This is a genomic window from Mycobacterium sp. OTB74 (assembly GCF_029892685.1).
Taxonomy (GTDB): Bacteria; Actinomycetota; Actinomycetes; order Mycobacteriales; family Mycobacteriaceae; genus Mycobacterium.
In genome coordinates this window covers 1-115,343 of sequence record NZ_JARXVD010000016.1, presented here as the reverse complement: position 1 = coordinate 115,343, position 115,343 = coordinate 1, and the positions used below count along the sequence as shown (strand labels likewise).

At 62.6% G+C, this 115,343-nt stretch carries 103 protein-coding genes, 1 pseudogene and 1 other annotated feature (1 of these 105 running past the window's edge); of the genes and pseudogenes, 44 read left to right on the top strand and 60 right to left on the bottom strand.

Translation table 11 applies throughout. The features are described 5' to 3' along the window. On the bottom strand, window positions 1–2,380 hold the 5' portion of the coding sequence (locus M2432_RS20420) for a cellulase family glycosylhydrolase (protein WP_280828654.1). The gene continues 266 nt to the left of window position 1, outside the view; only the first 2,380 of its 2,646 coding nucleotides appear in the window; its start codon is at window positions 2,378–2,380; its stop codon lies off the left edge, out of view. An 864-nt stretch (window positions 2,381–3,244) separates the two neighbouring features. Between M2432_RS20420 and M2432_RS20415 the strand changes: the two are divergent. Next, window positions 3,245–3,328, top strand: a pseudogene (locus tag M2432_RS20415) (SDR family oxidoreductase); the annotation flags it as partial. Window positions 3,329–3,688: 360 nt separating this feature from the next. After that, window positions 3,689–3,949: a D-aminoacyl-tRNA deacylase gene (locus M2432_RS20410; RefSeq protein ID WP_280828653.1), complete on the top strand. Its 261-nt coding sequence runs from the start codon at window positions 3,689–3,691 to the stop codon at window positions 3,947–3,949. A 313-nt stretch (window positions 3,950–4,262) separates the two neighbouring features. Here M2432_RS20410 and M2432_RS20405 read toward each other — a convergent pair whose 3' ends face one another. Both M2432_RS20405 and M2432_RS20400 read right to left on the bottom strand, forming a co-directional pair. Continuing rightward, a complete protein-coding gene (locus M2432_RS20405; RefSeq protein ID WP_280828652.1) occupies window positions 4,263–4,478 on the bottom strand; it encodes a hypothetical protein in 216 nt (71 codons plus the stop codon). A gap of 15 nt (window positions 4,479–4,493) precedes the next feature. Beyond that, window positions 4,494–4,652, bottom strand: a complete 159-nt coding sequence (locus tag M2432_RS20400; protein ID WP_280828651.1) for a hypothetical protein — start codon at window positions 4,650–4,652, stop codon at window positions 4,494–4,496. 384 nt (window positions 4,653–5,036) lie between these two features. Between M2432_RS20400 and M2432_RS20395 the strand changes: the two genes are divergently transcribed. From M2432_RS20395 to M2432_RS20385, 3 genes are all read left to right on the top strand, one after another. Further along, on the top strand, window positions 5,037–5,573 hold the full coding sequence (locus M2432_RS20395; RefSeq protein ID WP_280828650.1) for a hypothetical protein: 537 nt from the start codon (window positions 5,037–5,039) through the stop codon (window positions 5,571–5,573). 95 nt (window positions 5,574–5,668) lie between these two features. Next, window positions 5,669–6,277, top strand: coding sequence for a carboxymuconolactone decarboxylase family protein (locus tag M2432_RS20390; protein WP_280828649.1), 609 nt, complete (start codon window positions 5,669–5,671; stop codon window positions 6,275–6,277). Then, window positions 6,277–7,206 carry a TIGR03564 family F420-dependent LLM class oxidoreductase gene (locus M2432_RS20385; protein WP_280828648.1) on the top strand — a complete coding sequence of 310 codons (930 nt, stop codon included), beginning with the start codon at window positions 6,277–6,279 and terminating at the stop codon, window positions 7,204–7,206. Before M2432_RS20390 ends, M2432_RS20385 begins: the two co-directional genes overlap by 1 nt. Before the next feature lie 290 nt (window positions 7,207–7,496). Here M2432_RS20385 and M2432_RS20380 read toward each other — a convergent pair whose 3' ends face one another. Continuing rightward, on the bottom strand, window positions 7,497–7,850 hold the full coding sequence (locus tag M2432_RS20380; RefSeq protein ID WP_280828647.1) for a hypothetical protein: 354 nt from the start codon (window positions 7,848–7,850) through the stop codon (window positions 7,497–7,499). A gap of 167 nt (window positions 7,851–8,017) precedes the next feature. Between M2432_RS20380 and M2432_RS20375 the strand changes: the two genes are divergently transcribed. Further along, window positions 8,018–9,517 (top strand): PE-PPE domain-containing protein, encoded by a 1,500-nt coding sequence (locus M2432_RS20375; RefSeq protein ID WP_280828646.1) that lies wholly within the window; start codon window positions 8,018–8,020, stop codon window positions 9,515–9,517. Window positions 9,518–9,543: 26 nt separating this feature from the next. Here the strand turns inward: M2432_RS20375 and M2432_RS20370 are convergent, their stop codons facing one another. The 16 genes from M2432_RS20370 to M2432_RS20295 all read right to left on the bottom strand — a co-directional run bounded on the left by M2432_RS20370 (window position 9,544) and on the right by M2432_RS20295 (window position 25,713). Then, entirely contained in the window at window positions 9,544–9,942 is a 399-nt protein-coding gene (locus M2432_RS20370) for a hypothetical protein (RefSeq protein ID WP_280828645.1), read from the bottom strand. A 64-nt stretch (window positions 9,943–10,006) separates the two neighbouring features. After that, entirely contained in the window at window positions 10,007–10,564 is a 558-nt protein-coding gene (locus tag M2432_RS20365; protein ID WP_280828644.1) for a hypothetical protein, read from the bottom strand. Window positions 10,565–10,568: 4 nt separating this feature from the next. Then, on the bottom strand, window positions 10,569–11,837 hold the full coding sequence (locus M2432_RS20360) for a cytochrome P450 (RefSeq protein ID WP_280828643.1): 1,269 nt from the start codon (window positions 11,835–11,837) through the stop codon (window positions 10,569–10,571). 110 nt (window positions 11,838–11,947) lie between these two features. Further along, on the bottom strand, window positions 11,948–12,556 hold the full coding sequence (locus tag M2432_RS20355; RefSeq protein ID WP_280828691.1) for a helix-turn-helix domain-containing protein: 609 nt from the start codon (window positions 12,554–12,556) through the stop codon (window positions 11,948–11,950). 77 nt (window positions 12,557–12,633) lie between these two features. After that, window positions 12,634–13,068: a nitroreductase family deazaflavin-dependent oxidoreductase gene (locus M2432_RS20350; RefSeq protein WP_280828642.1), complete on the bottom strand. Its 435-nt coding sequence runs from the start codon at window positions 13,066–13,068 to the stop codon at window positions 12,634–12,636. A gap of 10 nt (window positions 13,069–13,078) precedes the next feature. Continuing rightward, window positions 13,079–14,332 carry a cytochrome P450 gene (locus M2432_RS20345; protein ID WP_280828641.1) on the bottom strand — a complete coding sequence of 418 codons (1,254 nt, stop codon included), beginning with the start codon at window positions 14,330–14,332 and terminating at the stop codon, window positions 13,079–13,081. Next, the gene (locus M2432_RS20340) at window positions 14,329–15,114 is read right to left on the bottom strand and encodes a glucose 1-dehydrogenase (protein ID WP_280828640.1); all 786 of its coding nucleotides are present in this window, start codon (window positions 15,112–15,114) and stop codon (window positions 14,329–14,331) included. The genes M2432_RS20345 and M2432_RS20340 overlap by 4 nt, the downstream gene beginning before the upstream one ends. Further along, window positions 15,111–16,361, bottom strand: a complete 1,251-nt coding sequence (locus tag M2432_RS20335; protein ID WP_280828639.1) for an amidohydrolase family protein — start codon at window positions 16,359–16,361, stop codon at window positions 15,111–15,113. Before M2432_RS20335 ends, M2432_RS20340 begins: the two co-directional genes overlap by 4 nt. Then, window positions 16,358–17,821, bottom strand: a complete 1,464-nt coding sequence (locus M2432_RS20330; RefSeq protein WP_280828690.1) for an aldehyde dehydrogenase family protein — start codon at window positions 17,819–17,821, stop codon at window positions 16,358–16,360. Before M2432_RS20330 ends, M2432_RS20335 begins: the two co-directional genes overlap by 4 nt. Before the next feature lie 68 nt (window positions 17,822–17,889). Beyond that, complete coding sequence (locus M2432_RS20325; RefSeq protein WP_280828638.1) at window positions 17,890–19,080, bottom strand: thiolase family protein; 1,191 nt, start codon at window positions 19,078–19,080, stop codon at window positions 17,890–17,892. Next, the gene (locus M2432_RS20320; RefSeq protein ID WP_280828637.1) at window positions 19,077–19,496 is read right to left on the bottom strand and encodes an OB-fold domain-containing protein; all 420 of its coding nucleotides are present in this window, start codon (window positions 19,494–19,496) and stop codon (window positions 19,077–19,079) included. Before M2432_RS20320 ends, M2432_RS20325 begins: the two co-directional genes overlap by 4 nt. Next, window positions 19,493–20,713 (bottom strand): CoA transferase, encoded by a 1,221-nt coding sequence (locus M2432_RS20315; protein ID WP_280828636.1) that lies wholly within the window; start codon window positions 20,711–20,713, stop codon window positions 19,493–19,495. The genes M2432_RS20320 and M2432_RS20315 overlap by 4 nt, the downstream gene beginning before the upstream one ends. Before the next feature lie 103 nt (window positions 20,714–20,816). Next, window positions 20,817–21,881: a phosphotransferase gene (locus tag M2432_RS20310; protein WP_280828635.1), complete on the bottom strand. Its 1,065-nt coding sequence runs from the start codon at window positions 21,879–21,881 to the stop codon at window positions 20,817–20,819. Beyond that, the gene (locus tag M2432_RS20305; protein ID WP_280828634.1) at window positions 21,878–23,251 is read right to left on the bottom strand and encodes an alpha/beta hydrolase domain-containing protein; all 1,374 of its coding nucleotides are present in this window, start codon (window positions 23,249–23,251) and stop codon (window positions 21,878–21,880) included. Before M2432_RS20305 ends, M2432_RS20310 begins: the two co-directional genes overlap by 4 nt. Before the next feature lie 8 nt (window positions 23,252–23,259). Further along, window positions 23,260–24,096 carry a mycofactocin-coupled SDR family oxidoreductase gene (locus M2432_RS20300; RefSeq protein WP_280828633.1) on the bottom strand — a complete coding sequence of 279 codons (837 nt, stop codon included), beginning with the start codon at window positions 24,094–24,096 and terminating at the stop codon, window positions 23,260–23,262. A 30-nt stretch (window positions 24,097–24,126) separates the two neighbouring features. After that, window positions 24,127–25,713, bottom strand: a complete 1,587-nt coding sequence (locus tag M2432_RS20295; RefSeq protein WP_280828689.1) for an AMP-binding protein — start codon at window positions 25,711–25,713, stop codon at window positions 24,127–24,129. A gap of 410 nt (window positions 25,714–26,123) precedes the next feature. On the opposite strand from M2432_RS20295, the gene M2432_RS20290 reads away from it, so the two are divergent. The 7 genes from M2432_RS20290 (at window position 26,124) to M2432_RS20260 (ending at window position 35,296) form a co-directional block, all read left to right on the top strand. Next, a complete protein-coding gene (locus tag M2432_RS20290) occupies window positions 26,124–27,344 on the top strand; it encodes an MCE family protein (protein WP_348536323.1) in 1,221 nt (406 codons plus the stop codon). Then, complete coding sequence (locus tag M2432_RS20285) at window positions 27,341–28,369, top strand: MlaD family protein (protein ID WP_280828631.1); 1,029 nt, start codon at window positions 27,341–27,343, stop codon at window positions 28,367–28,369. Before M2432_RS20290 ends, M2432_RS20285 begins: the two co-directional genes overlap by 4 nt. Then, window positions 28,354–29,430, top strand: coding sequence for an MCE family protein (locus tag M2432_RS20280; RefSeq protein WP_280828630.1), 1,077 nt, complete (start codon window positions 28,354–28,356; stop codon window positions 29,428–29,430). The genes M2432_RS20285 and M2432_RS20280 overlap by 16 nt, the downstream gene beginning before the upstream one ends. A 2-nt stretch (window positions 29,431–29,432) precedes the next feature. Then, a complete protein-coding gene (locus M2432_RS20275; protein ID WP_280828688.1) occupies window positions 29,433–30,773 on the top strand; it encodes an MCE family protein in 1,341 nt (446 codons plus the stop codon). Beyond that, the gene (locus M2432_RS20270; protein ID WP_280828629.1) at window positions 30,770–31,957 is read left to right on the top strand and encodes an MCE family protein; all 1,188 of its coding nucleotides are present in this window, start codon (window positions 30,770–30,772) and stop codon (window positions 31,955–31,957) included. Before M2432_RS20275 ends, M2432_RS20270 begins: the two co-directional genes overlap by 4 nt. Beyond that, window positions 31,957–33,552 (top strand): MlaD family protein, encoded by a 1,596-nt coding sequence (locus M2432_RS20265; RefSeq protein ID WP_280828628.1) that lies wholly within the window; start codon window positions 31,957–31,959, stop codon window positions 33,550–33,552. The genes M2432_RS20270 and M2432_RS20265 overlap by 1 nt, the downstream gene beginning before the upstream one ends. 512 nt (window positions 33,553–34,064) lie before the next feature. Further along, window positions 34,065–35,296, top strand: a protein-coding gene (locus tag M2432_RS20260; protein ID WP_280828627.1) for an IS3 family transposase whose coding sequence is annotated in 2 segments (ribosomal slippage) — window positions 34,065–34,368 and window positions 34,368–35,296 — 1,233 coding nt in all. Because the reading frame shifts where the segments join, the coding sequence is not laid out codon by codon here. Further along, window positions 34,364–34,495: a sequence feature (AL1L pseudoknot), on the top strand. It overlaps the preceding gene by 132 nt. Window positions 35,297–35,341: 45 nt before the next feature. Here M2432_RS20260 and M2432_RS20255 read toward each other — a convergent pair. From M2432_RS20255 to M2432_RS20225, 7 genes are all read right to left on the bottom strand, one after another. Beyond that, window positions 35,342–35,557: an IS3 family transposase gene (locus tag M2432_RS20255; protein WP_280828626.1), complete on the bottom strand. Its 216-nt coding sequence runs from the start codon at window positions 35,555–35,557 to the stop codon at window positions 35,342–35,344. Window positions 35,558–35,576: 19 nt separating this feature from the next. Continuing rightward, window positions 35,577–36,164: a DDE-type integrase/transposase/recombinase gene (locus M2432_RS20250; RefSeq protein WP_280828625.1), complete on the bottom strand. Its 588-nt coding sequence runs from the start codon at window positions 36,162–36,164 to the stop codon at window positions 35,577–35,579. Between the two features lie 4 nt (window positions 36,165–36,168). Next, window positions 36,169–36,465, bottom strand: coding sequence for a transposase (locus tag M2432_RS20245; RefSeq protein ID WP_280828624.1), 297 nt, complete (start codon window positions 36,463–36,465; stop codon window positions 36,169–36,171). Between the two features lie 141 nt (window positions 36,466–36,606). Then, window positions 36,607–37,809: a CoA transferase gene (locus M2432_RS20240; RefSeq protein WP_280828623.1), complete on the bottom strand. Its 1,203-nt coding sequence runs from the start codon at window positions 37,807–37,809 to the stop codon at window positions 36,607–36,609. A gap of 231 nt (window positions 37,810–38,040) precedes the next feature. Then, on the bottom strand, window positions 38,041–38,952 hold the full coding sequence (locus M2432_RS20235; RefSeq protein ID WP_280828622.1) for an amidohydrolase family protein: 912 nt from the start codon (window positions 38,950–38,952) through the stop codon (window positions 38,041–38,043). A 215-nt stretch (window positions 38,953–39,167) separates the two neighbouring features. Next, window positions 39,168–40,451: a lipase family protein gene (locus M2432_RS20230; RefSeq protein WP_280828621.1), complete on the bottom strand. Its 1,284-nt coding sequence runs from the start codon at window positions 40,449–40,451 to the stop codon at window positions 39,168–39,170. Window positions 40,452–40,999: 548 nt separating this feature from the next. Next, a complete protein-coding gene (locus M2432_RS20225; protein ID WP_280828620.1) occupies window positions 41,000–41,149 on the bottom strand; it encodes a hypothetical protein in 150 nt (49 codons plus the stop codon). A 548-nt stretch (window positions 41,150–41,697) separates the two neighbouring features. On the opposite strand from M2432_RS20225, the gene M2432_RS20220 reads away from it, so the two are divergent. From M2432_RS20220 to M2432_RS20195, 6 genes are all read left to right on the top strand, one after another. After that, window positions 41,698–43,116 (top strand): wax ester/triacylglycerol synthase family O-acyltransferase, encoded by a 1,419-nt coding sequence (locus M2432_RS20220; RefSeq protein ID WP_280828619.1) that lies wholly within the window; start codon window positions 41,698–41,700, stop codon window positions 43,114–43,116. A 199-nt stretch (window positions 43,117–43,315) separates the two neighbouring features. Then, complete coding sequence (locus M2432_RS20215; RefSeq protein WP_280828618.1) at window positions 43,316–44,833, top strand: CoA-acylating methylmalonate-semialdehyde dehydrogenase; 1,518 nt, start codon at window positions 43,316–43,318, stop codon at window positions 44,831–44,833. A 9-nt stretch (window positions 44,834–44,842) separates the two neighbouring features. After that, window positions 44,843–46,003, top strand: coding sequence for an acyl-CoA dehydrogenase family protein (locus M2432_RS20210; RefSeq protein ID WP_280828617.1), 1,161 nt, complete (start codon window positions 44,843–44,845; stop codon window positions 46,001–46,003). Window positions 46,004–46,013: 10 nt separating this feature from the next. Continuing rightward, a complete protein-coding gene (mmsB, locus tag M2432_RS20205) occupies window positions 46,014–46,889 on the top strand; it encodes a 3-hydroxyisobutyrate dehydrogenase (RefSeq protein ID WP_280828616.1) in 876 nt (291 codons plus the stop codon). Window positions 46,890–46,943: 54 nt separating this feature from the next. Next, on the top strand, window positions 46,944–48,062 hold the full coding sequence (locus tag M2432_RS20200; protein WP_280828615.1) for an adenylate/guanylate cyclase domain-containing protein: 1,119 nt from the start codon (window positions 46,944–46,946) through the stop codon (window positions 48,060–48,062). Window positions 48,063–48,197: 135 nt separating this feature from the next. After that, complete coding sequence (locus tag M2432_RS20195; protein ID WP_280828614.1) at window positions 48,198–49,496, top strand: ATP-dependent 6-phosphofructokinase; 1,299 nt, start codon at window positions 48,198–48,200, stop codon at window positions 49,494–49,496. An 11-nt stretch (window positions 49,497–49,507) separates the two neighbouring features. Here the strand turns inward: M2432_RS20195 and M2432_RS20190 are convergent, their stop codons facing one another. From M2432_RS20190 to M2432_RS20155, 8 genes are all read right to left on the bottom strand, one after another. Beyond that, entirely contained in the window at window positions 49,508–50,602 is a 1,095-nt protein-coding gene (locus M2432_RS20190; protein WP_280828613.1) for a Rieske 2Fe-2S domain-containing protein, read from the bottom strand. Beyond that, window positions 50,599–51,597: a PDR/VanB family oxidoreductase gene (locus tag M2432_RS20185; protein WP_280828612.1), complete on the bottom strand. Its 999-nt coding sequence runs from the start codon at window positions 51,595–51,597 to the stop codon at window positions 50,599–50,601. The genes M2432_RS20190 and M2432_RS20185 overlap by 4 nt, the downstream gene beginning before the upstream one ends. 34 nt (window positions 51,598–51,631) lie before the next feature. Continuing rightward, on the bottom strand, window positions 51,632–53,092 hold the full coding sequence (locus M2432_RS20180; RefSeq protein ID WP_280828611.1) for an aldehyde dehydrogenase: 1,461 nt from the start codon (window positions 53,090–53,092) through the stop codon (window positions 51,632–51,634). Between the two features lie 15 nt (window positions 53,093–53,107). Next, entirely contained in the window at window positions 53,108–54,436 is a 1,329-nt protein-coding gene (locus tag M2432_RS20175; protein ID WP_280828610.1) for a cytochrome P450, read from the bottom strand. A 735-nt stretch (window positions 54,437–55,171) separates the two neighbouring features. Next, complete coding sequence (locus tag M2432_RS20170) at window positions 55,172–55,495, bottom strand: hypothetical protein (RefSeq protein WP_280828609.1); 324 nt, start codon at window positions 55,493–55,495, stop codon at window positions 55,172–55,174. Between the two features lie 56 nt (window positions 55,496–55,551). Further along, window positions 55,552–56,988, bottom strand: coding sequence for a wax ester/triacylglycerol synthase domain-containing protein (locus M2432_RS20165; protein WP_280828608.1), 1,437 nt, complete (start codon window positions 56,986–56,988; stop codon window positions 55,552–55,554). Then, on the bottom strand, window positions 56,957–57,901 hold the full coding sequence (locus tag M2432_RS20160; protein ID WP_280828607.1) for an alpha/beta fold hydrolase: 945 nt from the start codon (window positions 57,899–57,901) through the stop codon (window positions 56,957–56,959). Before M2432_RS20160 ends, M2432_RS20165 begins: the two co-directional genes overlap by 32 nt. Window positions 57,902–57,919: 18 nt before the next feature. Next, window positions 57,920–59,020, bottom strand: a complete 1,101-nt coding sequence (locus M2432_RS20155) for an NAD(P)-dependent alcohol dehydrogenase (protein WP_280828606.1) — start codon at window positions 59,018–59,020, stop codon at window positions 57,920–57,922. A gap of 464 nt (window positions 59,021–59,484) precedes the next feature. Between M2432_RS20155 and M2432_RS20150 the strand changes: the two genes are divergently transcribed. From M2432_RS20150 to M2432_RS20130, 5 genes are all read left to right on the top strand, one after another. Next, window positions 59,485–61,002 carry an HAD-IB family hydrolase gene (locus tag M2432_RS20150; RefSeq protein WP_280828605.1) on the top strand — a complete coding sequence of 506 codons (1,518 nt, stop codon included), beginning with the start codon at window positions 59,485–59,487 and terminating at the stop codon, window positions 61,000–61,002. Window positions 61,003–61,127: 125 nt separating this feature from the next. Beyond that, window positions 61,128–62,831, top strand: coding sequence for a 1-acyl-sn-glycerol-3-phosphate acyltransferase (locus M2432_RS20145; RefSeq protein WP_280828604.1), 1,704 nt, complete (start codon window positions 61,128–61,130; stop codon window positions 62,829–62,831). Between the two features lie 110 nt (window positions 62,832–62,941). Further along, window positions 62,942–63,736 carry an enoyl-CoA hydratase-related protein gene (locus M2432_RS20140; RefSeq protein ID WP_280828603.1) on the top strand — a complete coding sequence of 265 codons (795 nt, stop codon included), beginning with the start codon at window positions 62,942–62,944 and terminating at the stop codon, window positions 63,734–63,736. Window positions 63,737–63,984: 248 nt separating this feature from the next. Further along, window positions 63,985–64,443 (top strand): MaoC family dehydratase, encoded by a 459-nt coding sequence (locus M2432_RS20135; RefSeq protein WP_280828602.1) that lies wholly within the window; start codon window positions 63,985–63,987, stop codon window positions 64,441–64,443. Between the two features lie 95 nt (window positions 64,444–64,538). Then, window positions 64,539–65,297: an FCD domain-containing protein gene (locus M2432_RS20130; protein WP_280828601.1), complete on the top strand. Its 759-nt coding sequence runs from the start codon at window positions 64,539–64,541 to the stop codon at window positions 65,295–65,297. A gap of 21 nt (window positions 65,298–65,318) precedes the next feature. Here the strand turns inward: M2432_RS20130 and M2432_RS20125 are convergent, their stop codons facing one another. From M2432_RS20125 to M2432_RS20100, 6 genes are all read right to left on the bottom strand, one after another. Then, window positions 65,319–65,975 (bottom strand): 3-oxoacid CoA-transferase subunit B, encoded by a 657-nt coding sequence (locus M2432_RS20125; protein ID WP_280828600.1) that lies wholly within the window; start codon window positions 65,973–65,975, stop codon window positions 65,319–65,321. 37 nt (window positions 65,976–66,012) lie between these two features. Continuing rightward, on the bottom strand, window positions 66,013–66,759 hold the full coding sequence (locus M2432_RS20120; protein WP_280828599.1) for a CoA transferase subunit A: 747 nt from the start codon (window positions 66,757–66,759) through the stop codon (window positions 66,013–66,015). Window positions 66,760–66,781: 22 nt separating this feature from the next. Then, window positions 66,782–67,963 (bottom strand): acyl-CoA dehydrogenase family protein, encoded by a 1,182-nt coding sequence (locus M2432_RS20115; protein WP_280828598.1) that lies wholly within the window; start codon window positions 67,961–67,963, stop codon window positions 66,782–66,784. After that, on the bottom strand, window positions 67,963–69,666 hold the full coding sequence (locus M2432_RS20110; RefSeq protein ID WP_280828597.1) for an AMP-binding protein: 1,704 nt from the start codon (window positions 69,664–69,666) through the stop codon (window positions 67,963–67,965). The genes M2432_RS20115 and M2432_RS20110 overlap by 1 nt, the downstream gene beginning before the upstream one ends. 115 nt (window positions 69,667–69,781) lie before the next feature. Next, on the bottom strand, window positions 69,782–70,591 hold the full coding sequence (locus M2432_RS20105) for an enoyl-CoA hydratase/isomerase family protein (protein ID WP_280828596.1): 810 nt from the start codon (window positions 70,589–70,591) through the stop codon (window positions 69,782–69,784). Between the two features lie 10 nt (window positions 70,592–70,601). Next, window positions 70,602–71,582: a zinc-binding dehydrogenase gene (locus M2432_RS20100; protein WP_280828595.1), complete on the bottom strand. Its 981-nt coding sequence runs from the start codon at window positions 71,580–71,582 to the stop codon at window positions 70,602–70,604. A 223-nt stretch (window positions 71,583–71,805) separates the two neighbouring features. On the opposite strand from M2432_RS20100, the gene M2432_RS20095 reads away from it, so the two are divergent. The 3 genes from M2432_RS20095 to M2432_RS20085 are packed head-to-tail and all read left to right on the top strand — an operon-like array spanning window position 71,806 to window position 74,921. Then, window positions 71,806–72,945 (top strand): LuxR C-terminal-related transcriptional regulator, encoded by a 1,140-nt coding sequence (locus M2432_RS20095; protein ID WP_280828594.1) that lies wholly within the window; start codon window positions 71,806–71,808, stop codon window positions 72,943–72,945. Then, entirely contained in the window at window positions 72,942–74,021 is a 1,080-nt protein-coding gene (locus M2432_RS20090; RefSeq protein WP_280828593.1) for a LuxR C-terminal-related transcriptional regulator, read from the top strand. Before M2432_RS20095 ends, M2432_RS20090 begins: the two co-directional genes overlap by 4 nt. Further along, complete coding sequence (locus M2432_RS20085) at window positions 74,022–74,921, top strand: 1,4-dihydroxy-2-naphthoyl-CoA synthase (protein ID WP_280828592.1); 900 nt, start codon at window positions 74,022–74,024, stop codon at window positions 74,919–74,921. A 908-nt stretch (window positions 74,922–75,829) separates the two neighbouring features. On the opposite strand, the gene M2432_RS20080 is transcribed toward M2432_RS20085, so the two are convergent. Continuing rightward, entirely contained in the window at window positions 75,830–76,630 is an 801-nt protein-coding gene (locus tag M2432_RS20080; protein ID WP_280828591.1) for an SDR family oxidoreductase, read from the bottom strand. Further along, window positions 76,623–77,522 (bottom strand): alpha/beta fold hydrolase, encoded by a 900-nt coding sequence (locus tag M2432_RS20075; RefSeq protein ID WP_280828590.1) that lies wholly within the window; start codon window positions 77,520–77,522, stop codon window positions 76,623–76,625. The genes M2432_RS20080 and M2432_RS20075 overlap by 8 nt, the downstream gene beginning before the upstream one ends. A gap of 109 nt (window positions 77,523–77,631) precedes the next feature. On the opposite strand from M2432_RS20075, the gene M2432_RS20070 reads away from it, so the two are divergent. Genes M2432_RS20070 through M2432_RS20060 form a run of 3 tightly spaced genes read left to right on the top strand, consistent with a single transcriptional unit; the run spans window position 77,632 to window position 80,382 of the window. After that, on the top strand, window positions 77,632–78,573 hold the full coding sequence (locus tag M2432_RS20070) for a nitronate monooxygenase (RefSeq protein ID WP_280828589.1): 942 nt from the start codon (window positions 77,632–77,634) through the stop codon (window positions 78,571–78,573). A gap of 10 nt (window positions 78,574–78,583) precedes the next feature. After that, a complete protein-coding gene (locus tag M2432_RS20065) occupies window positions 78,584–79,738 on the top strand; it encodes an acyl-CoA dehydrogenase family protein (RefSeq protein WP_280828588.1) in 1,155 nt (384 codons plus the stop codon). Between the two features lie 14 nt (window positions 79,739–79,752). After that, window positions 79,753–80,382, top strand: coding sequence for a TetR/AcrR family transcriptional regulator (locus M2432_RS20060; RefSeq protein WP_280828587.1), 630 nt, complete (start codon window positions 79,753–79,755; stop codon window positions 80,380–80,382). On the opposite strand, the gene M2432_RS20055 is transcribed toward M2432_RS20060, so the two are convergent. The 12 genes from M2432_RS20055 to M2432_RS20000 all read right to left on the bottom strand — a co-directional run bounded on the left by M2432_RS20055 (window position 80,379) and on the right by M2432_RS20000 (window position 91,691). After that, on the bottom strand, window positions 80,379–80,837 hold the full coding sequence (locus M2432_RS20055; RefSeq protein ID WP_280828586.1) for a DUF3237 domain-containing protein: 459 nt from the start codon (window positions 80,835–80,837) through the stop codon (window positions 80,379–80,381). The genes M2432_RS20060 and M2432_RS20055 overlap by 4 nt on opposite strands. A 107-nt stretch (window positions 80,838–80,944) precedes the next feature. Then, complete coding sequence (gene dmpG, locus M2432_RS20050; protein ID WP_280828585.1) at window positions 80,945–81,949, bottom strand: 4-hydroxy-2-oxovalerate aldolase; 1,005 nt, start codon at window positions 81,947–81,949, stop codon at window positions 80,945–80,947. Continuing rightward, window positions 81,946–82,887 (bottom strand): acetaldehyde dehydrogenase (acetylating), encoded by a 942-nt coding sequence (locus M2432_RS20045; protein ID WP_280828584.1) that lies wholly within the window; start codon window positions 82,885–82,887, stop codon window positions 81,946–81,948. The genes dmpG and M2432_RS20045 overlap by 4 nt, the downstream gene beginning before the upstream one ends. After that, the gene (locus M2432_RS20040) at window positions 82,884–83,681 is read right to left on the bottom strand and encodes a fumarylacetoacetate hydrolase family protein (protein WP_280828583.1); all 798 of its coding nucleotides are present in this window, start codon (window positions 83,679–83,681) and stop codon (window positions 82,884–82,886) included. The genes M2432_RS20045 and M2432_RS20040 overlap by 4 nt, the downstream gene beginning before the upstream one ends. Before the next feature lie 29 nt (window positions 83,682–83,710). Beyond that, window positions 83,711–84,475 (bottom strand): SDR family NAD(P)-dependent oxidoreductase, encoded by a 765-nt coding sequence (locus M2432_RS20035; protein WP_280828582.1) that lies wholly within the window; start codon window positions 84,473–84,475, stop codon window positions 83,711–83,713. Beyond that, window positions 84,472–84,966, bottom strand: coding sequence for an aromatic-ring-hydroxylating dioxygenase subunit beta (locus M2432_RS20030; protein WP_280828581.1), 495 nt, complete (start codon window positions 84,964–84,966; stop codon window positions 84,472–84,474). The genes M2432_RS20035 and M2432_RS20030 overlap by 4 nt, the downstream gene beginning before the upstream one ends. Then, window positions 84,963–86,270: an aromatic ring-hydroxylating dioxygenase subunit alpha gene (locus tag M2432_RS20025; protein WP_280828580.1), complete on the bottom strand. Its 1,308-nt coding sequence runs from the start codon at window positions 86,268–86,270 to the stop codon at window positions 84,963–84,965. Before M2432_RS20025 ends, M2432_RS20030 begins: the two co-directional genes overlap by 4 nt. Beyond that, entirely contained in the window at window positions 86,267–87,091 is an 825-nt protein-coding gene (locus M2432_RS20020; protein WP_280828579.1) for an alpha/beta fold hydrolase, read from the bottom strand. The genes M2432_RS20025 and M2432_RS20020 overlap by 4 nt, the downstream gene beginning before the upstream one ends. Next, complete coding sequence (locus M2432_RS20015) at window positions 87,088–88,164, bottom strand: extradiol ring-cleavage dioxygenase (protein WP_280828578.1); 1,077 nt, start codon at window positions 88,162–88,164, stop codon at window positions 87,088–87,090. The genes M2432_RS20020 and M2432_RS20015 overlap by 4 nt, the downstream gene beginning before the upstream one ends. Continuing rightward, window positions 88,137–89,090, bottom strand: a complete 954-nt coding sequence (locus M2432_RS20010) for an amidohydrolase family protein (RefSeq protein ID WP_280828687.1) — start codon at window positions 89,088–89,090, stop codon at window positions 88,137–88,139. The genes M2432_RS20015 and M2432_RS20010 overlap by 28 nt, the downstream gene beginning before the upstream one ends. A 489-nt stretch (window positions 89,091–89,579) precedes the next feature. Further along, entirely contained in the window at window positions 89,580–90,311 is a 732-nt protein-coding gene (locus M2432_RS20005) for an FCD domain-containing protein (RefSeq protein WP_280828577.1), read from the bottom strand. Between the two features lie 237 nt (window positions 90,312–90,548). Further along, entirely contained in the window at window positions 90,549–91,691 is a 1,143-nt protein-coding gene (locus M2432_RS20000; protein ID WP_280828686.1) for an alpha/beta fold hydrolase, read from the bottom strand. 352 nt (window positions 91,692–92,043) lie between these two features. On the opposite strand from M2432_RS20000, the gene M2432_RS19995 reads away from it, so the two are divergent. Beyond that, a complete protein-coding gene (locus M2432_RS19995) occupies window positions 92,044–93,147 on the top strand; it encodes an IS701 family transposase (protein WP_280828576.1) in 1,104 nt (367 codons plus the stop codon). Between the two features lie 72 nt (window positions 93,148–93,219). Here M2432_RS19995 and M2432_RS19990 read toward each other — a convergent pair whose 3' ends face one another. From M2432_RS19990 to M2432_RS19975, 4 genes are read right to left on the bottom strand one after another with little or no spacing between them, the layout of a single operon-like run. Then, window positions 93,220–94,380: an acyl-CoA dehydrogenase family protein gene (locus M2432_RS19990; protein WP_280828575.1), complete on the bottom strand. Its 1,161-nt coding sequence runs from the start codon at window positions 94,378–94,380 to the stop codon at window positions 93,220–93,222. A 19-nt stretch (window positions 94,381–94,399) separates the two neighbouring features. Beyond that, a complete protein-coding gene (locus tag M2432_RS19985) occupies window positions 94,400–95,212 on the bottom strand; it encodes an enoyl-CoA hydratase/isomerase family protein (RefSeq protein ID WP_280828574.1) in 813 nt (270 codons plus the stop codon). Window positions 95,213–95,224: 12 nt separating this feature from the next. Continuing rightward, window positions 95,225–96,106, bottom strand: coding sequence for an SDR family oxidoreductase (locus M2432_RS19980; RefSeq protein ID WP_280828573.1), 882 nt, complete (start codon window positions 96,104–96,106; stop codon window positions 95,225–95,227). Window positions 96,107–96,118: 12 nt separating this feature from the next. Next, on the bottom strand, window positions 96,119–97,651 hold the full coding sequence (locus M2432_RS19975) for a long-chain-fatty-acid--CoA ligase (protein ID WP_280828572.1): 1,533 nt from the start codon (window positions 97,649–97,651) through the stop codon (window positions 96,119–96,121). Window positions 97,652–98,398: 747 nt separating this feature from the next. On the opposite strand from M2432_RS19975, the gene M2432_RS19970 reads away from it, so the two are divergent. The 13 genes from M2432_RS19970 to M2432_RS19910 all read left to right on the top strand — a co-directional run bounded on the left by M2432_RS19970 (window position 98,399) and on the right by M2432_RS19910 (window position 113,691). Next, window positions 98,399–99,166: an ABC transporter permease gene (locus M2432_RS19970; protein ID WP_280828571.1), complete on the top strand. Its 768-nt coding sequence runs from the start codon at window positions 98,399–98,401 to the stop codon at window positions 99,164–99,166. A gap of 9 nt (window positions 99,167–99,175) precedes the next feature. Beyond that, a complete protein-coding gene (locus tag M2432_RS19965; protein WP_280828570.1) occupies window positions 99,176–100,030 on the top strand; it encodes an ABC transporter permease in 855 nt (284 codons plus the stop codon). Between the two features lie 4 nt (window positions 100,031–100,034). Continuing rightward, complete coding sequence (locus M2432_RS19960; RefSeq protein ID WP_280828569.1) at window positions 100,035–101,453, top strand: MCE family protein; 1,419 nt, start codon at window positions 100,035–100,037, stop codon at window positions 101,451–101,453. 33 nt (window positions 101,454–101,486) lie between these two features. Beyond that, entirely contained in the window at window positions 101,487–102,512 is a 1,026-nt protein-coding gene (locus M2432_RS19955) for a virulence factor Mce family protein (RefSeq protein WP_280828568.1), read from the top strand. After that, window positions 102,509–103,849 carry an MCE family protein gene (locus tag M2432_RS19950; protein ID WP_280828567.1) on the top strand — a complete coding sequence of 447 codons (1,341 nt, stop codon included), beginning with the start codon at window positions 102,509–102,511 and terminating at the stop codon, window positions 103,847–103,849. Before M2432_RS19955 ends, M2432_RS19950 begins: the two co-directional genes overlap by 4 nt. Continuing rightward, window positions 103,846–105,201 (top strand): virulence factor Mce family protein, encoded by a 1,356-nt coding sequence (locus M2432_RS19945; protein ID WP_280828685.1) that lies wholly within the window; start codon window positions 103,846–103,848, stop codon window positions 105,199–105,201. Before M2432_RS19950 ends, M2432_RS19945 begins: the two co-directional genes overlap by 4 nt. A gap of 59 nt (window positions 105,202–105,260) precedes the next feature. Next, the gene (locus M2432_RS19940) at window positions 105,261–106,358 is read left to right on the top strand and encodes a virulence factor Mce family protein (RefSeq protein ID WP_280828684.1); all 1,098 of its coding nucleotides are present in this window, start codon (window positions 105,261–105,263) and stop codon (window positions 106,356–106,358) included. Then, window positions 106,359–107,810: an MlaD family protein gene (locus M2432_RS19935; protein WP_280828566.1), complete on the top strand. Its 1,452-nt coding sequence runs from the start codon at window positions 106,359–106,361 to the stop codon at window positions 107,808–107,810. Between the two features lie 30 nt (window positions 107,811–107,840). Next, window positions 107,841–108,455, top strand: a complete 615-nt coding sequence (locus tag M2432_RS19930) for a mammalian cell entry protein (protein WP_280828565.1) — start codon at window positions 107,841–107,843, stop codon at window positions 108,453–108,455. After that, the gene (locus M2432_RS19925; protein WP_280828564.1) at window positions 108,452–109,069 is read left to right on the top strand and encodes a hypothetical protein; all 618 of its coding nucleotides are present in this window, start codon (window positions 108,452–108,454) and stop codon (window positions 109,067–109,069) included. Before M2432_RS19930 ends, M2432_RS19925 begins: the two co-directional genes overlap by 4 nt. Window positions 109,070–109,079: 10 nt before the next feature. Beyond that, the gene (locus M2432_RS19920) at window positions 109,080–109,445 is read left to right on the top strand and encodes a DUF732 domain-containing protein (RefSeq protein WP_280828683.1); all 366 of its coding nucleotides are present in this window, start codon (window positions 109,080–109,082) and stop codon (window positions 109,443–109,445) included. Window positions 109,446–109,461: 16 nt separating this feature from the next. Beyond that, entirely contained in the window at window positions 109,462–110,127 is a 666-nt protein-coding gene (locus M2432_RS19915; protein ID WP_280828563.1) for a CAP domain-containing protein, read from the top strand. 72 nt (window positions 110,128–110,199) lie between these two features. Next, window positions 110,200–113,691 carry a serine/threonine-protein kinase gene (locus M2432_RS19910; protein WP_280828562.1) on the top strand — a complete coding sequence of 1,164 codons (3,492 nt, stop codon included), beginning with the start codon at window positions 110,200–110,202 and terminating at the stop codon, window positions 113,689–113,691. Here the strand turns inward: M2432_RS19910 and M2432_RS19905 are convergent. After that, window positions 113,688–114,389 carry a hypothetical protein gene (locus M2432_RS19905; protein ID WP_280828561.1) on the bottom strand — a complete coding sequence of 234 codons (702 nt, stop codon included), beginning with the start codon at window positions 114,387–114,389 and terminating at the stop codon, window positions 113,688–113,690. The genes M2432_RS19910 and M2432_RS19905 overlap by 4 nt on opposite strands. Window positions 114,390–115,343: the final 954 nt, after the last annotated feature.

Here is a 115,343-nt window from a genome sequence, read left to right as displayed (position 1 = left end):
GCGTGCCTGAGATCAGCTGCGGGTAGGGCTCGGCGAGCAAGTTGAGGTTGGTCGTGTTGACGTTGGCACCGGTCGGCGGCAGCGAGGGGTCGTACACCAGCGACTCCGACTCCGTGGGACCGGTGGTCGTGATGTCACCAACGCCCGAGTAGGTCCAGTCGGTCCAACCAGCCAGGTTGTTGTCGGAGGCCTGCACCGCGGGGGTGATCACCGATGCCTGATTAGTGGCACCCAGCTCGCTAACGAACGTCGGGATACCGGCCGCGTTCGCATACGCCTGGGCATTGCTGGCTACCAGGCTGTTGAACAGGTAGTTGTGGTACGAGAAGACGGTGTTGGAGGTATCAACCGTGCCGAGGTGAGATGGCACTCCGAACTCAAACAAGATGTTCGGTTCGTACAGTATCGCGGAGGTCGGGTCGACTGCCCTGATCGCCGAGGCCGCCTGGTCATAGAACGGATTGAGCTCTTGAGCGTCGAAGAAGCTGCCGCCTAGGACCGTCGCCAGCGCTTGCGAGCCCGGGTACGGTTCGTTCATGATCTCGTAGCCGAGCACTCCAGAGTTACCACTGAGACTGCTCGCGACGGTTTCCAACATCTGCGAGTAATCGTCCTCCAGCCCAGCCCCATTCGGCGCGGTGGTGTTGCCCCAGAACGCATCCCATGCATGATTTCCGGCCGGGGAGACGATTTCGTTGAGCGGGAAGGGCAGGCTGGTGTTGGGCAATCCTCCCGATAGCGATGCCCAGGCCGGGGCGCCTTCGCCCCCGTAGACGCTGCTGTACTCGTCTTGATGGAAGTCGATGATGGTGTAGATTCCGTGAGCGGCAAGCATTTGTACGGTCTGATCGATTGAGGCGATATAGGCGGGGTCGTAGACGCCGGGCTCGGGCTCCACGCCGGCCCAGACCACCCCTAGCCGCACAACGTTGAAACCGTTGGCGGCCAAAAATGCGGCGTCGTCACTGCTGAAGCCCGTGGCGGCGGGTTCATAAGGCGCCACCTTGTACACCTCGTTCACCCCGTGCAGGATCACGACCTGCCCATCACTGTTGGTGACCCAGGTGCTCGTGGCCGAGATGGGCAGCAGCGATCCGCCCGAGTCGCTAGCCCGCGCCAAAGACGTTGTACTGGTGCCGAATTTGCCGACGGTGCCATGGCTGCCCAGCAGGCCGGCGTTACCGCCTGCGCCGCCAAGTGCAGGCAGTCCTATTGGGTCGCCGCCGATCCCGCTGTCACCGGCGTCCCCGCCGTTGCCGCCGCTGCCCAACAGGCCTGCACCGCCCCCGCCGTCCCCGCCGTTGCCGCCGTTGGAGCCGTCGCCGCCGCGGCCGCCGTGGCCGCCGATGCCGAACACCAGACCAATCGCGGCGCCACCAGCGCCGCCGTCGCCGCCCGAACCGTCAGCGGCGCCGGCACCGCCGCCGCCCCCATCGCCGCCTATGCCCATGACCGACCCGCCGGCACCACCTGTGCCGCCGCCAGCGCCCGCACCGCCGGCTCCGCCGCGTCCGCCGGTGCCCAACATTCCGGCGGCGCCGCCGTCACCGCCGGCCACACCGGACTCGGTGCTGTCCCAGCCGGCACCGCCGTCGCCGGCCAACCACCCGCCGGCTCCGCCGTTGGGATCCGCCTGCGTACCGGCGGCACCATCGCCGATCACATATGACCCGGTCACCTCGTTGATGACACTGTCGACCCGCTGACCAACACTGCTGGTAATCCAGGATTCGACTGCCGTATGAATCGGGGTGTAGATCAACTGCTCGAACCATCCGGTCGCAGTGGTCGGCGTCGTTTGCTCAATCGCCGCAACCGTCGCGCTGCCGGTGATCGTACTGGCCGCGCTGGCTTGGGTGGTCGGCCCGTTGACCACCTGGGCAGCGGCGCTGTCCTGCATCAGCTGAGCGCTTGAGGTCTCACGGCGTGCGGCAGCGAGCATGATCCAGGACAGCGGTGAGTTGGCGGGTGTCGTCGGAGTGTTGCCTGGAAGTGAGCTTGTCAGCGCCGCTAGCACATTCGTCAGTGCTGTCGTGACAACGGCGGCTGGATCCCGAGGTTTCACAGCGGTCGAAGTGGTCGGCTGTGAGGTTTGCGCGGTGGGGGGTGCGGCCGGTGCTACGGCGACGCTCGCGGAGACCGACGACGCCGGCGCAGCGGCGGCGGCACGGTGTGCGATGGTTGAGCCAGCTCCGGTTAGCGCCGCTGCGCCCAGTTGCATACCGGTACCGAAGCCGTTCGGGTGCGAATCGGCCAGCCGGCCAGAGAAATTCAGACCATTCTGGCTTCCCGACGCAATACCGGTCAGTCCGGAGCCGGGATGCATTACCTGCGATCTGCTGCGATGCGCCGGCGTTGTGGTGGACTCGGCCTGGGACACGGCGGACTCGGATCGGCTCGGTGCAGAATGACCGGACGTTGCAGAGCCCAGTCGATGACCGGACGACGCGGAGCCTAGCCGTGGCTGAGCTCCAGAACTCCCGGGATCAGCCGCTGCCGGCGCGGCCCCGGCAAAGATCATGGCCGACGCCCCGACAAGTGTGCCCGCCGCAACGATGGCCTGACGACTCAAACACACCCGTATAGGCGGGCGTGGGATAGGTGCAGCGCCAAGTGCGTCTCCGACGCCCAAGGTCGCCGCCAACGCCCCGACCCTTCCGATCCACCGCGCTGAACCCATCGTTTCTCCTTTGCCCAAGGACGTCGTTCAGAAACCTTCGAGTTTGCTGAACATTAGAAAATCGGTGATGTTCTAAGAACATACAACAGGGTCCGGAAGTTGTGGCAAGGTTTTGAACAGATTCTTTGCCCTAGCGAGCACGGCCGTTAGCGGACCGAACATATCTCTGCCGCTCCGGATTTGGGCTGAACGGATCCCTGGCCGGCGGGTGCGAAGCGCGTCGACAACATGGCCACCCGGCCGAGAAGCGGCCAAAAACAAGGAGAGCGGTCACTCACTACTTGGTCGCGGTGCTTGGCCGCCGTCTGATGGCGCGGACGTGACCATGCTCGGTAGCGGCCAAGCGGGGCTGGTCGAGGTGCTCGACGTACCCGAACATCTGCGTGACGTCGCGCCAGAAGGCCTTGCCGCACTGTCGTTCCTGACCGACAACTACCACGATGTGCAGAACCGAGCGCGCACCATGGCGAGCGACGTCACCGTTCTGTTCGGTGATGTACCGGGTGTCAACCTGTTCTTCTGCACCATGGGCGGCGTGCCCATCGAGTTCATGGGCGGCTACGCGCAGCAGTCGCCTTCCTCTGCTCAGAAGGGGCTTCCTACATCACCGGCCAAGTTATCGGCGTCAACGGCGGCATGTATATCTGACGCTGGACAGCAATCTTGGTACCTCGGTCGACAAACAAAAGCCTGGTCGCTGCGTGGTGTGACCGCCCCAACTTGATGATGGGCGCCGCTGATCACCAGCCGATCACTCCTAGTGCAGTCGCGGCACGTATAGATCCGTTGCCGCCCGAGGAATTCTCGGCTGAGTTCGGTACAGCGATGGCCGCTTTGCACCCGCCCAATCCCTGGCATCAGCCACTGACGGCCTGACAGAATTGAGCGTTTTCGATACTGCGTCGGCCGATCGCGTGCGAGTGCCGATCGAACCTCGAACGTCTGGCTGCATCGGATGGTGTTCTTGACGAGCCATGTCGCAGCTTCGCTGTGGCAACATCGGCGAACATGCGGGTGGTGGTGCAGCGAGTGACGTCAGCGCGGGTATCGGTCGACGGACAGACCGTGGGTCAGATCAGCCCGGAAGGCCAGGGGTTGGTGGCGCTCGTTGGCCTCACCCATTCCGACGATGTCGAGGTCGCGCGGAAGATGGCGGCGAAGATACATAGTCTGCGGATACTCGACGGTGAACTCAGTGCCGCCGACGACGGCGAGATGCAGCGAAGATTAACAAACGTGCACTGCTTGTTAAACAAGGACACGAACTAACAAAAGGTAGCTGTCAGTCGGTAGATCTCGGGGAATTAGCAGTGTGATGTGCAGTAATTGCCCGTGGTCGGGCTGTCGATAGTTTGCCTTCCCGTCTGTGTGGATCAGCTGCAGGTCAGTTAGGCCGCCCTGTGCTCGCTTGACTTTATTGGTCGTGCGTGGATTAGGAGCGTTTGGCTCGGCAGCGGCTCTCTGGGATGGAGGTAGAGCGGTACGTCGAGTTCGGCGATTTTCGCCCACAACGGCGCAAACGTCGGGTTGTCGAGATACCGACCTGTCTGGTCGTCGCCAATGTTGGTGTAGCCGTTGATCATCAGGCCGACTGCACCCAGATCGCGAACGGCGCGCTCCAGTTCGAGGGCGGCACGATCCGGGTCCTGGTGGCAACGCAGGCGAACATCGAGAACCTATCGGGCCGTTTGTCGATGAACTGCTGGCGCAGGGCATCGTTGGTGTCGCGGGCCAGCCGGACTGCGGCCTCGACATCGGTGACCGACTGAATCCCCGGCGAAGTCAGTGACAGGATCACCCGCTCGATACCCGTCTAGTCCATCAGGTCGAGACGGTCGTCTACGTCGAGCAGACGCGCCTCGACGTACTCGGTTAGCACCTTGCCATTGCGCGCTGATTCGCCGGCTGAGTTCCAGAACTTGTTGTTCTCTGCGGTCGAGAAGTGCTCCTCGAGCGCCCATTTGTCATGCATATGCCGCTCCTTTACAGACACTGCACTGCGACGACTACCGCATCAGCGTCGCAAACTCAGCGTTCACCATCAGTCCAACCGAGAAAGCCGTGGTAACCGATGAGGCCATGCTGCGGTGCGCACACATACGCGAGGACACACGTGCAGGTTGCCAACTTCGCGCCATGCCGTGATGCCCTGAATTGAGGTTTCGGCGGGATTGCTGACGACGCTCGTGTGCTCCGCGGGAGGGCGATCAAGACCGCCGATGTGAACCGCTCAGAATCCCGCAGGTCGGCCGATGGGTCAGCAATATTGTTAGGTCGGGCACCAGTTTCCGGCCAAGACCGCTCTGATGCTGACCACTCTTCCACCGTGATGACCGGACTAGGAAAGGAAATCAAGATGAGTTCCGATGAGCAAGTCGTTCAACACGCCATCAGCTGGCCACCGAAGTATCTTCCAGGCACCCGCGACAATTTCGTCTCGAACGAAGTTATCGTCGCGGGTCTCAGTGCAGTCAAAATCTGGCGATATATCGTCGATACCTCAACCTGGATCTCCTACTACGACAACGTCTCTGATATCGCCTTTCCTAATGACGATGGGCCCACCTTGGCCAACGACGTGCACTTCAGCTTCTCGACCTTCGGTTTCCCGCCGCTGGTAGCTCACGTCATCGAATTCCAGTCACCAGACTCCGGAGCACCGGGCCGGCTGTCCTGGACAGCCGAACAAGGCGATTCACCCGAAGAACTGCTCGACGTCTTACATGCCTGGCTGATCGAAGATCTGCCACAAGACCGCGTACGGATCTTGACGCAGGAATCGCAGATCGGCGTCCCCGCCCGGGAGCTTGCGGCACAGCGCCCGAACCCGATGCTCAACGGGCACCAAGCGTGGCTGGACGGACTTGTCTCCGCCGCCCGCCACTCAAGCTGACCGACTTGCGTGGCGCAGCGTTCTCGTGGGTTTCCCAGCCCCTGTGCGACAACGAAACTGGACCAACAGTGCTAGACCGAGGGTTCTGTAAAGCCATGGCACGTATAGATCCACTGCCGCCCAAGGAATTCTCGGCCGAATTCCGCACGGCGATGACCGCTTTACGCCCGCCTAATCCCCGGCATCAGCCACTGCCCACCAAAGACCGGCCGAAAGCACTCAACACTCTGGGAACGCTGGCCCACCACCCCGACCTAGCGCGCGCCTACTTCACCTTCAACGGCCATCTGCTGCTCGGAACCACTCTGACCGAGCGGCAGCGCGAGCTGGTCGTGCTGCGGGTCGCCGCGGTACGCCAGTCCAGTTATGAGTGGTACCAACACCTTTTCGTGGCCCGCGACGCAGGCATCACCGATGAAGAGGTAGGCCGGGTCGCCTACGGGCCGGAATCGCCGATGTGGAGTGAGTTCGAATCGGCACTGCTGCGCTCGGTCGACGAAATGATCCTCGACGGGGGCATCAGCGCCGCGACCTGGCAGGTGCTGGCCGCCGAATTCGATACCCGCCAACTACTCGACCTGGTGTTCACCGCGGGCGGCTATGACATCCTGGCGCGGTTGTTCAAATCGTTCGAACTCACCATGGACGACGACATCCCGGCCCTGATGGCCCGATACCAGCAGCTGTTCCCGACGGAGCCCTGATGCGCATCGGTCTCACCGGTGGAGGGTCGACGCTGGAATCGATCGTCAACCAAGCCCGCAGCGCCGAGGAGCAGGGTTTCACCTCGCTGTGGTACGCCAGCAATGTTGCCGCAGATCCGTTGACCGCCATGGCAATTGCCGGGCGGGAAACCTCGACCATCGAACTGGGCACCGCAGTGCTGCAGACCTACCCTTGTCACCCGCTGCTGCAGGCCAACCGGGTCACCGCGGCCGCCGAGGCCATGGGCCGGCCCGGATTCACCCTCGGCCTGGGGCCTTCGCATGCCGCAGTGGTCCACGACGTTTACGGACTGTCCTACGATCACCCGGGCCGCAATACCGAGGAATACCTCACCATCATCACTGCGGTACTGCGCGGCGAACAGGTCGATTTCACCGGCAGCGATTGGAGCGCGCACACCGCAGGCCGAGCCGCTGTCCCCACCAATCCGGTGCAGGTTCTGCTGTCGGCGCTCTCGCCCCGGATGCTGCGAATCGCCGGAGCCATCGCTGACGGCACCGTGCTGTGGATGGCATCGGCGAAGGCCATCGATACCCACATCGCGCCGGCGATCCACGCGGCAGCGACCGCCGCGGGCCGGCCTGCACCGCGGATCGTCGCCGGGCTGCCCGTCGCTGTCCACGATGACGAAGCAGAAGCCCGCTCGGCAACCCACGCCACCGCGGGGATGTACGCGGGAATGCCCAACTACCAACGCATTATCGAAACCGGCGGCGGCACCTCACCGGCCGACGTCGCCATCGTCGGCACCGAAGCATCAGTGCGAAGACAGCTGTGCGAATTGCTCGATGCGGGAGCCACCGATATCGGGGCCCAACCCATCGCCGTCGGACACGACAAAACGCAGCGCACCCAATCCAGACAACGCACCACAGACCTACTACGCGAACTGCTAGCGGAGAACTGAGGACACATCATCGGCCATGCAGTGTTCGGCATCCGACGGTCACCTCTGACGATCGACCGTATTCGTGCGCCACAGTTGTATCGGTGCACAGAGTTTAAGGCGAAACCCATTCGACACCAGAAGTTTAGAACGTAAGATCGGCTGCATACCCGTGCGGTGAACTATTGCGGAGGCTCCAGTCGTTCGAAAGACTGCGCCGTGTAAGTAGTTTTCGTATTGCCGCCCGCGGTGGATTCAGTTCTCATGACGGCCTGGACTCGGATCCGTTCTCCGGTGGCAAGTCCGCGGGTCTAACTTGGGTCGATGTGGCCAAGCTTGACCGTGACAGCATCACCGTCGTCTTGTTGAATCACCGAGGCGCTGACCGCGGACACGGTGAGATATTCGCCTGTGATGACAACGGGCTGTTCATTCAGGTTGGCGTGTTCGACGACATCGGCCATGTGCCGGGCGGCACTTGCGGTGACACTGACCGGCCGTGTTGGCCGCGATGGCTGCTTCCAGTCGATATCGACATCAAAAGCGGCACTTTCCAACGTTTTTGCGAAATCCCGCACCGCAGAGGTGGTGCGCGGACCCATGCCACCAAGCCGGCGCACGAACGTGGACTTGTCCGGGTCCGGGCCGATGCAAGGCAACCTCACGAACAATTATCGCAATACTGCTGCCGCCCGATGTAGAACTATGATCTAGTTTGACCAGCTACAATAGCACGACTACACGGCCGCTGGGGACCGATCAACGGGGGGCATCGATGTTTGTAGGACGATTGAGCGGATCAGTCACGCGGGCCTGTGTCGCGACTGTGGCGATGAGTTGCACCTCGGCGCTGGTGGCCACGTCGACAACATCGACGACACCCAAGCTGTTGACCAATGTCCTCGTGATGGATGGCACCACGTTTTCCACGCCGGCACCGGGATTCGTGACGGCGGCGATCGATGATTTCGTCTCGCCTGCTCTGGGCGGGGGCACGTTTACCGGCGTGCCGGTCACGACTCCCGAACAGGTTATCGACATCAATGAGTCGATAACCGAGGGCCTGGTCGCGCTGCAAAAGGCCATGGCTCAGCAAGCTGCAAGCGCGCCAGGTCAGCCGTATGTCATTTTCGGGTACTCCCAGAGCACGGTCATCATCGATCTGGAGAAGATTGCGCTGGCCAAACAGCAGGCCGCAGGGCAACCGATTCCGCAGGTCACCTTTGTGGAGATCGGTGACGGCGAACGGCCCAACGGCAGTGTCGCTGAGCGCCTGTCCGGGCTGACAATTCCGTTCTTTGATTTCACCATGAACGGCGCAGAACCGACTGATACCGGCATCGCGACCGTGGATATTGCTCGCCGGTACGACGGACTATCTGATGCTCCTGAGTATCCCATCGACGTGGTGTCAGATGTTAATGCCCTGCTGGGCATCATCTTTGAACATGCGCTGTACGGCGAGGAGGTCAGCCTGGACCCGTCCAGCCCGAACTATGTCGCAGGTACCACCGCGCAGCAGCACGGGGACACCACGTACTACTTCATTCCGACAACGACCCTGCCGCTGCTCGAGCCGCTGCAGCGGCTGGGCATCCCGCAGTCGGTACTCAATATCGTCCAGCCTGTTCTCAGTGTGCTGGTGGAGGCCGGCTACGACCGCGCCACCCCGTTCTGGGTTCCTGAACCGGCGCAACTGATTCCGATCACCGACCCGATCACCTTTGCCATCGAATTGGCCAACGCGGTCGTGCAAGGCGCGCAGAACGCCGCGTCGCTTCTTGGGCTGAAACTGCCCGGTTACACCCAACTGACCGGCGCGCTGGCCACGGCGCAAAGCCAGGTGGCCGCAGCGATTGGCGCCCCGTACCGCACGCTCGTCTCGACGCTGAACACCGTCTTCAACCCCATTTGGGCGTTTGACCATGTCGAAGGCGTCGTGGCCAATGTCGTCGACAGCGTTATCAACGCCACGGGTATCCCGCGGCTACTGAATGCCGTGTTGGACGCCACGCTGTTTCCGCTGACCGCCTGGGCCGAGCGAACATTCGCCTTCCCGCAGAAGGCCGCGGCGGCGCCGACGTCCGCGACGTCCCTGGCGAGCACCACCGCGCAGGCCGCGCGAGCGACGCACCCGTCACCGTCGGCGCCATCACCTGATCCTGCCGTGGCCCGTCATGCCGACAATGGCCGATCGTCGGCCTCACATACTGCCACGGCCAGCACGACTGCAGCGCAGGTCAGCGACTCTCACTCCCAGTCAGCGAACGCCAAAAAGGCTGGCAAAAAGGGCAGTTCATCACAGTCACGGCGCTCGACAAAGTCACACTGAGTGCCAGCGCGCCGGTGGGAGTGCGCCTATACGCTCGGCGAGCGCAGGTCGGCGACGCGCTGCATCGCGTCCATGCATTGCTTCAACGCGAATGCTGGATTGAATTCGAGGTGTTTGGTGGGTCCCGGGTAGATCAGGACATGCCCGGCCGGGAAAAAATACACCTCTCCGGGCCCGACGATGTCGTCGGGCCAGTCGGTGCCGGGGTAGGTAGCGCGAATTGAGCCTTCGAAAATGTAGCCGTAGTGTGGACACGGGCACAGTCCACCCGGCAGACCGCCAATCTTGTTGATATCTGTGCAATCCAATGCGTGATCGGTCGTGGTGTAACCGACTTCGAGATCTCCCCAATGTGCCGACCGGAAGCGGTCAGCGGCCGCGGGCCACCGCCCGTTGGGCAGATCCTCGGGTTTGGCATGAGGCATGGTCTTCACTTTCTCGGTGTGGTCATGAGCGGTGTGCTCTGGTGAATAGGACTGTGCTGCAGGGCTAATCGTGTGTTGAGTTAATTTTTTCTAGACGCAGCGGCAGTTCGATCTGCAGGTCTTTGTTGATGGCGCAGCTTCCGCTGTTGCCGGTGGTGACATCAACGCCGGCCAGGACGGGCGATCCGATGCGGACCATTCCTACGTCGTCCACGGGATAGAACCGGAAGACCTGGTGCCCGATGCCCGCGGTCCCGTCGGGGCAGGGCTCCCAATTGGGAACTTCGTGCTTGACGACGTATTCTCCGCTGCCCGAGGTGATGTCGGCCACCCAGCCCTGATCGCTGTGCACCGTCCCTGAACAGGTCGTGGCGTTGCTGCAGTGGCTGGCGATGGTCCAGGTGCTGCGCACGATGGCTTCGTCGTGGTAGACCTCGTTGGTGCGTGCCCACTGGCCGTTGGATTGCACCGCATACACGCCGTTGAGTGCCCAGGCCTGGTCTCCGGGATCGGCATGGCCGAGCGGACTGGCGACCAACGCGATCACCACCGTCAGACCTGCCGCACCCACCCGCGCCGGGGCGGTTCCCGGCGCGGGTGGTGAGGGGGCACGGTGGTTCACGGGGTCACTGCACGGGCGTGAATGTCAGGTGCAGGTCGCTCAAGCCGCGCAGGATGTACGTCGGTTCGTAGGTGTAGCGGCGGTCGGCGGCTGGCCCGTGGTGCGCTTCGTCGACCGAGATTTCCGCCATCCGGTCCAAGATCCGCTCCAACGCCACGCGCCCTTCCACGCGGGCCAACGGTGCCCCGGGGCAGGAGTGGATGCCACGCGAGAAGGCCACGTGTTCACGAACGTTCTTGCGGTCCAACCGGAATTCGTGCGGGCATTCGAAGCGGTCGGGGTCGCGGTTGGCCGCACCCGGTGACAACATGACGGTGGTGCCCACAGGGATGGGCACCCCGCCCAGTGTGGTGTTCTTGCGGGCAAGGCGAAACGCTGATTTCACTGGCGCCTCCATCCGCAGTGTTTCTTCGACGAACGTCGGAATGAGGCTGCGATCGGCCCGCAACTGGGCTTGCAGGTCGGGCTCGTCGCACAGGAATCGCAATGCGGCGCTGAGCAATTTGGCGGTGGTTTCCTGCCCGGCGCCGAACAGGAAGGTCGCGGTGCGCACCACCTCAACGACATCCGGCAGCGTGCCATCGCTGTAGGTGGCGGTGGCCAGGTCGGTGAGCACGTCATCGCGGGGCTCGCGTCGCCGGTCTTCGATGTACGCGCTGAACTTCTCGTCGAGGAATTCCAGCGGGTTGGTCGGCGCCGGTTCGTGGTCGATGGTTCCCGCAAGATGACTGTGGGCGAGCGCCTTTCGGAATTCTCGGTGATCGGATTCGGGAACTCCGAGCAGGTCGGCAATGACCAGCATCGAGTACGGTTTGGCGAAGGCGTCCAGGAACTCGCAGTGGCCGTCGTTGAGGAATTCGTCGAGCTGGCTGTCGGCCAGCCGCCACATGAAGTCCTCGTTTTCTTTGAGGCGGCGGGGGGTCAGTAGCCGGCTCAGAATCGACCGGGCTCGGGTGTGGTCGGGCGGGTCCATCGTGACCATATGCTCGAAGAGCGGAAACTGGGCGCGGTGCGCGGCGATCTGGTCGTCGATGCAGTCGCCTTCCGGCTCAAAAGGCAACGGAGGGAACGGGCCTCCGACGGCGATACAGCTGGAGAAGGATTCGGTGTCACGGTACAGGGCGAGCACTTCGTCGTATCCGGTGACCGCAATCACGCCGTGATGCGGTACCGCCGTCACCGATCCTTGCGCACGCAGATAGTCCAGATATGGGTGTGGGTCGGGCACCAGCGACGGGTCGGTGAAGTAGTCGATGTCCTCGAAACTGGTCATTTGTAAAACCTTTCAACACAGAACGGGCTTGGTTCGGCGACGGCCGGTGGGGCCACGACGTCGCGCAGTGCGGGTGCGGTTATTAAAAAAGGGGGGGTGAAGGGTGGCGCTCAGGCGCGAGCGCCACCGAGGGCAGTCAGGCAGAAATGCCACAAGCGGTCTTTAACCACATCCATGTCACCTTCGGTGCGTGGCGCGAAAGCGTAGTAGTGGTAAACCGATCGAACGAGCTCGGAGAGGAACCACGGATCCCATTCGCTGTCCACGGGGTTGAGCCGTCCGCCGTCGATCGCGTCTTGCACGCCTTCGCGCAGCAGATCGACAAACGGCTTCTCCGCGTCGAACAGTTCTTTGGGGTACTGCCGATGCAACCGCCAGTGCGCGCCGACGACGAAACGGGTACCTCCGCCGTCGCCGTTGTTGGCATCGAGAAGCTCCAGCGCCGTCACGATGTACAGCCTCAACCGATCCAGCGGATCGTCGAGCTTGCTGGCGGCTTCGCGCCATTGGCGGCACGCGGTAGTCATCGAGTCGCCCAGCACGGCCAGCAGCAGTTCGTCCTTGCTCGCGAAGTACCGGTAGAACGTCTGCAACGCCACGCCGGCTTCAGCGGCCAGTTCCTGAGTAGTGAAGGCGTCGCCTTTGACCAGCACCAAGCGGTGCGCAGCATCGAGCATCAGGCGAGCCTGAGCGGCGACGCGTTCACGCGAACGCTGCACCGCCGGCGAGCGTTCGAAGGCTCGCTCCTCCCAGGACATTGCAGACATGATAGTCGGTGCGATTTCGCTGGTGCCGGTCATATCGGCCGCAAAACCACAACGGGGATGTCGCGGTCGGTTCGTGACTGGTACACGTCGTAGTTGGGCCATGCGTCTCGCACGATCTGCCACAGCCGTGGCTTGTCGGCCGCCGACGCCGTGTGCGCAGTGACATCGAGGTGCTGGTCTTTGACCTGGATGCGGGCCCGCGGGTTGGCTTGCAGGTTCAGATACCAGGCAGGGTGGCGCGGGGCGCCCCCCATCGACGCCACGACCAGGTAGTCTTGACCGTCGCGGGCGAAGATCAGTGCGCTGGTGCGCTCGTCACCGGTGCGCCGCCCGGTGACCGTCAGCAACAATGTAGGGACGCCGTTCCACAGGTATCCGGTGTGTCCGTCACTGTCGCGGTAGGCCTCGACGTGGTTGCGCCCGACCAGCGCGAGGTCAGGTGCGGTGTAAACCGGTTTGCTCATCGGCTCTCCTTCATGCGGGATCGAATAGGACGGGTATGGCGGTGGCGCCACGTTCATACAGGCCGATGAACCGCGGTGCCTCGGCGTCCGGGTCCAACCGCAGGTTGGGCAGCCGATCGAGCAGGGCGCTGATCGCGGTGACCATTTCAGCGCGGGCCACATGCATCCCCAGACAGATGTGCGCGCCCTGACCGAACCCGAGGTTGGGCCGCAGCGGACGGGTGATGTCGTACTCGTCGGGGCGATCCCAGCGGGCGGGATCACGATTGGCCGCGCCGATGTTCATGTGCACGATCGACCCGGCCGGTATCCGCACACCGCCAAGTTCGGTGTCGCAGGCCACCCACCGCGAGAACATCGGATCGGTCGGCATCCAGCGCACCGACTCCTCGATCGCCGCCCGCAGCAGCGAACGGTCGTGACGGACCGCGTCGAGCATGTCGGGCCGCTGCAGCAGCGCGGTCACGGTGGTGCCCATCTGCTTCCAGGTGGTGCCCGAGCCCGCGCCCAGCAACAGCAGCACAAACGAGTCGATCTCCCGGTCGGTCAGATGCGTGACGTTGCCGTCGTCGTCGGTGATCTCGGCCGCCAGCAGCACACTGATGAGGTCGTCCTGCGGTTCGTGGCGCCGGGCCTCAATCACGGGGCGGATCAACTCGATCACCCGGGCCGGGTTGCTGGACAATGCTGAACGCACTTCGAGGGCCTGCTCAACAGGCAGACCGAAACTGCCGGTAATGGTCAGGATCGGGATCGCCGCGCAGAAATCGACATTGAGTTCGGCCCGGCCGTCTCGGGCGAACCCGTCGAGTAGCAGCTGCACGGTGTCGGCGATCCAGTTGTGCGCCCACCATTTTCCGTTCGACGACACGAACGAGGGCTGAACCAGGGCGCGGTAGCGCTTATGTTGAGCACCGTCCATCGACAACATGCTGTTGGTGATGCTCAGCGGCCCACTGTCCAGATCAACCGGTTCGGCTGCGGAGGCGAAAACCTCCGGATCGCGGTGGGCGGCAAAACATGTGTCGTAGTCGAACAGCGTGAAGTGCGGCCGATCGGGAAACGGCAGCCCATGGAAATACATCGTGCCGGTGCAGCCGGTCAGCTCATGCAGGGTGCCGACCAGAACCGGTCCCTGCTCACGCAACCGGTGCCACTGCGGGTAGGGGTCATCGTGATACGTTCCGCCGCTGAAGGCGTTGTAGGAGCTACGCAGGTCGAATAATTCGCGCAGCTGGTCACGGTCCAGTGTGGGTGCGGTCATTTCGCCACATATCCGCCGTCGACGGGCAGCGCGACACCGGTGATGTTGCGCGCGGCGTCGGACACCAAGTACAACGCCGCCTCGGCGCAGTCTTCGGCGGTGATCGCCCGACCTAGCGGATGTTGGGCGCCCACCTTCTCGGCCATGCCGGCCCGCTGACACTCATCGACCTGCAGACCCCCCGCAGCCATGAACCCGGTCAGCGGCATCGCCGCCGGGCAGATGGCGTTGACCCGAATACCGAACGGAGCGGCCTCCACCGCGACGGCGCGAGTCAGCTGCAGCACACCGCCTTTGGTGGCGCCGTACACCGAACCGCCCCAGGCCACCAGCCCCGCGACAGAGGCGGTGTTCAGGATCACCCCACCGTCACCTTGTGCTTTGAACTGCAGCACACCGTATTTGCAACCCAGGAACACCCCACCCAGATTCACCGCGACCAGCCGGTTGAAGTCCTCCAAAGTGTGCTCTTCGAAGGCCATGCCCAGCCGAGGTGTCGGTATTCCCACGTTGTTGAACACGATGTCCAGTCGACCAAACTGCTCGACGGCAGCGGCGATCATGGCTTGCACTTGTGGCTCGTCGGCGACATCGACACCCACCGGTACCGCAGTCCCACCGGCGGCCTCGATGAGCCGCACGGTCTGTTTGGCGTGTTCCAGGTCGATGTCGGCGACCACGACGCGGGCGCCCTGCTCGGCGAATCGGACCGCCGAGGCGCGCCCGACGCCTGATCCTGCGCCGGTGACGATGGCACTTTTGCCGGCGAGCACCGCACTCATGCGCGCGCCGACACAGGTGGTGCTGCAGGGGTGAAGCGGTACAACCGCTCGGCGTTGCCGCGCAGCAGCTTGTACTGCACAGCCTCTGGCAGTTCACGCATCGTGTTGCGGGCCACGTCGATGCAGTCGGGCCACGTCGAATCCGAATGGGGATAGTCGGTTTCACACATGATGTTGTCCTCGCCGAGTTCTTCGAGGCTCTTGAGCGCGTGCCGGTCTTCGATGATGCAGCCGTAGATGTGATTGCGGAAGGTCTCACGGATGTCCAGGGTGTCCAGATCTATCGCCTTGCCGGCCCCGGCGTGCGTGTCGAATTTGGCTCCGCGCATCACCCAGTAACGCTGCTTGTCGAGCACCTGCTCGGCGCGCTCCAGGAAGTAGGGCATCCAGCCGACCTCACCCTCGGACAGCGCGATCTTCAGCTTCGGATAGCGCTGGAACATCCCGCTGAACAGCCAGGACAACATGGTCCCGGAGGTCCGCGACGCACCCCAGGTGAGGTTGGCCATGAACGGTGCGTCGGTGCAGATCTTGGGCAACTGCGAGGACGATCCCACATGCATGCTGACCACCATCTCCAAGTCGTTGGCCGCGGCCATCACAGGCTCCCAATAGCCGTCGGCGTCATGGATTGTGGGCAGCCCCAAAGGTTCTGGGTTTTCCGAAAATGCAAAGGTCGTCACGCCGCGCGCGGCCATCCGCTCCATCTCTTTGGCGGCGAGCTGCGGGTCCCACATGGGGATGAGCATCAGCGGGATGTAGCGTCCCGGGGCGGCGCCGCACCATTCCTCAACGAGCCAGTCGTTGTAGTGCTGCAGGCATTGGAAACCGAATTCACGGTCACTGGCCTCCATGAACAGCTGTCCGCAGAATCGGGTGATGGTCGGAAAACACAGCGAGGCAAGCACACCCGAGCGGTCCATGTCTTCCACGCGTGCTTTGGCGTCGTAACACCCGGGCCGCATCTCGGCATACGACAGCGGCTCAGGGCTGAACTCTTCTTTTGATTTGCCGACCACCGCCGATAGTCCCGAGTTGGGGTAGCGCTTGCCGTCGTAGACCCACATGTCCACACCGTTGTCCCCGGCCTCCATGTGAGGGGCCCTGTCGCGGTCTTTGGCCGCAACACGATCGACCCACAAGGTGGGCGGCTCAAGGATGTGGTCGTCAACCGAGATCAGCCAGTTCAAATCGTATGCGGCGCCAGTGTCGGCGGCCGCATCGGTGCGCGGAGCAGTGATAGTCATCGCGAAAGTTCTCCTATCGACATGTGTTTGACTTCCTGAAATTCCCTGATGCCGTCGGGGCCCCGTTCGCGCCCCAGACCGCTCTGCTTGTACCCACCGCTGGGCGCGTAAGCACTGAACACCGCGGTGTTCACGTTGACCGCGCCGCTGCGCAGCCGCCGCGCCACGGCAACCGCCGCCGACACATCTGCGCCGTACACCTGTCCCGACAGCCCGTAGGGGCTGTCGTTGGCGATAGCGATGGCATGATCGAGGTCGCGATACCCCATCACCGCGATGATCGGCCCAAAAATCTCTTCCTGTGCAGCAGGATTGGCATTATCGGGCAAGTCCAGTACGGTCGGCTCGAAGTAGTAGCCACGGTCCAGACCTGCCGGGCGCCCACCCCCACAGGCAAGCACGCCGCCGTGCTCCTGAGCGGCGTTCACGATCTTTTCGCACCGATCGCGGGCAGCAGATCCGATCAGCGGACCCAACGACGCAGCCGGATCATTCGGTGCCCCAACGACCATCGCGCGGTAGGTGGCGCTGACCGCGGCGACCACCTCGTCCTTGGCGTCCATCGGCACCAGCATCCGGGTGGCCGCCACACAGGCCTGACCCGCGGTGTTCGCCACCACCGCGGCCGCGCCGAACGGTGCCCGATGCACCGCATCGGGCAGATAGATCTGCGCCGATTTTCCGCCCAGCTCCAACGACACTCGCTTCACCGTGGGTGCGGCTTGGGCCAGAATTTTACGGCCGGCCGCCGTAGAGCCGGTAAACGAGACCATGTCCACTGCAGGGTGACTGGTGAGCAGTTCGGCTCCCGCCGTGCCTGATTCGACGACGACGCTCAACACGCCGGCGGGAATCCCGGCAGCTTCGGCGGCCTGGCCGAAGATCAGCGACGACAGGGGGGTCAGCGGGCTGGGTCGCACAATGACCGAGTTGCCCGCGATGAGAGCCGGAATGATCTTCTGCAGCCCCATGATCAGGGCCGCGTTGTACGGGGTGATCGCCGCAACGACACCGACCGGTTCGTGTCGGCGGATGCTCAGGGCCACGCGGCCGCGCACCAGGTCGTCGACGGGCACCGGGCTGTGCTGCTCGTGGTGCATCGACAGATACAGGTCGATCGTGCCGCGGGCTATCGCCAGTCCGGCGTGCAGCTGGGTCATTTCGGCGAAACGGGTCGGCTGACCGGATTCGCCCACCAGTACTTCGATGAGCTTCGGCCCGGCGGCCTGCACGTAATCGATGAAGAAACGCAAGGTTTCGGCACGCTCGGCGGCCGGCTTGTTCGCCCATACCCCCTCGTCGAAGGCGCCCCGGGCGCACAGAATCGCGCGCTCAAAGTCCGACAGCGGAGTGGCCCCGATGTGGGCGAACACCGATTCGTCGGCCGGGTTTTCCACCGTCACGACCTCGTCGCCGGCGACCCAACCCCCCGCGACATACGAGCGATCTTCGAACGTCACAGTCAACTTCGACTCCCTAACACTGGTAACAGTAGAACTGTATTCTTGTTCAAACACCATTGCAACTATTATTTGGGATGGATTGTGTACGCGACCGCACCGCCGTAGTGCGGCGAGGAATGACACGCAAGCGCTGTGTCAACAGCGGGTCGCTGGCGCACTCCGGCGCGGCCGGACAGTTGCAGATAGCACTCCAGCATTTGTGGAATCCCATGCATCCGACCGTTTCCCAGCGCGCCTCCGCCGCTGAGGGCCGGGATCGCCGCGGCGTCGTCAGCGTTGATTCCGCCGGTGGCGGCGAAGTGATGTGCTTGACCGACGGGGCAGATCCCCAGCGCCTCCAGCCAGAACCACACCAGCGGGGAGAATCCGTCGTAGAGCTGGGGCAGGTCGATCTGATCAATGCTCAAACCGGTGTTTTCCCAGAGCCTTTTCACGGTCTGGGCGCCGCCGGCCATGATGTCGTCCAGTGGCCAGTGCTGGGGCATACGGCCGCGCGGTGGCGCTGAATTGGCGTATCCGGCAACGTAGACGGGCCGGTGCGGGCCATCGGCGGCGCGCTGCGGGGAGGTCAATACGAAGGTGGCCACCCCATCGACGGGGATGTCGCAGTCGTATCGGCAGACCGGGTCGAACAACGGATCAGCGCTCAGGTAGTCCTGAGCCGACAGTGGCTTGCCATACCAGTAGGACCAGGGAATCGTGGCGCCGTTCTTGCGGGCCTCAACCACCACCGCGGCCATCGATTCCCGTTGGGCGCCATAGCGTTGTAGGTATTCGGTGTACGGCAAGGCGATCATCGCCAGCGGTCCGAAAAACCCTTGGGGCGCGGTCCACTGCTGATGGCCCCGGGCTTGGTGCATCGGGTTGCCGTGATAGGTGCCCGCCGGGTTGTGTAAAGCACGGTGTACTACCACATAGTTGGCGGCGCCGGCGCCGATGGCGTTGACCGCCATGGCCACTGATCCCACGAGTTGGCCGATACCGTCGAATCCGGCGACATAGCGCGGGTCGGCGCCCAGGTGTTGGGCCAGCCACGCTGAGGACACGGTGCTCAGGCCGTCGACGATCGCGTGGGCGCCGGCGGTGGGCAGCAGCGCCGAACCGACGAATCCGTCGATCTGGTCGACGCGCAGGCCCGCGTCGGCGATGGCGGTGCGGGCCGTCTGCACGGCCAGTGATCCCAGCGCGACGCCGCCGCGGCGCACGGCGCTGTGGGCGTATCCGATGACTGCGGCGCGCGGGCCGTCCACGCTCATGGGGCCAGCTCGAATGCTGGTATCGACACACCGGCCGTGACGTCTTCGAACGCGCACACCAACGCGGCGCCCAGCCTCAGCTCGGCATCCGGCCCATCAAGCAGGCGTCCAATGATCCGCAGCCCGGGTGCCTCGATGAGTTCGGCGTCCACCAACACGAACGGCAGATCCTCGGCGAACCCTGGGAGCAATGCCTTGCGCACCACGGTCCAGGATCTGATGATGGCGCGGCCGTCGATCGGCGTGTAGCGCATGGCCGGTTCGGTACTGCCGCAGCTCGTGCACACCACATCGGGGGGCAGGGTCCGTACCCCGCATCGCGAGCACTGCGCCACCACCAGCTGATGTGCGGCGGCCGCGGCCCAGAACGGCGCTGAGGTCTCGTCGGGCACCGGCACGGGCCGCGGCGCGCTCACGGAATCACCCCGGCACAGGCCAGTGCGCTGATGCGCTCCCAGTCATAGCCCAGTTCCAGCAGCAGCGTCTCAGTGTGCTCGCCATGTTCGGGGGCGCGACGCAGCGCCGGTGGCTGCTCATCGATCTGCACTGGCACGGTCGGCAGTCGGTAGGCACGTCCGTCGTCCAACTGCACATCGCCGACATAGGAGTTGGCGAGCACCTGCGGATCTGTGATGACCTCGTGAATCGACTGCAGCGGCGCCCACGGCGCATCCAAATGCGACAGAAGATCTTTCCATTGGGCCAGGGTGCGCTCGGCGAACACCTCATCGAGCGCAGCAACAAATTCGGCGCAGTGGGCCCGCCGGGCGGCCATATCGGCAAAACGCGGGTCCGCCAACAGATCTGGCCGCTCGATGAGGGCGCAGAACGACGGCCAGTACCGATCCGGTTGCAGGAACATCAATTGGATGTGACGGCCATCGCGAGTGCGGTAGGTGCCGGTGAGGGGGTTGATGTGAGCACCGCGGCCACCCACCGGCGTGACCTCACCACCGTTGAGCGCGGCCAGAACATCGGAGGACAACATCCACATGGCGGTGGCCAGCAAGGACACATCCACGACCGAGCCGACGCCCGTGCGGGCCCGTTTGAGCAGCGCCGCGGAGATGCCGAACGCCAGCGACATCGCGCCGTTGCGATCACCCATCGCGCCGCGCTGGCTGATCGGATAGTCCCGGTCGGTGGGGGTCAGAATGTGGCCCACACCGCCGCGAGCCCAAAACGCTGAACTGTCGTAACCGGGGTGGTCGGCATCGGGTCCACGGACCCCGTAGCCGTGGCCGCGGGCGTAGATCAACTGTGGGTAGCGCTCCCTGACGGTCTCAGCATCCAGACCCAGGCGCTGCAACGCTCCGGGACGCAAGCTGGTCAGCAGCACATCGGCGGAGGCCAGCAGGTCATGCAACACCGCCAGACCCTCGTCGGTGTGTAAATCGACAGCCAAGGAACGTTTCCCACGATTGGCCAGGGCCATCGATAAGTTGATGCCCCCGCGGTCCGAACCGATCCCTTGCGTCGCCAGGCCCCGGTAGGGATCACCATCGATCCGCTCGACGCGGATGACATCGGCACCCCAGTCGGCCAGCAGCGCTCCGGCCACCGGAACAAACACCCACTGGGCTAATTCGACGACGCGGATGCCCTCGAACGCGTCGGCGCCCGGGGCCATCATGCGCCGGTTCTCTTGGCGTGCAACGGCAATGCTCGTTGTATCAGTGGCAAATTCATGATCTGTCCAGTCGGTCGTGGGGCTACCCGGGGTTGCCGTGCCGCGGTCACGGCGCACTGACCTGATGGTGGTCATCGGCGGCAGTTCCCAGCCGATGCAACATGACGGCGATGATCGTCGGGTCGACGTAGGTGGTGATCGCCCACAGGTACAGGCCGTGCAAGATTCCTTTGGACAACTGTGCCCAGGCCTGGCTGAAGGTGGGGACCTCTCGGACGCCATTGCGACGCAGGCAATCCAGATAGTGGGTGAGCAGGTCGCGTTCGTGTGCGCGCCGCGCGTCGACATCGAGTGTGGAACCGATGTGGTAGCCAACGTCCAGGTACCACATTCCGCGTTGCACAAGTTGCCAATCCGTGAAGGCGGGTTGGCCCTCACTGTCGAGGAACACATTTCCGGCGTGGGCGTCCCCGTGGATGACGCAAGACCCGGCCGCCGCGCTGTGGTTCCGGAGATTCTCAACGAGGGCGGTGTAGGAGTTGATCACGCGGTCGGCAACGCGCCACCGCGGCGGGATGCCCTGTCCATTGTCGCCAGTCAAGTTGATGGCGATGCGCTCGGCGCTGATCGCTTGACGGTCACCCTGCAAGGTGCGTCCGAGGCGTGGGGCCAGCCAGTCGACGTTGGTCCACGCAGGCAGATTCCAGGAGGTGGCGTGCAGTTGCGCCAATTGTTCGAGGCTGGCGGCGACCTGGCTGGGACTGTATTGGCTGTGTGCATCGAGGAATTGGCCGCCCGTAGCCGTGATGTCGGCGCTGAGAATCACGCCGTGACGGGTCTGCGGGTCGACGTCGGCCCACAGCACCGGCAGGCTGCGAATGCCGGTGGCCGCGACCGCATCGCGGTAGAAGCTTGCTTCGGGTTCGCCCACGAAGCAGATAGGCCGGCCGGTGTCGTTGAAATAGCCTTTGACGCACATCTGGGTCGGTAGCTGCGCGGGAGCGGGCTGCGCGGTCTCGATGGTGAATAGGGCGTTGGTCGTGATGCGGTCCACTGTCAGTCCGCGGGTGACGGCCACAATGCGTATGCCCGGAAAGCGGGTCTGTAGCGCAGCGGTGATCCACTCAGCAGAGAGGGCCTCGTGCAGAGTACTGGGTACGGGAACGTTCATGGCGAATCCAACTCCAAACGGCGATCGGCGTCGAAGGCGATGCGAGCTGCCGCTTCAGCTGCGACCATCAGCGCGAAGACATCTTCGACGAGAAGAAATCCCGCCTCAACGGTGCCGGCGAGCGCGGCGCCGAACTGTTGGAGGTATCCGGTGCTGTCGCCGTAGCGGGCGCGAAGCACGTTCAGGGGCAACGGGATTGTTGCTCCGGCCAGGGCACACAAAGGCCCGGGTGTTGAGTGGGCGGTATAGCGGGCCAGTGGAACTTGCAGCTGGGGCGCCCGGATGCCGCCGAGAGGGTTGCCGAGGTCATCGACGGCGGCCACCGACACCGGTCCCAGCTGGCTGAGAGTGATCCGCGGGGCGTGAGGTGGAGCGATGTTGCTCTCGGACCATCGGCACAGGCTCTGTAGCGCGGCACGCACGAACGCCGCTGTGGGGAAGTCTGATTCGTCGCCGACGCATCCGTCGACACAGCGGGCGTGTGGGGCGCCGGGCAGTTCGTATAGCCGATATCGGTCGGCTGGTGTGTCGCTGTCATCGCGACGCACCGACGCCGATCCGGCGATCGTGAGCTGATGCTGACCAAATTCGGCGGTGAACCCTTCGACGTCGCTTTGAGGTTGAACGTCGATCACCGGCACCCCCACGGGTGCCATGACAGCATTTTCGCGGGACGGCAAACCGTCTGCGCTGGACACCGCCGTGAAACTGGCGGCGTGAGCGACCGGGAGGTAGCCGTCGAACAGCGGTGGGCATCCAGGTTCGGTGGCGCCGAACAGGGTGGCGAAAGTGGCTGTGTCTAGGGCACTTTGGGAATAGCCGCCCAGGTAGATGTAGCGGACTTCGGGTAGCAGCTCGTGCCGACGGATCAGGACTGCCAGATGAGAAAGTATGGACCAGACAAGGTCGTTACCCTCGATTGAGAGGTCAGCGTATCGCGCGGTGTCCGCGCGGCGCAGCGCCTCGACCGATAGCTGGCGAACGCTGACTCCGATCCAGCCGTCCCCGTTGTCTTGCAACAGGTCCCCGGCCTGCGCCCACAGGGCGTCGCGGTCTTCGGCAAAGGTGGTGTTGAACGGCTCGACCAGTATCCGGCCGGAGAAGCGGTGCGGGTCGGCCGGACGTCGCACCACAATTCGTGTGCAGTACTCGACGTCGACGCGGTCGACGGTAATGGGCCCGGTGACCGGACCGCGGTAGGTGTCCGCTAACCCGGCGAGCAGGTATTCGGTTTCGGTGTAGTAGTTCTCGTCGACCACGGGCACCTTCTGCCCGTCGAACACGCGCGGGGCGGTGGCGCTCTGCGCAGGGCGACCGGGCAGCATCGTGACGGTCGAATCGATTCGGTGTCCTCGAGCGGGGTAGGTCATCGAGGTCTCTATTTCAGGCAACTGCCCGCGTCGATGGCTAGCGGAACACCAGTGATGTAGCGCGATTCGTCCGAAGCCAAGAACAGCACGGCGTTGCTGATGTCTTCGGGCTGCACCCACGGGATGGGCAGCAGGTGAAAGTTTTGGCAGATCGGAATCAGGTCGTCCTGGCCGGGATTTGCCAGGTCGGGACGAAAGGAGGTGTACGTCGACTCGTTCATCAGCATGGGGGTGTTGACGTGGGTGGGGTGCACCGAGTTGACCCGAATCGAGTGCGGTCCGAGTTCAACGGCGAAGGTGCGCATGAGGCCAACAACACCGTGTTTGGCCGACACGTAGTGCCCTACGTGCGGGTAAGCCTTGAGGCCACCGACCGAACTGGTCAAAATGATCGAACCGCCTCGCCCACCCGCTTTGATGTGTGCGACACCGGCTTTGACTGTCTTCCAGCAGCCGGTCAGGTTGACGTCAATGGTGTCCTGCCAGCGGGCCTCATCCATTTCGTCGAGCATCGCGCCGCCGGTCCCGATTCCGGCGTTGGCCACGATGATGTCCAGGCGCCCCAGCTGGGCCACGCCGTCATCGACCGCCGCCGAGAGTGCGGCGTAGTCGCGGACGTCCACCTGTGCGGTGACGATGCGCCGCCCGAGGTTGTTGACCATGTCGGCGGTGTGCGCTAGGTCCTCGACGGTGGAGGTGGGTTCGGGCATCCCGTCGATGTGGGAGCAGAAGTCGACGGTGATGATATCGGCGCCTTCCTGGGCCAGTCGCAGCGCGTGGCTGCGGCCTTGCCCGCGGGCGCCGCCGGATATGAATGCGACTTTTCCTGCTACACGTCCAGACATGCGAACTCGATTCTTCGTCGATCTTGTCGGTTACTTAGTTGTGGTGCTGTGGTTTTGGGCCGTCATCTGCTGGCGCACGCGATACTTTTGGATTTTTCCGCTGGCGGTGCGGGGGAAGTCGTCCACCGCGATGAGTTCCTCGGGCCATTTCTGGCGGGCCAGGCCCGCAGCGCGGAAATGGGTGCGGACATCATCGAGTGTCGGCATCACCGCGCCGGGGCGCAGACGCACTACGGCCGCGGGGTGCTCGCCTAGGCGCCTGTCCGGTGCGGCCACGACGACGGCTTCGGCGACAGCGGCCAGGGTCAACAAGATCTCTTCGACTTCCAGGGCGCTGATGTTCTCACCGCCGCGGATGATGATGTCGGACTTGCGGTCGGTGATGGTGAGGAACCCGTCCTCGTCAAGACGGCCGATATCGCCCGTGTGGTACCAGCCGTCCTCGTCGAAGGCCGCAGCGGTCAGGGCCGGATCGGTGTAACCCAGACACAAATCGGGTCCGCGACTGATGATTTCGCCGTCGCCGGCCAGCCGGATCTCCACTCCGCGTCGTGCACATCCGTCGGTGTACAGACGTTTGTCCTGCGGCGCGTTGCCTGGCGACCCGGTGATGGAGGGATGTTCGGTGCTGCCGTAGGAGCGGGTGACCGTCACACCGAGATCGGTCAGCCTCTGGGCGATGACGGTCGGCACCGTCGAGCCGCCGAGCCCGATGTGGCTGATGTAGGGCAGATGTTCGGGGCGGAAACGTTCATGGTCGATCACGCTGGTCACGAAGTACGGCGGTCCACCGCCGACGGCCAGACCGTGACTTTCCATCAGATCCAGGACGTGACCGGCGTCCCAGACATCGAGCAGATCGACCGAGCCGCCGCCCAGCACCGGCAGCAGGAAGGCGCCCAGCATCCCGATGAAATGTCCCACCGGCAACGCGGTCAGTTGCGCCCCCGTATTGGGTGGCTGATTGTCCAGCAGTTGGCGCGTCTCAAAGCCCAGTGACTGATGACTGTGGATGACGCCCTTGGGGTTTCGTGTGGTCCCTGAGGTGAACGCGATCAACGCAGGGGCGGCGGCGTCGGTGTCGGCAACCTGCCGCAGTGGTTGATCAGCGATCAGCTCGTCGAAGTTGACGCCGACCACGCCGACGATGGGGACCTGCGCACTTAGGGCCGGTTCGTAGCTCATCCGACCGAAGTCCGCAGCGGTGATGAAGACTTTCGGTGTGGTGCTGGCCAGGATGTAGCCCAGTTCTTTGGACGCGTAGAAATGGACAATCGGTACCACCACGGCTCCGAGAAATGTTGACGCCCAGAACACGGCCGCCGCTTCCATCCAGTTGGGCAATTGGAACGCCACCACATCGCCGGCGACCACACCGCGCTGCTGCAGACCCGCGGCAAGACAGCGGGCAATATTTTCGACGTCGCGCATCGTTGCGGTGTACGGCCGCACTGCGGAGTGCACGCGAAATGGCTGACCGCCCGCTTCGGCCAACCCGTCCGCGATCAGCCTTCCCAGAGGTTTGCTGGACCACCATCCCTGCGCGATGTAGAACGCGCGCAGATGGTTCGGGATGTCCCGGATGCCGGGAAATCCCGGTGGTGGCGGGCCCAGCATCGTGCCGGGTGGCGGGTTGCTGGACGGCAAAGTCGGCATGGACTGCATGGACCTCTCTGACAAATCGGCGCACGCGCCGGCACGAGAATGGGGCTCTACCGGAACGTGCAACGGAAGCCCACACTAGACCACGTCTGGACGCAATGATCCCAGTTCGACAGAGAACATAACTCTCGTTTGGATGAAATCTCAGATTCCGTACAAGGCATATTGGTGTTGTTGTAAATCGTGTGTATTGTTCCCGTGTCACCGGGAATGAGATGTCAATCACATAGAGGGGTTGCGGCGTGATGCAGACGTGGGTGAGCACCGTGAGCGGCGGGTGCTCCTTGGCCTTGATACGTAGCTAGACGATGCCTCGCCACGTGCTGCCCGGTCCGGTCCACCGGAGTGAAACCGCGAGTTCAACAGTGCCCGTTGGTGCGCGGCCGGGTCGGCATTTCGGCGTTGAGCACTACACGCGACAACTGGCCGGGCTGGGCATGATGGTGACCGTCGGGGTCGCCCTGGCGCTGGCGGTCAGCGCGTTTCACGGCACCTTCTCCTCGACCACGGCGGTGACGGTGATCTCGACGCGGGCCGGACTGGTGATGAATCCCGGCGCGAAAGTGAAGTTCCACGGTGCAGAGATCGGTGCGGTCACCGAAGTGACCCAGACCGCTGACGGGCAGGCGCGCCTGCAGCTGGCCATCGATTCCACGCGCATGTCGCTGATTCCTTACAACGCACAGGTCGATATCGCGCCCAACACCGTGTTCGGTGCCAAATCTGTGGAACTGTCCTTACCTGAGGTCCCCTCCGCCCGACGCCTTCAGGCCGGGCAGGTCCTTGATGCCCAAAGCGTGACTGTCGAAGCAAACTCCCTTTTTGATCGGCTCAATTCTGTTCTGACGCATGTTGATCCGGCACATCTCAACGCCGCCTTGACCGGGTTGTCTGAGGGCTTTGGCGGCCGCGGTGAGCAACTCGGGCAGACCATCGCTCATTTCGACCGATTCCTGACCACCGTCGAGCCGGCGCTTGGATCCTTCAGCGCCGATCTGCAGTCGACACCGACCGCCGCGGGCGCCTACGCCGATGCGGCGCCCGATCTGGTCGACATCATCAAACACACCACCTCACTGAGCCATTCGATTGTTGACGAGCAGCAGCAACTGGACGCGTTCTTGGTGAGCATGATCGGCCTGGGGCAGATCGGAAACGACGTGCTGGGCGGTAACCGTCAGGCGCTGTCCACAGTATTGCGGTTGCTGTTACCCACCACAGGCCTGACCAACGAATACAGCCCGGCCCTCAAATGCACACTGACCGGCATGATCCCTATGGCCACGACACCACCTGAACCCTGGCCAGGTCTGATCGTGACCGCGGCTTTGGGTATCGGCGTCGAGCGATACCGCTATCCGCAGAACCTGCCGAAGGTGGCCGCCACCGGCGGCCCCCAATGCAAGGGGCAAATTCCAGCGCAGTACAACACCTTTCCGCCGTTCGTGGTCAGCGACGTCGGCGCCAATCCGTCGCAATACGGCAATCAGGGCCCCGTGCTGAACTCCGATGGACTCAAGCAACTGCTCTTTGGCCCGATCGACGGACCGCCGCGCAATAGTGCCCAGATCGGACAGCCCGGATGACACGGCGATCTCACGCAACGCTCATCAAATTCGGTGTGTTCGTCGCCGTCATGACGGCGCTGACAGTGTTTCTGTTCCTAATTTTCGGTGACTATCGTGGCGGCGCGACCGCCGGGTACCGTGCCCTGTTCACCGATGCGTCCAGTCTCAAAGCCGGCGATTCGGTGCGCATTGCCGGCGTTCGAGTGGGCACGGTGAATGCAGTGTCCTTGCGTCCGGACAACACGGCACTGGTCGTTTTCGACACCGACCAGTCCGCGGTGCTCACGACCGGCACGACCGCTGCGGTGCGCTACCTGAACCTGGTGGGCGACCGTTACCTGGAGCTGACCGAGGGGCCAGGTTCACCCCGGCTACTGCCCCGTGGTGCGACCATCGGCACCGATCACACCAAACCAGCGCTCGATCTGGACATGCTGCTCGGCGGGCTCAAACCTGTTCTGCGTGGCCTAGACCCCCGCGATGTGAACGCGTTGACTTCTGCGCTACTCAATATCTTCCAAGGCGAGGGCGACACGATGCAGTCGCTGCTGTCGCAGACCTCGTCGTTCACGACCACACTGGCCGACAATGATCAGGCCATCGAAGAAATGATCACCAATCTCAACTCGGTACTGGCCACCTTGGGCAAAGACGGTGAGAAGTTCGCTGACGCCGTCGAACGTTTTGAGAAGCTGCTGCACGGCCTGGCCACCGATCGCGACCCCATCGGATCAGCCATCGATGCCCTCAACCATGGCACGTCCTCACTGACCGACCTGCTCACCGCCGCGCGCCCGCCGCTGGCGGCGACCGTCGAGCAGCTCGATCGGCTTGCACCGCTGGTTGATTCGCAAAAATCGTTGATCGACGCGGCGCTGCAGAAGGCGCCCAACAACTTCCGCAAATTGGCCCGAGTCGGGTCCTACGGCAGTTTCGTGAACTACTACCTGTGCGGTCTGTCACTTCGCGTCACCGATCTGCAAGGACGCACCGCGGTGTTCCCCTGGATCAAACAAGACCAGGGAAGGTGCGGGGAACCCTGATGCTCAAATATCGCGGAGCGCAACTGGCGCGGGCCGGGTTCATCGGCGTGACACTAATGGCACTGATCATCGCCATCGGCCTACGCCCGGAACAAATCTCATCGTGGGCAACCACGTTGCATTACCGAGCACAATTCGCCGAAGCCGGTGGACTGAGCGTGGGAAACAACGTCACCGTGGCGGGCATCAAAGTGGGCACAGTGACCGATGTCGTGCTCGACGACGGCACCGCGCTGGTGACTTTGGCCGTCGAGGGCACCGTGCATCTGGGCTCGCTGACCACCGCGCGCATCCGGACCGGCTCACTGCTGGGCGCTCGGGTGGTGACCCTGGAATCAGCCGGGCCGCGACGCCTCGATCCGCACGCCGTCATCCCCCTCTCGCGCACCTCATCGCCCTATTCGCTCAACGACGCGGTCGATGATCTGACCACCAACATCGCCGGCATGAACACCGATACCCTCAATCAGTCCCTGGATGCTCTGTCGAGCACCCTCGATCAGATCGCCCCAGAACTGGGTCCGACGTTCGACGGCCTGACCCGAATCTCTCGGGCCCTCAACGACCGCAGAGACGACTTGGACGAGCTGCTGAAGAACGCTGCCGATGTCACCGGGGTACTGTCCCAACGCAGCGACGACGTCCATTCGTTGATCCTCAACGGAAACGTCCTCCTGCACACGCTCGTCGAGCGCCGCGACGAGATCGCCGAGCTGTTCGCCAACACCACCGCCGTCGCTAACCAACTCTCTGGTCTCGTCGCCGACAACGAGGCCAAACTCGCGCCAACGCTCAAGCAGCTCAACGATATCGCGGCGATGCTCGAAAAGAACCGCGACAACCTGGACAAGGCACTGCCGGGTCTGCGCAAATTCGAGTACTCCTCGGGCGAAACGGTGTCCAACGGACCGTTCTACAACGCCTACATACCCAATCTTGCGATCCCCGAAATGATTCAACCGTTCCTGGACTACGCCTTCGGCTTCCGCGCCGGTGACCCGAACATGCCGCGCGCGATATTCCCGTGGCCGCACAATGGAATACCGGGAGGCTCACGGTGACCGTGACTGGACGTCGGCGCGCGGCGTTGGCACTGCTATTGATCATCGTGTTGGCCGGAGCTGCCGGCGTCATCGTGCACAACACGCTGTACGCACCGCGCACACTGGTCGCCTACTTCGTACGCGCCGCCGGGATCTACCCCGGCGACGAGGTGCGCGTAGCCGGAGTCAAGGTGGGCACCATCACCTCTATTGAACCCCAAACCGCGCAGGCCAAAATCACCATGGCCGTGGACCGTGATCTGCCGATCCGGGCCGATGCGAAAGCGATCATCGTCGCGCAAAACCTGGTGGCGGCGCGCTACGTGCAACTCGCACCGGCCTATCAGTCGGCCCAGCGGGCCGCCACACTACCCATCGGCGCACAAATCCCCTTGGAACGCACCGCAGTTCCCATCGAATGGGATCAAGTCAAAGCGCAGCTTTCGCGCCTGGCCACCAGCCTCGCGCCCCCGGCTGCCGAGTCGAACAATCAGGTAAGCCGGTTCATCAATACTGCGGCCAACGCCATGGACGGCAACGGCGACAAACTGCGCCAGACCCTCACCCAGCTCTCTGCAGTGGGCCGCGTGTTGGCATCGGGTAGCGGCGATATCGTCTCCACAATCCAGAACCTGCAAGTGTTCCTCAGCGCCATGCGCGACAGCACAACACAAATCGTGCAATTCCAGGATCGTCTAGCCACACTGTCCGGTGTATTGGACGACAGCCGCTCGGACCTCGATTCCATGCTCAAGGCGCTCCCCGACGCCATCGGCAAGGTACAGCGCTTCGTCGCAGGCAGTCGCGATCAGACCACGGAACAGATCCAGCGCCTGGTCACCCTCACCCAGATCCTGGTCAATCACCGAAGCGATGTCGAAAACATCCTGCATGCCGCACCGACATCGTTCGCCAACGGCTACAACATCTACAACCCCAACGCCCCCGGGCCCATCGGACAGTTCATCCTCAACGGCATCTCCAACCCTGTCCAATTTCTCTGTGGTGCCATCGGCGGCGTCTCCAACGTCACCGCCTCCGAAACCTCCAAACTGTGCACCCAGTATCTGGGGCCGGCGCTACGGCTATTGAACGCCAATTACGTTCCGTTTCCGATGAACCCAATCTTGGGTTCCAGCGCCACCCCGGACAAGATCACCTACGCCGACCCACGCCTAGCACCCGGCGCAGCAGCAGCGCCCCCGGCGCCGGAAACCTCACCAGCGGTGTCCGCCTACAGCGGACCCAACGAGGCACTGCCACAGCCATCACCGCCTGCCACGGCCTCCACCATGTTGCTGCCCGACACCACGCTCGGGCCCCCCGCGCCGCCTGCGCCGCAAGGAGCGGACACACCATGACGATCATCACTGCGGCACGACAGCTTGGGGTACTGAGCGCGGCGACTGCCCTCGTCAGCACGGGATGCGCTTTTCAGGGACTGAATTCGGTGCCGCTGCCCGGTGTGGTGGGCAGCGGATCAGATTCGCTGACCTACCACGTCGAGATCGCCAATGTCGCCACGCTGGAATCTAATTCACCGGTGATGATCAACAATGTCGTCGTTGGCAGCATCGGGCCCATGCGGGTGGTGGGCAAGCACGCCGACGTACAGATCTCAATGCGACCCGACGCAGTGGTGCCGGCCAACGCGGTCGCACGCATCGGCCAGACCAGCCTGCTGGGCTCCATGCACCTGGAACTGGGGCCGCCGGTGGGCGAGCCCGCGCGCGGCCGACTTCTGCCGGGGGCCACGCTGGCCTTGAACCGCAATTCCACCTACCCCAGCACCGAAGAGACGCTGTCTGCGCTGTCAACAGTCATCAACGCCGGTGGTCTAGGGCACACCGGAGACATCATCCACGCCGCAGCTGCCGCACTGGCGGGCCATCAGAATGAATTCCGCGACGTGCTCGAACGATTGAACCGGTTCGTCGGTGTCATCAACGACCAACGCGACCAGATCGTGGCCAGCATCGGGGCCATCAACCGGTTGTCCTCTCAGTTGGCGGCCCAGCGGCCCGCCATCGAAGCGGCGCTGCGGGATATCCCACCGGCCCTTGATGTCCTGATCAAAGAGCGGCCTCGGTTGATCTCTGCACTGGACAAACTGCGCGAATTAAGCAATACCTCAACAGCATTGGTGAACGACAGCAAAGACGATTTGGTCAAGAATCTGCAGAACGCCGCGCCCACCCTCCAGGCGCTCGCCGACGTGGGGCCCGACCTTGACTTGCTGCTGGGCTACCTGCCCACATTCCCGTTCACCCAAAACTTTCTTGATCGCGCGCTGCGCGGCGACTATTTCAACGTCTTCGCCCTGGCCGACCTGACCGTGCCCCGGCTCAAACGCACGATCTTCCTGGGCACCCGCTGGGGCGACCCGAACGCAGTCGAGGTGCCTGCCCCCGGCGATCCCGATTACCTGCAATACACCCACAATCCTCTGACCACCCCCGTGGCGCCGGCAACCCCGGCAGCACCCGACGGGCCGGTCTTCGCCGGGCCGTATCCGGCGCCGACGCCCACCCCCGGGGCACATTGATGCTGACTCGATTCGTCCGTATCCAGCTCGCGATCTTCACTGCCGCGTCGCTGATTGCCATGACCGTCATCGCGGCGCGCTACCTGGATTTTCCCGAACTCCTTGGTATCGGCCGGATTAACGTGACCGTCGAGTTGCCATCGACGGGCGGGCTCTACCGTTTCAGCAACGTCTCCTACCGCGGTGTTCAAGTCGGCAGAGTCACCGACGTCGAACCCACCGACGCTGGCGCGACAGCAACACTCTCACTTGCCGCCTCCACACCGATCCCCGCGAACGTCACCGCCGACGTCCACAGCGTGTCAGCCGTTGGCGAACAATTCCTCGAGCTGACCCCGCGCACTGATTCGGGCAGCTATCTGCATGACGGGTCGATCATCCACCGCGCCGACACATCGGTGCCACAACAAGTCGGCCCGCTCCTCGACCAACTCGGCGCGCTGACACAAAGCATCCCGGAAACCAGCCTTGGCCGGCTCATCGACGCCTCGGGACGCGCGTTCGGCGGAGCGGGATACGATCTGGGTTCGTTGCTCGACTCGGCATCCGTGATCTCCAGCGACGCAGACAAAACTGCCTCTCGCACAGCCACACTCGTCACTGATGCGCAGCCTTTCATCGACGCACAAGCCCGCAGCGCCGACTCGCTGCGCAGCTGGGCCCACCACCTGTCCGCGGTCACCGGGCAAATCGTCAACGACGACAGCCAGATCCGAAGCCTGCTGCACCGGGGACCCGGCTTCGCCAACGAGGTCGAGCAACTACTGGCCCATATCAAACCCACCCTGCCCATACTGCTGGCCAACCTCACCACCATCGGCCAAATCGCGCTGACCTATCACCCTGCGCTCGAACAACTCCTGGTGCTGCTCCCGCCGTATGTCGGGGCCTACAGCTCGTTCGCACCGACCAATAACCCCTCTGGCCACGCGCTGGGCGGGTTCGCCTTCAGCATCTCCGACCCGCCGGTGTGCACCGTCGGGTTCCTACCGCCGTCTCAATGGCGCTCGCCCGAAGACACCTCCGAGGTCGATACGCCCGACAATCTGTATTGCAAACTGCCCCAAGATTCTCCGATCTCAGTGCGGGGTGCGCGCAACTATCCGTGTATAGGCAAACCTGGCAAGCGAGCGCCAACGGTTCAGATATGCGACAGCGACCAGCCCTACGAACCGCTGGCGATGCGCCAACATGCGCTGGGCCCGTATCCGCTTGATCCCAATCTGATTTCCCAGGGCATTGCGCCCGATAGCCGCGCCAACTCCGATGCACGCATCTACGGCCCGTTGGAGGGGACACCGCAGCCGGCACAGGCGCCGGAGCCAAGCCCGCCAGAAGCCACAGCACCCCCACAATCATCCAACCAACCGGAGCCCCAACCAACGCCGCGACCGCCTGACACCACCACGTTGGCGCCCTCGGCCTACCACGAAGGCGCCCACGGACCATCGGTCGCAGTGGTCAGATACGACCCGAAGAGCGGCCGTTACATCGATCCCCAAGGCAACGCGCTCACCCAGACGAATTTAGCTGCACCCGCAAGTAATTGGACAGATTTGTTGCTACCTGTACCGAAAGATCCTCAACGACAATGAGATACGAATGCACGCCGCGCCGCATCGCCGCGCACACGCCAATCGTCAACGATGTGTCGGCCAGTACCCGTAAATTTTCTGTTCCGGGAAGTCCTTGAAATAGCGACACGGACGGCAACGACGTCTTCGGGCCCAGCGCTAGACGTCCCTGAATACATCGTGCGGTCCCTCCTGAAATCAAATACCCATCAGGAGCACGGCGTTAATGTCGTCACCGCGGTTCTCGGACAGTGCAATATTGATTCCGCGGCTAAGCGCGCCGGTGCGATACGTGTGCTGCGGGTGGCCGGGCTACGCGTTCTTGAAGAGCGACAGGCAATTTCGTTCAATCTATTGCTCGACCGCGTCGTTGCACTTGAGACCGACCAGGCTTCCAAAGTAGAGTTGCAAACGCTGGCCGTCGACCTTACTGCGTATGCCTGCAGATACGATCCCAAGCTGGCTATCGCTGGATGCGGTGAATCGGTCTGGGAAATGTGGAGGCTCCTGACCTTGGAAACGAGGATGGAGTCATGTCGAGTGAACAGTCGCCAGGGAAGCCGATCACGCGCAGGTATAGCGCGGAGGAGAAAGCCGCTGCGGTGCGGATGGTTCGTACGTTGCGCGCGGAGCTGGGCACCGAGCACGGGACGGTGTATCGGGTCGCCCGCCAGCTCGGCTATGGCGTGGAGTCGGTGCGTTCGTGGGTCCGTCAGGCTGACATCGACGACGGCTACGCACCGGGGGTGTCCACCGCGGAATCGCAGCGGGTCAACGATCTCGAGCAGGAGATACGAGAACTTAAGCGGGCCAACGAGATTCTGAAGCGTGCAGCCAGTTTCTTCGGGGCGGAGCTCGACCGCCAACACAAGAAATAGTCGCGTTCATCGACGCCAACCACGACGAGTTCGGGGTCGAGCCCATCTGCACCGTCCTGCGATCGGCAGGCGTGCAGGTGGCCCCGAGCACCTACTACGCGGCCAAAACACGGCCACCGTCGGCCCGTGCGCGCCGTGACGCGATGATCGGGCCTGCGCTTAAGGCGCTGTGGGAGGACAACTACCGCGTCTACGGGGCGCGCAAGCTCTGGAAAGCAGCCCGCCGCGCCGGCCATGACGTCGGGCGCGATCAGGTCGCCCGGCACATGCGGGCCGCCGGCATAGTCGGCGCACGCCGGGGCAAACGGGTGCGTACCACCAAACCCGACCGCGCGGCAGCGCGGCATCCCGACCTGGTCGGCCGGGACTTCACCGCGAACGCACCCAACCGGCTCTGGGTCACCGACCTGACGTTCGTGCCGACCTGGGCCGGGGTGGCCTACGTCTGCTTCATCGTCGACGCCTTCAGCCGGATGATCGTCGGCTGGCGCGTCGCCCCGCACATGCGCACCACCATGGTCCTCGATGCCATCGAGATGGCCCGTTGGCCACGCGGAAACCTGTTGCCGGGCTTGCGATGTCACTCCGACGCCGGATCTCAATTCACCTCGTGGGCCTTCACCGATCGGGCCAAACGCTCGGGGCTAGTGCCGTCGATGGGATCGATCGGCGACTGCTACGACAACGCGATGATCGAATCATTCTGGGGCAGAATGCAAACCGAACTACTCAACCGCAAAAAGTGGAAAACGCGGATCGAGCTCGCCAACGCGATCTTCGACTACCTGGAGATCTTCCACAACCGCCAACGACGCCATTCCGTCCTGGGAATGCGCACTCCGATAGAGTTCGAACTACTACATCAATCCACCCAACCCGTGGCCTGAAATCAAGTACGGCGACACCGCCAAACCCGGGGCACATCACTCGGGCTATTGGATTTCGACCAGGTGTTGGTCTTTCCGGTTCGTAGCGTAGAACGCGGCTTCGAACTCTGTCGGGGGTAGGTCACCGAGATAGCTGTGCAGGCGGCTGGTGTTGTGCCAGTACACCCAGCCTAGGGTGGCCAGCTCGACGTCCTCAACGGTTTTCCACGGCCCGGGTCGGGTGGGTCCGTAGATCAGTTCGGCCTTGTAATAGCCGTTCACGGTCTCGGCGAGGGCATTGTCAAAACTGTCCCCGACCGTGCCGATGGAGGGCACCGCGCCGATCTCGGCGAGCCGTTCGCCGTAGCGGATGGACGTAAATTGCGAGCCGCGTCGCTGTGGTGAATAGTGCCGCAGTCTGGCTCGAGTCGATTGACCAACCGACCACGCGCCGGGAGAAGGTGTCCAGCACCACCGCGCAGAACACCTTGCCTTCATAGGTGCGATGTTCAGTAATATCGGTGACCCACAATCGATTTGGCTGCTCACGGGTGAACATTCGCTCGACCAGATCAGCGGCTGTTGGCGTCTCGTGGCGTACTCTTGGGCGCCGGTTACCCGGTAGTCCCTTGATCGCCGCGTGGGCCATGAGCAGCTCGACCTGGTTGTGGCCGACGACCAGCCCCAGTCCGAGGGTCAGCTCGGCGTGCACCCGACGGGCGCCGTAGACGCCGCGGGAGGCGGTGTGCACAGCGCGGATCTGCTCGGTCAACCAGGCGTGGCGCACCGCCCGCGCCGATGGCGGCCGGGACCGCCACTCGTAGTAACCCGATTCGGCCACCGACAGCAGACGGCACGCTTTCTGTACGGGCAATCCTTCTGCGGCCATAGTGCTATGGCCGCGTATCGCCTTTTGGGTCACGAGGCTCCCGCAGCAGCTCACGAGCCCTTTTCAGGATCGCCACCTCATTTTCGAGTTCCCGGATGCGCTTGTTTGCGGCGTTCAGCTCAGCTTGCTCGGCCCGGTTGAGACCGGGCAGTTGGCCGGTGTCGATCAGTTCTTGTTTACGCCAGCCGTAGATCGTTTGGTCGCTGACGCCCAAGTCGGCAGCGACCTGGGCAACGGGGCGGCCGGCGGCCACCAAGTCGAGCACTTTGCGGCGGAACTCTTCGGGGTAACGCTTCGGCATGGACACGGCTCCTTTGTCGGATGTCGTGACCAAAAGTCAAGCAAACCGACTCCGGATAACCCGGGGCACATCAGAGCCTCCATCGGAACCAGTGCGATTCAGAAAATGTGCGACCCCGAATTTGTGGGCCGACCCGGGCGCCTATATGACATTCTGTTGTCGAAGTTCGCCAAACTCAGAATCGGTGAGTCCCAGGAACCGTCGCAGGACGTCTTCAGTGTCTTCGCCCAGCAGCGGAGCAGGCCCTCTAGCTGGCACCGGAGAATCAAGCATGCGGACCGGACTGCCGAACACCGTTGAAGCCCGATTACCCTCGCCGAGGTCGACCAGCATGCCGCTCTCGCGAATGACAGGGTCCTGGATCACTTCAGTTAACGATCGCACCGGGGCGGCTGGGATATCGGCCTGTTGAAGAGCGTGAACAATCTCATTCTTGGTCAACCGCGCTGTCCACTGAGTTACCGCCGCGTCGACGACATCCATCATCTCCACTCTTCCCGCCGGAGTCGCCAATACGGGGTCGCTCGCGAGATCTTCGCGGCCCATCAGTCGACAAAGGTCGAGCCAGTGTTTGGTACGAACGCACAAGATTGCCACCCAGCCATCAGCGGCGGGATAAATGTTGTAAGGGGACACCGCCATTCCGCCGTGACGGTTTCCTGTCCTTTCTACGAAGGAATCACCGGCTTCCATCAGCCCAGCGATGTTCGAAGTCAACGCTGGCAGGAGCGCGTCCTGCATCGCGACTGAGACATGTTGACCAGCGTGCGTGCGGTCGCGCTGGTAAAGCGCCGCAAGAATCGCAACCGCCAAGTGCGTGCCCGCCGCGAAGTCCGCGACGGCTGGACCGGCCTTTACTGGCTCACCGTCAGGAAACCCGGTCGTTGATACGACGCCGGTCATTGCCTGCACGGTAATATCCATTCCCCTAAGTCCCTGCGCTGCAGGATGATCCGCGTACGCTCGGGCGGAAGCCAGAATTAAAGACGGGCATGCCGCATGAAGTGTCTCCCAACCCAGGTCAAGCCGATCCATTACTCCGGGCGCAAAGTTTTCGACGACAACGTCTGCGCCTGCGACGAGATCTAGAAACAGCGCTCGTCCGCGTTCATGTTTGAGGTTGAGCCGGACCCCCTGCTTTCCCGCATTGAGCATCAGGAAAGCTTGACCTGAAGTTTCGCCGGTCGAGCGCCACCGTATCGGCTCGCCGCCGAACGGTTCGATCTTTATCACTGTTGCGCCGAGCATGCGCAACAAGTGTGTGCAGTACGGACCTGCGTAGACTTGCCCCAGGTCTAAAACGATGACGCCGCCAAGTGCGCCGGCCCCCGAATCTGTCGTCACGAAATCACCACTGCACCTTCAGCCGCCGATCGTGTCGCCAAATGGCTGCATGGGATTGGACCCTGAACCAGACTCGCGGATGGTTGAGCGGTTCGGGTACGTCGGTCCCCGCGACGACGACAAACCCGTTCCCGAGGCTTGAGCCCAGAACGTATGCCGCCCAACGCTTTCCGGGGCGTCCGTCGATCCCATTCTCCCGCCACCATGCCGGTGCCTCCCGACCTCTCGGGGCTACAGGCCGAGGAACTCGATGGCGTTCCCGCGCATGATTCGTTCCTTGGTTTGATCTTTCACTGGTAGTTCCTGCAGTTCGCGGACGCAACGAGTGAGATCGAAACCATTGCTGCCCAACATGATCTTCCCGCGCAACTGACGATCCATTGCCCTGACCAGTCCGGGGTCAAGCGTTTTCGGGAAGTATGCCGAGATATCTCCATACACGTTGGGGTGGCGCCACATCATTGAGATGAACTCCCCGGTCCACGGCCACCCGGTGTGCGACAGATTGATCTTGAGATCAGGGAACTCGATAGCCACGTCATCGACCAGCATCGGATGACCAACGTTGCTCGGCAGCGTCTCCGCGGAGTGGCCGACCTGCATACCCACCGGAATACCTAGTTCCAAGCACTTAGCGTACAGCGGGTAGCAGCGCCGGTCGTTGGGGGCGATGCCAAAGGTCATCGGGTGAAAGTAGACGTACTTGAAGCCATAGTCGCGCACGAACGTCTCTATGCGCTGCAGGCTTTCGGCGATCCGAAAGGGGTTGTAGCCCGCTGCGCCGATGAACCGATCGCCGGCGACTTTGACCGCTTCGGCCACGACCTCTTCGGGCATGTCGATGATCAGCTGGTGGTGGTGGTGGTGTGACCACATTTTCAGGCAGGCCAGCACAATCGCATCACAGCCCTCGCGGTCCAGCTGCGCGATGGCCTGCTCGAGGTGCAGGGTGGGATCAGCTTCAGTAGGGGGATCATCCACCTTGACTTCGCGACCCCACTGGGTGGTCACGATTCCGTCGCGGAGCAGTGGCCGCAGGGTGGTGCGCATCATCGTCTGGAATTCTTCGTACTGATATTCCGTTCCCGACAGACCAGGTGCGACGTACGGTGCGTAGTTCATGATGTCGATGACACCGGACACGTGAGCTCCTCCGAGGTCCGAGCAATCAGTTTGGCCTGACCATTAACAAAATAGGTGATTTTGGGTTCGTTGACAACCGCAACCCTGCCGGACTTCGTGCGAGGAGGACGTTGTTCCGCTTCGACTGATTCGCGATGGCCTCGTCAGGCGTGCTTATCTAGAGAGCGAGGGCGCCGGAAGCTTAGTTACTCGTCGGACACGCTCCACCTCGACACTCATAATTGATCGCAGTTCGGTGTTGTTGGCAGTCCGTTGAATCGGTCGGCCATCCATTGCATCCCGCGCTCGCCATCAACCAATGGCGTGAGCATGTGGTTGATGCCGAGTTTGTTGAGGAATGGAGGCGCTTCATTGGTCCAGAGTTCGATATCGGCACCCTTCTGGCACCAGTCGCTGGCCAGCTGGCGCGTAGGTATGTAGGGGACAAGAGGGTCAAATCGGTTCTGGTCCAGCATTATTGGAGCTGTGGGTCGGAATTTCCCCAGTCGTTGATTGGCAAAGATGGTCTTGAGGGGCTGTAGCTCGCCCAGCTCGTAAGGATCGATCACGAAGTACTCTTGAAGTCGGTGAAACGCGAACGTAAGCATCGTCTCAGCGGCGCACTGGTCCTTCGTGCGGTTGAGCAAATCATCGCCGTAGACGCTCAGCGAATTGCGGATCGTGGGCTCTGCCTCAGGGTACGCGGCGATAGTGCTGTTAAGGACGTAACCGAGAGCGCCGGCTAGAAAGCTGCCGTCCAGGAACGGTAAGGCTTTTGAGATGTCGGCAGGTGGGGCGCCTGACCAGACTCCGACGACGTCGAGGTCGGGAGCGTATGTTGGCGCCAATTCAGCCGCAGACGCCACAGCTCCGCCGCCCTGTGAGTATCCCCAAAAGCCCACTGGCCCAGAGGGGCTCAGTGACGTTGCGGTTAGATGCCGGGCCGCGCGCGCTGCATCGATAACAGCGTGGCCTTGCGCTTCGCGGTTGAGATAGGTGTGGACACCGGGGGTGCCCAGCCCTTCATAATCGGTCACCACGATCGCGAATCCGCGCGCCAGCAAGGTGGCGACGAAGCCCTCCTCGTAGTTGACCATGATGTCCAGCCCACTGGAAAAATGGATGCCTTGATTGAACAGGCGTGAGGGGGCGCATTGGTCGCCTTGCCCGTATGTGCCGACAGCGAACGACAGCAAGGGGCGTGGGCCCTTGCCGGGCCAGGGATTATCGGGCTCGAAGTAGGTTCCAGTAACAGCGACAGGCTGGTTGCGGGCATCCGTGCTCAAATACATGATGCGGGTGCCGTCGGCTACGTACGCCCCCAATTGACCCGACGGTTCCAAGACCAGTCGCGTCGGTTCGGTTTTGATCAGATCGCCGGGCTTCCCGGATGGCAATGGGGTTGGCGGAGTGTAAAAGTCGCTGTATTGCCCCTCGTCGGCAGTGGCCCGTGGCAGGGGTGCAATGCATGATCCTAGGACGACAAACAGTGCGGTGACGAACGGTGCAATCAGTCGCATGGTCTGACAGTAACAAATGGTCGGTCCATTATAAGGGAATCCGATATCGCGCTCGAACCTGCCCGACCCGGTGGTGGGGCGGTCGGGTTCTGCATGGGTTCTGCGTACCCAAGCCCGAGGCAAAGGTTGACCGCATCGGTCTTTGGTCTACTGCCGCAACATCCAGTGTCGACCGCATGTAGGAATCTATCGAGGATAGAGCCATTTTCATCGTCAGATCGATACGATCATCGGCCAGTGAGTTGGTGAGGTCGGTAGGCACCATTTGCTGGCGTTGAGGTATCGCTGGGCCTTTAGTCCCAGTGCGGTACCTTCGGCGACATACTTGCGGAAGACCTCGCCGCTCGAGACGGACGGGATGCCAATTTTCCTGAAAGCCTCTGGGCCGGTTTACCTTTACCTGCACCGGGGGACCCAAGCAAAACGAATTGAACGTCGGGATCCTTTACTTAGGCAGGCCGCGGCTGATGGAGCGTGGTCGCGCAGTTGGCGTCGTGCGGTGGCTGGATCTCGAACCTTTCGGTAACTGTGTTGCGCGAGTGGTTATGTCACGCGAGCTCGATGCGCTTGAGATGGCGGAGGGTGTCGTCGGTGCGCTTGGGTGCGTAATCGATGACGGCATCCCGTGTCGCGGGCGAGCGCACGGGATCTGAGTGCCCGGCCAAGCTGGTGGCGTCGCAGGGCGACAGTGCAGTCATGTGCCGACGATCGCCACGGCGATCGTCTCCATGCAGATGTCCCTTTACGGCATCGTCGTCAATTCCTACGGAAAAAAGCAAACCAGGTGCATCGACGCGGCTACCAATCAGTTGGCGCATCTAGACTTTGGCGTCGTTGCATGGCCACGCGTTTCGTAAATAGCCAGAGCCAATAGTGGGAGCACGCGCCTCCTGCTCGCCAACAAGGAACTGTGTGTGCGTCGAGTCCCGCAGGGCGCCGCATGTCGTCCCAGTCTGGTGTCAATGAGGTGTTTGTCGTATCAAATCACCTTCCGCGCGAGCCTTCACATCGAATCACTGGCGATTACCCACTTGGTGGACAAGGAGGTACCCCCGACTCAACCATCGCGGCCTACCTGGATCCGGCTATCCCCAACTGGGGGGATCGTCGATCCCGCATATGGCCGAAGCGTCGTGACCCGTTGTCCACCAACGGGGTACGGCGAATCAATTCGACCTGGAAGTTGATAACGAAGGTGCTTTGATGTGAGTAAGTGACGACGGGCCTTACGTCGAAGGAGCATGACATGCGACGCCTGACAGCCCTTGATGCTCAGTTCTTCGCCGGCGAAAGCGGCAATGCCTGTTCCCATTACATGGGACTAGCAATCTATGACACCAGCGGTGAGGCAAAGATTACCGCGACGCAGATGCGCCGGTTGATCAGTGAACGGATTGATCACCCTGGACTTCTGCCGCTGCGTTGGAAGCTGACGACCGTCCCACTCGGCTTGGATCATCCGGTATTCGTTGAGACGGACCCCGATCTGGGCTATCACGTGACGGAGTCAACACTGCCTGCACCGGTCGACGAGGCAACGCTTGCCACTGAGGTTGGGGCTGTTCTATCCAAGAAGCTCGATCGCAGCAAGCCGTTGTGGAAGGTGCAAGTCTTTCACGGCCTATCTGGCCGTACTGCAGTGGGAATCACGATCCACCACGCCGCAGCCGATGGTGTCGCGGCGGCTGAAATCTTTGCCGCGCTACACGAGGACCCCGATGAGGCGGCTTCCGGTCGCCCGCTCCGAAGGCGGCCCAATTCCGAACCCAGTCGCGTCGGGCTGGCTATTCGCGGTTTGGCGAGTCTGCCCTTGCGGCCCGTGCGCGTCGCACGTTCTCTTCCCAACACTCTTGCCAATTTTGACCTGCATCCGATCGCGAGATCGCTGCCGGGAGTTCACGAGATGTCTAGTGCCGTCAGGGGAGATTGGGGTTCGCAGCGACTTGACGCGCCCCGAACGCCTTTTAACGTCAGGCTTTGCGGGGAGCGCACTGTCGCGTTCGGGAAGGTCTCATTGGCCGATGCCAAGGCGGCCAAGCGGCTCTTTGGTAGCACCGTAAATGATGTGGTCGTCGCGGTGTGCGGTGGCGCTCTGCGCCGCAGGCTCATTGCCCAACGTGAACTACCCGACGAGCCGCTCGTCGCGTATTGCCCTGTATCGGCGCGTAGTTCGGCGTCGAACGACCGCTTCGGCAATGAGCTCGCATCGATGGTTGTGCCGCTACCTACACATCTTCCGACGCTGGATGAACGCATCGAGTTTGCACATGACACGCTTGTCCACGCGAAACGCAGAAAGGAAGCGGCTGGGCCGACGTTTATGCGTGACGCCAACGAGCCTATTCCAGCACCAATGTTTGGTCTGGTGGCCGGGGGATTGATGAACTTGGCATCTTCGCGCTGGGTTCGACCGCCCGCCAACGTCCTTGTCTCGAACGTCCCCGGCCCTCCAGGTGCCTTGGAATGTGGCGGCGCTCCATTGCTCGGTTGGTACCCGATCAGCCTGATCCTTGAGGCCCTTCCCCTCAACATGACGGTGGTCAGCTACAACGGCAGCTTGGATGTGGGGATTGTGGGCGATGCCAAGGGGCTACCCGACGCTTGGGCGTTGCTCGATGACTTTCATAGCGAGATGGCCGAATTAGCAAAGCGGGTACGTACGTAACGATGCCGGCGGGTGCTTGAACCCTGCAGTGACCGCGAGGCGAGCGACTATGTCGACGTCGACCTGCCATGGGCGACCGCCCCCTCCGTAGGGGCATGCAGTTCTACCCGTTAGGTAGATGACTCGGAGGAAGGTTGCTGAATACCATTGCGCTCATGCCAGTTTTGGCTATTTCGCCGCTCTTTTGAAGGACAATCCGATGACGACACAGATCCCACATTTCATCGACGGTGCACGCACCGGAGGTACCTCGAGCCGAACGGGCGACGTGTTGAATCCGAGCACTGGGCACGTGCAGGCGACGGTCGTGATGGGCGCGGCTGCCGATGTCGACGCGGCGGTCGCCTCTGCTACTGAGGCTCAGAAGGAGTGGGCGGCGTTCAATCCGCAGCGTCGGGCCCGCGTGATGATGAAGTTCGTCGAGTTGGTCAACCAGAATATGGACGAATTGGCCGAATTGCTGTCGTTGGAACACGGCAAGACGGTTGCCGATGCGCGTGGCGACATCCAGCGTGGCGTTGAGGTCGTCGAGTTCTCGATCGGCATTCCGCACCTGCTCAAGGGGGAGTACACCGAAGGTGCAGGTACCGGCATCGACGTGTACTCGTTGCGTCAGCCGCTGGGTGTGGTCGCCGGGATCACTCCGTTCAACTTCCCCGCGATGATTCCGCTGTGGAAGGCCGGCCCTGCGCTGGCCTGCGGCAACGCGTTCATCCTTAAGCCCAGCGAGCGGGACCCGTCGGTCCCTGTTCGGTTGGCCGAGTTGTTCACTGAAGCGGGTCTGCCCAAGGGTACGTTCCAGGTGGTGCACGGCGACAAAGAGGTTGTCGACGCGCTGTTGCTCCATCCGGATATCAAGGCTTATGGCTTCGTCGGCAGCTCCGACATCGCGCAGTACATCTATTCGACCGCGGCGGCCAATGGCAAGCGCGCGCAGTGCTTCGGCGGGGCCAAGAACCACATGATCGTGATGCCCGATGCTGATCTGAACCAGGTCGTCGATGCGCTGATCGGTGCGGGCTACGGCAGCGCCGGAGAGCGCTGCATGGCCATCAGCGTCGCCGTCCCGGTCGGCGAGGAAACTGCAGAACGCCTGCGCGCACGGCTGATCGATCGGGTCAACAACCTGAGGGTGGGACACAGCCTGGACCCGAAGGCTGATTACGGCCCACTGGTGAGCGAGTCGGCCCTGGAGCGGGTGCGCGACTACATCCAACAGGGGGTTGATGCGGGCGCCGAGATTGTCATCGACGGCCGCGAACGCGCCAGCGACGAGCTGCAATTCGGAGACGCCAACCTCGAAGGCGGCTATTTCATCGGCCCCACGCTGTTCGACCATGTCACCAAGGACATGTCGATCTACACGGACGAGATCTTCGGCCCGGTGCTGTGCATCGTCCGTGCCCAGGACTACGAAGAAGCGTTGACGCTGCCGTCGGAGCACGAGTATGGCAATGGTGTCGCGGTCTTCACCCGCGATGGCGACACCGCCCGCGACTTCGTTTCCCGGGTGCAGGTCGGCATGGTCGGCGTCAATGTGCCGATCCCGGTGCCGGTGGCCTATCACAGCTTCGGCGGCTGGAAGCGGTCCGGGTTCGGCGACCTCAACCAGCACGGGACAGCGTCGATTCAGTTCTACACCAAGGTCAAGACGGTGACGCAGCGCTGGCCAGCAGGTAGCCACGGCGCCGAGTTCTCCATTCCGACAATGAAATAGCCAGGCACCATGGACTACTTGGGCATGGACGAAGACGAACGCGTCATCACCGAGGCGGCTGGCGAGTTCGCCGAAAAGCGCCTTGCTCCATACGCATTAGAGTGGGACGAGTCCCACCACTTCCCCGTCGACCAGTTGCGTGAAGCAGCCGAGATGGGAATGGCAGCGATCTACTGCCACGAAGATGTCGGTGGCTGCGGCCTGCGGCGGCTGGACGCGGTGCGGATCTTTGAACAGCTGGCGACCGCTGATCCGGCCGTCGCCGCGTTCTTGTCGATCCACAACATGTGTGCGTGGATGATGGACACCTACGGGACGCTCGAACAGCGAAAGGCCTGGGTGCCGAAGCTGGCCTCGATGGAAGCCATCGCCAGTTACTGCCTGACCGAGCCGGCCGCCGGCTCCGACGCCGCCGCGCTGCGCTGCCGGGCGGTTCGCGACGGTGACCACTATGTGCTCGACGGCGTCAAACAGTTCATTTCCGGTGCCGGTGCATCCGATGTGTACGTGGTGATGGCTCGAACCGGTATCGACGGCCCACGCGGGATCTCTGCGTTCATCGTCGAAAATGGCATGCCTGGTCTGAGTTTCGGCGCCCAGGAACAAAAGATGGGCTGGAATGCTCAGCCCACTGCGCAGGTCGTCCTCGAAGGCGTGCGTGTCCCGGCCGACGCGATGCTGGGTGGTGCGGACGGCGAAGGCGCCGGCTTCGGTATCGCCATGAACGGGCTCAACGGTGGCCGGCTGAACATTGCTGCCTGCTCACTGGGCGGTGCACAGGCAGCGTTCCACAAGGCCACCGCCTACCTTCGCGATCGAGATGCGTTCGGCGGCAAGCTCATCGACGAGCCAACACTCCGGTTCGCGCTGGCTGACATGGCCACAAATCTGCAGGCCTCGCGGCTGATGCTGTGGCGAGCCGCATCTGCACTGGACAACAATGATCCTGACAAGATCGAACGGTGCGCGATGGCGAAGCTATTTGTCACCGAAAACTGCTACGAAGTGGCCGATGCGGCGTTGCAACTGCACGGGGGATACGGCTACCTGCGCGAGTACGGGGTGGAGAAGATCGTCCGCGATCTGCGGGTGCATCGGATTCTTGAGGGTACCAACGAAATCATGCGGGTCGTGATTGGGCGAGCCGAGGCCATACGGGCAAGCGCATAGGAGAGAACTGATGACCACGATCGCGTTCCTTGGACTCGGCCACATGGGTGGCCCGATGGCGGCCAATCTGGTGGCGGCCGGACATACGGTGCGAGGCTTCGACCCTGTGTCCGCGGCGCGCGCTGCCGCTGTCGACAAGGGTGTGACGTCGTTCGACACCGCGGCCGAGGCGGCCGCCGACGCTGACATCGTGATCACGATGCTGCCGAACGGCAAGATTGTAAAGGACTGCTACGCAGCTATATTGCCTACTGTGCGGACGGGAGCGCTGTTCATCGACAGTTCGACGATTTCAGTCGAGGATGCCCGGACCGTGCATGCGATGGCCGCTGAGCACGGCTTCGCTCAGCTTGACGCGCCCGTGTCCGGCGGGGTGAAGGGCGCGGCCGCGGGCACGCTGGCATTTATGGTCGGCGGCGAGGACGACGCGGTGCGACGAGCCCGCCCGGTGCTGGAAGCGATGGCAGGCAAGGTGGTTCACTGCGGTGCCGCAGGGACCGGACAGGCCGCCAAGATCTGCAACAACATGGTGCTTGCCGTCCATCAGATCGCGATCAGCGAGGCGTTCGTGTTGGCGGAGCACCTGGCACTGTCCGCCCAGTCCCTGTTCGACGTGATCACTGGTGCCACCGGGAACTGCTGGGCAGTAGAGACGAATTGCCCCGTTCCAGGGCCGGTACCGACATCGCCGGCGAATAACGACTTCGCGCCGGGCTTCGCAACTGCCCTGATGAACAAGGACCTCGGCCTCGCCATGGATGCTGTGTCGTCGACAGGCTCAGCTGCACCGCTGGGTAGCCACGCCGCCGAAATCTACGCCAAATTCGCCGCCGAGCACGCCGCCAAAGATTTCAGCGCCGTCATCGAAATGATCAGGAAGTCCTGACGTCTGAGCCGCAAAAGCGTGACCGGAGGGTGTGGGACGTTGTATTTTGCCGCTGTGCCGACAGTTCCGTCCGAGCATGACATAGCGGCGTTGGGGCTCCTCGACGGTCTGCAAGGTCGAGCGCGTGACGAGCGCATCGAGATCATCTCCTGGCTGCTGTCGAATGGGTTTGATATCAACCAGATTCGTGCCGAGTACAGCCCCATTCTACTACCGGCCATCCGTAGCATCGGCGACGATGGAACATCGACGTCGGCGCGCGAAGTGTCTGAGTCCACCGGCGTGGATCTCGTACTGTTGCAGCGATTGCACCGCGCGGCTGGCCTGGTCCGGTTGGAGCCCGACGTGCGGCAATCGCGTGCGGACGCCGAGTCGGTCCTCGCGGCTGCGCGACTCGTCGATATTGGCCTAGATCGCGACGTGGTTGTGCTCATCGTCCGACTACTGATGGACGGCCTCAATCCTGCAGCGGCGACGATGCGGCGGGCAGCCTTAAAGGCAGCGCTACACCCGGGCGCATCTGAGCTTGAATTGGCCCAGACCGTCGACCTATTGGCGCACGACGCCGATGCCGTGATTGGCCCGATGGTCGACAGCCTCATGCGGCTAGCCTTGCGGCATTCGTTTGAGACCGAAGCGATTAATGCGCACGAGCGGGCCACCGGCACGTTGCCCGGGGCTCGGGATGTAGCGGTTGCGTTTGCGGACCTGGTTGGTTTCACGCGGCTAGGAGAGCAGGTTGCACCTGAAGAACTCGGACAGGTCGCGGTGCGCCTGGCGGATCTAGCTCGAGACCTGGTCACGAGCCCGGTCCAGTTCGTTAAAACGATCGGTGACGCCGTGATGATGGTGTCCTCGGACCCGCATAAGCTCCTGACCACGGTGCTCGACCTTGTCGACGCAGCTGCTGCTGACGATTTTCCGCGGCTGCGGGTAGGTGTGGCTTTCGGTCGCGCCGTCAGCAGTTCTGGTGACTGGTTCGGCAGTCCGGTCAACATGGCCAGCCGGGTCACCGGTGTGGCGCCCGCAGGGACGGTACGGGTGACCCAGGCGGCACGCAGGACGATTGGCGAAACACCGGGTATCGGATGGTCATTCGCAGAAGCACGTCAGCTCAAGGGAATTCGCGGTGAAGTCGTGCTATATGACGCGCACCGCGCTGCCCATCACTGAGACCCGCACCTCTCCCTCGAAGGGGGATTACATGGATACCACCGACGCGGCATTGCCATTGCACGACACCATCATCAAGATTCCCCTAATATTCGGTTGGTCCGCACCTGGGCTTTGGTCATTAGTGAGCGTGATATGAAACCAACACTGCGTGACTTCGAAATCGACGCATTGGGCGGATGCGACATTCCTTCTCCGTTACGGGCCAATAGTTTCATGAATATCTCGAAACGGCTGTTGTTCCGAACGGATATCGACGAGTTGCGTGCGCAACTGCACGATGGGCTCGACCCGCCCTCCTTTGAGCTCGCGGGGCCGCAGACGAAGATCTACTTCGACCCTGCTGTGCTCCGATGTGGCATCGTCACGTGTGGCGGGCTGTGTCCCGGTTTGAACGACGTCATCCGCTCGATTGTCTTCTGCTTGCACGAAAAGTATGGTGTTCCAACAGTTTACGGATTCCGCTTCGGCTACGAGGGTCTAGTTGATCGAAAGGGACTGCCGCCAATCGAGCTGACAACCCGGCGGGTCAATCAAGTTCATCAAGTCGGGGGAACGATTCTCGGTTCGTCCCGCGGACCGCAACCCGTCGATGAAATGGTTAACAGGTTGCAGGACATGGGAATTCAATTGCTATTCGTCATTGGCGGCGATGGGACGCTACGCGGAGGGCATGCGATCGTCGAGGAGATACGGCGTCGCGAACTTGAGATTGCGGTGGTGGGGGTGCCCAAGACCATCGACAACGACATCTCGTTCATCGATATGTCTTTCGGTTTCGATACCGCGGTTGAGGCGGCACGGCAGGCGACTCGCGCGGCGTACGTAGAGGCGTCGTGCGCACGAGCCGGCATCGGCCTGGTCAAACTGATGGGACGGGACTCCGGATTCATCGCGAGCTTCGCCACACTCGCGGATAGCCAGGTCGGCATTTGTCTGATTCCCGAAATCGAGTTCAGTATGGGGGGCCTTATCCACGCTGTGCGACAGCGCATCGAACGCGACGGTTCCGTGGTGATTGTCGTGGCTGAAGGGGCGGGCCAATCTCTGCTCGCGAAGGAAGAGGAGTGGGATGCATCAGGCAACCGTCGTCACGGCGACATCGGCGCGTTCCTGAGGGATGCAATCAAGGAAACTTTTGGTGCCCAAGGATTTCCGGCCAATATCAAATACATCGATCCCAGTTACATGATTCGCAGCCTGCCTGCCAATGCCAGAGATGCCAACTTCTGTCTACGATTGGGGCACGCAGCCGTACACGCCGGCATGGCAGGCAAAACGGACATGGTTGTCGGGTCCTGGCGCCGTCGGTTAACCCACGTCCCGATCCCGCTCGCGGTGTCGTCCCGCAAGAAGATCGATACCAACGGCTACCTCTGGCAGACGGTGCTGTCGGTGACGGGACAGGGCGAGATGGCTTTCGGCGACGACTGAATAACGTGACGTTACCCGCTCAACGTCGCGGGCTGCTGAGACGGGCTCAACGACGACTCCCTGCTATTGGGCGCCAGACCGGGACGGATCGCGGCCCGGCCGGCCTCCTTGGCCAATAGCACGCCGACGATCCGGCGGGCGCGCAGCGCAGCGGCATCTGCCTGAAACTCCACTCCGCGACGCCAGCCGTCGTAACCGGAATGATTCGAAGCCATTTCCAATATCGATCTGTCGCGCCGGGCGACTCCGTCCAAGAACGAGCTCAGGCGGTCGGTTGCAGCAGCGTCGTCCGTTGCGTAATTACGCGACGACTGCATGAATACATGGGTTGAGTTCTCAGACTCGGGGGTGATGCCATGTGTCCGAGTTGTGGTGAACACCTGCCCAGTTGACGTTTCGATGTCCCAGTATTGGGTGTGAAGAGCCGGCGAGACGAACCTGCCGCCCTCGCGGTGCTTATACGCTATGGCAGGGTCAAGTCCCGTCGCGTCGGCTTGCCAGCTAGCCAGCGGCAGCTCCGGCAGCAGTCGGGTGTAGGAAACGGTCGTTTCGGTCACCTCGACGTCGTTGAACGCCCCCATGCTTGCCAGACCCGGCGGCAGGTCGGTTGCGTGCACAACAGGGGCGTAGCTGAAGTCCAGGTAATGTTCGTGGACCATCATGTAGTTCGCGCTCACCTGCCAAGCGCTGGCAAATGTCGTCCAGTCGGGCTCGTTGATCCATGGCGTATCCGGCAGCTCGTACGTCGCAGCAGATTCGGACGGCCCGGTCCAGATCCAGACGAATGGTGGTTGTTCGAGAATGGGGAACACCCGAACACTCATCCCAGTGGGGACTTGGGGCTGGGCCGGCGTGTAAACGCATACCCCGGAGGTGTCGTAGGTGCAGCCGTGGTAGCCGCAGATCAATCGATCCCCGTCCACACGGCTGTGGGACAGCGGAAACGCCCTATGCGCACAACGGTTTTCGAACGCCGTGACTGTGCCGCCGGCGCCGCGCCACAGTACGACATCCATCCCGAGCAAGCGTCGCCCCAGCGGCGTATCGGTGATCTCGTCGCACGTAGCCGCGACGTACCAGCACTTTTTGGGGTAATTGGTACTCACAGGTCCAACACCAGCCTTTCGGTGCACGAGCGCGATACACAGACCAACATGACTTCGCCAGCAGCTTTTTCCGCCGCGGACAGCACCGAGTCGCGGTGATCGGGCTTGCCCTCCAAAATTCTCGATTCACAGGTTCCGCAGACACCCTCGTAGCAGCTGGCCATGATCGGGATGTCGGCTTCCTCAAGTACTTCGAGCACTGACTGATCGGGTGTCACTTCGAGTGTGACCCCGGATCGGCGGCATACCACCTCGAAGCGGTCAAGGGCTTGCGCGGCTTCCTCTGCCGTCGGTGCCTTAGCGGCGAACCGTTCGATGTGCAGGGCGCCCGGGGGCCAGTGAGCGCAGTTGCTCTCGACCGCGTTGAGCAATCCCTCGGGGCCGCAGCTGTAAATGAGAGTGTCATCGTCGGGATCTCTCAGATATGACGCCAGGTCGAGAAATCCCTTCTCGTCCTGCGGCCACAAGGTGACGCGATCCGGATAGCGTTCAACCAGCTCGTCTGCCAGCGCCATCGAGGCCTTGGTTCGGCCGCCGTACAGGAGTGTCCATTCGTGGCCGGTGCGCTGGACCGCCTCAAGCATCGTGAAGATCGGGGTTATGCCGATGCCGCCGGCGATGAAGCGGTACCGCGGCGCGTCAACAAGGGGAAAGTGGTTGCGGGGGCCCCGAACTCGTACCGTAGTGCCTTCGTGGAGATTTTCATGAACGTAACGCGAACCCCCGCGGCTGTTGTTTGGATCGAACAAGACCCCGACGCGCCACGCTCCCCGATCGCCGGGATCGCTGCAGAGCGAGTATTGCCGAGTCAGGCCGACGCTGAGAATGAGGTCGACGTGCGCGCCCGGTTCCCAGCGTGGCAGGTCTTCGTTGTCTGGATGTGTAAATTCCAGCAGCACAACACCTTCGGCCGGTGTGCTCCGGCGCCTGACGACCAAGTCGGCCGTGTATTCGTGTACGTTGGCACCGGGCTTCGTGACGGCGAGTGCAGACATCGCTCCTTGCTCCGATCTGTCTGGCGACACGTAATCAGTTGGCCGTAACCGAGGGTGGCATGTAGATGGTCTTGTACGCCTGGAAGGCGTGTAACCCTTCCGGGCCCATTTCCCGGCCCAAGCCGCTTTCCTTGATGCCGCCGAACGGGGCCACGGGGTCATTCACGTACTGATTGACGCCGATGGTTCCCGATCGAACGTGGCGGGCTACGTCGGCGGCACGCTCGACGTTTGACGACCAGACAGTGCCACCGAGGCCGTAGGGGCTGTCGTTTGCAATGGCGACCGCGTCCTGTTCATCGGAGTACGGAATCAACGCCAGCACGGGGCCGAAGATCTCTTCGCGCGACACCGTCGCGTTGTTGTCAAGGTCGGCGAAGATGGTCGGTTCAACAAACCAACCGCGATCCTGGCCTCCGCGCGAACCGCCTGTGGTCATTCGCGCGCCTTCACTCTTGCCCGTCGCGATATAACCCTCGACCCGATCGCGCTGGCGCTTAGACACCAGCGGTCCGACCTTGGTTTCCGGATCGAGCGGATCGCCAACGGTCAGCGCGCGGGTCATATCCGTGATCGTGTCGACCATTTCGTTGTATCGGCTGCGGGGAAGCAGGATCCGCGTATTCAGCCAACAGATTTGGCCGTTGTTGAGCAGCGTGCAACCAAAGAAGGGCTCGAGCAACGAGGTCATGTCGGCGTCGTCGAGGATGATTGCGGCCGACTTGCCGCCGAGCTCGAGAGTGACGGGTCGGAGCAGGCGTCCGCACGCTTCGGAGATCCAACGTCCGGCGGCAGAAGATCCGGTGAACGACACCTTGTCGATGCCTGGATGTTCGACCAGGTAGGCCCCTACCTCTCGACCGCCGGGCACGACGTTGATGACGCCGTCCGGCAACCCGGCCGCCGCGGCGGCCTCGGCCATCAGGAACGCGTCCAGGACGGTTTCCTCAGCCGGTTTGAGAACGACCGTGCATCCAGCGGCCAGGGCGGGCGCGATCTTCAAGAACGAAATGGATTGTGGGACATTCCACGGCACGATCGCACCGACGACGCCGATGGGCGCTTTGGACACCAATGAGGTGCCACCGAACATACCCGGGCGCGCTTCCTCGATCGGTGCTCCGGCCATCAGGTCGCTGTAGTAGCGCACCAGCAGCGACGGGAAGACGGCCTCGAATTGGTTAGCCAGCCAGATCGGCATACCGTTCTGCATCGACACCCGGCGTGCGGTCTCCGCGCTGCGCGCTTCCAGCTCCGCGGCAAACCGCTGGAGGTACTCAGCGCGCTCCTTGGGATGCCAGCTTGACCAGCCGTCGGGCGCGTCGAACGCCCCCCGTGCTGCTGCGACTGCCGCGTCGATATCGGTCAGGTCGCCTCTGGGCACCGAACCGATCCGCTCTTCGGTGGTGGGGGAATAAACCCCTATGGTGTCGTGCCCGGCTGGCGCAGCCCACGTTCCGTCGATGTAGAGCTGCGGGTAATCGATTGTGGTCATGTATATTTCGGCCGTTCAGGAGATGGTGAGCTTGGCGGGCAGGTGCTTGAGTCCGCCGACGAAATTTGTCTGCGTGACACTGCCGGGGCCGAGCACCTCGATAGATTCCAGCCGGGGCAGGAGTTCCTCGAACATCACCTTCAGTTCAAGCTTGGCGAGGTGCTGTCCGACGCAGGTGTGCGGGCCGAAACCGAATGCTAGGTGAAGGTTTGGGTTGCGGTCGATATCGAAGACATCAGGGTTGTCGAAGACCTCCTCGTCGCGACAGCCCGATTGGAACAGAGGCATCACACGGTCACCGGCTTTCATGGTCTGCCCGTTCAAGGTGTAGTCCTGCTCGACGTGCCGCATGAAGTGCTTGACGGGCGCCACCCAACGCAGCCCCTCTTGGAGGAGGTGCGGGATCAAGCTCGGGTCGGCCTTGACCCGGGCCAGGGTCTGGGGGTTCTCCGCCAGTGCCTTGAGTGTGCCGGCCAGGGTTGCTGAAGTGGTGTCGTGACCGGCGGTGAAGATTGCTGTGTACCAGCCGTACACCCAGGTCTTGGGGAAGTACTCGCCGTCGGGCTGCTTGGCGCAGGCGACCACAGAGGCGAGGTCCTCGCGGGGGTTGGCCCGGCGGTCTTCGGCCAATGCGTCGAAGTAGGCGAAGAAGTCCTGGATGGTGTTAGCGAATTGTTCGGCCATCGCTTCGGGGCTCAGCACGACGTCATCGCGCTGATGTTCTGGATCGGCGGCCCCAAAGAACTCCTGGGTCAGCGCCATCATTCGCGGCTCATCCTCCGGCGGCACGCCCACCAGCGTCATCATCACGTGCAGCGGGAAGCCCAGGGCCCAGTCGTCGAGCAGGTCGATCTGTCCACCTGCGGAGACCTCCTTGAGGCGCTCGATGGATTCGCGGGCCAGCTCGCGGATCTGCTCTTCCCATTTCCGCAGCGCCGGGGGCTTGAAATAGTTGAAAGCAATGCCCTTCATGGTGGTGTGTTCGGGTGGATCGACATACGGCAGGGCGTCGAGGATGCGCAGGCTGCCGCCGAGGAGTTGTTTGGTGAACTCATCACCCGCAGCGTTCTGCAGGATGGGATTGTGGGAGCCCGGGGTCTCCGGGCCGCCGCCGGCGCTGAAGATTTCCGGCTGGCCTTCAACCTCTTGAATGTCGGCGTTCTTGGTGACCAGCCAGATCGGCGGATAGCCCTCGACGACCGCCTTGGCCACTGGCATGTTGTTGCGTAGCCATTTGTAGGCGTCGTACAGAGCGCTGAGGTCGGAGTGGCCCTCTGGCAACACGACCTGTCGCGCGATGTCGTCCGGGATGATGGCGGAATCGGTGGGCTGGGTTGTTGTCACGGGTGTCCTCCCTATGGCTGCGTTGAACGACCTAGATAGCGTGTCCGCGAGGCTTCGTGGACAAGTGGAGTAGGTGACTTAAGTCTCATTGTGAGCCGTTCTTCGTGCGTCACCACGACGGGGGCTCATCGCTCCCACGTTGGGGGTAATGGAGCATTTGGCTGTACTTCCCTGGGAGGCTAGGTCCGTGACTGGCGGGTGATTGGGTGCCAAGAGCGGGGTGGTCACGGAGGTGACTGGCGGGTGATTGGGTGCCAATTGCGGGGTGGTCACGGAGGTGACGGGAGGTGTTTGGCCAGCGGGGTAGCGGTCAAAGTCGCCGCGCACAGGCGCATTCGCCGGTAAGGGTCTGATGAGACGGTCCTACTTCGCGGCTGGCCTTTGCGGCCGGCCATCGGTGCGCCATCTTTCGAAAGCCAGGCGAGCGATGGCAAGGACCGTTGTCTTTCAACGTTTTCCGTGCGTGTTTGCGGTACTCGGCGAACCGCGCAAAAGGAGGACCCTTGCGTTCGTCACTGGGCAGTTCGCTGTAGACGGGCGGTCCTCGGCGAGGCAGTGACCAGGCAAGACATCGGTGTTCCTGACGGTGGGGCGTAGCCGTGGGATACGAAGACTTCCGGGACTGGTGCGAAATCCGAGGTGGGTTCGCGCTCAGCTCGAACGTCTTCACCGCACCACGCTTCGCCGTACCTGACGTTCGTGGTCATCGGCTCAGCTGTGGTGAGCTGACGCCAGTCAGGGGCAGCCGTCGTTAATCCATTGCTCGATATCGGCGATTGACTCGGCAGGCACGGGATCGACATATGCGGGCATGCGAGGATTCAGCGCACCCGCGGGCGGGTCATCTAGATCGGAGCCGAACGGTGCCTCGCCTTTGAGCGATAGCACCAGGTTGGAGTTCGCACCGTCGCCGAGGATCACGAGTTTCCGTCCGCCGACCTTCATCTCGACGAATCGATCGCGTGTGACGCCGCGCCAGAAGGGGCCGTGGGAAACGACGTCGGCGTCTGGCCCGCCGACCGACTCATCAAGGATTTCGACGACGTCATCAAAGGTCATGCTGCACTTGCCTTTCGCATATTGTGGTTGATCTCTTGTCCAATGGGACCTGTGGCTCAGCGCGGCGCAATGGTGATCACCTCATCGAAACCCTCCCGAAGACAGGCCGAGAACGCCACCGGGTCAGTCACGGCTTCGGGGTCGAAATTGACTGATATGCAACAGGTTCCCTCGTATGTGAGCATCGCAAGCATGGCCGGGATACCGGGCCGCGGACCCACCGGGTAGACGCGCGTCACCCGCGCCCCTGCCAGGTAGAGCGGACGCGAGATCGCCCCGAGGTTGGACACTTGCAGATCGGCTAATCCAGTCATCTCACCCACCAGACGGCTGAGCACAATCCCGGGTAGGCGGCTTAGCGTGGGCGCGAGAAGGTCCAGGAATCCGAGCGCTGGCTCCATTCGTGCCTCAGCCACGAAATCGTGTATGGCGGCTATGCGCGCCTTGGGATCCGGCTCACCGACCGGGGCCACGATCCGCGCGCCGGCGAACTTGTTGGCCCCCATAGGGTCGGCATCGGTCCGAAGGCTGACTGGAATCGCCACCGGCATGGAGTCGACTGTAAGACCGAGTTTCTCGTGGTAACGCCGAACCCCACCCAGCACCCCGGCCAGGAAAGCGTCGTTGACCGAGCCTCCGGCGGCTTTCGCAGCGGCTCTCAGATCATCAAATGGGACGTCAAAGGCATCCATGCGATAACCTGATCCACTGCCAGTCAACGCAGGCGAGTGCGACGTGTCAGGTGGCCTCAGGACTCGCTGCAGAGATTGCGCAAATTTGACCGCTTCGGTCGTCTTGCCGACGGGGTCGCCGACGAATTGACCGGCGACGTGCAGGGTCTCGCGTATCGCATCCCCGGGCGCGCGGACAACGCGGTCGATAAGCCGATTCACCAGCAGCCCCTCCGGCGTTTCCTTTCGGCGGCGCGAGGGCATCGGCCGATCGTCAGCCGGCCCGGGCTCGCGGCTGTGCCCGTGCGTCAGTTCGAGCAACTGCAGCAGACCGATTCCGTCGCTCAGGCTGTGATGCGGTTTGAACAGATATGCGGCCCGATCACTGGCGACGCCAAGCACCAGCATCGCCTCCCAGGGGGGACGTTCGGGGTCGAACGGGTGGGCCGCGAATTGGGCAGCCAAGGCATGGAGTTCGGCCATCGAGCCGTCCCCGGGAAGGCGCACCCGTTGCAGGTGATAGTCGAGGTCGAAATATGGGTCCGGTGACCACGATGGCGGAACGAGGGGTAGCGGTGGCTCAACCACGCGTTCCCTCAGCCTGGGAATTCGCTGCGTCAGTCGATCGTGGGCGGCGACCAGCCGCTCCCAGTCCGGCTCGCTGTCGAGCAGTTCGACCATCACCCCGGTCGAACGGGCACGATGGTCATTGCTTGTGCGCCACATCAGCGCTTCGGCCGCGCTGAGGTCTTGATCGCCGCCCCATTCGGCGAGTGAGTCGTCGCCTGCGTCAGACAACGCGATCAGCCCTTTCGGCTGCATCTAGGGCTTCGGTTACCTGAAGAATGTTCTCGGCAACGCCGGCTGGGTCATCGGACATCGGCACGTGCCCAGCCCCCTGAAGGAAAGCCAGCTGTGCCTGGGGGAGCCGCTCGAACATCGCATTCCCGAAGCCGATAAACGGTATGACGTGATCACGTTCCCCCCAGACCAGCCGGACTGGGTAGTCGCGGTCGGCTGGCAGCGGCTGGACCTGGCGAATGGGGAGTTGGCGCATCAGCGGGGCGACAACCGGCGCCTCGGCTCCTGCACGAATGATGGCCGCCAACTCCTCGCGGGGAACGCGATCGGGGTGGGCAACCTGGCCGGCCAACAGCGACCAGCGGAGCAACGGGTTGGCGGCGAGCCAGTCGGCGTGGGACGAGAAGCGCCCGAGCGCACCGATAGAAGTTTGTATCACTTTGGCGCGCAATTCGATTCCACGCTGTGAACGCCAGGCCCCGGCCGGACTGAACAAGATTAGGGAGCGTGCTCGGCCACGTCGGGCGAGCTCAATTGCGAGCCACCCTCCCAGCGAGTTGCCGGCAATGTGCACGGTCTGCAGGCCCAACCTGTCGAGCTGGTTCTCGATCGCATCAGCGAGCGCCTGCACCGTTGGCGGGGTGCCGGCATCCAACGGCGACCCGCCACCGTGGCCCGGCAGCGTCGGGATGATGACGTCGTGGCGTGGTTCGAGATGCGGCAGCACCGGTAACCAGGCCCGCCAGATACCACCAACACCATGAAGCAATAACAGGGGTGTTCCGCTTCCGCTTCGATGCATCGGCGTCAACTCGAGCTGGGGGAGTTGGTCACCTGGCCCCGCTGCAATACGGCGGGCAGCCATTGCCGAGGCCCCGACAGCGAGACATGCCGCGGCGACAATTGCCGCTCTTCGTCGTCCGTTCTTAGCCATGCTTCTGTACTCCTCAGATCAGGGGGTCAACACAGCCTTGAGGATGTCGCCACGATGTAGGGCGGCTACCGCTTCGTTGATCTGGTCCAGCGGCATAGTGGTGATCAGCTTGTCGAAGGGGAACTTTCCCTGACTGTGGAGATCAAGCAGGTAGGGGATGAACGTCTTCGGATCGGAGTCACCTTCGACTATGCCCCGGATGGTCAACCCCAGCAGAGGCGGCTGGAACAGTCCGATCGAGAACGCGGCATCCGGATCTGCCGGAACACCGATCAAACCGAGTATGCCCCGCATCCCAAGCGAGGCGGTCAACTGTTCGACGACCGAAGCCACCGCAGTTGTGTCGATCGCGTAATCGGCGCCTCCGGGAACGATGTCACGGATCTGTTCTGACAACGGTCCGGCCTTCGGGTCAATGGTGTGAGTCGCGCCGAGGTCGGTGGCCAAGGTTCGCCGGCTTTCGTGAAGGTCGACCGCGATGATCGTCGCGGCGTCGCGCACGACCGCGGCCATGACTGCAGACAGGCCGACCGCTCCTGCCCCTGCGATGACCACGGTGCTGCCGGCTCGGACGTCGAGTGAGTTCAGTACTGCGCCAGCCCCGGTCTGGACGCCGCAGCCGAGCGGCCCGACGAGCTCCAGCGGGACTCCCGGAGGGAGCTTGACCACGTTGCGCTCGTGAGCGAGCGCGTGCGTGGCCAGCGACGACTGGCCGAAGAAGTTGGCGCCCAATTTGGTTCCGGCAGCGACTAATCCGGAGGATCCGTCGGTACGCGCCCCGCTGAAGTTGTACTCCAGGAAGTTATGGCAGTACGCAGGCTCGCCCATACCACAACGGGGGCACGCCCCGCAGCTGTTGAAACTCATCGCGACGTGATCGCCGGCGGCCAGCGATCTCACGTCGGAACCGACATGCACAACGGTACCGCTGCCTTCATGTCCTACCACGCCGGGAAGCGGGAATGGCATGTGCCCGTGCTGGATTGCAATGTCGGTGTGGCAGAGTCCGACCCCAGCAATCTGCACCACCACCTCGTCGGGCGCTGGATCCTGAAGTTCGACGTTGGTGAGGGTAAACGGCGCGCCTACTTCGTTCACCACCGCGGCGGAGATCTGCATGTCTGTCCCTTTTCTCTTTTGTGGCGTCAGGTCCCGGACGCTTCATCGCGGACCTGATCCAGCTGCGGGATCGGCCGCCTCATCTGGTCGTGATGCACGTGAGCCCAGCGCCACTGAACCCCTGTGTGCCGAGTGTGGACGACCTGCGGTACCTCCGCGTCACCACATCGAGCGGTTCTCCACCCCGCAGTAGAGGTATTTGCCGGGAACACTCTTGGCTGGGCCAGTTCTACTCCTCATAGTGAGAACCTGGAATCGGCGTGGTTTGGGTGTGCGCTCACTCCCTCAGATTCAGAGATGGGAAGCGCGGTGAGGTCGCAGTGCCCACCGATCACCACAGGGAGGCGAGATGCGAATCGCGGCGGATAACACCACATTCAAGGCAACAGGAATGGCGGAGGGCTTGGGTGCCAAGCTGGTCCCGGTCCTGGTCCCGGTTGAGAACATCGTCGATTAGCCACGAGATGACTGATCAAAAATCACCGCGGGAAATCGCCGTCGACGACCTTGTCGCCGACATAAAGGCCGCGCCTGACGGCCCTCAAGTCGCGGCGTTTTTCGACTTCGACGGCACCCTGATCCAGGGGTACTCCGCCAGCGCTCTCGTTGCCCACCGTGCGCGCAATTTCGAGCTGGGACCGGACGAGTTCGTCCGCACCATGCTCGCCGCACTCGGCGACCCGCTCGACGAAGCTGGGTTTAAAAACGTGATGCTGCAAGGTATCCGGGGATGGGTCGGCCGCACCGACGATGAATTGATGGAACTCGGTGAGCAGCTCTTTAGCCAGGAGATCGCCGGTGCGCTCTTTCAGGGTGCGTGGCGGCTGGTGCGCGCTCACCAGAACAAGGGGCACACCGTGGTCATCGCGACGTCGGCGACACGGATGCAGGTGCAGCCGATGGCTCGGGAACTGGGTATCGAGCATGTCCTGTGCACGGAGCTTGAGACCGAGCGCGGTGTCATCACCGGGCACATCGCTGGGCGTCCGCCGTGGAACGAAGGCAAGGCGTCGGCAGTCCGTGACTTCGCGAAACGGAAACGAATCTCCTTGAAGCGCTGCTACGCATACGCCAATGGCGATGAAGATGTTCCGTTCCTGGCCGAAGTCGGGTTCCCGCACCCGGTGAACCCCGGGCCGGAACTTGCCCACCACGCGGGAGAACACGATTGGCCGGTGGTGCAGTTCCGGAGCAAGCGTAGTCAATTCCATCCCATGGCAATCGCCCGAACGGCTGGGTTGTTCGGCGGCTTCGCCGCGGCGATGGGTGCGGGCACATTAGCAGGGGTGCTTACCCAAGACCGGCGGGGCGGAGTAGACATGGCAACGTCGCTTTTCGGTCGACTCGGTGCCGATCTGGCCAGCATCCGGTTCAAAATCGTCGGTGAGGAGAACACAACGCACCGGCCCGCAGTGTTCTTCATCAATCATCAAAGCACGCTGATCGACATGCTCGTTACCACCCGAGTCGTGCAGCGGGGGTTCACGGTAGTGGCCAAGGCCGAGGTGAAGAAAATGCCCGTTATCGGGCAGCTGTTCTCGATGGCGGATGTCGCCTTCGTCGATCGCGGTAACACATCGAAGGCAGTGTCGGCATTACAGCCCGCGGTGGACAGGCTGCGCAAAGGCATCTCGATCGTGATGTCACCCGAAGGCACCCGGTCGTTCAGCCCGAAAATCGGGGCATTCAAGAAGGGCGGCTTCCATATGGCACGCGACGCCCAGGTCCCCATTGTCCCGATTGTCATTCGCAACGCGGGCGAAATCATGTGGCGCAACGCGAAAGTGGCCCAGCAAGGCACCATCGAAGTCGTTGTGCACCAAGCGCTTCCGACAGAGAACTGGACCAAAGCCGATCTCGATGAGTGGGTTCCACGAATGCGCCAGCTGTACACCGACACCCTGGACGACTGGCCAGGTACGGAGGCGGGGCAGGCGTGGTCAGCAGCCATCGCTGCGGCAACCATCCCGGGGCACACATGACAATGCCGGCGGATCGGCTTCCGGGAATGCCTCGGAGAGGCGACCGCGGCGACATTGTCGAGCTCCTAGACTCCGACGAATTCCTCAGAGCCACTGAGGAATTGGCATCAAAATTGGGCCGCGATGTGACCCTTGTGCGGGCCGAAGCCGCGGGCTACGTGCACGAGATGGCGGCATCCCACGTTCCAGGCGTTGTGCGCGCTTGGGAAGCCATGTCTGCGTGGATGGTTCGTGGATTCCAAGTTGTCATCGACGACGATGACCTGGCCAAGCTGCGAGCGCTCGACCGCGACCACGCGCTGATCTTCCTGATTTCGCACCGCTCGTACCTCGATCAGTTCTCGTTTCCGCCCCGTCTGGCGCGGGCGGGCATTTCGCCGTCGTTCGGGCTTGCTGGCGCCAATCTGAACTTTTTTCCCCTGGGTACATTCGCCCGGCGTAACGGGTTTATTCCAGTGAAGCGGGCGACGAGTGACATTCCCGTGTACCGGGTGGCCCTGCGCGGCGTCGTGGCGGGGCTCGTGTCCACCGGTCGCAATCTGGTGTGGTCCATCGAGGGCGGCAGAACCCGTACCGGCAAACTGCGGCCGCCACGATACGGATTGCTGAAGTATGTCACCGACGCGATCGAAGCCGTGCGTGCAGAGCAGACACTCGCTGTCCCGGTCTCGATCCAGTTCGACCAGTTGCCGCTGCACGAAGTAAAACTCATGGTCGAAGAGTCTCGTGGCCTACCCAAGAAGCCGGAAAACATGCGCTGGCTCGTCAGTTACGCGCGCGGCCTGCGGCATCCTCTGGGACGCATTTACATCAACTTCGGTGCCCCCGTGCCCCTCTACGAGCGCATGGTCGCATTGCGTGCCGAGGGCTTGACCGGCCGGCAGGTAGTCGAGCGCGTCGCCTTGGACATCTGCCACCGGCTCAATCAGGCCACACCGGTGACCGCGACGGCTGCGGTGTCCGTTGCGATGCTCGGCGAAGACCGCGCCCTGACCCTCGACGAAGTTTGCGCAACCGTCGCGCCGCTGGCCCGGTACCTGCGCGCGCGAGGCTGGCCGGTGGCTGGCGGCGCCGACCTCACCGACCGAGCGACGGTGTCCCAGACGTTGCACGACCTGGTTGGCTCTGGGGTGTTGACCAGCTACTCCGAGGGGCCGACGACAGTGTGGGGCATCGGCAACGACCAGCATCTGATTGTCGCGGTATACCGCAACAGCGCGATTCACGTCCTGGTGATGAGGGCCATAGCGGAGCTGGCCCTGCTGGCGATGGTGCAGACACCAGGAGCGACCAAACGGACCGGATGGGAGAAGGCGCTGGCGGTTCGCGAACTACTCAAGTTCGACTTCTTCTTCGCCGGCCGCGACGAATTCGCCGACGAACTGTGGCAAGAGTTCGCGATCATGACCGGACGTGAGCACGATCGGAGTGCACCGCTCGACACCGACGAGGCCGCGCGGAGTCTCAAGGGCAGTGAGCTGGTGGTGGCCGATTTGGTGATCCGACCGTTCATCGACGCCTATCGGGTGGTGGCCGAGGAGCTGGTCAACCTCGGCCCAATACGCGACATCGACGAACAGCAATTGCTCACGAGGTGTTTGCGGTTGGGCAAACAATGGTCGCTGCAGCACCGCATCACCGAGGAATCGGTGTCAGGCGAGATGTTCAGCACTGCGGTGAAGATGGCCCGGCACCGGGGTCTCCTCGATGTTGGGAGCCCGACCGAGGAGATCGTGCAACGCCGTGCAGCCCTCGTCAGCGAACTCGACGACCTGTGGCGTGTGCTCGCCGAGCTGGCGCGAACGCGCCGAGCGACCGCTTCACAATGACCCGGGCTACGACCGTCTCGGTATTTGGTACCCCGTCGCCGATTTGGTAATATGGTTAGACCATAACTGCACGGACGTCAACCCGTGCGCTCAACGAAGAGAGGCAACCGATGGCCGAATTCACCGACATCACCTACGAGGTCGACAACGGCCTTGCCTGGATCACGATCAACAGGCCAGACCGTTACAACGCGTTTCGGGCGCGCACTCTGGATGAGTTGATACGTGCGTTCAAGATGGCCTGGGGGAGTTCGGAGGTCGGTGTTATCTGCCTGACCGGCGCCGGGGAAAAGGCGTTTTGCACGGGTGGCGACCAAAAGCAGCGCGCCGAGACCGGTGATTACGGGCCATCGGAAACCGGTCTGTTCGAAGTGGATTCGCTGCACCGGGTCATTCGTGACGTACCGAAACCGGTCATTGCCGCCGTCAACGGGTTTGCCATCGGTGGCGGTCACGTGTTGCACGTGCTCTGCGACCTGACAATCGCCGCAGACACCGCAGTGTTCGGTCAAAACGGACCGCGGGTCGGGTCGTTTGACGCCGGCTTCGGCACAGGGTTCCTGGCACGCGTGGTCGGCGAGAAACGTGCACGCGAAATCTGGTTCCTGTGCCGTCGCTATTCGGCCGAGCAGGCAGCCGAGTGGGGTCTCGTCAACAAGGTGGTCCCCGCCGATCAGCTCAAGGCCGAGGTGCGGGCGTGGGCAGACGAAATCCTGCAACTATCGCCAACGGCGTTAAAGGTACTGAAGCAGTCGTTCAACACCGACACGGAGCAGTTTGCATCGATGGGGCAGATGGCTTACTCGAGCCTGAAGCTTTTCGGTGAAACGCCAGAGGCGCAGGAAGGGGTGGCCGCATTCAATGAGAAGCGGAAGCCCGAATTCGCCGCTTATAGGGGCCACTAATCCGGTGGTTGGCCGAGGTATTCAACGGCGAATACCTCGGCCAACCATCAAGAGGCGCGAAGTCTCGCGCGTGCCGGTGGTCATGTCGGTAGTCAACAGTTCCGTCGGATTGGCTACAGGGTTCACGGGTGTGCTGCTTGATAGTCCGGCGATGTTCGCCGTTGGGATCGTGGTGCAGTCTTCGCCTCCATGCTGGTCAGTGTGGTAGCCACTGCAGCGCAACGAATTTCGCTTGAGAAGGATCAGTAGTGCTAATCATTTCGTCCATTGCAGAAGCCGTCGAAGCCGTCGGTCAAGAACTTGGCGTCTCTGACTGGCTCATCGTCACGCAAGACCGCATCGATGCATTCGCCGGCGCGACCGGTGACAACCAGTGGATTCACGTGGACGTTGAACGCGCACGTGAAGAAAGTCCGTATCAGACAACAATTGCTCACGGTTTCTTGACGCTGTCACTCATACCTGCGCTGAGTAGGGGTAACTACCGCGTTGAAAACGCGAAGATGGGCATCAACTATGGGCTGAACAAGGTGCGCTTTCTCGCGCCGGTTCCAGTAGGCAGTCGCATTCGGCTCCGGTCGGACTTGGTCGACGCCAAGAGGGTCGACACCACGATCGTCGATCTGACGGTGCGGCAGACGGTCGAACTTGACGGCTCGGTGAAGCCCGCCGCGGTGGCTGAGGTTATCGCGCGAATGGTGTTCTGAGAATTTTCGATCGCGTCCTCGCTGATCACGCTTGGGAGCGATCTGACCGGTACATTGGGTCTTACATTTAGACCGAATTAGCCCGGGAGGATGCGATGACCCAACCACGGGGGGGACGCTCGCCTGTATTGCTCACGCCATTTGACGTACCCAAGGCGTCAGACGTGCTGGCTAACGACCTGCGTGAGCGGATTCTGTCTGGCGAACTAGCTGAGGGCGTCGCACTGCCGGCGGAACGCGAACTGGTCAAGCAGACAAATATGAGCCGCGCCACCGTGCGTGAGGCATTGCGGATTTTGGAAGTGCAGAACCTGGTCCGCGTGCGCACGGGCCGGGCCGGTGGTGCATTCGTCCAGCGCCCCACACCGAAATCGATGGCCAAATCGGTGAGCATGCTGATCCGTGGCCGGCAGATAAAACTTGCCGACCTGATGGAGACCCGCGAGGCGCTGGAGCCGTTTTGTGCCGAACTCGCGGCCCGCAATCGGACAGATGACGACCTCGCTGTCCTTGACAAAGCCAATGCCGCCATCGCCGATCCCAGCGCCGACTTGGCGGCATTCCTGCAGGCGAATCTCGACTGGCACGCAGGCGTGTCGGCCGCCGGCCACAACGAACTGCTGATCGGATTCATGACCGCGTTGTCGCATGCCATCTACACCTCAACGGCGAACGCCGAGTTCGTGACCGACGAGGTCCGAGCTGAGACGGTGCGAGCTCACCGCTCCGTCACCACGGCGATCCGCAGCGGCGACGCGCCGGCAGCAGGCCGACGCATGCGCCGCCATGTGCACACCTTCGCTGAAACGGCACTGGCCGTGGACGAACGTCAGGCAATCGACATCGACGACTGAGGGCGCTGCCCGCCGAGATTTTTAAGCGGGCTGCCCCGCTACAGCGCCCGAAAGCGCGAGGCGTGCTTCGGTTTTCGCGACAATCTCGTCAACGCTGACGCCGGGGGCGGTCTCGATCAGCTGCAAACCATCGTCGGCGACGTCGATGACGGCGAGGTCGGTGAAGATACGGTTTACGCAACGCTTGCCGGTCAGCGGCAGTGTGCAGTGCTCGACGATCTTGGCGCTGCCGTCCTTGGCGGTGTGTTCCATCATCACGAACACGTTCTCCACGCCATGCACCAGATCCATGGCTCCACCCATGCCCTTGATCATCTTGCCGGGGATAGTCCAGTTGGCCAGGTCGCCGGCCGCAGACACCTGCATTGCGCCTAGGACTGCGATGTCGAGGCGTCCGCCGCGGATGAGTCCGAAGGAGGACGACGAGCAGAAAAACGACGCTCCCGGCAACGTGGTGACGGTTTCCTTGCCGGCGTTGATCAGGTCGGGGTCGAGCTCCTCACGCAAGGGGTAGGGCCCGACACCCAAAATTCCGTTCTCCGAATGCAGGACGACGGTGACGTCGGCCGGGATGTGCCCCGGGATCAGGGTGGGCAATCCGACGCCGAGGTTGACATACTGCCCGGCACGTAGTTCGGTAGCGACCCGCGCCGCTAATTCCTCACGGCTCCAACTCATTTCGTGTCACTCCTGTTCTTCATCGTCGTCGCGGCGCTCATAGCCGCACCGTTTCTTTTTCGATCTGTTTCGCTGCGTTGGGCACATGCACGACACGGTGCACGTGGATCCCCGGGGTGTGTACCTGGGCGGGCTCGATCTCGCCTGGTTCTACCAGGTGCTCCACTTGCGCGATGGTGATCCGGCCCGCAGCAGCGCAGTCCGGGTTAAAGTTTGCGGCCGCAGCGTGGTAGACCAAATTGCCGTGCCGGTCGCCTTTGAAGGCGTGCACCAGTGCGAAGTCGGTGCGGATGGCGCGCTCCAAAACATAAGTGACGCCGTCGAATTCGCGGGTCTCCTTCGGTGGTGAGGCGACCGCCACTGTACCGTCCGCGTGGTACCGCCACGCCAGACCACCTTCGGCGACTTGCGTCCCAACTCCCGCGGGTGTGTAGAACGCGGGAATTCCCGCGCCGCCAGCACGAAGCTTTTCGGCCAGCGTGCCCTGCGGGGTCAACTCCAACTCGAGTTCGCCGGAGAGATATTGCCGGGCGAACTCCTTGTTCTCGCCGACGTAAGAGTTGACCGTACGCCGGATCCGCTTGTGTTCCAATAACACTCCCAGGCCAATGCCGTCCACACCCAAGTTGTTCGAGACCGTCTCCAGGTCTCGGACGCCGAGTTCGAGCAGTGCTGCAATCAGTGCTTGCGGGATGCCGCACAGGCCGAACCCGCCGACCGCCAGCGACGACCCGTCCGTTACGTCGGCGACGGCCTCTGCTGCCGTTGCCACGACCTTGTCCATAGTCACAAGCCTCCTCAGGACTTCAGCTCTTAGGCATGCCGAGAATGCGCTCGGCGACGATGTTGCGTTGGATGAACGTCGACCCGCCGGCGATAGCTGTCCCGCGCGCCTGGTAGGCCAGTCGCAGCCAGCGCTGACGTTCGCCCGCCGACGGTTTCTCGTGAGGCGCAAACTGGCCCGACATCTCGTCGAGTTCCAATCCGAAGTCCGCGATGTCCTCGACCAGTGGGCAAAAGTACAGCTTCCCGATGGACGTCACGGGGCCGGGCGGCCCGTCTCCCGCGGCGCCGGTGATGACGCGCTGACCGATGAGATAGTGCACCAGTGCGCGTCCGTACAGGTCGGCGACCCGCTGCCGAACGAGGGGGTCGGTCCCGAGCGACGCGCCGTCATCGGTTGTCCGGTCTGCGATTTCGCGGATTAGGTCGTTGACTGCGCCGGTGGTGTTCACCCTGCCGGTGGCGATCGCCACGCGCTCAAACGCCAGCGTTGCCATCGCGACCTTCCAGCCGCCGTCGACCTCGCCGAGGACCCCATCGTCGGGAATGAAGACATTGTCTAGGAACACCTCGTTGAACTCGGCCTCACCGAGCATGTGCGCGAGTGGGCGGACCTCGACGCCGTGGGTGTCCATGGGCAGTAGGAAGTAGGTGATGCCCTTGTGTCGTGGGCCGCCTCCCGTGCGGGCGAGCAGGATGGCGTGAGCGGCGAGTTGGGCGCGGCTGGTCCAAATCTTCTGTCCCTGGATACGCCAGCCCCCGTCAACCTTGGTTGCCGTGGTCCGCAGTGAGGCAAGATCTGAGCCTGCCTCCGGCTCGGAGAACAGCTGACACCAGATCTCGTTGCCGGTCAGGATCGGCTCGAGGTAGCGCTCTTGCTGGGCCGGTGTGCCGAACTGGATGATCGTCGGCCCGCCAAAGTCTTCGCCGATGATGTTCAGCCGTTCCGGCGCGCCGGCCCGATCGAGTTCCTCGTTGAAGACCGCACGGATCTTGGCGTCCGCGCCACCGCCGCCGTATTGCTTTGGCCAGGACAGGCCCGCGTATCCGGCGTCGAACAGTAGCCGCTGCCACCTGCGCCAGTAATCGAGCTTGTCCTCGAGCAACGGCGGCTCGGCGCCGCCGAGGGTGGGAATCGTCGCCTCCAGCCAGGCGCGTGCCTTGGCGCGAAATTCAGCTTCGACTGCACTGTCTTTCAAGTCCATTAGTGGGCACCTGTCGCTTCGGTTGGCTGAACGGCTTCTTCTTGGATGCGCCGTTGGATGTCTTTGCGCAACTCGTGTTTGAGGACCTTGCCGGTCGCCGTCATAGGTAGAGCATCCACCGCGACGACCCTTTCCGGAGTCTTCTGAATCGGCATTCCGCGGCCCAGTAAGTAGTCACGTAGCTCATCGACGGTCGGCGGGGTATAGCCGGCGGCAGCGACGACGTAGCAGCAGACCTTCTCGCCGAGTCGTTCGTCGGGCATGGCCACGCAGGCCGAGGTTTGCAGACCCGGGTGGCTGGCGAGGTTGTCCTCGATCTCACGCACGCTGATGTTCATTCCGCCGCGGATGACGATGTCCTTGGTTCGTCCGGTGACGCGGACAAAGCCGTCGTCGGTCATCCGGCCGAGATCACCCGACCGTGAGTAGCCGTCGGCGGCGAACAAGGCATCGGTCTCCTCGGGATTGCCGAGGTACTCGATCATGTGGGCGGGTCCGCGGTAGGCGATATCACCTTCGGTCCCGCGGGGCACTTCATTTCCGCCTTCGCCGATGATCCGCACGTCGGAACCTGGGACTGCCGCGCCGTCGGAAGTCAACGCACGCGAGACGTCGTCGGTGACTGAACATGTTGTCGTGACCAAGTTTTCGCTGCGACCGTAGAGGCTGAGCACCCGCAGATTGGGGAGAATTGCGCCGGCCCGTTCGATGATTGCTGCGGGAATCGGAGCGCCCGCGCAGGTCCACAACCGTAAGGTGGACAGGTCGTGTTGCTTCGGGTCGTACGCTTCGAGCAGCGTGAGCAGGAATGTCGGGGCCGTGACCGCCGCGGTGCAGCCGAAGCGCTGGATGTCCTTGATTCCCTGTTCTGGATCCCATGACGGCATCAAGTGGGTGGCCGCTCCGCTCAACAGGGGCAGCAAGACACTGGTGACCAGGCCGGTCGTGTGACCCACCGGGGAAGGGCCGAACTGCACATCGGATGCGGTGTAGCCGAATGGCGAGGCGAGCGCGCGGGAGCCGGAACAGTAGGTGTTGAAGGTGTGGACACATCCTTTGGACCGTGACGTTGTTCCCGAGGTGTAGACGATCACGAATGGGTCGTCGGGTCCGGGGGGCGCGGGCAGCTCCTCGCGGGCGCTGTTGTCGTCGATGTCGATCTCCAGCCCTTGCAGGGTGAACACCGCATCGTCGCTCGCTGTGACTTCAGTGGCGAGTTCGTCGGGCCGCGCGACCACGATCTCGAGGTCGGGGCGTTCTCGACGCAGATCGAGATACATGTCGAGATAATTGAACTTCTTGAAATTCGACGCGGTGAACACCGCCCGCACCCCGGCGTTCGAGAGGACGTGGGCGACCTCCTCGTTCCGGTAGATCGGCATGATGGGAATCCCGATGACGCCAAGCCGAGACAAGGCGGCCAGGACCTGTATGAACTCCACCCAGTTCGGCAACTGCACGGCGGCGGTGTCGCCGGCGCGCCAACCCTTCCGATGCAGGCCGACGGCCAGCCGCTGAGCGGCGTCGAAGAGTTCGCGATAGGTCAGCGATCGTGTTCCGTCCGTGGCGAACACCTTGTCGGGGTTTTCGTCGACGCGCTTGACCAACAGGTCGTGGAATGTCTCCGACGACCAGAGGCCCGAGCGGTAGTAGTCCTCGACTTGTTGTGGGCTGTAGCGGTGGGTGTACGGGCTTGGCTTCATCGCACAATTCCTTGGTTTCTTGAACGTCGCCTCCGGGAAATCGCACCGAAGCCGCAATCATTGAAATCGTAGAATGGTCAGACCGAAACGGCAATCACTCGAAAGGGGGATGACGTCACGCGCCCGTCCATTGGGGTGGACGCTTTTCCTTGAAGGCTCGCACCCCTTCTTTGAGATCAGATGTGGTGAACGCCAAGGCAAGTTGGGCCTGCAAGTAGTCCAGCGCGGAGTCAAGGGGCAGGTCGCGGGTGGCTGCCAGCGCCCGCTTGCCCAGCCCCATCAACAACGGTGACTTGCCGGCGATGTCGGCGACCCATTCGCGCAGTGCATCGTCGAATTGGTCGTCGGGCACCACCCGGTTGACCAGCCCCGCGGTCGCCGCCTCGGTCGCGCTGAGCAGTCGGCCTGTCATCATCAACTCGTTGGCGGTAAGTCGGCCGGTGGCGCGAAAGATCAACGCCGAGATCATGAATGGGAAGGCGCCGATGTTTATCTCGGGGCAGCCGAGGCGGGTTGACTCTTTCGCGATGATGAGGTCGCATGCCAGGGCGATGCCGAGCGCGCCGGCCAATACGTCACCGTCCGCGGCGCAGACGATTGGCTTCTCGATCCCGATGAGCGTGCGGTATAGATCGGGGAAGCGTGCTAAACCGGCGTACTTCGTGATCGTCGGACGATCGTCAGCGAAGGCGTCGAGGTTGCCGCCGGAGGAGAAGACGCGAGGATGCGATGACGCGAGCACGATGACCCGGACATGCGGGTCGGCCGCAGCGCGCCCAAGGAGGTCGCTGAGTTGGTCCAGCAGTGCGTCCGACAGTGCATTGCGCCGGTCGGGGTCGTTCAACGTCACATACGCCACCGATGCATCGGAATCTGTGGCGGTGGGTTCCAGCCGGTAGGTGACCAGTTCAAGAGTTTTTGTCATTGGGTGCCTCCTAGTCGAGGGTTAGTACGCATTTGCCGAATGCACGTCCGCGCTCAAGATGTGCGTGTGCCGCTGCGGCCTGGTCCAGCGGGAATGCGCGGTCGATGACCGGAGGGCGCACCGAATACTGGTCGATCATCTTCAGCAACGCGGCGAAGTCCCGGGGGCTACCCATCGTGGTGCCGAGTAGATCGAACTGGCCGAAGTAGAAACTGCGGATGTCCATGGCAGCTGTCTGGGCGGCATTTGCCCCCAGTACCACCAAGCGGCCACCGGGCCGCAGTGCCCGCACCGACTCGGTCCAGCGTCCGACGGGGTCGAGAATCAAGTCGAATCCTGCTCCTCCTGGCGACAGGGTCCGGGCCTGCTCAGGCCAATCTGGCTCGCCGTGCAGCACACCGCCATGGGCGCCCTCTGACACCGCTCGTTCGATAGTTTCGAGCGACGATGAGGTCACCGTGATGGCCGCGCCGGCTGCGACCGCGAGCGCGATTGCCATGGTGGAAACTCCGCCGCCGGCGCCGACAACCAGCATTGATTCGCCTGAACGCAGTCGCCCGCGGTGGAACAGTGCGCGGTGCGTCGTGACACCAACCAGCGGCAGTGCGGCAGCCTCGGTCCAGCTCAGGCCAGCAGGTTTAGGGGCCACGCAGTTTGCGGGGACACTGACCAGCTCGGCGTAGGTGCCTGGGGTGTGATCGCCCAGAATCTCCCAACAAGCGGCGGGCGCGTCGTCGCGATTTCCCCAGTTCAGCGAGGGTAGGACCACGACGGGCTCGCCCGTGTCGGTACGTACGCCTGAGCCGTCCGCGCCGATGACATGGGGCAGAGGTGAGGCGTAACGCCCCTGGCGTACCAGGACGTCGTGCCAGTTGAGCGCACTGGCCCGCAGTGCCACCGTCACCCAGCCAGCTGCGGCGATTGGGTCGGGGAACTCGCGGGGGCGCAGGACGTCGGGACCACCGAACTCACCCATGACGACTGCGTGCACAAAAACCTCCCTTTGGACTGACCATTAGACCATTATGGTCATTTGTCAACGCCGTGCGCAAGGGGGCCAACCCTGAACCGGAGGGTGGGGTACGGGTCGCAAACCTAGCGTGACGATGGTCACTTTTCTCAAGTCGTTGTGAGCTGACCGATGACGCGCTACCATTTGGTTCAATGGTCTGACCGTTAGGTGGCGCGGGCAGTTTCGAAGGAGAGGAGTATCGATGGTCTTGCGAGCGGCGGTGACTTCTCTCGGCCAGGATTCGACACTGGCGGAGCGCGTCGAGGCGACTCTATCCTCGGCAGCTGAGCATCTCGGATCGAAGTTGGCTAACCCGACATCGATGACACTGGCGGAGCGATTGGCCGAGACGAGGCGACGCCTTGAGCGGCGTGCCTCGTTAGTGGCTGAAGACGATTCCGCCGCGACCGATCAACTGCTGATCTCGATCCTGTTGTTGCAGTCCGAATTGCTTGATCGCGATCTATCGCTACGGGTGAGATGCCTGTCGGAAATCCGTACGGCCCTGGCGGACCTCCGCGGACTTTCGCCCAGCGAGATAATCCACGCCGCTCCCGTGGTGCTGAGCCGGGAGTTGGCCTTCGCGCGGACGATGATCTCGACAGTGAGGGGCTCACTGTGGCTGCCGCAGTACCTGCACATCGAACACGAAGAATCTGATCCGCGATCAAAACCGTTCCGCGAATATGTGGAGGGTGCCCACTTCCAGTTGGCCGACGCTCCGCTGGAGACCGAACTGGTTCGCAAACGCTGCGGCGCCCTTGTGCTGTCGCCCGTCGAGGACAAACGTACGTTCAAAGGACTCATCGAGGTAGCGGGCTGCCGGGGCTACGTTGCTGCCCCAATCACCGTGCAGGGTAGGGCAATCGGGATGCTGCACGCTGACCAACCCGAGCCCGATGGCATCCTCACGATGGACCACCTCAACCAGTTGGAGGCTTTCGCCGAGTGTCTATCTGTAGTGTTCGAGAGCGCTGTGCTCGAGGCGAAAGCAGTGCAGCAACGCGTGGAAGTGGGCAGCTTGTGCGCTCATGTGGACGAAATGCTCACCCGGCCAACTCGATCGCCGTCGTGGTTGTCGAGCGGAGAACCGGAGGTCGGCTCCTATCACCGCACCTGCCGTTCGGCGGCACTCTCGTTGACCGCGCGTGAACGCGAAATCATGGCTCATGTCGCCACAGGGGCGACGAACGGGCAGATCGCGCGATGCCTGGTGATTTCCGAGGGGACTGTGAAGTCACATCTGAAACACATTGCCAAGAAGCTGAATACGTCCAGTAGGGCAGCTGCGGTGGCCGTGTACGGCGGCATCATGACCGGTGATTACGGGGAGTTGCGGTGAAGACGTGTGAGATGGTGGCAACGCTAAACGAACTCGACAAAGGGCTGTGCAACTCGTTCGGATTACTCCGATCAGAAGATGCAACGACGCTCGACGCGGCGATCGCAATGGCGGCAGGCACCACTGGCCGATTGGTGACACGAGGCGTTCATTCTGATGCCGCTCGCGCAATTGGAGGACTCCGGCCGTTTGTCTCGTACTTGCAGGCCCAGATTCAGGCTCGCGAGATGCGGGCTGGCGGGCGTGCCGATGTTGTTCGGTCGCTGACCGATGGCATCCGTCGCATGAAAAGGGCAGGCTCGCTTCAGGGGCTCGGCCGTCAAGCTTGCAGCGAACTCTGTGAAGCGCTCGGCTTCGACCGCGCACTGATTTCGTTCGTGGAGGACGACACGTTCGTGGTGGAGGAATCCAATGTTGCTCTTGGAAGCCCCAGAATTGTGAAGCGTCGCGGCTGCGTGCCAGAGCGCGAATGCGTGCTTTTACACGACACCATACGTACGAATGACAGCGACCTGCCGGCAACGGCCGCTTTTCGCACCCTGCTGGATTCTGACCAGTATCTTGTGGCTCCGGTCATCGCTGAATCGCAGGTGGTGGCACTTATCCACGTCAGTCGTGGCGGCGAGTGCGATGTCTCCGTCGAGGACGTCGACGTGCTGGATACGTTTGCATCCGCTTATTCCCTGCTTCACGAAAGAATGCTGAATACCGAACGTGTACAGCAACAACGGACCTCGATCGCACGCGCGGCGGCCCGATTGACCGAGGAGGTAGATCGCATCGCCGCCGCGGCAGTCAGCTTGGACATCGAGCAGGATGACGACAGCATCGAGCCGCCGACGATCGCGTCCGACTCTGCGTTGGCGCGCACGCTGTCGGGTCGCGAACGGCAGGTATTCGAACGTTTGGTGTTGGGTGCGTCGAATGCTGACATTGCCGACGAGCTTGTCATCACCATTGAAACAGTCAAGACGCATGTGAAGCGGATCCTCCGCAAGATCGGCGCCATCAACCGCTCAGAGGCGATAGCCCTCTACATGGATGAAGTCAGCAAGGATCAAAGGAGACGAAACTAGATGCGTGACAACCCGTTCGACCCGTCGCTATGGCGACAGGTGGCCGGTTTCGAGTTGACCGATATCACGTATCACCGCCATGTATCGCAGCCGACGGTCCGCGTGGCATTTGACCGTCCCGAGGTGCGCAATGCATTTCGTCCGCACACCGTCGATGAGTTGTATCGGGTGATTGATCACGCCCGGCTGTCACCCGATGTCGGGGTGGTGCTGCTGACCGGGAACGGCCCGAGCCCCAAGGACGGCGTCTGGGCATTCTGTTCCGGTGGCGATCAGCGAATTCGTGGGCGTAGCGGTTACCAGTACGCCTCCGGCGACAGCGCGGAAACTGTCGACCCCGCACGGGCGGGAAGGTTGCACATCCTGGAGGTGCAACGTCTGATCCGTTTCATGCCCAAGCCGGTGATCTGTCTGGTCAACGGATGGGCAGCCGGCGGCGGGCACAGTCTGCACGCCACCTGTGACCTGACCTTGGCCAGCCGCGAGCACGCCCGATTCAAGCAGACCGACGCCGACGTGGGCAGTTTCGACGGCGGGTACGGCAGCGCCTATCTGGCCCGCCAAACAGGCCAGAAGTTCGCCCGGGAGATCTTTTTCCTGGGTCGGCCCTATACCGCCGAGCAAATGCATCTGATGGGTGCGGTCAACGAAGTGGTCGACCACGTCGATCTGGAAACCGTTGCGCTGCAGTGGGCGTCGTCGATCAACAGCAAGTCGCCGCAGGCGATCCGGATGTTGAAGTATTCATTCAATCTGATCGACGACGGGCTGGTAGGTCAACAGTTATTCGCTGGAGAGGCAACACGATTGGCGTACATGACCGATGAGGCTGTGGAAGGTCGTGACGCGTTTCTGGAGAAGCGCGACCCCGATTGGTCGCCATTCCCGCGCTATATCTAATGTCGGAATCCTGTGCGTGACAGGCCTTGACTACATCAAACTACGTGTCGGGTCACGGTTCCGGCGGTAAGGACGACGGCCTCCAACGGAGCTCCGGAGTAGCGGACATTTGACGCGAAATTACCGAGAGCTTCAGCGAGGACATGCAGGTCCTCCGTGCCGTCGTCCCTAGATCGTCGGTCCGCTTCAAATCGGCAATCGGCCAAGCAATCAGCGATGGGCTACCGCCCGGGGACGTCGCACGTCCGCTGTTCGCAGATAACCCTGGCCGGTGGGTATGACGTGATCCGATCGGGGGCTGTGGCGGTCCTTTGTAGCGGGATACGGTCTGTCATGTCCAATCTCTGGGATCCGTTCAGCGGGGTGGACGTCGTCAACTTCGTTCTGCGCCTTTGTGGTTGGGGTGAACGACTGGCATTCGAGCTACCGCAAAAGCGGCTGGATGCCGTCTCGGCAACTTCGCGCCCAGGTTCAGCCGATCGACGCCAACCCCGGGCGAGTAGTCGAGTTTGTGGACGCAAAATGACGCGACGGCTTGATCGAGCGCTGGACCAGCGCACGGCGGCAGTCAGGTTGGGCTCTATCACCACATCCTGGATCAGTTGGTCGCCGACGAGGCCCGCCTTTTCGGTGCGCTCTCCGACGATGAGTCTCGTCGGTGGTCAATGTTCCCGGCTGAACCCGGGGAAATGCGCGAGCACTTTGGTCGCCAGGTCGATACCCACTCCGCGCTGCCGGAGGTGTTGAGTATCCTGCTGCATCATTAGGGCCTGTCGAGTTCCTGAGGCTCATGCCCGGCATCACCGATCGAATCTAGCGGTGCTAGGGCAGTTTTCGGCTGTCTCGCTCGAATGAGGAATGGTAGTTCGCTCGCGAACCGGTTACTTCTGGGAGGTGGAGTGCAGGGGCTAGACCGCGGAGATGCCGCCGTTGACGCTGATCGCTTGGCCGGTCAACTTTGCAGCCGCCGCACTGCACAGGAATACCGCCAGCGCGGCGACATCGTCGGCTGTTGGTACGCCCAGAGTCGCCTGGCGCGCAGCAGCGGCGAAGAGTTTTGCACTAAATCCCTCGGTCGTGATGCGCTCAGTCGAGGCTGTCCCGTGCACGAGCGACGGCGTCAACACGTTGGCGCGGATGCCGTAGCGCTTCTCTTCGATGGCGATCGTCCGCGTGAACATGATGATGGCAGCCTTACCGGCGCCGATGATCGTTTCGCCCGGCGTCGCAGTCTTTCCCGCGTCTGATGCCATGTTGACGATGACGCCGCCTCGACGGGCGCGCATGCCCGGCAGGACGGCGCTGGCCATGTGCATGGAAGGCAGAGCTAGTTCGGTGAGGGATCGGCCGATGTCGTTGGGGGGAATGTTGACGAACAGTTCGGGCCGGACATCCGCGGCAGTGCTGCACATCAGGATGTCGATACCCGACAGGATCTGGTCGCCAGCGGCTGCGATCGCAGCGGCGCCGTCCGGATCCGTTGCATCACCGGCGATGAAATGGGTATCTGCGCCGAGTTCAGCGATTGACTTCGCGGCGAGTTCACCTCGTTCTGCGTTGCGTCCAGTGATGACGATGCGCGGTACCCCAGCGCGTGCGAGTCCCTGGGCGGTGGCGAGCCCGATGCCGGCGGTGCCGCCCACAATCAGCGCGGAGGACGATGCGAGCTCCTTGGGTGCAGGCAGTTCCGTGCGGTCGCTATCAGCCATGATCCGTCCTTTGTGTTGCCGACACTCGTTGCAGCCACTGAACGAGGTCTCCGATTACTTGTGTGCGGTTGGTTTCGTTGAAGATCTCGTGCCGGCCGCCCTCGTACACGCTGACTGTTACGTCCTCTAGACCGGCGGTCCGGAAACGACCGACCAGAGGCCACAGCAGGATAAGCCCGCCGTTGACGGGGTCATTGGCGCCGACCGCGAAATAGAGGGGCAGATCGCGGGGAATGGTCGCCATCTCGCCTGGATCGGCGAGTCGCTGCGCTCCAGCGAACATATCTTTTGCCGACGCAGCGTCGATGCCGAAGCCACACAACGGATCTGCGAGGTAGGCGTCGACCATGGCTTCGTCGCGGGACAGCCAGTCGAAATCCGTGCGGGCTGGCTGGAACGGGGCGTTGAAGGCGGACAGATCCAAGTCCTCGGACAAATCGAACGCGGGTTCCAGTAGGTCGAGTGCACCGGTTCCGGTGAACGCCACCGCATCGACGTCGGCGCTGTGATTCAACAGAAATTGTTGCGTTGCAAACGAACCCATGCTGTGAGCAACCATAACCACTGGCAGGCCCGGATGGTCCGATCGCGCGCGGGCCACCGGCAGCATCAGATCGTCGATCAGTACCGACCACCCGCGGGGCCCAAGGCTGCCGGGTTCGGCGTTGGCGGCCAGTGAGCCGCCGTGCCCGCGGTGGTCGTGTCCATACACCACAAAACCCTCAGAGGTGAGCGCGTCTGCAACGTGGTCGTAGCGGCGCATGTGCTCGCCCATGCCATGGACGAGGACAGCGAGAGCAGATACCTCTTGACCATCTGAAGGGGCCCAGCGGTAGGCAGTGAGCGGGGTGCCATCCGAAGAGCGGTACGACGAGGTCTCGGGCGCCGCCATGCTGCAAATATTATAATGGTCAGACCCATGGGTCAAGATTAGGGCAGGCGGCATACCGTCTCGCACGTAGGTCTGGACGTGAGTCCAGACTTATGTATATGGTCAGACCATGAACTTGGAAGCGGTGCGGCCACGCGCCCTACGCGCACCGGTGATCGTCGCGCCGATGTTTCTGGTGTCTGGTCCCGAGCTGGTAATTGCGTCGTGCCGGGCCGGGCTGATGGGCTCGTTCCCGACGCAGAACGCACGGACGGCCGACGACTTGGTCCGCTGGCTCGACGAGATCAAGGCCGGCCTGACTGCCATCGATGACCCGCAGTGGGCGGTGAGCATGATCGTTCACAGCACCTACGACCGGTTTGACCGCGAGCTGGAACTGATCGCAGAACACCAGCCAACCGTCGTGGTCACCGCGCTGGGTTCGCCCACGCGGGTCATGGACACGGTTCGCGGCTACGGGGGCGCAGTCTTCGCCGACGTGATGTCGGTGGAGCACGCGCGCAAGGCGGCCGACGCCGGCGCCGACGGTTTGGTGTTGGTATGCCACGGCGCCGGCGGTCACACCGGGAGGCTGTCTCCTTTCGCGTTTGTGGACGAGGTCCGTGACTTCTTTGACGGAACGCTCGTGGTCGGCGGCGCAATCTCCACGGGGCGAGGTGTGCGAGCCGTCGAGACGCTCGGGGCTGAGCTCGCCTATATGGGCACGCGTTTCATCGCGTGTCCTGAGTCCCTGGTCCAGGACAGCTACCGCCAAATGCTCATACGTGCCGGAGCCGGGGACGTTACTGCCACCGCCGGGGTCACCGGAGTTGCGTGCAGCTGGCTGACCGAAAGCCTCCGAGACGCCGGATACGGCGACGCACAGCTGTCGTCGACGGCGCGGATCGACTTCTCGGACGTACACGGCGAACAGAAACCGTGGAAGGACATTTTCGGAGCCGGCCAGGGCGTCGGCCAGATCGACCGGATAGAGACGGTCGGCGAGGTAGCCGACAAGATCGTCGACGAATACCTCACCGCTACAAACACTTTCATCGGCACCGCATCATAGAGAGGCAGAAATGATTTCCTTCGAGTTCACTGCGGATCAGTCCGCGTTCCAGCAGACCCTCGCGGACTTCTCCCGCAAAGTATTGCTGCCGGGTTACCGTGATCGAGCTGCGTCCACCGAGTTTCCGTTCGAAATCCTGCGCCAGCTCGGCGAGCTCGGCGTGCTGGGTATCGGGCTACCCGAGGAATACGGCGGCACCGGCGAGGAGGACCCCGTCATGCTCGGGCTTGCCACCGAAACGCTGGCCTACGGAGACGTGAATGTCGCGTCCGCGCCCGTGCAGATCGGGCTAATCGGCTCCCAGCTGCTGCACGGCACCGAAGAAGTTCGCCAGCGCTACCTACCGGCGATGATCGAAGGCTGCGAAAACGTCGCGATCGCTCTCACCGAACCGGGCTCGGGCTCCGATGCAGGCGGTATGAAAACTGTTGCGCGCGAAGTCGACGGCGGATGGCGGCTCACCGGTGAGAAGACCGCGATCTCCTGGGCCATGCATTCGTCAGCAGCTCTGATCTACGCACGCGAGCCCGGAACTACCGGCGCCCGAGGAGTGAGCTGCTTTCTGGTGCCTCTCGACGCGGACAAGGTCACCGTGCACCACATGCCCGGCATGGGCTGTCTCCCACTGGGATGGGGCTCAATTCATCTCGATGATGTATTCGTCCCGACCGCACACTTGATCGGCGAACCCGGCCGAGGATTCCACGCGGTAATGAGTCACTTCGACTTCAGCCGCGCCGCAATTGGGCTCATGTGCCTCGGCGCCGCCCAGGCCAGCCTGGACGAGGCCGCCGTCTATGCGACGCAGCGGCAGGCGTTCGGACAACCCATCGCCGAGTTCCAAGGGGTCTCGTTCCCCTTGGCCGAGCAGGCCACCTACCTCGAAGCGGCGCGCTGGCTCTGCTATCGCGCGCTATGGATGCGCGAACAGGGCAAGCCGCACACTGCGCTCGCCTCCATGAGCAAGTGGTGGCCGCCCTCGATCGCGAAGGACGCCATCGAAGCTGCCATGCGAATTCACGGCAACCTCGGCTACGCGACGGAATTCCCACTCCAGCAACGCTTCCGCGATGTGATGGCCTACCTCGTCGCGGACGGGACCGCCGAAATCCAGAAGCGGGTGATCGCCAAGGACATCCTGGTGCGCCAGAGCACATCCTTCTGACCTAGCGTGAAGACATGACGGCTGCGGAATCCGCCCCTAAACAAGGTCAGGCACGCCGCGATGAGCTGCGGGTGCGCGTCTTGGAAGTCGTGGAACAGCAGCTCCGGTCCGGAGCGACGTATGCGGACGTCATGGTCGCTGATGTGGTCGCGCAGGCAGGAATCTCGCGCTCGACGTTCTACGCCTACTTCGTGGATAAGACCAACTTGCTGCGCACCTGGTACGAAGAGTTCACGCAAGTCATCCTTGACGCTACGCAGGCATGGTGGTCGTTGGACGGCACGGCGACTAAGGACGACGTGCGCGTAGCGCTGGAACAGATCATGGACGCCTACCGGGCCCATCCCGAGCTCATGACGGCGACCCACGAAGCGATCGGTACCGATCACGGCGTGCGCGAGGCCGTCGACGCCGCGATGCGCCAATACATCGGTGGACTGCAAGCGCATATCGAAACCGGGCAGGCCGGCGGGTTTGTCGACTCCGCCTTACCCGCTGCCGAAACTGCGTACTGGCTGCAGTGGATGGCCGAACGTGGCCTGCACCGAATGGTGCGGGCCGAGTCGGAGGTCGGCCAGGAACAATTGTCCGAGGCCTACGCGGGCATCGTTTGGAACACGCTCTATGCGCCTACCCGCCGTTAGTTCAGCGCATAGACGTCGAAAGTGACTTCCGGCGTTGCCGGAGTCGCCTGACCGATGGAGATGCATTGCAAGCGATTCAGCCACGCGTATGCAGGATGCGCGGTGCGGAAGCGGGCGGCGGCACGCACGGCGGCGCTGGCGGGGGCCTCGCCGCTTAGGAACTTTTCGTAGCCGTCCGGACCGAGATCCATCACGCCTGTGTAGGTGATCTCGATCAGCGCGCCATCGTGGCTCTCCAGCGCGCCGCGGACGTCGACAAGGAAGATGCCGTCGGTGCGCAGTGTGCCGAAGTCAGCCCCACCGGGCTTCACGCTGCCCTGTAGGCGGGGACCGGTCACCTCACCGCCGATGATGGGGAAGTCGAGGCGAACGTCGCCCGGCACGGGGCCGATCACCTGCGGCTGCGCGAGTTTTAACCGATAGGTGAATAAGTGTTCTGTCTGGTACGGGTTCATGGTTCCCGACTCCTTGCGTGACTTGACAATTGGCCGAAACGCAGACCCCACTTTAAAATGGTCAGACCGATTGTGCAATGACTCGCTGGGGGATAGTCGGCTCGAAACTATCTGGTCGCGAGGTCCAATGCGACGTCGCCGATCATGTCCTCCTGCCCGCCGACCAGGCCGCGTCGGCCGACCTCGAGCAGAATGTCGCGCACGTCCAGATTGTGGTCCTGCGCGGCGTTTTCGGCGTGACGTAGAAAGCTGGAGTAGACGCCGGCGTATCCCAGTGTCAGGGTTTCCCTGTCCACGCGCACCGGTCGGTCCTGGATCGGGCGGACCAGCGTCTCGGCGGCGTCCTGTAGTGCAAACAGGTCGCAGCCGTGCTGCCAGCCGTACAGATCGGCAACCGCGATGAACGCCTCGATGAGGCAGTTGCCCGCTCCGGCGCCGTGTCCACACAGCGACGCGTCGACCCGGTAGGCGCCTTCCTCCACAGCGACCACCGAGTTGGCGACCGACAGCGACAGGTTCTCGTGTGCGTGGATACCGATCTGGGTTTCCGAGTTCAGGACATCGCGATAGGCGCTTACCCGGTCGCGTATACCGCGCATCGTCAATCGTCCACCGGAATCGGTGACATATACGCAGTGCGCTCCGGCGTCTTCCATCAGTTTCGCTTGTCGCGCAAGCACATCCGGTGTCGCCATGTGTGACATCATCAAGAAGCCCGACACGTCCATGCCCAGGTCGCGGGCCTTGCCGATGTGTTGTTCGGCGATATCCGCCTCGGTGGCGTGGGTGGCAATTCGCACTGATGTGACACCGAGGTCGTGGGCGGCGACAAGGTCGTGGATGGTGCCGATCCCCGGGAGCAGTAGCGTCGTCAGCCGTGCGTTCTTGACCACCTCGGCCGCGGCCGCGATCCACTGGCCGTCGGTCGAACTGCCGGGGCCGTAGGTGAGGCTCGAGCCGGCCAGGCCGTCGCCGTGGGCCACTTCGATGGCTGCGACCCCGGCGGCGTCGAGGGTGGCGGCGATCGCGCGCAGTCGGTCGACCGGTAGCCGATGGCGGACGGCGTGCATACCGTCGCGAAGGGTTACGTCCTGGATGTACAGCTGTGTCATGGCATTCGCTCTTGTGTTGGCGCGGAAAGATTTTCACCCACCCGCAGGGCGGCCGAGGTCATGATGTCGAGGTTGCCGGCGTACGCGGGCAGATAATGCGCCGCACCCTCGACCTCCAGGTACACTGAGACCTGCCAGTTCGCGCGGCCGTGCTTGGGGTCCACCAATTCACGGGCTGAGTCGTCGGTCTCGAGCTTGCGGAACTGCACGCGCTGTTTAAGCCGGTAGCCCGGTACATACGCGGCGACGTCGTCGACCATTGCCGTCACGCTCTTTTCGACGTCGTCAAGGTCGACATTCCCGATCAGGCAGTGCACGGTGTCGCGCATGATCAGCGGGGGATCGGCGGGGTTGAGCACGATGATGGCCTTCGCCCGTTTCGCACCGCCGACGACCTGCAGCGCCTTCGCAGTCGTTTCGGTGAACTCGTCGATGTTGGCACGCGTGCCCGGTCCGGCTGATTTCGACGCGATCGAAGCGACGATCTCGGCGTACAACACCGGGGTAGTGGCGGCGACGGCCGCGACGATGGGAATGGTGGCCTGTCCGCCGCAGGTCACCATGTTGACGTTCGAGCTGCCGAGATGTTCGCTCAGGTTGACCGCCGGAACCACGAACGGGCCGAGGGCCGCGGGAGTGAGATCGACCAGGCTCTTGCCAAGGGGTGCGAGCAGACGAGAGTTCTCCAGATGCGCAGAAGCTGAGGTCGCATCGAAAACCACTGCGATGTTGTCGAACTCGGGCATCTCGAGCAACCCGCGCACGCCGTCAGCAGTCGTCGGTACGCCGAAGCGCTGTGCCCGGCGCAATCCGTCGGAGTCCGGATCAATGCCCACCATCGCGCCCATCTCGAGCGTCTCCGACAATCGCAGCACCTTGATCATCAGATCGGTGCCGATGTTGCCCGAGCCGATGACGGCGACCTTGGTCCGGGTCATCGGGCTGCCTCCGCGAACGACACCTCGACCGAACCCACACCGTCGATGTCGGCGACGTACGTGCTGCCCGGACGCACAGGCACCATCGGACCCAGGGCGCCGGAAAGGACGACGTGCCCGGCGCGCAGCGGAGATCCGTTTTCTTGGGCGGTGCGGGCAAGCCACGCAAGCGCGTTGAGCGGGCTGTCCAGGCAGTCCGAGCCGCGACCGGCGGAGACCTCCGCACCGTCTTCGGTAAGCCGCATTGTGCGAGAAGGGAAGTCGAGATCAACTGCAGGCACAGTTTCGGCGCCCAATACAAATAGCGCAGACGAACCGTTGTCGGCGATCGTGTCGACGATGCTGATCGACCAGTCGCGCACCCTGGAGTCGACGATTTCGATGGCGGGCACCGCTAGAGCGGCCGCAGCTCTGATCCGAGATTCCGACAGGTCGCCGTCCAGATCCTCGGCGAGGATGAAGGCGATCTCGGCTTCGACCTTGGGCTGCAGTAGTTTTCCTGCTGCGACGGTGGTGCCCGCGGCCACCTGCATATCGGCGAACAGTACCCCGGAATCGGGTTGGTGGACGCCAAGCTGCCGCTGCACCGCCGGGGAGGTAAGGCCGATCTTGTGGCCGACGATCCGGCGTCCCCGTGCAAGGGAGTCCTCGGTGAGCAATTGCTGCACCGAGTATGCTGCCGCGATGTCGTTGGCGCCCAGTATGTTACGCACTGGCTCGCATTGTCTTGATGTCGCTGCAGCGGTGATCAGTCGGTTCGCGGCCTGACGCACAGGCATTGTCATGGTGGTCATGGATTCCTTGAAAGTCGTGCGAAGGGCGGTCAGCCCATGCTGCTGCCGCCGTTGACGTAAATTGTTTGCCCGGTGACGAATTGGCTGTCCGGGCCGGAAAGAAAGGCGACCACAGCCGCGATCTCGGCCGGATCGGCGGGGCGCCCGACGGGCACAAGCGCGGTTCCTTCCGCGATGACTTCTACGAGTCGCGCAGGCGCTTGGCCAGATTCGAGCAATTCCGCAAGCTCCGGGGTACGGACGTAGCACGGAGCAACGGTGTTCGCCGTGATGCCCGCCCCTGCGAACTCGCGTGCCAGTCCGCTGACCATGGCGTGGACGCCGCCCTTCGCGGCGTTGTACATCGCGTGGTCCATCAAGCCGGTACGCACCGAATCGGCGCCGATATTGATTATGCGCCCGTGCTCGCGACACACCATGTGCGGCAACACTGCTCGCACGCAGTAAATCGTCGTCCACAGGTTGTTGTCGATGGTGGCCCGCAGCGACTCCTCGGTGTGCTCCAGCGTCGGGCGGATCATCCCGCCGCCGGCGTTGTTGACCAACACGTCGACGTGGCCCAGCACCTCGATCGCTGCTACCAACAAGTCATCGGCTACACCTGCCTGCTGCAGCTCTCCGACGAATCCGCCGGCAATGTCAATCTGGTGCCCGACTTTCTCCAGATCTTCCTTCGACCGCGTTGCCACAAAGACACGGGCGCCGTCGGCGGTCAGGCGCCGCGCGATGCCCAGTCCGATTCCGGAGGACGCGCCGGTGACAATCGCGGTCCGGCCCGCCGATGTGGCGCTCACAAGATGATCGCCACGTCGGAGACGGCGCGCAGGTCCGTCATGTCCAGTTCTGCCCGTTTGAAGGCGATTCGGAATCCGTTGCCGGACAATCGAAGACGATAGCGGTACCGCCCGACATAGCAGCACGTCTTGCCACCACGAAACCGCCACACCGTGAACGAGGCCGTCACACCAATCTCACCGTTCTCGTTACCGGTTACCCGAACATTGAAGACCTGGTGGTTGGTACGGGAATGCGGGTACTCCCGGTGAGCCCGGCGGCTGCTGAGCCGCGCCACCCGTGCCCGCAGGCGTGCGATGTCATCGTTGATCAGCAGCAGGTCGGTGCGAGGATCGCCATCGGGGGTGTCGTTGCACGGCACCTCGTACTTGGCATCCTCGTCGAACAGCGCCAACCAGTCATCCAGCGACCACGAGTCCAGGAGGTCGGCTTCGGCGTACAGAAAGTCCTCGACCTGCTGACGGTCAACGGAAACAGCGGCGGCAGTCATTGCGCACGCCCCAAGTCCGCTGCCGCACCCATCTGCTGTTGCCAACGCCGCCAGAACTCGCGCATCTGCTCTTCGTCGTTGGCCATGGGCCCGCGCCCCATTCCCCGGGAAATGTCGCTCCATTCGACGCCGCCGCCGGCAAAGCTCTGCTGGCAGGACTCCAATGCCTCGACATCATCCGGGGTGGCGAACCCACCCGGACCCAGAAATGTCAGAAAGCTGTCGAGCCGCCGCTGGCGCAGTGACGGCAACTCGTTCACCGGAGCCAGTTCCCAGGCAGTGATATCCACTCGATCGGGGGCGGACGGGAAGAGGGTCCGCACGGTGACCGCCATGATGTCGTTGATGATCAAGTTGGGATAGATCAGCAGATTGCGGTTGACCTCGGACATCATGTGGGCCCGCTCCTCGCCGTGACGGCTGACCAGATCGGTTCGGAGCCGGTCGATTTCGTCGCGGGCGTCTTCTCCGAAGAGCGGTTCCCACTTGGCGACCGGACGACCCCATGGCGCGGAATACTCGATCACCGCGTGCCCGTTGCCAAGCGCCACCGCTCGTCCCTTGACGCCACCCTGCAGATCGGTGCCGATCGACACCAGATACTTGAAGTAGGTATCGTGCGTGGACTGAGCATGATAGCCATCAATGCTGTTCTCCACCAATAGCTTCCAGTTTGCGGTGAAGCTGTACTCGTTGGTTCCCCGGGCCATCTCGACGTTGCCGCCGCATCCGTCGATCACCAAGTCGAGGTAGTCCTTGGCGTCGGCGAGATAGGTCTGCAGGTCGACGATCTCGGGATCGAAGCTGGCGAAGACGAAGCCTCGATAAGACTCGACACGTGCCACCCGCGCCAGACCCAATTCGTCGAACTTGACGCCGCCCTGGTAAGCGTCGCGGTCGGGTACGCCCTTCAGATTGCCTTCGGTGTCGAAGGACCAAGCGTGGTAGAAGCAAGAGAACACCTTGGCGCTGCCCTTATCCTGGCGGCAGACCAGTGCGCCTCGATGTGTGCACGAGTTGTGGAACACGTTGATATTCCCGCTGTTTACGCCCCGCACCATGAAGATCGGCCGACCAGCCAGCGGTCGGCGCACGAAATCTCCGGGGTTCGGAATCTCCGACTCGTGGCCCACGTATAGCCACGATTTGGCGAAGATCCGTTCGATCTCGGCGCGATGCACCTCCGGCGAGGTCATCGCCGAGCGGTGTACCCGGAAGGTGTGGTTCGTCCGGTCGTCGACCACCACCGGTTCGATTGCCGCGTCAGGCACTGCGGCGCTCCAGGTTTCGACCTCGGAACTCATGATCGCCCCAGGTAATCGGAAACCAGCGCGGAGAATTCGTCGGCCCGTTCGATCTGGGTCCAGTGCCCGCACCGGCTGAACACGTGCAGGTCGGCGTTGGGTAACAGGCCCACCATCGTTACCGACACCGACACCGGAACCACTTTGTCTTCACGGCCGTGAACGAGCAGCGTGGGCGTGGCGATCGCGCGTACTTCGTCTTCAGTGATGCCGAGATCGGATCCCTTGTGCCGCGGATCGAAAAACATTGCGCGGTAGGCCTCGAAGGCGCCGTCAGCGATACTCGCTTCATACCGGATCGCGACGAGCTCATCGGTGATCAGCGTTGGGTCGACGGCAAAGTAATTGCGCAACATGTCGCGCATCGCATTATGCGACGGTTCGTACGCCCGCAGCGCAGCGAGACCTTCGGTCAGAGTCATGCCCACACCGGGTGCGCCCATGAGCACCATCCGCGAGATCCGCTCCGGGTGATCGGTGGCCATCTGCAGCGCGATGCGCCCTCCGAGAGAGTTGCCGACGATCGCGGCCCGCTCGAGGCCGAGTGCGTCGAGGAATGCCCAAACTTGGTCGGTCCAAGCGCGCAGCGAATAGACGATGTCCATGGGCCGCTCGGTGGCTCCGAAGCCGACGAGGTCGGGGGCCAAGACGCGGAACTTTTCGGCCAGAACCGGAATGTTGTACTGCCAGTTGGCTGTTCCAGACACACCCGGGCCCGAGCCGTGCAGCATGATCACTGGTGGGCCCGAGCCGGCCTCGAGATAGCTGGTTTCGATACCTCCGGCATTGATCATGTGTGCCGAAACGATTGACGTCGTCATCGTTGACTCCTTTCGCGGAACACTGCAAAACACTTGTTGGAGTTGAAGACATCGGTGGTGACCAACTCTGACCACGCGAGCTCGAGGCCCAGTGCGTCAGCGGCACCGGCCAAGCAGAACCAATTCAACATTTCGTGCTGGCCGGCATCGACGATGTCGGCGGTGGTGGTTGCGGTCCACGTGCTCCAGTCCTGTGCGGTGAACGCGTGGTAGAGCCGCTGATCCGCCTCGGTGTCCGGGGTGATGTGCCAGGTCTTGTCAGCAAGAAATGCATGCGACCAACTCGATGAGGCGATCAGCGCAACCCGAAGCTCGGTGTCGGCGAAAGACTGTGCCACGGCTCGGCCCAGCGCGAAGCATCGTGCGGGGGACGGGCCGACCGGATCCAGTCTCTCGTTGGCGATCTCCGCGAATCGCGCCAGCCCGCCGCGCCGCGTAATCGCATGCTGGCCATAGCAGTTCACGGTGATGGGAATCATCCGGTAGGGGAACTCACGCCCGGCGTGCGGATAGTCCAGAAACAACTGAGTATTGGCGATGGCATGTGGGAACGGCGAATTTGCCCGTTTCTGATACGAGTAGGCCACGTCGAAGCCGCGTTCGAGCAGTTGGTCGGCGAGACGGCGGGCTCCGTCGGGTTCGCCGTGCAACGTCATCGTCGTATCGTCGGGCAGGTCCCAGGCATTAGGGCTGCCGCGCTTGGTCATCACTTCGAACGGGTCCACTTCGACGTCTCCATAGGCCAGCACGCAGAACGGAGGGATGACCTCTTCGCGGAAGTTTTCGTATTGGTCGTCGCCCCACACCACCAGTACGTCGGGTCTGAATTCATCGAGTGCATCGCGGCAGCGAGCAAGGTTGTCGACCAACAGTTTTCGGTGATGAGCAGCTGTGGCGACACCGCCGTCGACGCCCCATTCGGCACGCATAGAAGCCGGCCAGCTAGCTGGGTCCTTCGCCTCGGCGGGGATGTCGGGGTCCGCCAGCGTCCACCGCAACAGGGATGCCATGTGCTCATCGGTGCCGGCCAGCAACGGATAATGCGTTAGGCCGAGGCCCAGGAAATGCGCCATGATCCCTCCAGATTGGTACGGAAGATTTTTTGCCGCCGGTCGTCAGGCAGATCGGCAACGACCGCGTCGAAGGGCTCCGGTATCGCCGGGAACGGGTAGTCCGATCCGAAAACGACATGGTCGCAACCGAAGGTTTCTATCGCCGCGTCAAGTGCGCTGCGGTTGTAGGTCAATGAATCGCACCACATTTGGCGGGCAAGGCGGCCAGGGCGGTCAGGGGAATCAGCGCTCGACCCCGCGATGATTGCTCCCTTGTCCATGCGGCCGGTCATCGCGGGCAGAGTCCCGCCGCCGTGCGCCAGACAGAGCCGGACATGTGGGCGGCGCTGCAGCGCGCCGCTGGCGATCAGGAGGGCTGCCGCCGTGCCGGTCTCGGTGGGCATCCCAGCGCCGAAGCCGAGGCCCGCTTGAGTTGTCCGGGGCAGCAGGTCCTGGTCGCTGGGATGCACCAGCACGAGGGCGCCGAGTTCGGCGGCGACGGCGAAGAATCTGTCGAAGCACTCGTCTCCGAGTTCACGGCCCGCGACCTGCGTGCCGATTTCGACTCCGATGAATCCCGGCTGGTTCATGCGATTTCGCATCTCGTCAATCGCCAAGTCGGGTTCCTGCAGGGCGACCGCGGCGAGTGCGGCGAAGCGGGTCGGGTGCTGACGCACGACGCGGGCGAAGAATTCATTTTGGGCCGACGCCAGTTCCGCCGCGCCAACCGCTGACGCCTGATAGCAGAACGTGACCGGAATTGGCGAAAGTACTTGCATCGCAACGCCGTCGCGATCCATGTCAGCAAGACGGGCGTCGGCTGACCAGCACCGGTGATCAATGCGACGGTAGGCGGCACCACCGAAGGTCAGAACCGCATCGGTCTCGTTGGTGTGCTCGACGCCCGGCCAGCGGTCGTCCGGATAGTGCTGCCGGAGGTCCGGCAGGTGGGGGTCGATGGCGTGGGTGTGGAAATCGATGAGCCCTGATCGGACGCCGGGATGAGTGTCGATGGTTCACCTCTGTGCAGGGAAGCCGAGCGGCTGCGGTGGTGGGTGTCACAAACGGTAGCAATTGTGTATGCATAATTCAAGACATACATCCATAATTACCTGGCCTGCTGGCGGCGAGGCGGCGGTCGCTATCGGCGTGCGAGGCGTGTGTGCGGCCAAATGATCTGTCCGAGAAGATGTTTCACAGCCCGACTACGTGGTGACGGGAGTGCTGATGCCCCGGCGAGAACGAACACGGATAATTCAGGCGCCCAAGCTCCCGCTTACGGAAGGGGCGCAGCCGTCGGCGTTGGGCCGCATCGTTTTCCGTGGGTCGGTCGAACTCGTCGACGATTCCCGGCATCGAGCGCTCGGCAGCTGTCCGATGGGTCGCAATACGGCCACGACGTCGCAGTCGGTGCGTGAAAGGACTACGCGAAAGGGCTAAGGGTGCTGTGGGGTGTTTGGCGTGCGGTCCGGGTCTTCGGTCCGGATCAGGTCGCGATCGTGGCGATTGATGGCGTCGACGAATGACGCCTGATCGTGCAGCGCGATGGCGGCCACGATGTCGTCGTGGACGTCGAGGCTGCTCTTCAGCAGCGCCTCGTGGTCGTGTACGAAGACGACCCGCGTCAGCACGGCCTTGATGCTGGTCACCAGGACTTGGTGCATTCCCTCCAGGACGGGGATGTGTGCGGCCGCCGCGACGACCCGGTGAAATGCCAGCACCGCGTCGAAGAACCCGACGGCGTCGGTAGTGGCTCGCATGGCGACCATGGCCGAGCGCATGGCCGCGATGTCGTCGCCGGTTGCCCGCTCGAATGCTGCCTTGGTCAGCCCGAACTCGAGGTACAACCGGGCTTCGAAAAGGTCCAGTGGATGGGGGTCGGACGGCTGGAACCACAGATCGAGCGCGCCGACCCGCACCTGCGGAGGCGCGCTCGCCACGGTGATTCCGCCGCCGGGTCCCGGTCGCACCGCAACAAGGTCGCGGTCGCGCAGGATGCGCAACGTCTCGTTCATCACCGTCGGGCTGATGCCGAACCGGTCCATGATCTCCGAGCGGCGCCCGAGATGTGCCCCGACCGGCAAGCGGGCGCTGAGGATTTCGTGTTCCAGATCAGCCGCGACTTGCTCCGCACGGGACGCGCGCGGCGCAGGCTCCCGATATTGCACGCGATCTCCTTGACGTCCTCGGCGTCATGGCGGCGCCGTCACCGTCAGTTTCTCAGATGAATCCGGTATCGCAGATACACAGGCGCGCGAGGGCGCGGTCATGTCGCTCCGCTTCGGCTCCGCCAGCAACTGGCCAGCCCATATGCGCGCGGCACTGATCGTGCTCGACCGGATGGTTTGCCGAAACGTGGACGAGATAGGTCTTTGCCCAGAGTCCGCTTCAGATCGACTTTGCAATCATGAGCCTCGCCGCGCGTGATCAGTCATGAACTCGTCGATGTAATGCCAGGTCGTTTTCCTGGCGCTACGCCCAGCGAGCACCCCGAGATGTCCGCCCGGAGCCGTCTCGAGACGGACCTCGGCCGCGTTCGGCAGTATCTGGCTAACGGCATGCGCCGCGGCTTGCGGCACGACGACGTCGCCGGTGCCGGCGATGTTCATCACCGGCACTCGCACGTTAGCCAGATTAAGCAGACTGCCGTCTTTACGGACGAGCTTCCCGTTCATCAACTCGTTGGCAATAAAGAATCGCCGGTACAGCGTTTCAATCGACTCGCCGGGATAGGCCTGCATGTTCCCCATTAGTGAGTCGACGGCCTCAACGTGGGCAAGAAAGTCGCGGTCGTCGCGTTTCTGAAACGTCGTCATTGGCTTCTTGGCGTAGGTCTGAATGTTCGTCATCTTGAAGGCGTAGTCGACAACGCTGGCCGGCACACCGCCGGCGGCGCGGAATGCGGCGCCGAAACCCTTGCCGAGTGCTTTGCCGCTCGTGGCACGATATGCGGCCGCCAGGATGTTGTCCCCGCCGAGCAACTTATTTCCTTCACGCATTGGTGCAAGGATTGGCATAACCGAAGTGTCCCAAGGGGTTCCCACCGTCGCGATCGTATTCACTGGAAGATCGGGGGTGATGGCGAGGGCGCACAGGGACATCAAGCCTCCGAGGCACCAACCGGCCACTTGAACTGGCTTGCCGCCGACGTCCTCCGACACCTTCAGGATGGACGCGGGTACTACCTCGTCGTGCCAGTGTTCGACGCCAAGGCCCTTGTCAGACTTGTCGATCGACCCGTAGTCGACCAAGTAGGTCCGGTAACCAAGACCCACCAAGTACTCGGCCATCGAGCAACCGCGTCGCAGGTCGAATGCTCTCGCTGGTGCTGCGAGGGGCGGCACCGGCAGCAGAGGTAGTGGACGCGGCTCGACCCCGTCGATCGGCTCGTAGCGGTACAGCGTCCGCTTCTTTCCCTGGTCAATCACTTTGGATGGCGTAGCTCGCGTGTCGGCCAGACCACGCCCGAACAAGTGGTCGAACAGATTGGAAGCCGCTTCGCGGCGCAGCTCATTGGGCCGATTGATGAAATCGGACAGATCCCCCATACCAATCACGTCTTCTCCTCGACTTGTTGCTGGCGGCAGCTTTGGGCCACATTAAGCGCCGGTGTGGCCTTCTGAATTCACCCCAGTGGGGTTAATGGGGCCATCTAATGGGGGGGACGGTGCATAGAACCGTGTCGCAATGTTTCCAGCCGCGGCCATGAGATCGCTATGGGGCACAACATGATTGACTAGTACTGCAGCCGTAGATCGGGGTTGGCGGGATTCGGCGTGTCTGCGCTGGTCAGGGCGGTGACCGCGGCATTGTTCGGAGTTTGTGACGACACCAAATTCTGCCGCGGTCGCCGCGGCTCATAGCGTAGACCCTGACCGATGGCAGACCGAGTTTTCCGCGGTGCTCGATCGGATCGCGCCGCGATTCACCCGATACGAACCGCTGCGGCATGCCTCGGCGTTGATCGCCGGGATGGTTGCGGGCCTGGACCGCAAGAATTGCTGGATGATCGCCGAGCACCGCGGCGCAGCGACCCCCGATGGGCTGCAGCATCTGCTGGCACGGGCGAAATGGGACGCCGACGATGTTCGTGATGATCTGCGCGATTACGTCGTCGAGGCCTTCGGGGACCACGATGCGATTCTGGTCGTCGACGAGACCGGGGATGTCAAGAAAGGCACCCACAGCGTCGGGGTGCAGCGGCAATACTCCGGCACCGCCGGCCGCATCGAAAACTCCCAAGTAGCGGTGTATCTGACCTATGCCGCGCCCCGCGGGCATGCCCTCATCGACCGCGCCCTGTACTTACCCAAGTCCTGGACCGAGGACACCGAGCGCTGCGCTGAAGCCGGAATCCCCAGAGATAAGCAAGGTTTCGCGACCAAACCGGCGTTGGCCATCGCACTGATCGACCGCGCCGTTGCCGCCGGCGTGCCCGCCGGCTGGGTGGCCGGCGACGAAGTCTACGGCGCTGACCCCCGGCTGCGCGCCGCGGTGCGCAGCCACCGGCTGGGCTACGTGCTGGCCATTGCCGCCAACCGGCGGGTGCCCACCCACGCTGGGCCGATCCGCGTCGACGCCCTGCCCGCACTCATCCCGGCCCACGCCTGGCAGAAACACTCCGCCGGCGCCGGCGCCCACGGGCCGCGCCTGTACTCCTGGGCCTGGTTTCGGATGTGCGCGGAAGACGACACCGACACCGGGCACCATCATTTGCTGATCCGCCGCAACGACGCCACCGGCGAGCTCGCCTACCTACGGTGCTACAGCCCGCGCCCCGTCCCGCTGCGCACTCTGGTCGCCGTCGCCGGGCAACGCTGGCGAATCGAAGAATCCTTCCAGGCCGCCAAAGGACTCGTCGGCCTGGAATTTCGCCGTCTCTTCGACGCCCTGCTACTGGCCACCAACCACACCGTCACGGCCCTGCTGGCCTGGTCACGATGGCGACGACAACACCAATACCGAGCCCGACAATCCCACTATCGACGGCGCGAACAACAGTGACCCCGATCTACGGCTGCAGTACTAGGTGTAGCTCTGCCTCCCGCTGCCCATCGATGGGTGCACATCGACAGCTCAGAGGTCTCGGCCGATGAGTTCTTTCAGGATCTCGTTGGTGCCGCCGTAGATCTTCTGTACTCGCGCGTCGGCATACATGCGTGCGATGGGATATTCCATGACGTACCCGTACCCGCCGAAGATCTGCAGGCATTTATCGATCACCTTGCATTGCATGTCGCTCACCCAGACCTTGGCCATGGACGCGGTCGCCGCGTCGAGGTTGCCGTCCAGGTATCGGCTGATGCAGTGATCGACCAAGGTCTTGCCGGCCAGGACATCGGCCTTGCATTCGGCGAGAACGAATTTGGTGTTCTGGTGATCAAGGATGGGCCTGCCGAACGCGTGGCGGTCCTTGGCGTATTTGACCGCCTCGACCACGGCAGCCTCGGCCATCGCCACGCCGCCGACCGCGATGCTGAGTCGCTCCCGTGGAAGTTGCCGCATCAGTTGGAAGAACCCCTGGCCCTCAACGCCGCCGAGGAGGTTTTGGGCCGGCACGCGCATATCAGTGAAGGCAAGCTCACGGGTGTCCTGTCCGTGTTGGCCGATCTTTTTCAATACACGCCCGCGTTCGAAGCCGACTTGGCCCTGTGTTTCGACAATCAATAGCGAGATGCCCTTAGCACCCTGACTTGGATCGGTTTTCGCCACGACGATCAGCAGGTCGCAGTGGGAGCCGTTGGTGATGAAGGTCTTCGATCCATTGATTACGTATTGGTCGCCGTCACGCACGGCGGTGGTGCGCACCGCCTGCAGATCAGAGCCGGTGCCGGGCTCGGTCATCGCGACAGCCAACACGCCATCGCCGGATGTGACCCGGGGCAGCCAGCGTGATTTCTGCTCCTCGGTACCAAACCCGTAAAGGTAGTGTGCGGAAATCGTGGAATGTGCGTTGAAGCCGAACGCTGTGTCTCCGGAGAAACTGAGTTCGTGCTGAATCACCGCCTCGTGTCCGAAATTGCCGTCTGCCCCGCCATATTGATCAGGTAGCTCGGGGCAGAGCAGACCCGCGGCCCCGGCCTTAGTCCAGAGCTCGCGGTCTACCTGATGCTCTTCAGCCCACCGTTCTTGGTTCGGCGTGACTTCTTTTCGAAAGAAATCTGCCGCGTGTTCGCGTAGCAGTCGCTGATCGTCGGTTTCCCACGGACAGCGGTAATCAGGAAACAGGTCCGACACGTCGCTTACCGCTCCGCCGTCACAGGGGAGTGGCTGTGGCCCCGGCGCGGCCTCGATCGACTTTGTCGAAGAACTGCTGCGATCGCTCCATCACGCTCATGTTCCCGCCGCACAGGGCGTAACCCCACATCGCCTCGACGCGCAACTGGTCGTAGAGAGGCCGGCCGATGATTTCGAGCACGGTCTCCTTCGCTGATTCGATGGCGGCCTGGTCGCAGCGCAGGATCCGCTGAACCAAGGCGTCGGTCTCTTCCTCGAGCTTTTCGTGGGGCACCACCCGGGAGATCATGTTCGCGGTGAACGCCCGCTCCGCGGACATCGGCTCGCCGGTCAGCAGCATCTCCAAGGCGACGCCGACACCGCAGGCGTTGACCAGGCGGGGGATACCACCGTCGGCTGGGTGCATTCCTCGACGCACCTCGAACGTACCGAACTGTGCACGGTCCGAGGCGATTCGGATGTCGCAGGCCATCGACAACTCGATACCGTGCCCGACGCACCAGCCGTTGATAGAGGCGACGATCGGCTTGGTGATACGCGAAAGCGGTCCGCGAGTGATTCCACACAGACCGTCCTCAAGGCGTTCCCGTCCGACCATCGGCCCAACCGTTTGCCATTCGGGCGCGTGAGTTTTCAGGTCTGCGCCGGCTGTGAATGCGTCGCCGGTACCGGTGATGACGGCAACGCGCATCTGCGGGTCATCCCTGAAGTCGCGCCACGCTTCACACATCAACTCGTGGGTTTCGATGTCGATGGCGTTCTTGACCTCTGGGCGGTTGAGCGTCAGGTATGCGACTTCGCCGCGCTTTTCGTAGAGCAATTTTTCTGCCATGAGCGGTCCTAACTAGTTCTGCTGGTTGGTGTCGAGGATGGCGGGTACCGCTGAACGGTGGAACCCGTCGAAGGGGGTGTTGTGCTGTGCGGGCTGCAATTTCCACCAGCCCGGTTTCGCGTTCGGTGCCCCGCCGTCGACGCGGACACAGGTACCGGTGATAAAGCTGGCGGCGGGAGACAGCAAGAACACGACTGCGGCGGCAACCTCGGCCTCAGTCCCGAAGCGCTGCAAGGGGATTTCGCCGGCAACCTCGTTGCGCAGGAAGTCCGCGTCTTTGGGGTCGTAGGTATCCAGCCCGCTCGATGCAATGGAACCTGGAGCGATGGTGTTCACCCGCACTCCCGAAGCGGCCCACTCGGTCGCGGCGGACTCACTCAGGGTCAGCATGCCGCCACGCGCGGCGCCCGAGTGCGCGAAGTGCGGCCAGCCGTTCCAGATGTCGGCGACCATGTTCACTATGGCGCCGCCATGCGCCTTCATCCACCTGTTGTAGGCCTCGCGCATTACAATGAAGCCACCGGTGAGATTGTTGCGCACCACGGCCTCAAAGCCTTTGGTACTAATGGTTTCCAGGGGTGCCCGGTATTGGCCGCCGGCATTGTTGAACAACCCGTCGATGCGTCCGTGCTCCGCGATGATCGCTTCGATAACCTCGCCGACGGCGACCTCGTCGCGGATGTCGGCGGTGTGGATGGAGACCTGGCCACCGTCGTCGCGGATCTCGGCTTGCACGGCGTTGAGTTTGTCCACATTGCGGCCGACGATCGCGACGGTGGCGCCCAGCGCGGCGAGCTCGTGGGCGGTGCATCGCCCGATACCACTACCGCCGCCGGTGATGACGACTGTTTGCCCCGCAAACAGGCCGTCCTTGAATACTGAGTCATAGCCCACTGATCGTTCTCCTTACGACTTCTCTTTAAGCTGTTGCCGCAGAGCAGCTTTCTGCACTTTTCCGCTAGCGGTCTGCGGCAGCGACTCCCTGAAGTGAATCTCCTTAGGAACCTTGTATCCGGCGATGAGTCCGCGACAATGCGACACCAGATCGGGAATTTCGACCGGCTTGTCGGGGTACGCGACGACGAAGGCGACGACACGTTCTCCCCATTTTTCGTCCGGGGCACCCACCACCGCGACCGTCTGCACGCACGGGTGCGCCGCCAAGGCGCGTTCAACCTCGGCTGAATAGATGTTCTCGCCGCCACTGACGATCATGTCCTTGAGGCGGTCGACGAGGTAGAGGTTGCCGTCCTTGTCGCGGATGCCACCATCGCCGGTGTGATACCAACCGTCGATGATGGCGGTCGCGGTCGCTTCCGATTTGTTCCAGTAACCGTTGAACATCCACGGTGATCGCACCAGGACTTCGCCGGCCGTGCCTGTGGGGAGCTGTCGTCCAGTCGGGTCCGCGATGCGTAGCTGGACCCCGGGCATGGGCTGACCGCAGGATTTCAAGAGGTCCGGATTGTCGACGCGATGCTGTTCTGGGCGCAGCAGTGTGATGATGAAAGTCTCAGTGGTTCCATAGAACTGGACGAAATCGCAACCGAACACTTCGAGGGCCTTCTGCAGGGTGTGCTGTCCGATCGGTGAGCCGGCGTACAGAATCCGCCGCAGTGATGAGAAGTCCGCGGATAACTCTGAATTGTGGTCCAGCAGCAGCTGTAACGCGGTGGGCACCAGGCACGTCACGGTGGGGCGGTGCCGCACGACTGCATGGGTGAATGCGGTTGGTTCGAATGCGTCCAGGATCGCGAGGGAGGCGCCGTGAAACAGAGCCGGCAGCGAAACGAGTGTGCCGGCGAGGTGAAAATTCGGCATGACCATCAATCCGACATCATCGGACGTCCAGTTGACCGAAGGCTCAGTCGCCGCGCTGCGGAACCAATTCATCAAGGCGCCGTGAGTGATTGGCACGCCCTTGGGGGCGGCGGTGGTACCAGACGTATAGCCGAGGAGGCTGGTGTCGGACTCCGTCAGCGCGACGCCCGGGTCCGCACAGCCGCCACTCGCAAGCCACCCGTCCAAGTCGTCTTCGGGCACGACTTGGACCCTGCTCACGGTGGCCTGGCGGACCCGCTCAGCGAGCTCAGTGAATTCCCGTCCGGCGAAGATCACCGGAACGTTCGCGTCTTCGACGACTTCAGCGATTTCAGGCGGTGCGCTGCGCCAGTTCAATGGCGCGAATGCACATCTCGCCTTATTGGCACCGATCCAGATCTCGAAGAAAGCCGCCGAGTTCTTGCCCAAGTAGCCGATATGGGAGCCGGGCGGGACGCCCGCTGTGACGAGTGTGTTGGCGATGCGGTTCGACCGTTCCTCCAGCTGCGCGTAGGTGACGACGCGATCGCCGTCGATCAACGCGGCCTTATCGGGTGTCTCGCTCGACCACCGTCGCGCAATGTCGGGCACGGAACGGATGCCGGCACGGATCGTCATCGCACTCCCAACGGTGAACCAATGTCGTAATGGTCAGACCATACATACGACTGTCTGGTCCGGTCAAGGTGCGGTCGTTGGTTTGGCCCGCAGGTGGCTGCTCTGGCCCGGCCTGCGGCTCAATGGCATTGCACGCCAATCGTTCCGACACACTCGAAGCTGAGCAGGGATCGCCCCGCTCAACTTGTCCTGGTCGCTGGTTCAACCACCGGGAGCAACAGGCGTGCGATGTCCTCGCTGGACGCGCATGGCGCCTGTCATCTGGTTCATCGTCCCTTCCGGTCCGGCATCGGTCCGGGGGCGTGGTCTCGGACAAATTTTGTCGGGTAGTGGTCTAAAACTCGCTGGTTTCGTTCGCGGGGAAATATGCCACACAGCTGGCCGTCCTCATTGGCCCCCGGATTTCGACTGCCGCGAAAAGCATTACACGGGCAACCCGGCTGCCGAGATCAGTTTGGTACACGCCGAACGTGGACTCCATTTGGGGCAGCTGGTCGATCCGGCTGGGGTTGATTAGCGGCGAAACCCTTTGCGTGGCTGTTAATTGTCGGTGTATTCTGCGTCGATCGGCGGGTGACATCGGTGACGAAACTGATGTAACTCCAAAGGGGCACCGATAATCCCTCGTGATGGAGCAGCCACCCGTGCTGTTTGCCTCGTAGTGTTTCGGCCCATGCTGCTGCTTCACTGTGCACTCCTGCCACAGTGGTTTAGTCCCGACCCTCGACCAGATCGAGGGCGAACATAATGGCGACGTTAGCGCTCACGAAGTCGCTCCGAGGGGTGGGCAGTTTCTTCGCCATGGCGCTGGACACGCTCATACAGATGTTCAGGCCGCCGTTCGCCTGGAAGGAGTACGTACTCCAGACCTGGTTCGTGGCACGCGTGTCGGTGCTGCCCGCGCTGTTGTTGACGATGCCGTACTCGGTGTTGCTGACGTTCACCTTCAACGTTTTGCTGACTGAGTTTGGTGCAGCGGATTTTTCCGGTACTGGTGCCGCGGTTGGCACGGTGAACCAGATCGGTCCGATCGTCACAGTGTTGGTGGTGTCCGGTGCGGGTGCCACTGCGATGTGCGCCGACTTAGGGGCACGGACGATGCGGGAGGAGCTCGACGCGCTGCGGGTGATGGGAGTGAACCCTATCCAGGCGCTTGTGGTTCCCCGAGTGCTGGCGGCGACGACGGTGGCGCTGGTGCTGGCTTCGTCGGTGATCGTCATTGGTCTTACAGGCGCGTTCCTCTTCACCGTGTACGTCCAACATGTCGCGGCCGGCGCCTTCGTAGCGGGTCTGACGACGCTAACCGGTATCGGTGACGTCATTGTTTCGCTCACGAAGGCAACGCTTTTCGGCTTGGCTGCGGGTTTGATCGCCTGCTACAAGGGCATCTCGGTAAAAGGTGGTCCGGCCGGTGTCGGCAATGCGGTCAACGAGACGGTGGTATTCACGTTCATGGTGTTGTTTGCGATCAACGTCATCGTGACAGCCGTCGGCATCCAGTTCACGGTGTCGTGAGGTGAACAAATGACGCAGCAAGTTCTGAAGACACGCTTTCCCAGAATCGAAGCCCGCAGAAAAAACCTCGTCAAGAAGTGGCTGCAGATCGGAGAAGAGGGCCGGTTCTATTCGCAGGTCATGCTTTCGATTCCGGATGCCATCAAGAATTACCGGGGCGAGTTGCTGCGGCTGATCGCAATAACCGGGTTGGGTAGCGGTGCCCTGGCGCTGGTGGGCGGAACCGTCGTCATCGTCGGGTTCCTCACGATGACCACCGGTGCACTGATTGCGGTCCAGGGATACAACCAATTGGGATCGGTAGGTTTTGAGGCCCTAACGGGGTTCGCGTCAGCGTTCTTCAATGTGCGACTGATCGTGCCGGGAACGACATCGGTGGCGCTCGCTGCGACCATCGGGGCCGCCGCGACCGCGCAGATCGGGGCGATGCGAATCAACGAGGAAATCGACGCCCTCGAAGTAATCGGTATTCGCGCCGTCACCTACTTGGCTTCCACACGCGTGTTCGCCGGGATAGTCGTGGTGATCCCGCTGTACTGCGTGGCAATCATGGGCGCATTCCTTGCGGCCCGCGGTGGCACCACATTGCTCTACGGGCAGGGCTCGGGCGTGTACGACCACTACTTCAGCACGTTCCTCAACCCGAGCGATGTGATCTGGTCGTTCTTCCAGTGCGTGGCAATGACGGTCGTGATCATGCTGATCCACACCTACTACGGCTTCAACGCCTCCGGTGGTCCCGCCGGCGTCGGAGAGGCCGTCGGGAGCGCGGTACGGCTGTCGATGGTGATTGCAGGGATCGAGATCGCGTTCATTTCGCTGGCTATTTACGGCCAGTCCGGCAACTTCAACCTGGCGGGTTGACGCCATGGAGTCACGACCTGGAGAGCACCGCATCCCGCTGGGGTGGTGGGCATTCATCATGGTGGCAGTCGCAGTGGTATTCGTAGCTGCGACGTCGACCATCTTCGCGGGCACGCTCAGGCCTTACCTGCCGGTGACGCTGACCTCAGACCGAGCCGGCCTGGTGCTCGAGACGAACGCCAAAGTCAAGATGCGCGGCGTCGAGGTAGGCCGGGTCGGTGCGATCGATGTAAACAAGGAAAGCGCCAACCTGCGCCTCGAAATATATCCCGACCAGGCCAAATACATTCCGGCCAACGTGGGCGCCCAGATCCGGGTTACGACGATATTCGGCGCGAAGTTCGTAGACCTGGTGTACCCGGACAATCCAAGTTCGGCCCGACTGGCGGCCGGCGCGGTGCTGCATTCCACGAACGTCACATCCGAAGTGAACACCGTGTTCGAGAACGTCGTCGACCTGCTCAATATGGTCGACCCGGCGAAGCTGAACTCGGTACTCGCCGCGGTGGCGGAGGGAGTGCGCGGGCAGGGTGAACGCATCGGCCAAGCCACCACCGACCTCAATCAGGTGTTGCTGGCCCTCAATGCCCGCAGTGACACCATCCGCGAGGACTGGCGGTCGTTCAAACGATTCAATGACACCTTTGCCAGCGCCGCCAATGACTTGGTGACGATCCTCAATGCGGCCAGCACCACCAGCAAGACTGTCGTTGACCATTCCGCTGCGCTGGACAAGCTGCTGCTCAATGTCGTGGGAATGTCGACCGCGGGGACCGATCTGCTGGCCACCAGCAAGGACAAGCTGGTATCGGCGGTCAACACCCTAGCGCCCACAACCAACCTGCTGCTCAAGTACAACCCCGAGTACACCTGCTGGCTGCAGGGCGCCAAGTGGGCCCTCGATAACGGCGGGTACTACGTGTACGGCGGCGGCGACGGGCGATCACTGATCTTTGACGTCAGCCTGCTTCCGGGCAAGGACGGGTACCAATATCCCGATAACCTGCCGATCGTCGCGGCAAAGGGCGGACCTGGTGGAAAGCCAGGGTGTGGCTCGCTGCCGGATGCCAGCAAGAACTTCCCGATCCGCCAGCTCATCACTGACACGGGTTTTGGGACCGGCACCGATTGGCGGCCGAACCCGGGGATTGGGCACCCGTGCTACGCCGACTACTTCCCGCAGACCCGCGCAGTGCCGGAGGCGCCGAAGATTCGCCAATGCATCCCCGGACCCGCGGTCGGGCCGGTTCCCTACGCGGGTGCGCCGCCATACGGAGCGCCGCTATACGCGCCCGGTGGGGTGCCGCTGTGGTCAGGTGTCCCGCCGGCACCGCCCAACCCTGCTGATGCCCAGCAACCTCAGCCGGCCCCAGATCAACCCGGTGCGCCGTTGCCGGCAGAAGCCGGAGCGCCATCCCCGTGACCGCAAACGATCGACAGAACCAGGAGGCAGGCGATGGTTAAGTTGCGAGGCACGGCCATCCGTCTGGCTGTCTTCCTCACTGTGTGCATCTTGGGCGCCTTCGCGCTGATAACGGTTTTCGGGAAATTCCGGTTTTCCGAGGGGCACACCTATTACGCGCAGTTCAGCAACGTGTCGAACATGCGCAAAGGCAGCTTTGTACGCATTGCAGGCGTCGAGGTTGGTGAGGTTCAGGACATCACCGTCAACCGTGATTCGTCCGTACGCGTCGAATTCACCGCCGAGAACTCAGTGCAACTCACTGAGGGGAGCCGGGCGGTGATCCGCTACGACAACCTGTTTGGCGACCGTTATCTCGCCTTGGAAGAGGGCGCCGGCAGCACAGCCAAACTCAATCCCGGTGGAACCATTCCGATGGACCGCACCGCGCCGGCGCTGGATCTCGACGCCGTGATCGGTGGCTTCCGACCGTTGCTTCGCGCATTGAGCCCTGAGCAGGTCAACAATTTGAGTGGCCAGCTGTTGGCGGCGTTCCAGGGGCAGGGCCCCACGATCGGGTCGTTCTTGGATTCGACGGCTGTCTTAACGAATACCTTGGCCGACCGCGATCAACTGATCGGGGAAGTCGTCGACAATTTGAATGTGGTGCTGGGGTCGCTGGGCGGCCAGACCGATAAATTGGACAAAGCGGTGATGACGCTGTCAGAGCTGACGCACCGGTTGGCCGAACGCAAGGCGGATATTTCCAAGGCGGTGGCATATACAAATGCCGCGACCGGCTCGATAGCAGACTTATTGTCGCAGGCCAGGGAACCGTTCGCAAAAGTGGTGCACGAGACGGACCGCGCTGCCGGCATTGTCGTCGCCGATCACGACTACTTCGATAATTTCCTCAACACGCTGCCCGATAAATACCGTGCGCTGAACCGACAGGCCCTTTATGGAGACTACTTCAGTTTCTACCTCTGTGACGCCGTGCTCAAGCTGAATGGAAAGGGCGGTCAGCCGGTCTATGTCAAGGTGGCCAGCCAGACCACGGGACGGTGCGCGCCGAAATGAACAAAACATTCTCCGAACGTAACCCGGTACCCATCGGAGCCATCGGACTACTCGGGACACTCGCTATTGTGCTCGCCGCTCTCAATTTCCAGAAGCTCCCATTTCTCAATCAGACCAATGCCTATTCGGCCTATTTCGCCGAGGCGGGAGGGCTGCACTCGGGCGCGGCGGTCGACATTTCAGGGTTCCCAGCGGGCAAGGTCTCCAGCGTCGAACTCGACGGCCCGCGCGTGCTCGTCAAATTCAACCTGACGAAGAACGTGCACCTGGGTGAGCGGACCGAGGCCGCCATCAAGACGAAGAGTCTGCTGGGCTCCAAGATTCTCGAAGTCAACTCCCGCGGCGAAGGCGACCTCAGGGGCCCGATTCCCTTGGAGAGGACGGTATCGCCGTACCAGTTGCCCGATGCTCTGGGCGATTTAACGACGACCATCAGCGGGATGAACACCGATCAGCTGTCGGACTCGCTGGCGACTCTGTCGCAGACGTTCGCCAACACCGCGCCGCAGCTAAGGGATGCTGTCAGCGGTGTAGGCCGCATCTCGCAAACACTCAACGAGCGTGACGCGCACCTGCGCACTTTGCTCCAAGATGCGGCCAAGGCGACCGGGGTACTTGCCAAACGTAGTGACCAGGTGGTCAGCCTGTTGAAGGACACCAATTCCTTGCTGGCCGAGTTGCGGACGCAAAGTGCTGCGCTGGATCAGATCTGGGGCAATATCTCGGCGGTTTCCCACCAATTGAAGGCCTTCATCGCCGAGAACCGCACACAGCTTCGGCCGGCGCTGGACAAGCTCAACGGGGTACTGGCGATAGTCGACAACCGCCGGGAACGTGTTCAGCAATCCATAAAAGGGCTCAGCACGTACGCCTTGAGTCTTGGTGAGTCGGTCGGTTCAGGCCCGTTCTTCAAGGCCTATGTGTCCAACCTCCTGCCTGGTCAGTTCGTGCAGCCATTCGTCGACGCCGCCTTCTCGGACCTGGGGCTCGATCAATCGACGTTGCTGCCATCGCAGCTGACCGACCCGCCGACCGGTCAGCGGGGTACGCCGCCGCTACCAGTGCCCTACCCGCGGACGGGCCAGGGCGGCGAGCCGCGCCAGACGCTGCCCGATGCCATCACTGGTAACCAGGATCCGGGTTTGCCGGCCCAGTTCCCAGGCCGTTATCCCTATCGCCAAGAGCCGCCCGCGCCGCCACCCGGTGGTCCGCCGCCAGGGCCGCCGGCACCGGCTCCGCCCGGGCTGGGGTCCGTTCCTCAACCAACGCCTTCGCCGGTCTACGTGACCGCACCAGGTGAAGTCCCACCATCGGCACCGGACGGAGGTCAGCGCTGATGAACAAGTTGCGAAACGCGCGTGGCCGGATCGCGACGGGTCTGGTGCTGGTACTGATCGCCGCATCGTTCGTGGCAGTGCAGTTGGCCGACCGGATGGCCCGATCGACCGTCGTCGCATACTTCGACAACACCAACGGGGTGTTCAGCGGCGACGATGTTGTGATCCAGGGCGTGCCGGTGGGCAAGATCGTGTCGATCGAACCGCAACCGGAGCGGGCGAAAGTCACGTTCTATTTCGACAGCAAATACAAAGTTCCCGCCGAGGCCAAGGCCGCGATTCTCTCGCCGCAGTTGGTGACCGGCCGGGTCATTCAGCTGATACCGCCGTATACCGGTGGGCCGACGATGCAGGACGGCGCCGTCATCCCGCGGGAACGCACGGCAGTCCCAGTGGAATGGGACCAGATCCGCGCACAACTCGAGCGGGTGGCCGCGCTTCTCAAACCAGACCAGCCGGGCGGCACCAGCACGCTGGGTTCATTCATCAACACCGCTGCCGATAACCTGCGCGGACAGGGTGCAAGTATCCGCGACACGGTGATCAAGCTGTCTCAAGCGGTGTCGGCGCTGGGGGATCACAGCAACGACCTTTTCTCCACGTTCAAAAACCTGTCGGTTCTGGTGTCGGCGTTGCACGACAGCGCTGACCTCCTCGAACAGCTCAACGCGAACCTCGCCGAGGTGTCAGGGGTGCTTGCCGACAACCCGAACAAACTCGGTCAGGCCGTAGAGGACCTCAATGGGGTTGTCGGCGACGTAAAACAGTTTGTCGCCGACAACCGCGACGCGGTCGGCACCGCATCCGACAAGTTGTCGTCGGTGACCAATGCCCTCGTCGCCAGCCTGGACGACATCAAGCAGGTGCTTCACGTTGCCCCAACCGCCGTTGCCAACTTCGACAACATCTATGAACCTGCCAACGGTTCGCTGACCGGGGCACTGGCGGTCAACAACTTCGCCAACCCTGTCGGATTCCTCTGCGGTGCCATCCAGGCCGCGTCCCGACTGAACAGCGAGCAAGCAGCGAAGCTGTGCGTGCAGTACCTGGCGCCGATCGTGAAGAACCGTCAGTACAACTTCCCGCCGCTGGGGGTAAATCCCTTCGTAGGCGCGACAGCCAGGCCCAACGAGGTCTCCTACAGCGAGGACTCGATGAGGCCCGACTATGTTCCGCCGGCCCCGAAAGCACCTGACGCGGCGCAGATGCAGCAGGCAGCCGGCGACGCGCCGGCGGCAGTACCCGCGGGTCCGCCGCAGCCAGTCGACGCGTCTTCCGGAGAGGCCGTGCCTACCGATGCCGGTGCCGGTCTGCCCGGTCTGATGGTGCCCCACCTGGGAGGTGGCTCATGAGGTCCAACTGGTGGCGCCGAGTCGGCGCCTGTGCGTTGCTGATCGGATTGGTGGCGGCGATGTCCGGCTGTTCCCAGTGGAAGGGCCTCAACACCCTTGAACTACCTGGCACGCAGGGCGGCGGTCCGGGATCCTTCACGATCCAGGCGCAGATGCCTGACGTGAGCAACCTGCAGCAGAACGCACGGGTGCGAGTGGCCGACGTGACGGTCGGAACAGTAACCAAGATCGAACGCCAGGGCTGGCACGCGTTGCTGACCATGAAAATGAATGGCGATGTCGACGTACCGGCCAACGCGACGATCAGGCTCGGCCAGACCAGCTTGCTGGGTTCTCTGCACGTCGAGTTGGGGCCACCGCCCGACGGCAGACCCCAGGGCAAGCTGCACGAGGGGTCGCTGATTCCGCTGTCCCAGGGTGGGGCTTTCCCGACGGTCGAACAGACGCTGGCTGCGGTGTCGATGGTGCTCAACGGCGGCGGAGTGGGCCAACTCCAGGACATCACCGAGGCACTCAGTACTGCGTTCCACGGTCGTGAGAGTGATCTGCGCAGCTTGGTCCAGCAGCTGGACAAGTTCGTCGGCTACGTCAATGACCAGAAAGACGACATCATCGCGGCATCCGAGAGCCTGAACAAACTGGTCGGACGACTCGCGGCCAACCGTCCCGTTCTCGATAAGGCGATCAAGACGATTCCCGATGCGCTGGCCGTACTGAACAGTGAGCGCGAAACCCTCGTCCAGGCGGCCGATCAGCTCGGTAAATTCAGTGCGCTGACTGTCGACACCGTCAACCAATCCAAGGACAACCTGGTCAAGGAATTGCAGCAATTGGGCCCCGTGCTCGAATCGCTCGCGAACGCGGGCCCGGCCCTGACCCGATCGCTCAGCCTCATTCTCACCGCACCATTTCCGAACGAGACGATTGAAAAATGGCAACGCGGTGACCAGGCCAACTTGACGGCGATCATCGACTTGACTCTCAGCCGTATCGACTCGGCAATTTTCACCGGCACCCGGTGGGAGTGCAACCTAACCGAGTTGGAGTTGCAGTGGGGGCGCACCATCGGCCAGTTCCCGAGCCCTTGCACTGCGGGCGGCCCAAACAACCCGGGTAATCCTCTTACCATTCCGTATCGCTGGGATCAGGGGCCGTAAATGCACCTACATAGACGAACGAAGATTCAGCTGGCCATCTTTCTGGCCATAGCGCTTGTGGCATTGACACTGATGTCGGTCAATTACCTCAAGCTGCCTTCCTGGCTGTTCGGTGTCGGCACGTACACGGTGAAGATGGAATTACCGGAAGCCAGCGGGCTCTACGCACGCGGCAATGTGACGTATCGCGGTACTGAAGTTGGGCTGATCAAATCGGTACACCTCACCAATACCGGTGTGGAAGCCGTGTTATCCCTGAAATCTGACTTCCGTATCCCGTCAGATCTGAAAGCCAACGTCCGTAGTCAAACGGCGATCGGCGAGCAGTACGTCGAGTTGATACCCCGCAACAGTTCATCGGCGCCACTAAAGGACGGCGACGTTATTCCTCAATCTGCCACCTCGGCGCCCCAGGACATCAACGCGGTGCTGGACCAGGTGAACACCGGCCTGAAGGCATTACCGCACGACAACCTCAAGACCGTCATCGACGAGTCGTACACCGCTGTGGGTGGGTTGGGTCCGGAACTGTCCCGCATCATCAAAGGGGGATCGGACCTCGCAATCGATGCCCATAAGAACCTCGATCCCCTCATCACACTCATCGACAAATCGCAGCCGGTGCTCAATTCGCAGGTCGACACGTCAGCAGAGATCCAGGGATGGGCTGCCCACCTGGCCACGGTCACCAGCGAACTAAAGAATCATGACCAGGCCGTGGCTGGCGTCCTCGAAAAGGGCGCCCCCGCGCTGGGCGAGGTCCGCCAACTGATCGAGCGGCTGCAGCCGACCCTCCCAATTGTGCTGGCGAATCTGGTCAGCGTCGGACGAGTAGCGCTCACCTACCAGAACGACGTCGAACAGCTCTTGGTGCTGCTGCCCCGAATGACTGAGTTCAGTCAAGGCTCCATCTTGGCGAACATGAACACCAAGCAGGCCTACCGGGGTGCTTACCTCAGCTTCAACCTCAACATCAATCTGCCGCCTCCCTGCACCACCGGGTTTCTGCCGGCTCAACAGATGCGAGTGCCCAGCTTCGAGGACTACCCGGAACGACCAACCGGTGATGTCTACTGCCGGACTCCGCAGGATGGGCAGTTCAACGTACGCGGCGCGAAGAACATCCCGTGCGAAACACGACCCGGCAAACGCGCCCCCACCGTGAAGCTATGTGAGAGCGACGAGCAGTACGTGCCGCTCAACGATGGCAATAACTGGAAGGGCGACCCGAACGCGACGTGGACCGGTCAGGACATTCCGCAACTGCCGCCGGGATCACCGCCGCAGGCCGCGCCCGCCCCGGAGCCGACGGCCATCGCCGCAGCCGAATACGACCCGGCAACCGGTACGTACATGGGATCGGACGGCCGCCAATACAGGCAGTCCGACCTGTCCCACAGCGCGCCGAAAGACAAGACATGGCAATCGATGCTCGTGCCGCCCGCAAATTAGCAACCGTGACCAATCTCGAAAGGAGGCGACATGCAAGTGGAACAAAAAGAAGCTGAGCCGGATGTTGCTATCGACGACGATGTCGTCGAGTGCGTGCCGGAAGCTGACTCGCCCGAGTCGGACGATGAACCCGAGCAGTCGGTCACGAAGGCCAAGAAGCCCAGGAGTGTCCTGAGGACCGCGGCGCTCGTCTGCCTGGCCGCTGCCGTCGTACTGGCCGCCCTGATCGGGTGGTTCGGATATCGCGCCCATCAGTCGAGTCAGGTCCAGGTCCAGCGGACCCAATTTCTCGCCGCAGCGAGGCAGGGTGCATTGAACCTGACGACGATCGACTGGCAGAAGGCAGACGCCGATGTGCAGCGCATTCTGGACGGGGCCACCGGACAGTTCCGTGACGATTTCGCCGCACGGTCGAAGCCCTTCATCGACGTGGTCAAGCAAGCGAAATCGTCCTCGGTCGGCACCGTCAGCGAAGCGGGCATCGAATCGCAGGACGGTGACACGGCGCAGGTGTTGGTGGCTGTCGGTGTGCAGACGTCGAATGCCGGTGCACCCAAACAGGATCCGCGATCTTGGCGGATGCGAATCGCCGTTCAGAAGGTGGGCGATCAGATCAAAGTCTCGAACGTCGAGTTCGTCCCATGAGGTCGCCGCTGAAGGTCCAGCCCGACGAGGAGGCACAGGAAGTGAACATCGACGACATCGAGGCGGAGGGTGAATCCCAAGAAATCGATGAATCCGGTCACGATGACCAACCGGTGAGCACCGGGCACGGCACCCGTTGGTCCAAGGTGATTGTGCTTGGGGTACTGCCGGTTTTGGTGATGCTGCTGGCAGCGGCCGCAGGTTTCATGAAATTTCAAGACGCCTCGGCGCGCGATGCGACTACCGCACGTGCGGATTCAGTGCGCGCCGCCACTGACAGCACGATCGCCTTGCTGTCCTATCGGCACGACACGGTACAGCAGGACCTCGAGGCGGCACAGACCCGGCTGACTGGGACATTCCTGGATTCCTACACAAAGCTCACTCACGACGTAGTGATCCCAGGAGCGAAGCAGAAAGAGATTTCCGCGGTTGCCACAGTCCCAGCAGCGGCATCGGCGTCGGCCACCGCCGACCACGCCGTCGTCCTGCTGTTTGTGAACCAGACGGTTCTCATCGGCAAGGACGCGCCCACCAATACAGCGTCCAGCGTGCGCGTCACGCTGGACAAGATCAACGGTCGGTGGCTTGTCTCCGGATTCGATCCGGAGTGAGCAGGCCATGATGCTCAGACGGTCCGTGGGCAGTGCATCCGTATTGTGCGCCGCCCTACTCGGTGTGACGGTGGCCGCGCCATTCGCTCGCGCTGACGTGGTGGCCTATCTCTTCAACGTCCAAGTGCGGCCCGGCTATAACTTTCCCAACGCCGACGCCGCCTTGGCGTACGGAAACGGTATCTGCGACAAGCTGCAGCAAGGCCACACCTTCGCGCAGATCATGGGCGATGTGCGGGCCGACTTCAGTACGTCCGACGATTACCAGGCCTCTTATCTGATTTCACAGGCCACCAACGAACTCTGTCCGGCACAGATCTGGCAATTGCGGAATTCGGCCGTTCACTACCAGTCGCCACCGGGCGTTGCACCCTGACAGAAAGGAGACGGACATGCGCTACCGCTCGCTCGTCGCGCCCGCTGCAGCTGCTTTGACCGTGGGCGCAGTCGCGGCCGCGCCGATGGCACACGCGGACAATTCACGGCTTAACAACAGCGTGGTCGCCAATGTGTTCACCGTTCAGCATCAAGCGGGATGCACCAATGACGTGAAAATCAACCTGCAACTGCAGCAAGCCGCCGAATGGCACGCCAGAGACGTGCTCAACAACCGCGACCTCGATGGTGACGTGGGTTCGGACGGGTCAAATCCGGCGGGCCGGGCTCAGGCCGCCGGCTACCGCGGCGTGGTTGCCGAAACCATTGCGATCAATCCGGCGATAGCGATCAGCGGCGTCGATTTGATCAACCGGTGGTACAACGACCCGGTCGCCCACGGGATCATGGCCAACTGCGCGAACACTCAAATCGGAGTGTGGTCCGAGAACAGTCTTGATCGAACCGTGGTTGTCGCGGTGTATGGACAGCCCGAGAAACCCGATGACCAGACCCCGTTGGCCGCCAACGTGGGATTGCCATCTCCGGTAGTGCTGCAGCCCAACGTGCCGTTGGATCCGGACCCGGACTATGACGGCAGCGACGAACTCGAGACAGGTATCAACTGGTTCCCGTGGATCTTGCGCGGCGTGTACCCGCCGCCTGCATATCCGCCTCAATAGGGCTGCAGATTCGCGGCGATCAGGGACAATGGCTGTCAGGCCAGTCGGAATACCTTTGGTAGCCGGCAACGAATGCGACTGAACGTGTCCAATCCTGACGTCACTCAACACAGCCTCGCCACCGGCATCGTCGCCGAACTCGAAGCGGAGGGCTACCACGATGCTGAGGCGATCGGCCGGGGTGGATTCGGCGTTGTCTATCGGTGCCGGGAGCCGTCACTGGACCGCTTCGTCGCAATCAAGGTGCTCAATTCTGATCAGGACGATGTCGACGTCGAACGTTTCGAATGCGAGCAGCGGGCCATGGGCCGGGTCTCCGGCCACCCGAATATCGTCCCTGTGCTGCACAGTGGTCTGACCTTCACTGGGCGGCCATTCATCGTCATGCCGTACCTGAGCCGCAACACACTCGACGCCTGGATCAAAGGTCACGGCCCCCTTGCCGTAAGCGAGGCGCTGGCGGTCGGGGTGCGGTTGGCCGGAGCTCTCGAAACCGCCCATCGCGCTGGTGTTCTCCACCGAGATGTCAAGCCCTCCAACATCTTGCTGTCGGCGTACGGCGAACCGCAGCTATGTGACTTCGGCATCGCACGCATCGCGGGCGGCAGAGAAACCGCTGCCAATATCGTCGTTGGGTCGCCGTCTTACACAGCGCCAGAGCTGTTCGAGGGAAGTGCTCCGTCAGCGACAGCCGATATCTACAGCCTCGCGGCGACGTTGTTCACGCTGCTGTGCAGCCATCCGCCATTTCAATATGAGCGAGGCGAAAACCCCATTGCATTCGCCCGTCGCGTGCTGGCCGGCCCGATCCCTGACCTCCGTCCGAAAGGGATCGACGACGCCGTGTGCTCGGCTATCGAACTCGGGTTGAATGCTGATCCCTCACTTCGCCCCAGCTCGGTCCGCGAGTACGGGGACGTTCTGCGCGCGGCGGGCGCGCAGATCGACCTCAAAATTGGCGAAGTTCCGCTGGAATTGCCGCAGCCCGAGCAAGAATCCGAAGGATTGTCCGCGAGCCTTGGTGCAGACCACTCCGGGGCGCTCGGCTCGCGGCCGACCGAGCCGAGCGAGAAGCGGCGGTCGAATTACCCGTCGACGCCGCCCGCGCGGAATCGGCCGCCGACATTCAATCGTCCGACGGTGCCGAGGCGGCGACTTCTCGAGCGTCTCGGCTCCGGGCGAAGACCTAAGCTGGTCCTCATCCATGCGCCCGCCGGCTACGGAAAGAGCACTCTGGCCGCGCAGTGGGGCGAAACGCTGGTTCGGCAGGACCTCAAGGGCGCTTGGCTGGCGATTGACAGAGACGACAACAACTCAGTCTGGTTTGTTTCCCACCTGATCGGTGCGATTCGGCTCGCCATGCCGGACCTGGCTGATGCCCTGCAGCAAGAATTCGAGGGGCATCTGGAAGATGCACAGCTTTATGTCTTCAACGCCCTAATCGACACGTTGCACGAAGACAAGCAGACCTTGGTGTTGGTGATCGATGACTGGCATCGCGTCGACAATCCTGAAACCAGGAACGCACTGGCCTATCTCCTCGAGAACTGTTGTCACCACCTGCATGTGGTTGTCGCCAGTCGTACCCACACCGGACTTCCGCTCAGTACGTTGCGAGTTCAGGGCGAGCTCGTCGAAATCGATGCGTCGCTGCTCAAATTTGATGTCGCCGAATCCAGAGCGCTGCTCGTTGATCAGTGCGGTCTCGACCTCACCACGGCCAACGTTGCCGAACTGGATGACTGCACCGATGGATGGGCCGCGGCGTTACAACTCGTGTCGTTGTCGCTCCGTGATCACAGCGACCCCGGCGCACTCATCGCGCGGCTGTCGGGACGAGATGAAGCCATAGGCGACTATTTGGCATCGAACGTTCTCGACAGCCTCGAATCGGATCTGCTCGATTTCTTGCTCGCGACATGCATCACCACTCAGATCAGTAGCGGCTTGGCGACTGCGCTCACCGGAAATGCGCGTAGCCGAATTGTCTTGGAGGACATCGAAAAGCGCGACCTGTTTCTATGGCGGACTGATGCCGATGGGTCATGGTTTCAGTACCACCACCTCTTCGCCGAGTACCTTCTGCATCGACTTGAGCGTGATGCGGCGGATCGCGTACCGGATTTGCACCGAACCGCTGCGCGGTGGTTCTCGGAGCAGCAGATGCTCAGCCAGGCTGTCGATCACCTGCTCCGTGCCGGTGACACAAGGGAGGCGGTCGATGTTGTCCAGCAAGCAGCCACCGATCTGTTTGAACAGTCCCAGCTGAGCATGCTGATCGGGCTCGCGGCGAAACTCCCGACTCACTTAGCCGATGCGCGCCCGAGGCTGCAGGTGGATGTCGCATGGGCAAACGCGATCCTGCACCGCCCAACGGCGGTAGCGGATGCGCTCGATGTGGCCGAGCTCGGCCTCGACACTGTGCCATCAGGTGAGGCCGCCGACTTGCAGGCCGAAATAGACCTTATTCGCAGCGTGATGTCTGCGCTTCGAGACGAGGTCGATGCGTCGACCGATGCTGCAGTCCAAGGATGTGTCGACAGGGCGGACTCGCTTCGCCCCTTCATTCTGTGCCGCGCAGCCGACCTCGCCTCGTTTGCTTCGCTTCGCGTGTTGGACTTCGACGCCGCACTGCGCTGGCACAGGTGGGGGCGGCGATATCACCCGAAAACCCCTGGGACCCTGACGGTCAGCTACGGATATTGCTTCGCGGCGATCGCCGCGAACGAACAACTCGATATCGCGGGCGCCGAAGCAAGTCTGCGACACGCACGGCGAATCGCGCTATTGCCGTCAGGGCGGCCGACCTATGGCGCCAAGCTTGCCGGATCGTTGATGGGGGAGCTTCTCTACGAGCACGGCCAACTCGATGAAGCAGAGCCTTTGCTCGACGCCGCGTATGAACTCGGTGCCGAAGGCGGAATCGTCGACTTCATGCTTGCGGCATTCGGAACTGGGGCCCGATTGAAATATGCCCGCGGCGACAAATTAGCTGCGGACAGTCGCTTAGCCGAGGGTCTCGAGATCGCCAGAGCGTTGCAGTTGCCTCGGCTCGAGGCTTGTCTGATGTATGAACAGGTCCGGTTGGCGACTATTTCTGCACCAACGGTCGACCCGTTGCTCGTGACGCGAGTCATGTCGTTCGGTGCCCAACCGCTCCGTGGAATCGGTGATGCCACAGCTGAATTCAGAGAGGACGCCCAAATCAGGCTTCTTATCAACAGCGGACAGCCCGAGGAAATCAGCAGTGCCTGCGCACGCGCACTTGCGCGCGTTGAACACATCAACCAGGCCAACCGTCCCCGTGCGCACCTTCAGGCCACCCTCCAGTACGCGCTGTGTCTTGGGGTCGCCGGCAACGCTGATCAAGCGCACCGAATCCTTGCGCCGACACTGAAAACCTGTGCGGCACTGGGACTTAGTAGATTGCTGATAGACGAGAGCGCAGTAATGCTCCGCTTGGCGCACGACGCCGTAACCGGCCACGGCGACATTGGCGATGCTACGGCTACGGCAAGTGTCCGGGATTTCGTACTGAAACTTGAGGGGACTGGGCCGCTCTAGAACGGTGCACGCTTGAGTTCCTTCAGCATGAACCATGTCGTCAGGGAGATGTAGCCGCCCCAGACAGCGACCGGTAGGTAGAAGGCCAGCAGGCCGTGGTAGGCGAACGGACCGCTTTTGAAGAAGGCTGGGCCTGCGGCAAAGAATACGGTGAAGGCCCCAGCGATGGTGAGCCAGCTGAACCAGCGGGGAACCATCGGCTCGGGCCGGTCGTCCATCAGTTCCACCGCGGCGGTGGCAAACATCTCGATAGCGAGGTAAATCCAGCCGAGCAGGAAAGCGAACCAGGCCCAGTCGCTAAAGCCCTGTAAGACGCTGGCATCGCTGTCTTTTCGGTAAGCGGACACAATCCACGCGCACGCATTGAAAAAGACGATCAACGAGATGAAGGCAGCGCACACCGCCATGGTGAGTGACCACAGCGGCCGACGGCCCTCGATCTTGGCGAGCATGAGGCCCATCGCGATGGAACCAGGAGTGAGTATTCCGGCGGCGATGTAGAAGAGACTGCAGCCGACGATCACGCCCCAGTGATGTGTCTCGGTGAACCAGATCTTGGTTTCTTGGAGGCTAAAGTCTGCCCGTGCAGGTGCCCAGAAATGTGCGATGCCCAACCAGCCGACGGCGGTGAGTGCGACGAAGATCCAGTTGCACCAAAGCCCGAACTTCAGTGAGCTTGGTCGGCCCGAGTCTTCCATGCCAAACCCTCCGAGAGCCTCGTGGTGAAGATTCGTACCAACGGTATTGGCGCACTGGCCAAATGGCGTCACCCTGGCGAGTACGAAGGTGTCTCCCGATGGGGTTCTGCGCCGATGATGCCGGCGCAAGTCGTCGGTGTTGGGTTCGTGCCATTGCGGGCCGATGGGTCTGCGGTTGTGAGGCTTGTGCCGTCCCACTCAGCCGCGGAAACCGGCCAGGCCAGCCAGGCGTAGTAAGGCTATTGGTGGCACTTGAGTGCCTAGCGCCAGACCGTCATCGGCACCGCCGCTGGGGCACAGGCAGCCGCTGACTCTTTGACCAGGCGGTAGAGCCATTTCGCGGCATGAGAACTGTGCCAAGTAGGTCGCGAGCCGGCGCAGGGCCTCGTTCTCTTGCTCTAGCAGCCGGAGATGTCGCTTCAGGTCTCGGTTCTCGCGCAGTACATCAGGTGACGGGATTGGGGGACCGTCATCGACTTCGGCAGCCCGAAGCCACGAAGTGAGTGTCGTGTGATGGATCCCGAAGTTCCGGGCGACGTGCTCGATCCGCACGTCCGGTCCGCGCTCGCGCGCGGCACGCATGACGTCTTCGCGAAACTCTTTGGGATAGCCCCTGGGCACTGCGACATCCTTCCGGCCGGCGAATGGCCAAGCGATCAACACGGATTGCAGCCCGCGCGTCCGCCTCCGCTGTGGTTTGGTTACTGCTTGGTCGCGCCCGGTATTGCCACACCATGAGGTCTTACGGTTGCAGCAAGGGTAGCGATGCGCGGACCGAATGGCGTCCCCCGAATGGGTATGCGTTGGTGCCCACATGGGGGCTTTGCACTACGACGCGCGGGCACATGGCGACGGCTAGCTAGTGTCCTGAGTCGTTAATTCGTCTGCAATAGTTGGCGATGGATTCGAGGATTTGGTTGGCGGTTTTGGTCCACACGTAGGGGCGGGGATTGT

Bases quoted from the DNA above. Each gene is read 5' to 3' on its own strand.
- M2432_RS19940 (WP_280828684.1), top strand. From the start codon at position 105,261: ATGTCCGGCTGTTCCCAGTGGAAGGGCCTCAACACCCTTGAACTACCT.
- M2432_RS20300 (WP_280828633.1), bottom strand. From the start codon at position 24,096: ATGTCTGGACGTGTAGCAGGAAAAGTCGCATTCATATCCGGCGGCGCC.
- M2432_RS20085 (WP_280828592.1), top strand. From the start codon at position 74,022: ATGCGTGACAACCCGTTCGACCCGTCGCTATGGCGACAGGTGGCCGGT.
- M2432_RS20350 (WP_280828642.1), bottom strand. From the start codon at position 13,068: ATGAGCAAACCGGTTTACACCGCACCTGACCTCGCGCTGGTCGGGCGC.
- M2432_RS19935 (WP_280828566.1), top strand. From the start codon at position 106,359: ATGCACCTACATAGACGAACGAAGATTCAGCTGGCCATCTTTCTGGCC.
- M2432_RS20370 (WP_280828645.1), bottom strand. From the start codon at position 9,942: ATGCCTCATGCCAAACCCGAGGATCTGCCCAACGGGCGGTGGCCCGCG.
- M2432_RS20325 (WP_280828638.1), bottom strand. From the start codon at position 19,080: ATGAGCGTGGACGGCCCGCGCGCCGCAGTCATCGGATACGCCCACAGC.
- M2432_RS20400 (WP_280828651.1), bottom strand. From the start codon at position 4,652: ATGCATGACAAATGGGCGCTCGAGGAGCACTTCTCGACCGCAGAGAAC.
- M2432_RS20000 (WP_280828686.1), bottom strand. From the start codon at position 91,691: ATGGGGGATCTGTCCGATTTCATCAATCGGCCCAATGAGCTGCGCCGC.
- M2432_RS20180 (WP_280828611.1), bottom strand. From the start codon at position 53,092: ATGACCACAATCGATTACCCGCAGCTCTACATCGACGGAACGTGGGCT.
- M2432_RS20295 (WP_280828689.1), bottom strand. From the start codon at position 25,713: ATGCTGGGCCCGCCACCACCGGGATTTCCCGGCATCCGGGACATCCCG.
- M2432_RS19925 (WP_280828564.1), top strand. From the start codon at position 108,452: ATGAGGTCGCCGCTGAAGGTCCAGCCCGACGAGGAGGCACAGGAAGTG.
- M2432_RS20150 (WP_280828605.1), top strand. From the start codon at position 59,485: ATGACTGATCAAAAATCACCGCGGGAAATCGCCGTCGACGACCTTGTC.
- M2432_RS19950 (WP_280828567.1), top strand. From the start codon at position 102,509: ATGAACAAAACATTCTCCGAACGTAACCCGGTACCCATCGGAGCCATC.
- M2432_RS20015 (WP_280828578.1), bottom strand. From the start codon at position 88,164: ATGGCGCATTTCCTGGGCCTCGGCCTAACGCATTATCCGTTGCTGGCC.
- M2432_RS19960 (WP_280828569.1), top strand. From the start codon at position 100,035: ATGGAGTCACGACCTGGAGAGCACCGCATCCCGCTGGGGTGGTGGGCA.
- M2432_RS20340 (WP_280828640.1), bottom strand. From the start codon at position 15,114: ATGAGTGCGGTGCTCGCCGGCAAAAGTGCCATCGTCACCGGCGCAGGA.
- M2432_RS20070 (WP_280828589.1), top strand. From the start codon at position 77,632: ATGAACTTGGAAGCGGTGCGGCCACGCGCCCTACGCGCACCGGTGATC.
- M2432_RS20220 (WP_280828619.1), top strand. From the start codon at position 41,698: ATGCGACGCCTGACAGCCCTTGATGCTCAGTTCTTCGCCGGCGAAAGC.
- M2432_RS20315 (WP_280828636.1), bottom strand. From the start codon at position 20,713: ATGATGGCCCCGGGCGCCGACGCGTTCGAGGGCATCCGCGTCGTCGAA.
- M2432_RS20270 (WP_280828629.1), top strand. From the start codon at position 30,770: ATGACGATCATCACTGCGGCACGACAGCTTGGGGTACTGAGCGCGGCG.
- M2432_RS19955 (WP_280828568.1), top strand. From the start codon at position 101,487: ATGGTTAAGTTGCGAGGCACGGCCATCCGTCTGGCTGTCTTCCTCACT.
- M2432_RS20195 (WP_280828614.1), top strand. From the start codon at position 48,198: ATGAAACCAACACTGCGTGACTTCGAAATCGACGCATTGGGCGGATGC.
- M2432_RS20025 (WP_280828580.1), bottom strand. From the start codon at position 86,270: ATGAGTTCCGAGGTCGAAACCTGGAGCGCCGCAGTGCCTGACGCGGCA.
- M2432_RS20215 (WP_280828618.1), top strand. From the start codon at position 43,316: ATGACGACACAGATCCCACATTTCATCGACGGTGCACGCACCGGAGGT.
- M2432_RS20125 (WP_280828600.1), bottom strand. From the start codon at position 65,975: ATGAGTTGGAGCCGTGAGGAATTAGCGGCGCGGGTCGCTACCGAACTA.
- M2432_RS20265 (WP_280828628.1), top strand. From the start codon at position 31,957: ATGCTGACTCGATTCGTCCGTATCCAGCTCGCGATCTTCACTGCCGCG.
- M2432_RS20245 (WP_280828624.1), bottom strand. From the start codon at position 36,465: ATGCCGAAGCGTTACCCCGAAGAGTTCCGCCGCAAAGTGCTCGACTTG.
- M2432_RS19985 (WP_280828574.1), bottom strand. From the start codon at position 95,212: ATGGCAGAAAAATTGCTCTACGAAAAGCGCGGCGAAGTCGCATACCTG.
- M2432_RS19930 (WP_280828565.1), top strand. From the start codon at position 107,841: ATGCAAGTGGAACAAAAAGAAGCTGAGCCGGATGTTGCTATCGACGAC.
- M2432_RS20110 (WP_280828597.1), bottom strand. From the start codon at position 69,666: ATGAAGCCAAGCCCGTACACCCACCGCTACAGCCCACAACAAGTCGAG.
- M2432_RS20080 (WP_280828591.1), bottom strand. From the start codon at position 76,630: ATGGCTGATAGCGACCGCACGGAACTGCCTGCACCCAAGGAGCTCGCA.
- M2432_RS20155 (WP_280828606.1), bottom strand. From the start codon at position 59,020: ATGCAGATCTCCGCCGCGGTGGTGAACGAAGTAGGCGCGCCGTTTACC.
- M2432_RS19905 (WP_280828561.1), bottom strand. From the start codon at position 114,389: ATGGAAGACTCGGGCCGACCAAGCTCACTGAAGTTCGGGCTTTGGTGC.
- M2432_RS20040 (WP_280828583.1), bottom strand. From the start codon at position 83,681: ATGACCACCATGACAATGCCTGTGCGTCAGGCCGCGAACCGACTGATC.
- M2432_RS20045 (WP_280828584.1), bottom strand. From the start codon at position 82,887: ATGACCCGGACCAAGGTCGCCGTCATCGGCTCGGGCAACATCGGCACC.
- M2432_RS20345 (WP_280828641.1), bottom strand. From the start codon at position 14,332: ATGACCGCACCCACACTGGACCGTGACCAGCTGCGCGAATTATTCGAC.
- M2432_RS20360 (WP_280828643.1), bottom strand. From the start codon at position 11,837: ATGACCAGTTTCGAGGACATCGACTACTTCACCGACCCGTCGCTGGTG.
- M2432_RS20305 (WP_280828634.1), bottom strand. From the start codon at position 23,251: ATGACCTACCCCGCTCGAGGACACCGAATCGATTCGACCGTCACGATG.
- M2432_RS20390 (WP_280828649.1), top strand. From the start codon at position 5,669: ATGGCACGTATAGATCCACTGCCGCCCAAGGAATTCTCGGCCGAATTC.
- M2432_RS19920 (WP_280828683.1), top strand. From the start codon at position 109,080: ATGCTCAGACGGTCCGTGGGCAGTGCATCCGTATTGTGCGCCGCCCTA.
- M2432_RS20375 (WP_280828646.1), top strand. From the start codon at position 8,018: ATGAGTTGCACCTCGGCGCTGGTGGCCACGTCGACAACATCGACGACA.
- M2432_RS20060 (WP_280828587.1), top strand. From the start codon at position 79,753: ATGACGGCTGCGGAATCCGCCCCTAAACAAGGTCAGGCACGCCGCGAT.
- M2432_RS20165 (WP_280828608.1), bottom strand. From the start codon at position 56,988: ATGCAGCCGAAAGGGCTGATCGCGTTGTCTGACGCAGGCGACGACTCA.
- M2432_RS20185 (WP_280828612.1), bottom strand. From the start codon at position 51,597: ATGTCTGCACTCGCCGTCACGAAGCCCGGTGCCAACGTACACGAATAC.
- M2432_RS20120 (WP_280828599.1), bottom strand. From the start codon at position 66,759: ATGGACAAGGTCGTGGCAACGGCAGCAGAGGCCGTCGCCGACGTAACG.
- M2432_RS20395 (WP_280828650.1), top strand. From the start codon at position 5,037: ATGAGTTCCGATGAGCAAGTCGTTCAACACGCCATCAGCTGGCCACCG.
- M2432_RS20310 (WP_280828635.1), bottom strand. From the start codon at position 21,881: ATGAACGTTCCCGTACCCAGTACTCTGCACGAGGCCCTCTCTGCTGAG.
- M2432_RS20385 (WP_280828648.1), top strand. From the start codon at position 6,277: ATGCGCATCGGTCTCACCGGTGGAGGGTCGACGCTGGAATCGATCGTC.
- M2432_RS19975 (WP_280828572.1), bottom strand. From the start codon at position 97,651: ATGACGATCCGTGCCGGCATCCGTTCCGTGCCCGACATTGCGCGACGG.
- M2432_RS20250 (WP_280828625.1), bottom strand. From the start codon at position 36,164: ATGGCCGCAGAAGGATTGCCCGTACAGAAAGCGTGCCGTCTGCTGTCG.
- M2432_RS20130 (WP_280828601.1), top strand. From the start codon at position 64,539: ATGACCCAACCACGGGGGGGACGCTCGCCTGTATTGCTCACGCCATTT.
- M2432_RS20055 (WP_280828586.1), bottom strand. From the start codon at position 80,837: ATGAACCCGTACCAGACAGAACACTTATTCACCTATCGGTTAAAACTC.
- M2432_RS20065 (WP_280828588.1), top strand. From the start codon at position 78,584: ATGATTTCCTTCGAGTTCACTGCGGATCAGTCCGCGTTCCAGCAGACC.
- M2432_RS20140 (WP_280828603.1), top strand. From the start codon at position 62,942: ATGGCCGAATTCACCGACATCACCTACGAGGTCGACAACGGCCTTGCC.
- M2432_RS20230 (WP_280828621.1), bottom strand. From the start codon at position 40,451: ATGCGACTGATTGCACCGTTCGTCACCGCACTGTTTGTCGTCCTAGGA.
- M2432_RS20170 (WP_280828609.1), bottom strand. From the start codon at position 55,495: ATGACCTTTGATGACGTCGTCGAAATCCTTGATGAGTCGGTCGGCGGG.
- M2432_RS19915 (WP_280828563.1), top strand. From the start codon at position 109,462: ATGCGCTACCGCTCGCTCGTCGCGCCCGCTGCAGCTGCTTTGACCGTG.
- M2432_RS20020 (WP_280828579.1), bottom strand. From the start codon at position 87,091: ATGACGACGTCAATCGTTTCGGCACACATGATCAATGCCGGAGGTATC.
- mmsB (WP_280828616.1), top strand. From the start codon at position 46,014: ATGACCACGATCGCGTTCCTTGGACTCGGCCACATGGGTGGCCCGATG.
- M2432_RS19910 (WP_280828562.1), top strand. From the start codon at position 110,200: ATGCGACTGAACGTGTCCAATCCTGACGTCACTCAACACAGCCTCGCC.
- M2432_RS20285 (WP_280828631.1), top strand. From the start codon at position 27,341: ATGACACGGCGATCTCACGCAACGCTCATCAAATTCGGTGTGTTCGTC.
- M2432_RS20030 (WP_280828581.1), bottom strand. From the start codon at position 84,966: ATGACTGCCGCCGCTGTTTCCGTTGACCGTCAGCAGGTCGAGGACTTT.
- dmpG (WP_280828585.1), bottom strand. From the start codon at position 81,949: ATGACACAGCTGTACATCCAGGACGTAACCCTTCGCGACGGTATGCAC.
- M2432_RS20075 (WP_280828590.1), bottom strand. From the start codon at position 77,522: ATGGCGGCGCCCGAGACCTCGTCGTACCGCTCTTCGGATGGCACCCCG.
- M2432_RS20160 (WP_280828607.1), bottom strand. From the start codon at position 57,901: ATGGCTAAGAACGGACGACGAAGAGCGGCAATTGTCGCCGCGGCATGT.
- M2432_RS19970 (WP_280828571.1), top strand. From the start codon at position 98,399: ATGGCGACGTTAGCGCTCACGAAGTCGCTCCGAGGGGTGGGCAGTTTC.
- M2432_RS20210 (WP_280828617.1), top strand. From the start codon at position 44,843: ATGGACTACTTGGGCATGGACGAAGACGAACGCGTCATCACCGAGGCG.
- M2432_RS20225 (WP_280828620.1), bottom strand. From the start codon at position 41,149: ATGACTGCACTGTCGCCCTGCGACGCCACCAGCTTGGCCGGGCACTCA.
- M2432_RS20115 (WP_280828598.1), bottom strand. From the start codon at position 67,963: ATGGACTTGAAAGACAGTGCAGTCGAAGCTGAATTTCGCGCCAAGGCA.
- M2432_RS20105 (WP_280828596.1), bottom strand. From the start codon at position 70,591: ATGACAAAAACTCTTGAACTGGTCACCTACCGGCTGGAACCCACCGCC.
- M2432_RS20410 (WP_280828653.1), top strand. From the start codon at position 3,689: ATGCGGGTGGTGGTGCAGCGAGTGACGTCAGCGCGGGTATCGGTCGAC.
- M2432_RS19965 (WP_280828570.1), top strand. From the start codon at position 99,176: ATGACGCAGCAAGTTCTGAAGACACGCTTTCCCAGAATCGAAGCCCGC.
- M2432_RS20335 (WP_280828639.1), bottom strand. From the start codon at position 16,361: ATGACTATCACTGCTCCGCGCACCGATGCGGCCGCCGACACTGGCGCC.
- M2432_RS20095 (WP_280828594.1), top strand. From the start codon at position 71,806: ATGGTCTTGCGAGCGGCGGTGACTTCTCTCGGCCAGGATTCGACACTG.